Source organism: Micromonospora sp. NPDC000089 (assembly GCF_042899365.1).
Lineage (GTDB): Bacteria > Actinomycetota > Actinomycetes > Mycobacteriales > Micromonosporaceae > Micromonospora.
In genome coordinates, this window is the sequence record NZ_JBIAZT010000009.1 from 54,810 (window position 1) to 165,900 (window position 111,091).

Genomic DNA, 111,091 nt, shown 5'->3' on the forward strand with positions numbered 1-111,091 from the left:
TCCAGAACAATATCCGCCGTTCCGTAATGGACCGGTCGAATGCCGACAAAACCCCCTTTGGGCTTACCTTGGCACTCAGGAAGGCGTCGAAGACCGCGGCGGCCGACGCGGCGAAGTACTCGTCCTGGCGAGCCGGGCTCATGGTCCGGTACGCGTCGGACAGCAGCGACCGCACCGCCGTCGCGGAGGTGAGTGTCGGGCCGTCCGGCACGGGCACCGGCCCGGTGGCGGTGAGGAGGTACGACAGCGCGACCGGGTCGACGGCCAGCACCCCGTCGACGGTCACCCCGGTGCGCCGGCGGACCATCTCCCGGTACAGCGACGCGGCCGTCGGGAAGTGCGGGGTGAGGTTCACGTCGGCGGCGTAGGTGGCCGGCAGGTCGCCGTAGCGCCGGCGCAGCTCCGCCGGGAGGTCGGCCACCGGCGGCGTGAAGGCCTGCAGGTCCGACGCCTTGCCCTGGTTGACCATCTCGATCCGGCCGCCCTCGGCGCGGATCACCACGTACGCGCCGAACATCCCGCCGGTGGCCCGCAGCTCGGCGAGGTTCTGCGAGACGAGCAGGTAGTTGCGGGGCCCGGCCGCCCCCAGCAGCGGTGGCAGCACGCGCGCCCCCCGGTCGGCGGCGCCGGTCAGGGCGGCCAGCCGGTCGAGTTCGGTGCGCAGCGCGGTGAGCGCGGAGCGCACCTGGGGGATCAGGTTGCCGGTCGGCACCGCGTCCAGTCGGGTGCGGGCCTGCCGGACGGCGGCGTCCGCCTCGATGACCGTGTCGGCGAGGGCGCCGAGCCGGGCCACGTCCAGCCGTCCCTGGCGCGGGATCAGCGTGGCCAGGTCGGTGCGGAGCAGATCCGGAAACGCCTGCCGGGACAGGTCGTCCACGGCCACCGCGATCTCCCGGACGGCGGTCAGGTCGTCGCCGGCGTAGGGCGTGTGCCGGCCCAACCACCAGACCGGGTCGTCGGTGTCGCCGCGGGCGGCGGTCGCCTGCTCCTGGAGCGCGGCCAGGGTGCGCCGGGCCCGCTCGATGTCGCCGGCGACCACCTGGGCGCTGAGCTCCCGGGCCAGGCCGGCCGCGTTCACCAGGTGCGCGCGGGCCTGCCAGCCGCGGAAGCCCACCCAGCCGACCACGGTGGACAGCACGGCCAGCACCACCAGGCCGGTGAGCAGGGCCCGGCGGATCCGCGCCCTGGTCCGCCGGCGCAGCCGCGACCGCCGCCGGGACACTCCGCTCTCCGTCACGCCACGCTCCCGCTCAGACCCGGACAAAATGACTATTCGTCGTCTTTCTAGCACGAACAACGACGGTGGCATGCCGTAAATGATGACCAGAGCACCGAAAATCCCATTCGCTAGATTCGTTCGGGTGACGGCTAGGCCGCCCCACCCGCCGCCACGTTCCGCAGCAGCCGCTCGATCCGGTCCACCCCGGCCCGCAGGGACATCTCCCGCAGGTACGTCTCCCGGCCCCGCCGACCCATCTCGTCGCGGGCCGCGGCCGGGATCGTCGAGGCCAGCCAGAACCGGTCGGCCAGCGTCGCCCAGTCCTCCGGCGGGCAGGACAGCCCGGCCCGGGCCCGCTCGACCAGCTCCACGGTGTCGCCACCGGCCGCCGCGATCACCGGCGCGGCACAGGCCAGCGCGGCCTGCAGCTTCCCCGGCACGCTGCCGCGCAACTCCGGCAGGTCGCGCAGCGTCACCAGCTGGTAATCGGCGGCGGCGTACAGGTCGGGCATGTCGAGCGGGGAGCGGCGGTCCACGAACCGCACGTTCTCCGCGCGCAGCTCGGTGGCGAGCCCCCGGACCCGCTGCTCCTGCGCGCCGGAGCCGACCAGCACCAGATCCATCCGGTCGCCCAGCGCCGCCGCCGCGCGGACCGCCGTCTCCAACCCCTGTCGTACGCCGATGGTGCCGGCGTGCATCACCACGGTCCGGCCGTCCCGGCCGATCAGCTGACGGGCCGACCGGCTGGCCCGGGCGGGGTGGAAGATCCGCTCGTCGGTCCAGTTCAACACCAACCGGGTCCGCTCCGCCGGCACGCCGCCGGCAAGCACCAGCTCGCGCATGGACGGGGCGGTCACCGCGACCGCCTCCGCCTCGCGCAGCAGCCGACTCATCGTGGTGGCCAGCCGCCCCGGCCAGCCGCTGCGCTCCGCCCCGACGAGCCCCTCCTCGGTCCAGAGATCCTGCACGTGCAGCACGACCGGCACCCGGCCGAGCACCCGGAGCAGGGCCGCGGCGGCGAAGGTGGTGGCGGGCAACTGGAAGACGTACAGCACGTCCACGTCGGCCAGGTAGCGGCGACCGACCACCGCGACGCTGCCGGCGAAGGAGAGATAGCTGGCCATCCGCGCGCCGGTGGAGCCGTCCCCGCCGGCGTACCGGGGCACCCGGCGCACGGTCAGCCGCTCGCTGCGGGTCAGGTGCCGCCACCGTTGCCGCCAGCCCGGGTAGACGTGCCCGCCCGGGTAGTCCGGGAAGCCGGTCAGCACCCGCACCTCGTGGCCGCGGTGGGCCAGCTCCTCGGCGAGGCTGCCGGGGATGAACGCCGGTTCCGGCGGAAAGTGGTACGACAGGATGCCGATCCTCATCGTCGTGTCCCCGGGCCGGGCCGGCGTGCCGGCGCGGCAGCCGCCCGACGGCGCGCGGGCGGCGCATAGGATGCCGGCATCCCCTCGGCGTCCGGCCCCCACCTGCGGACCGCCACCGTCGCGGCGCCCCGGCCCGCGGACCCGACGAGGAGAGGGAGCGCGATGCCCGACCGGCTGCTCATCGTGTGCCACGCCAACATGTGCCGTTCGCCGATGGCCGAGTACCTGCTTCGGCAGCTGCTGGGAGACCGGCCGATCGTGGTGGCCAGCGCGGGCACGCACGCCGTTCCCGGCCACCCCATGCACCCGTACGCCGCCGAGATCGCGGCCGGGACCGGCGCGGACCCGGCGGCCTTCGTGAGCCGGGAGCTGCGGCCGGAGCACCTCGCGGAGGCGGACCTGGTGCTGACCGCCACCCGCCGCCAGCGGTCGATCTGCACCGCGCTGGCCCCGGCGGCGTTGCACCGCACGTTCACGCTGCACCAGTTCGGACGGTTGGCGGCGGCGGCCGACCCGCCCGCCGGGCGGGTCGACGCGCCGCTGCGCACCGCGGTGCGGGCCGCCGCCCGCGCCCGGGCGCTGCTGCAGCCCGCCGCGCCCGAGGCTGACGACCTGCGTGACCCCATCGGCGGTGGCCCGGAGGACTTCCGGCGCTGCGCCGCGGAGATCGGGCGGTCGGTCCGACCGGTGCTGACGCTCATCGGGGCAGCCGGGTGAGTTCCTGGGTAAGGTCCCCGACCTCGACCGGCTCGCCGCGACGCGCCGCCGGGGTCCGGTCCTCGACAGGCACCGACGCCTTGCGGGAGGCGGCGGCGAGCCGGTACGCCTCGTACTGGTAGGCGTCGGCCCGGGCCACCCTGGTCATGTTCAGCACGCACCCGAGCAGGCGCACCGAGACCGAGTGCAGCGCCCGGGACGCGGCGGCCACCTGGGCGCGGGACGTCCGGCCCTGCTGGGTGACCAGCAGCGCGCCGTCGGCCTGCACGGCCACCACCACGCCGTCGGTGACCGCGAGCAGCGGCGCGGTGTCGACGATCACGATGTCGGCCGACTCGCGCAGCGAGAGGAGCAGGTCGGCCATCGCCTTCGAGCCGAGCAGCTCGCTCGGGTTCGGCGGCGCCGAACCGCTCGGCAGCACCAGCAGGGACTTGTCGCCCCAGCGCTGCACCACGTCGCCGACCTGGACGTCGCCGACCAGCACGTCGGTGAGGCCGACCCCGCCGTCGAGGCCGAGGTAGTCGCCGACCTTCGGCCGCCGCAGGTCGGCGTCGACCAGCAGCACCCGCCAGCCCGCCTCGGCCAGCGCGATCGCCAGGTTGCAGGAGAGGGTGGTCTTTCCCTCGCCCTGCAGGGCGCTGGTGATGGCGATGACCCGGGCCGGCTCGTGCACGTCGACGAAGCGTAGGTTGGTGCGGAGCTTGCGGACCGCCTCGGCGCGTCCCGAGGTGGCCGCGTCGCCCACGATCAACGGGGCGGACCGGGCCGCGGCCTCGAAGGGGATCTCGCCGAGCAGCGGGCTGCCGGTCGCGCGCTGCAGGCCGGCGGCGTCGCGCAGCCGCACGTCGAGCATGCCGCGCAGCACCGCCAGGGCCATGCCCAGCAGGAGCCCGACCAGGCCACCGATGACGAGGTTCCGGGTGGGCTGGGGAGCGACCGGGCTGGAGCCGACCCGCGGACCGCCGACCACCTCGATCTTGATCGGGGACGGCTTGCCGTCGCCGGTGGTCTCCACCTTCTGCACCAGTTCGACGAACTTGGCCGACAGCGCCTCGCTCACCTTGAGCGCCCGGTTCTGGTCGGTGTCGGTGACGGTGGCCCGCAGCAGGACGGTGCCGGCCTCGGTGGAGGTGGCGACCCGGCGCTGCACCTCGTCGGCGGTCAGCCCGGTCGCGCCGTCGGCGACCACGCTCTGCGCGAGCCGGTCGCTGCGCAGCAGGTCGGCGTACGACTTCACCCGCTGCTGGAGGAAGAGGCTGCCCTGGTAGGCGTCGGAGACGCCCTGACTCGGGGTGGTGACGAAGAAGGTCACCGAGGCGACGTACCGGGGGGCGGTCCGCACGGTGATCAACGCCGCCGAGCCGAGCGCCACCATCAGCGTGACCAGAACGATCCACCAGTGCCGGCGGACCAGGCGCAGTGCGGTGCGAACGTCCATCACGCTCTCCGATCCGCCGGGACGACTAGCTGGCCAAACTGCACGAAATCCCCCTAGTAATCGCAGACGACATGTCAGGATCTAATCGACCCAAACGCGTAGTGACGTGACGAAACGAATGTAGACGACTGAAGTGCACGACACTGCTGATTCCTCGCAATGAAGGAACGAACCGGCAAGGGACACCCATGGACCACGTAGGCCCTCCGACCGCGACCCCCGGAACCCGACGCGACTGGGTCACCCGGCGAGCGAAGACCCTTTCTCTGCTAACGCTCGACGTAGGCGCATGGTGCGCCGGATTCCTCGTCGCGGCCTGGGCGCGGTACGAGTTCGAGCTGACCCTCCGGCAGTGCGCGTTGGCGGTCGGCACGGCGGTGGTCAGCGCGGTCGTGCACGTCTCCCTGGAACAGGTCCGCTCCACCGCCCGCGGCCGGCACCCGGTCGGCAGCGCGGGCGAGGCCCGCGACCTGGCCGGGACCGCCGTGCTGGCGACCGTGGTCGTGCTGGCCGCGCTGGCGCCGATGACCCAGCGACCGGTGCCGGCCAGCGTGCCGGTCACCGGCGGCGCCATCGCGCTGCTGCTGATGGTCGCCGGACGGGCCGGGTACCGCTGGCATCGGGAGCGGGACGACCGGCCGGGGCGCTCGGCCGACCGGGCGCTGATCTACGGGGTCGACGCGGCCAGCGAGCGGCTGGTCCGGGTGCTGGTCAGCGACCCCGGCGGCAGCTACCGGCCGGTGGGGCTGCTCGACGACGACCCCGACAAGCAGAGCCTGCGCCTGGAGGGGCTGCGGGTGCTGGGCGGCCGGCGGCAGATCGAGCAGGCCGTCCGGCGCACCGGGGCCACCACGGTGATCTTCTCGATCGACGGCTCGGACGCCGAGCTGATGCGGGACGTGCGTGCCCGTACCCTGCGCGCCGGCGCGGCCTTCAAGGTCCTGCCGCCGGTCCGCGAGCTGCTCGACCGGCCGGTCGCCGCCACCGACGTGCGCGACCTGAAGCTCACCGACCTGCTCGGTCGCGCCCAGCGGGTGGCCGAACTCGCCGTCGAGCGCAGCGGGCTGGCCGGGCGCCGGATCCTGGTCACCGGCGCCGGCGGGTCGATCGGCTCGGAGCTGTGCCGGCAGCTGGCCCGCTGCGACCCGGGTGAGCTGATGATGCTCGACCGGGACGAGTCGGCGCTGCACGCGCTACAGATGTCACTGCACGGTCGGGCCCTGCTGGACGGCCCGGAGCTCATCCTGGCCGACATCCGCGACGCCGACGGCATCGCCCGGATCATCGGTGAGCGGCAGCCCGACCTGGTGTTCCACGCCGCCGCCCTGAAGCACCTCACGCTGCTGCAGCGGCACCCGGGCGAGGCGATCAAGACCAACGTGCTGGGCACCCTGAATGTGCTGGAGGCCTGTCGGGACGTCGCCGAGTTCGTCAACATCTCCACCGACAAGGCGGCCAACCCGACCAGCGTGCTGGGCTACAGCAAGCGGATCACCGAGCGGCTGACCGCGCACTACGCGCGCCGGTACGGCACCGGATACCTGAGCGTCCGGTTCGGCAACGTGCTCAGCAGCCGCGGCTCGGTGCTGACCGCCTTCCAGGCGCAGCTCGAGGCCGGCATGCCGATCACGGTCACCCACCCCGACGTCACCCGGTACTTCATGACCGTCCAGGAGGCGGTGCACCTGGTGCTGCAGGCGGCGATCGTGGGGCGCGGCGGCGAGGCGCTGGTGCTCGACATGGGCGAGCCGGTCCGGATCGCCGACGTGGCGCGGCGGCTGGCGGCCGAGGCGGACCGACCCACCGAGATCGTCTTCACCGGGCTGCGGCCCGGCGAGAAGCTGCACGAGGACCTGTTCGGCGCGGACGAGGTGGACAGCCGGCCGCTGCACCCGCTGATCTCACACGTGCGGGTGCCCCCGATGACCCCGGACGAGGCCCGCGCGCTCGACCCGTACGCCGACCCGGACGAGCTGGTCAAGCGGATGGCCGCGCTGTGCGAGGGGTCCCGGCTGACCGCGCTGCCCGGCCCGCGCTGACCGCCGCTGCGGCCGGGACACCAGCTGGCCGGCCGCGGCGCCGGGCCGGCCGGTGGCCGGGGCACGGCGGCGCCCCACCCGGGTCAGCGGCGGTGTTCGGCCGCCCGCTCCTGCGGCGACTCCTCGGTCTCGTGGATCGCCTCGCTGTACGGCTCGGTGAGGTCGTCGCCCGGCACCGCCACCGCCTCCGCCCGGTCCTGCTCGTCCGGCCGGCCGCCGGCCGGGGGCTCGGGGGCGGTCGCCCCGCCGGCGTATCCGTACTCGTTGGGCTCGTCGTGCCTGCTCATCCGAGAACCTCCCGTTGTCGTCACGCTGTCGCGCGGCCACCGGCGGCCGCCGGTGATCGTCCTACCCGCCCCGGGCGGTCGGCAGTCGTGCTCGGCGGGTCGCCGGTCGGGGACACCGGGCCGGTGGCTGTCAACGCCGCCCAGAGCAGCTGGCGCAGGACGACGATCGCGGCCGCCGTGGCCAGCGCCGGCCAGCTCCGGCCGGTGGCGAGCCGGAGCAGCCCGGCCGCCACCAGCAGGTCCAGCAGCACCCGCACCGACATCCGCCAGGACCCGCCGGTGCACAGCACGGTGCCGGCGGCCAGCAGCGCCAGCCCGGTGACCGCCGAGGCGAGCAGCGCGCTCACCGGGACGGACCCGGGTCGGCGTCCTGGCGTACCTGTTGCTGCTCCTGGCCGATCTCCTTGCGCAGGAAGAAGTTCAACGCGGTCCGGATGGTGGCGATCGCGGCCAGCTGGCCGATCTGCGCGAAGGTCGGTGACACCGCCGTCCGCAGGATGTCCGCGGCCAGCTGGAACTCCAGCCCCAGGGTGAGGAACCGGCCGAGCGACAGCCGGATCGGGGTGAAGACGGCGGCGCTGCGGTGCCGCAGTCCCTCGACCGCGAACCGCAGCGCCGCCCACACCGCGCCCACGAAGATCACCACCGCGCCGGCCGACTCCACCACGGCGACCGCCACCTGGTCGCCGTGGCGCAGGAGCTCGTCCGGCGTCACCGGGGGGCGTTACCCGCCCCCGGTCGGATCAGACCCAGCCGAGCGCCCGGATCGCCTCGAAGACCAGCCACAGGCCGCAGATGGCGAACAGCACCGCGGCGCCGTACCGGATGGTCTTCTCCGGCAGGTGCCGGCCGAGCAGCCGGCCGACCAGGATGGCGAGCGCGTCCGCGGCCACCATGCCCAGCGTCGAGCCGAGCCAGGTGCCGAACCAGCCGTACTTGGTGGCCAGGGTGATGGTCGCCAGCATGGTCTTGTCGCCCAGCTCAGCCAGGAAGAACGCGACGCCGACGGCGAAGATCGCCGACTTGCCGCCCCGCTCGGCCTTGCGCTTCTCCTCCTCGGTGAGCTTGTCCCCGCGCAGGGTCCAGGCGCCGAAGGCGAGGAAGGCGACACCGGCGATCAGCGAGATCCAGTCGGTGGGCAGGGCCGCCCCGAGTCCGTACCCGATGGCCACCGAGGCCAGGTGGACGAGGGCGGTGGCCACGGTGATGCCGATCAGCACCGGCACCGGTTTGAAGCGGGTGGCGAAGGTCAGCGCCATCAGCTGGGACTTGTCCCCCAGCTCGGCGACGAAGATGACGCCGAAGCTGACCACCAGCGCGACGAGGAAACCGTCCATGAAAACCTTCCCGATCAGGCCGGGAGGAGGTACAGGGGTGCCCTCGACCCGGCTGCGACAGCCTGAGTCGAAGGTCTCGCCCGCCCCATCGGGTGGGGCCGCGTGGCCGGATGCGGAACGCACCAGTGTGTCGACCACGACATTGCGGGCTACTCCCCTTCGCGTGGATCAGCCTAGCCGACCGGCCCGACGGCGGCGGGCACGGGTGCGCCGGATCACCACCGGCGGCGGGCCGGCCGGCCGGTCACTCCGCGCGGGCCAGCGAGACGCCGAACAGGCCCCCCGGGTCGGTCCAGAACTCCGCCACGGCGAAGCCGGCCTTGGCCAGCTCGGCGGCGATCCCGTCCGGCCGGAACTTCGCCGAGACCTCGGTACGCAGCTCCTCGCCGGCGGCGAAGTCGACGTCCAGGTCGAGCACCCGCACCCGCATCGGCCGCTCGGCGCGCAGCCGCATCTCGATCCACTCCCGGTCCGGGTCCCAGGCCGCCACGTGGGTGAACGCCTCCGGGTCGAAGTCCGCTCCCAGCTCCCGGTTGATCACCCGCAGCACGTTCCGGTTGAACTCGGCGGTGACCCCGGCGGCGTCGTCGTACGCCGGCACCACCACCGCCGGATCCTTGACCAGGTCGGTGCCGACGAGCAGCCAGTCCCCGACCTCCAGCGAGGCCCGCATCGCGGCCAGGAAGTCGGCCCGCTCGGGCGGCATCAGGTTGCCGATCGTGCCGCCGAGGAAGACCACCAGCCGCCGGCCGCCGGTCGGCAGCCGGTCCAGCTGCCGGGTGAAGTCGCCGACGATGCCGCGCACCCGCAGGCCCGGATAGTCCTCGGCGATCCGCTCGGTGGACTGGCGCAGCGCGCTGACCGAGACGTCCAGCGGGACGAAGGTGCCCAGCTCCCCGTGCCGGGTGAAGGCGTCGAGCAGCAGCCGGGTCTTCTCCGACGACCCGGAGCCCAGCTCGATCAGCGTCTTGGCGCCGGTCAGCTCGGCGATGTCCGTGGCGTGGGCGGCCAGCACGGCCCGCTCGGCCCGGGTCGGGTAGTACTCCGGCAGCCGGGTGATCTCCTCGAACAGCTCGCTGCCCCGGGCGTCGTAGAACCACTTCGGGGGCAACCACTTCCCCTCGGCGGTCAGCCCGATCCGGACGTCGTCGCGGAGTCCGCGGCCGAGGTCCTGCTCCTCCAGGTAGATCTCCAGTGGCTCCGCGCTCATCAGCGTCCCCCTCCGTTGCCGAACCCTGCGAAAGAACCCCTGACCGGTCAGGTCACCGCCAGGGCGTGTGTCCGCACCCCCGCGGACGTGGCGACCAGCAGTCGGCCGTCCGGCACCGGCCGCCAGCCCGGGTCGTCGTCGAGCGGCTCGGACGCCACCAGCACCGCGTCGGCGGTGGCCCGCACCGACAGGGCGTGCCCGGCGGTGGTGGCCACCACCGTGCGGCCGTCGTGCAGCAGCAGATTCAGCCGGGAGCCGGGTGCCGCCGCCGCCACCTCGGCCGACGTCTGCGCGATCGCGGTCGCCGGTTCCGCGCCGGCCCGCAGCCGGTCCCGGACCAGCGCCCAGAGCAGGGCGGCGTCCGTCGGCGCGTCCAGGGTGATCAGGTCCCGCACCGGCAGCCGGCCGGCCAGCCCGACCACGGCGTCCGGCCACCCGGCCACCGCGCCGTTGTGGCTGAACAGCCACCGTCCCTCGGTGAACGGCGCGGCGGCGGGCTCCGACACCGGCATGCCGACGGTGGCCGAGCGGATCGCGGCCAGCACCCCGCCGCTGCTGGTGACCGCGGCCAGCTGGGGCAGGACCGGATCGTTCCAGATCGGGGTGGCCCGGCGGTAGCGCACCGGCTCCCGACCGCGCCCGGCGGCCGCCGCGGGCGGGCGGCGCTGACCGGGCGCCGGCTCGTCCGGATACCAGCCCACCCCGAAGCCGTCCGCGTTGACGGTCCCGCCGCCACGCATGTCGCGCGGCGCCCAGGCCTGCCGCGCCAGCGCGTGCGGCGGATCGAACAGCAGCGCCCGCAGGGCGACCGGCGGCCCGAGATAGGCCAGGTGGCGGCACATCAGGCGATACCCGCGATCACCCGTGGACCTCCGCCGGCGACGCGTCGCGGGCGCACCGGAAGCCGCTGAAGATCTGCCGCCGGATCGGATAGTCCCAGTTGCGGAAGGTGCCCCGGCAGGCCGACCGGTCGGTGCCGAACGAGCCGCCGCGCAGCACCCGGTAGTCCTCGCCGAAGAACACCTCGGAGTACTCGCGGTACGGGAAGGCGGCGAACCCGGGATGACCATGGAAGGTCGTCGACGTCCACTCCCACACGTCGCCGATGAGCTGGTGCACCCCCAGCGGCGAGGCGCCCGCCGGGTACGCCCCGACCGGCGCCGGGCGCAGGTGCCGCTGCCCCAGGTTGGCGTGCTCGACGGTGGGGTCCTCGTCGCCCCACGGGTAGCGGCGGGACCGGCCGGTCGCCGGGTCCCAGCGGGCCGCCTTCTCCCACTCCGCCTCGGTGGGCAGCCGCTTGCCGGCCCACGCCGCGTACGCCTCCGCCTCGAAGAAGCACACGTGCACCACCGGCTCGTCGTCGCGCACCGGCGACCAGCGACCGAACTGCCGGTACGCCCACCCGTCGCCGTCGCGCCGCCAGTGCATCGGCGCGCTCAGGCCGGCCTCGGCGCGGTGCCGCCAACCGGCCGCGCTCCACCAGCGGGGCTCGTCGTACCCGCCGTCGGCGATGAAGGCGCGGTACGCGCCGTTGGTCACCGGCGCGGCGTCGATCGCGTACGCCGGCAGGTCGACGCTGTGTGCGGGCCGCTCGTTGTCCAGCGCCCACGGGTCGGTGGAGGTGCCCATGGTGAACGGGCCGGCCGGCACCAGCACCTCCGCGGCGACCCGGGCCCGCGGTTGCGGCGGCGGCGGCGCGTCGAGCACCGCCGGGCCGGAGCGCAGCTGGTGGGTGGCGAGCATCGTCTCGTCGTGCTGCTGCTCGTGCTGCACGATCATGCCGAAGGCGAACCCGTCGACCAGCAACCGCCGGTCGGTGAAGCGGGCGTGGTCGAGCAGGTCCTCGACCTTGGCCCGGACGGTCGCCAGGTAGGCGCGCGCCTCGGCGGGCGGCAGCAGCGGCAGCGCCGGGCGGTCCCGGCGGGGCTGCTTGAACGCGTCGTACAGGTCGTCGATGTCCCGCCGGACCGGCTCACGGCCGCCCACGTCGCGGACCAGCCAGAGCTCCTCCTGGTTGCCGACGTGGGCGAGGTCCCAGACCAGCGGGGACATCAGCGGCGAGTGCTGCCGCATCAGGTCGTCCTCGTCCACGGCCCCGGTGAGCAGCGCCGTGCGGGACCTGGCCCGCGTCAGCTCCGCCGCGATCAGGCCGCGCAGCTGCTCGGTCCCGAGCTGTTCGGTGGTCGTACCGGTCACCGGTGTCCCCTCTCCGCGGCGGCCTGGCGCCGCCGGATCCCTCGGCTCGTCTCCAGGTGGCTGTCGGCCGGCAGCTCCAGCCGGGGCAACGCCGCCAGCGCCAGGTCCAGCAGGGCGACGGCGGCCCGGGCCAGCGGCGGGTCGGCCAGCCCGTGCCGGGCGGCGGCGTGCCACCGGTCGGCCACCGGCTCGCCGATCGCCCGGGCCTGCGCGACGGTGCCCGGGTCGGCGAGCAGCGCGGTCAGCACCGCGAGCGGAACCGCCCACTCCCGCCCCGGCTGGGCGTCCAGGTAGCGCACCTCCAGGTAGCCGCGCGGACGCACCGGCGGGAAGAGTGTGCTGGCGTGGTACTCCAGGTCGTCGGTGGTAGGCGGCCGAGGCAACGCGCCGGCCAGCCAGTCCGCGAAGGTGACCCCGGGCGGGGGTGTCCAGTCCGGGCCGTCGTGGCGCAGGCACAGCAGCGGCGCGTCCAGGACGTAGCGCGTCCAGGCCGCGACCGGGTCGTCCCCGGGTCGGCGCGGCGACCAGACCGGGCGGGTCCGGGCCGGGTCGATGCCCAGCCAGGCGGCCATCCGGGCGGACGCCCAGCCGGTGCGCCGGCCGGCGTGCCGGTCCGCGGTGGCGAACGCGGCCAGCAGCGGCGGGCCCACCGCGTGCACCGCGGCCCAGCGGTCCGCGTACTCGGCCGGCTCACCGGCGTCCAGGCAGACCTGCAGGCCGGCGGTGCTGTACATCATCGTGCGGCCGGCCGGCCCCCGACGGTCGAAGACGCAGCGCATCGCGCGGTAGCGCGGGGTCTCGACGACCGGCCGGGGCGGTCGCCAGGGATCGATCCCGGTGCTGCCGAGCACCAGGCCGGCGCGGCCCAGCAGCGCGGTCAGCTCGGCGATGTCGGCCCCGGTGGCCGCGAGCAGCCCGGTGAGCGACGATCGCGGTGGGGTGGACACCTCCACCTGCCCCCCGGGCTCCACGGTCACGGCGCTGCCGTGCCGGAGTGGTCGGGCGGGACTGGTGTGGTCCAGAGTGGTGGGGCTGTACGGCCCCAGTGCCGCCCGCAGCCGCTCCCGGTCGACCGGGAGCGCCGGATCGGCGGCGTCGTGCACGGTCCATTCCAACTCGACGCCGGTGAACAGCGGCGGGCCGGTCTTGAAGCAGATCCGGGCGAGGTGGCCGGCGGCCGCGGCCTCGTCCCCCAGCACGGTGGCCCGGTCCAGCTCGGGCGACGTCACCACGAGATGAGCCCCCTCCCGGCGCTGGGATCCGACCACACCACCACGGCGGCGTCGACCGTCTCCTGGCCGGGTCCCCGTGGTCCCATCCTCTGTCTAGCAGACCGGATCCGTCGACCGGGGCGGTGAAGAAATTTCCGTGAAAGCTTCTCGACCAGCCGAGTGTCGGAGCTCAGGGTGGGGCGGCGGGTCGGGGGCGGCAGCGGGATGCTCACCGTCGGGCCGGTCGCCGCGCACCTGGACCGGATCGACGCCGCCCTCGGCCCGGGGTGACCGGCGCCCGGCGCCCGGGTGCGGCCATGGACGAGCTGGGGCGCCTGTTCGGAATCGCGCAGCTAGTCCGTCTTGTCCGGGCGGGCGTCCGGCGTCCCGGTCGGCCGCTTGGCGCGGCCCGGCGGGGTCGACGGCGGGTTCGGCGACGAGGCGGACGGCGACGGGCGGGCGCTCTCGTCCTGGCCCCCACCATCGGTGTCGGGGGTCGCCGGGGCAGAGGCCGCGGCCTGGCAGTACGCCAGCACCCGCTCCGCCCCACCGGCGGCGGCGACCAGGTCGGCGAAGCCCGGGGTGGTCAGGGCCCGGCGGCGCTGCGCCTCCGACTTGGCCAGGTAGGCCCGGCACTGTCCGGCGAGCTTGCCGGTCGGGGCCGGCGCGCCGGGGCCGGAGGTCGTCGCGGATGCGGACGGGTCGACCGGGCGGGGCGTCGGGCTGGTGGAGCCACCCGGAGCAGCGGGGGAACCGGACGTGCCGGGGGCGCCCGGCGCGGGTGATCCGGTCCGGTCCGGCTGGGTGGTGCGGGTGGCCGGCGTCGACGGCCGGGGGGCGGGGTCGGGGGTGCGCGGGCGGTCGAGCGCGACCGCGGCGAAGGCGGCGCCCGCGGTGGCGGTGGCGGCGACGGCGGCGACCCAGGCGACCACGCCGGTGGTCAGCCGGCGCCTCCCCCGGCTCGGCGCGGCGGCCGGGGCGGTCCCACCGTCGAGCCGGGCGGCCCGGAAGGCGGCCAGCGCCTGCTGCTCGCCGGCCAGCTCGCCGGGGCGGGCCGGCGCCGCGGCGGCGGAGAGCAGCCGGGCCAGCGGATCGGCGCCCGCGGCGGGCTGCGCGCCGGCGCGGGCGGCGTCGAGCAGCCGGTCGGACTCGCCGGGAGCGGCGGGTCCGCCGGACCCTCCGGACCGCCGGGCGTTCATCCAGTTTCCCCTCACGTCAGCCGTCCGCCGGCTCGGGCCGCGACGCGCTCGGCGTCTGCCGATCCTGCTCACGCCGCGGCCGGGGCGCACCGGTCCGCGGGTCCGCGCCGGACGGCTGCGCGGCGTCCTGTCGTTCCAGCATGCCGGCCAGCCGCCGCAGGCCCCGGTGGGCTGCGGTGCGGACGGCGCCGGGGCGGCGGCCCAGCACCCGCCCGGCGGTCTCGGCGTCCAGGCCGATCACCGCCCGCAGCAGCACCGCCTCCGCCTCGCGCGGCGGCAGCGTCGAGATCAGTGCCAGGGCCGACTCGGTGCCGATCGTCTCACCGGCCCGCTCGGCCGTGTCGGCATCCCCGGCCAGCTCGGTGAGCGCCTGCACGGGCACCGGCAGGGCGGGGCGGCGACGCTGGCGGCGCAGGTGGTCCATCGCCCGGTTCCGCGCGATGGTGACGCTCCAGGCGCGGAACTCACCCCCGCTGAACGTGGGCAGGTCCCGGGAGATCTGCAGCCAGGTCTCCGAGGCGACGTCCTCGGCGTCCCCACCGACCAGGGCGGTGAGGTAGCGCAGCAGCCCGGGCTGGAGGGTGCGGTAGAGGAAGCGGAACGCCTCCTCGTCACCGGCCTGCGCCGCGGCGACCGCCTCGGTCAGCTCACCGCTCATCGATCCGCCGTCCCCACCCCGCGCGCCACCGGTCGACGGCGGCACGGGACGCACCGGCGGCCCGATCCTCGGACCTCGTCGCGCACCATCAGCCCCCCGCCGACCCGCGCCCGCGCTCCACTGCCCGGGCGTCATGTCTCGACACTCGGCGCCGACGGTAGAACGCCGACGGCCCGGGTGCCGAATCGGCGCCATGGGCTGGGCCGAGTCGGGCTAAGGCTAGGAGCGGACGGGCCGGCGAACAAGTTGCCGCCAGACAAGAGCGGAGTGAGAAATCTCTACGTCACAGCACGGCGGGTCGACGTAACACAATTGGGGCGTCGGACGCCCCACCTCGCACCTGAGCTGCGGCATCAGGCGGTCACCACCGCGCCGACCCGCTGATTCTATCCGCCGCCGGCGGTCCACCGTCACACCCGGTTCGAGGTTCGTCACCGGATGTCCGTCCCGCCGAACGCGGAAGTTCCGCCGCCCCGGTCGGCCGCCGGAATCGTGGTCTGCCGTACGCGAGGTCTCTGGGTACGGTATTGGGGTGTTGTCATCCGAGGTCGTGCTCAGCGGCCGCTACCGCTTGGACGAACGTGTCGCCACCGGCGGCATGGGCGACGTTTGGCGTGCCACGGACGTGGTGCTCGGGCGTCAGGTCGCGGTGAAGGTCCTGTTGCCGGCTCTCGTCTCCGACCCGGACTTCATCGCCCGCTTCCGCGCCGAGGCGCGGATCATGGCCGCGCTGCGCAATCCCGGGATCGTGCAGGTCTTCGACTGCGGCGAGGACGTCCTGCCCGACGGCAGCCGGGCCGACTACCTGGTCATGGAGTTCGTCGACGGTGAGCCGCTGTCCCGGCGGATCGAGGCGGCCGGCCAGCTGTCCGTCGCCGAGACCATGTCGGTGGTCGCGCAGGCCGCGCAGGCGCTGCACGCCGCGCACGCCGGCGGGATCGTGCACCGGGACGTGAAGCCGAGCAACCTGCTCGTGCAGGACGACGGCACCGTCGTCCTGGTCGACTTCGGTGTCGCCCGGTCGACCAACGTCACCAGCATCACCAGCACCAACGCGGTGCCCGGCACGGCGTTGTACATGGCGCCGGAGCAGGCCTCCGGGCGTCCCGTCTCGGCCGCGACCGACATCTACGCGCTCGGCGCGGTGGCGTACTGCTGCCTCACCGGTGGCCCGCCGTTCACCGGCGAGAACCCGCTCCAGGTGGCCGTCCGCCACCTGGACGACGAGCCGCCGGAGCTGCCGGCGGAGATTCCCGCGCCGGTCCGCGCCCTGGTCGCGCGGGCGCTGGCGAAGGACCCGGCGGAGCGCTTCGCGACCGGCGCGGAGATGGCCGCGGCCGCCCGTGCCGCCAGTGCCGGCGGCCCGGCCGACGCCGCCCCGGCGACCATGGCCATGGTCACGCCTCCGCTGCGCGGGGCCACCGACCCGGCGACCCGCGACGACCTGCCGGTCGTGGCGGCGCCGGCCGCGCCCCGGCGACGTGGCCGGCGGGGTTCGCTGATCGGTGCGCTCGCGGCGGTGCTGGTCGCCCTCGCCGGCCTGGGCGCGGCGCTCGGCGCCGCGAGCAACGCGGGCGACGACGACGGCGGTGGGGCCACCAACATCAAGACCGGCCCGTCGGCCAGCGTGCCCAGTGGCCGGGCCGAGGTGCCGGTGGCGACCGAGCAGACCGAGGACGACGGCGGGCCGGCCCGGCCGAACCGCCCCGGCAGCACGGCCGAGGACCGGCCGACGACGACCGGCTCGGCGACCCCGTCGCCACGGCCGTCCCGCTCGGCCGGCGGGAAGACGCCGACCGCGCCGCCGACCACTCCGGCGGATCCGCCGACCACGACCGCCTCCGCCACCACCACGGCGCCGGCGGAGCCCACCACCACCACGACGTCCCCGCCCGACCCGGTGCCGACCACGACCGACCCGCAGGTCGGCGGCGGTGGGGGCGATCCACCGGTCGTCCCGTGACGAACGCCGACACCGTCGGCCAGGATCGGACTCAACCGGCACACCCAGTTCGTCTTCGACGCGCGCGACCGGTGCGCCGGCCCGGCGGTGGAGCGGCTCTGCGCGCCGCGCGCCCCACTCGGCGCCCAGCCGCGCGCCTCACTCGGCGCCCAGCGCCTGCACCACGGGCCGGCTCAGCGCCCGGCGGGCCGGCAGGACCGAGGCGGCCAGCGCGGCGACCAGCGCGCCCGCGAGGATCAACCCGACCCGATCCCACGGGACGACCAGCGGGAAGTCGCCACCCGCGGCGGACAGCAACGCCACCGCGCCCGCGCTGACCCCGATCCCCAGAGCCACCCCGAGCACCGCGCCCACCAACGCGGTCAGCACCGCCTCGACGGCCAGCATCGCGCGCATCCGCCCCCGGCTGAGCCCCACCGCACGCAGCACCGCGTTCTCCCGGGTGCGCTCCACCACCGACAGGCTGAGCGTGTTCGCCACGCCCACCAGCGCGATCACCACCGCCAGGCCGAGCAGCGCGGTGACGAAGGTCAGGACCGTGTCGACCGTACCGGTGAGCATTTTCTTGTAGGCGGCCTGATCCACCAGGTTGACCGTCGGGTAGTCGGCGAGGACCGCCTCGACGGCGGCCCGGGCCCGCTCCGGCGGGACGCCATCGGCCGGGTCGATCTCCGCCAGGTGGCCGCGCACGGTCGGGAACAGCGCGGTGAAGTCGGCGTCCACCATTTCGACGCGCTGCCCCCGGCCGCGGCCGTCGACCACCGCGGTGACCCGGAACTGCCGGCCGGAGATCACCACCGGCGAGCCGACCGTCCATCCGCGGGCCCCCGCCAGCTCCCGATCCACCAGGACGGTGCCCGACCGCAGGTCGTCGACCCGCCCGGCGACCACCGTGGTCAGCGTCCGGCCGACCAGCGCCGGATGCGCGGCGTCGATCTCCATGCCCTGCCACTGTCGGCTGCGCTCCTCGTGCACCACCGCGAGCTCCGGCCGGGCGGACAGCCGGCCGGCCAGCGCCGCCGGCAGGTCACCGCCGATGCCGACGGCCAGGTAGTCCACCCCGACCTGGGCGTCGACGCTGCGCTCGATGCCGACCTTGACGCTGCCCGCGCCCACCACGAAGGCGCTGACCAGGCTGATCCCGATCACCAGCGCGGTGGCGGTGGCGGAGACCCGGCGCGGGTTGCGGACCGCGTTCGCCACGGCCAGCGCGGCGGTGGTGCCCAGCACCAGCCGGGCGGGCAGCCCGAACACCCGCACCAGGGCGGGCACCAGCACCGGGCCGTACAGCACGATCCCGAAGAAGGCGAGCACGCCGCCCAGCGCCACCAGCGCGATCTGCGCGGCGCTCGCGGCCAGCACCAGCGCGGCCACCCCGGCGGCGAAGACGACCGCGCCGAGCGCCAGCCGCACCCGACCGGGTGGCCGGGCCACCCGTACCGCCGCGTCGGTGAGCGCGGCCACCGGCGGCACCCGACTGCCCTGCCAGGCCGGCAGGGCGGCCGACCCGACGGTGACCACGGTCCCGAACAGCAGGCAGAGCAGCACGGCCCGGGCGGTCAGGACGGGGCCCCCGGCGCTTGTCGGGCCGAACGACACGGGCAGCGCACGCAGGCCGAAGGCCAGGCCCGCGCCGACGACCACCCCGAGGGCCGAGGCGACCAGCCCGAGCACGGCCGACTCCAGCACGGCTGCCCGGAAGACCTGCCCCCGGCTGGCGCCGACCACCCGCAGCAGGGCGGTCCGCCGGGTGCGCTGGGCGAGCAGGATCGCGAACGTGTTGGCGATGACGAATCCGGCCACCACCACGGCGACGCCGGCGAAGGTGAGCAGCAGCATGCGGAACTGGCGAAGGTTGCGGACCGCGTCGTCGACCGCGTCGTCGAGGATGTGCTGCCGGGTCCGGACCGCGGCGCCCGGGCCGGCCACGCCGGCCAGCCGCTCGGCCAGCACCTCCCGGGAGGCGGTCGGCGCGGCCGCCACCATGATCCGGTCATACCCGCTGCGGCCGGCGACCGCGAGCGCGTCGCCGCCGGACAGGCCGATGAAGGGACCGCCGACGTCCCGGACGCTGCCGGCCACGTCGACCGTGCCGACCAGGGTGTACGCCCTCGCCGCCCCGGCCGCGCCGCCGACCCGGACGGGCGCACCGAGCGGGAAGCCCTCCTTGCGTGCGGTGGCGGCGTCCAGCACCACCTCGCCGGGACGGTCCGGCAGCCGGCCGGCCACCACGTCGTACGAGCGCAGCGCCGGGTCGGTGGGGATCGCGGCGAGCACGGCGTACCCGAGCACCGGGCGGTTGTCGGAGCCGACCACACCGGCGGTGCCGATCAGCTCGCCGGACGCGGCGGTCACCCCGTCGACGGCACGGACCCGGTCGACCAGGGCCGGCGGCAGGCCCGGCGACCCGGCCCGCACGTCGAGGTCGGTGTGCCGGTCGAAGGTGCCGGCGCGTTGGTAGGCGGCGGCCGACATTCCGTCGGTGACCATCAGCGTGCCGGCGACGAACGCGACGCCGAGCACGACGGCCAGGGACGACAGCAGCAGGCGCAGCGCGTCGGCGCGCAGCGTGGACAGGGTCAGTCCGACCATCCCGGTCAGCGGCCGGGCGGCGCGGCGGCGGCGAACCCGGCCGGCCGACGCGGCGGCGGACGCGCCCGTGGCGGGTACGGGCGGTGGGGTGACGGGCATATGGCGCTCCCCGGGGAGACGTTTCCAGGACGTCTCCGACGCTAGGGGCGCGCCGACCCCGGGGCGTCCACCTGCGCGTTCGCCCGAACTGCGACCGCGGGCGACCCCGACCGGGGAACCCGTACGACCCGGGTCGTAGCCGGGCTCAGCCGCCGGGGGTGACCAGGCCGCTCTCGTACGCCAGCACCACCGCCTGCACCCGGTCGCGGAGCTGGAGCTTGGCCAGGATCCGCCCCACGTGCGTCTTCACGGTCGCCTCCGCGACGTGCACCCGGGCGGCGATCTCCGCGTTGGACAGGCCCTGCGCGACGAGCAGCAGGATCTCCCGTTCCCGCTCGGTGAGCCGGCCCAGCCGGGCGTCGGCCGCGGGGGCGGCGCCGAGCTGGCCGGCGAACCGGTCGAGCAGCCGCCGGGTGATGGACGGGGCGACCACCGAGTCACCCTGGGCGACCACCCGGATCGCGGCGAGCAGCTCCTCCGGGGGCACGTTCTTCAACAGGAAGCCGCTGGCCCCGGCGCGCAGCGCGGCGAACGCGTCGTCCTCGGTGTCGAAGGTGGTCAGCACCAGCACCCTCGGCGCCCCGGTCGGCCGCTCACGGCAGATCCGGCGGGTGGCCTCCACCCCGTCCATGGTCGGCATCCGGACGTCCATCACCACCACGTCCGCCTCGGTGCGGGCCAGGACCCGCAGCGCGTCCGCGCCGTCGATCGCCTCGCCGACCACCTCCAGGTCGGGCTGGGAGTCCAGCACCATCCGGAACCCGGCGCGCACCAGCGCCTGGTCGTCCACCAGCACCACCCGGATCGTCATGCCGCGATCACCTCCGTTCCGGGGGTCGACGGTAGCGGCAGCCGCGCCTCGACCCGCCACCCCCCGGTCGGCACCGGGCCGGCGGTGAGGCTGCCGTCGTACACGCCGACCCGTTCCCGCATGCCGACCAGGCCGTGACCGCCGGACGGCGCCGGCCCGGCCGCTCGCCGGCCGCGGCCGTCGTCGACCACCGTGACCAGGACGGCCTCGTCGGGGCAGGCCACCGTGACGGTGACCTGGGCACCGACCCCCGCGTGCTTCAACGCGTTCGTCAGCGCCTCCTGCACCACCCGGTAGACGGTCAGGTCGAGGCCGGGCGGCAGGGCCGGTGGCGCGCCGGTGCCGAGGTACCGGATCCGCAGGCCGGCGTCCCGGAAGCGGTGCAACAGCGTGGGTAGCTCGGCGACGGCGGCGCTGCGCCGCTCCGGCTCGGCGGCCGGGCCCTCTGCGGCCGGGCCTTCGGCGGCGCCGACCGGGCCGGTCCGCTCCGGCTCCCGCAGCACGTCGACCAGGCGCCGCATCTCCTCCAGCGCCTGCCGGCCGGTGTCCGCGACCACCCGGACGGCGGCGCGGGCCTGCTCGGGATCGCGATCGAGCATGTACCGGGCGCCGTCGGCCTGCACGATCATCACGGCCATGCTGTGCGCCACCACGTCGTGCAGCTCGCGGGCGATCCGGGCGCGCTCGCCGGCGACCGCGGCCCGGGCCTCCGCCTCCCGCTCGCGTTCCAGCGTGGCGGCCCGCTCCTCCAGGCTGAGCACGTAGAGCCGGCGGGTGCGCAGGTTCAGCGCGGCCAGCCAGACGCCGCCGGTGACCAGCCCGAAGTAGAGCGCGGTGAACCACCAGGCGACCGGGTTGACGGTCTGGCTGGCGGCCAGCAGCACCCCGATCGCCGCCACCGCTCCGGCGAGCGCGCCGTCGCGGAGCCGGTCGGCGTACTTCACCACGCTGTACAGCGCGATCAGCACGGCGATGTCGTAGGCCAGCGCGCCCCAGCCGGCCACCACCTGCAGCAGCGCGAGCACGGCCACCACCGCGGCCACCACCCGGGGGTGGGTACGACGGAACAGCACCGCCACCGCCATCAGGCCGCCCACCGCGGTGGCCCACCAGCCGCCGGCCTGGCTGCCGGCCCCGGCCAGCGCGAAGAGCACCACGACGCCGCAGACGAGCACGTCGAAGGCGACGGCGCGCAGCGGACGGCCGAAGAGCGTACGGTTCACGGTCAGCCAGCGTACTCAGCCTCGTCTGCCCGGACGCCGCACCGCCGACGGCGGGTACGAGGGCGGGACGGGCCGGTCCTCGACGACCACCGGCTGCCACGACATCACCGCCTACCCGGCCACGGACCTGGCCGCCGGCGCGTGCGTGATCCCGCGGACCAACGCCGACACCGAGAACTGCGTGGCCCACAACGGCTCGCTGATCCCGGGCGCTCGAGGAGAGGCGCAAGGTGGCCCACGCCCACGAGCCTCGGCTGAGTGGCGAACCTCTCCGGCGGCCCACCGCGACCACCCTGACCGGGCGGTTCCGGCGGGCCGCCGTCGGGTAAGGACCGGGCCGTGCCAGGAACACCCGCCGGGTCGGACGCCGCCGGCCCGCCGCCCGTACCCGCCGACCGCCCACCACGTGCCGGCCTGCATCCGCTCGACTGGGTCGCGATCGTGCTGGCCCTCGCCGGGCTGGGCGCGGTCGCCGGCGGGCTGCTCCCCCGCCCCGAGGCCGAGGCGACCCTGGCCCGGATCCTGCCGCTGCTGCTGTTCCTCGGCACCGTGGTGGTGCTGGCCGAGCTGACCGCCGTCGCCGGCGTCTTCGACGTGGTCGCCACCCGGCTGGCGATCCTCGCCCGGGGCAGCTTCCCGGCGCTGTTCGTGCTCTGCGTCGGCTTCGCCGCGCTCACCACCATCACGCTGAACCTGGACACCACCGCCGTGCTGCTGACCCCGGTGATGATCGCGTTGGCCCGCACACTGCGCGTCCCGGCGGCCCCGCTGGCGATGACCACCGTCTGGCTGGCCAACACGGCCAGCCTGCTGCTGCCGGTGTCGAACCTGACCAACCTGCTGGCCGCCGACCGGCTCGACCTCAGCCCCGCCGCCTACGCCGGACGGATGGTCGCCCCGCAGGTCGCCGCGATCGCGGTCACCATGGCACTGCTCTGGCTCTGCTACTGGCGGCGCGGCCGGCGCGGGGCGCACCGGTTCACCCCGCCGCCCCGCCGCCCGCCCGCCGACCGGGTGCTCTTCGGCACCGCCGCGGTCGCCTGCCTGCTGTTCGTCGCCGGCATCCTGGCCGGCGTGCAGATCGGCATCGCCTCGGCGGTCGCCGCCGGGCTGGTGGTGCTCGGCTTCGCCGTCCGCTCCCCGCGCGTGCTGCGGCCCGCGCTGCTGCCCTGGCGGCTGCTGGTCTTCGTGACCGGCCTGTTCCTGGTGGTGCAGACGATCGGCCGGTACGGGCTGGACGACCTGGTCGGCGTGCTGCTCGGCGACGCGGGCGGCACGCTCGGGGAGCTGCGGGCCGGCGGCACCGGGGCGCTGCTGGCGAACCTGGTCAACAACCTGCCGGCGTACGTGGCGGGCGAGGGGGTGCTGCCGGCCGCCGACCACACCCGGCTGCTTTCCCTGCTGATCGGCACGAACGTCGGCGCGGTGGCGGTGCCGTGGGCCTCGCTGGCCACCCTGCTGTGGTACGAGCGCTGCCGAACCGCCGGGGTGGCCGTACCGCTGGGTCGGTTCGTGGCGACCAGCGCCGCGCTCGCCGTGACGGGCACGCTCGCTGCGGTCCTCGCCCTGCTGGCCACCGGCTGAGCGTTCCCGCCCGGCGCTGCGGGGCACCGCCCGGCCGGCTTCGGCGTCGCTGTCCGGCCCGCTTCAGCCCGGTCGACCGGCCGGGGCGCCGGTCAACCAGGCCGGCGGGGCGGGGCGGCGCAGCAGCTCCACCATGGCCTCCCGCTCCGCGTCGGAGTCGCCCTCCAGCCAGGCGTGCGCGTGGAAGCCGGCGCTGGGGGCGGTCACCCCGATCACCACCGTCCGGGCGATCCGCTGACCGGCGTACCAGCGCTGCAGCACCAGCGACCGCTCGATGCAGTTCGCCCCCGTCCGGCGCAGCGCGGCGACCACCACGCCCCGGTGCCGGCCGGCGACCGCCGGCGGCGAGGGCAGCCGGACGTCGTTCAGGCCGCGGCGGGCGAGCTGCCGGCGGGCCAGCCGGACGGTGCGGGCGGTCCAGAAGGCGGTGCGCAGCGCCGGGAGCCGGCCCCGGCGGACCAACCGCAGGACGGCTCGCGCACCGGCGGGCGGGCGGCCGGCGGCGGTCGGCGGCGCGGCGGTCGCCCGCCGCTCAGGCACCGGTGTCCTCGGCGATCCGGCGGGCCGCGGTGCGCAGCTCGACCAGGGCCCGGGGCATCCCGCCGGCGTGCCGCCCCATCCGGACCACCCGGGCGGCCAGCATCCCGGCCGACCCGCGGTGGGCCAGCGGGAAGTTGTACCGCATCACGTCGGCCGGCGGGTAGAGCCCCCGGGTGAGCTGCCGCAGCCGGGCGACCGTCGTGGGCAGCTCGGCCAGCCGGGCGAGCCCCAGCGCGGTGGACGAGCCGCGGCGCGCCCGCAGCCACGAGACCGCAGTCGCCTCCCGGGTCAGCGCCAGCGTGGCCGCCAGCTCGACCCCCGCCGGGACGCAGCGGAGCCCGACGGCGAACACCGCCGCCGCGTCGACGCGGTCCGCCAGCCGGGCCGCCGCGACCCAGGTGTCGGGAGGGAACACCGCCAGCGCCCGGACCAGGTCCGCGCGCGGTTTGGCCGAGTTCCCCGGCACGGCGGCGTGCAACGCCACCAGCAGGGCGGCGGCCGTCCGGCCCGGTACGCGGACCGCGCCACCGGCGAGCGGGAGCGGCTCCGCCGAGGCGTGCAGCGCGGCCCAGAACGCCTCCCGGTCGCCCACCCCGTGGAAGCCGCGGTGCAGGTCGATGGTGAGGGTGACCGGCCCGGGCAGCTTCCAGGGGCGTTCGTATCCCGCCGGATCGTCGGCGAGGGGGCTGTGGCAGCCGTGTTCGGCGAGCACTTGTTGCGCCCGGTCGAACGACCCGGGCGCGACCAGCAGGTCGATGTCGCCGTAGGCGCGCCCCAGGACGCCGAGCCGTCGGGACAGCCCGGGCCCCTTCAGCAGGAGCGCCGGGACGTGGTGCGCGGCGAGCGCCGCGCAGGCCGCCACGGCGGCGGAGTCCAGCGCGAGGCAGCGGGCCGCCTGGGACACGCCGGCCGGTGCGGCGCCGGGTCCGCCGGTCACCGCGCCGCTCCGGCCGGGTCGGCGCCGCCGAGGGCCCGCCGCCCGTGCACCGCACACCCGGTCATCCGCCTCACCCCCGCGTCCGCTCTTCGGATCAAACGACCCCGAGGGGTACGGGGTGACGCGCCGACGGGCGTGGCGGTGCCGACTCAACCGACCGGCGACCGCCGCTCCGGGCGCGGGCCGACCAGCCGGCGGACCAGCGGCGCGGCGTTCCACTTCGCCGCGCCGGCCAGGTCCCGGGCGTGCTCCAGCACCGTGTAGTCCGGGCGGGCCAGCCCGTCGGCGATCGCCGCGTCCAGGTCGTTGCCGCACCGGTTCAGCACGCTGTCGAAGTCCCGGCGCACCGGCTCCAGCAGGTCGTACCCGAAGCCACGGTGCAGCCGGGCGAAGAGCGGCTTGTAGAGCCGGGCCCGCTCGTGCAGGCCGGACGAGTACGACATCGGGTTCTTCGGCCGGCGCAGCACGTAGTCGGGCAGCACGTCGGCGAACGCCCGGCGGAGGATCCACTTCTCCCGTCCGTCGCGCAGCTTCAGGCCCAGCGGCAGCCGCATCGCCAGCTCCACCAGGCTCAGGTCGAGGAACGGCACCCGGGCCTCCACCCCGTACGCAATGCTGGCCCGGTCCACCCGCTGCAGCTCCGTGCGACAGAGGTTGCGGATCTTGTGCAGGAAGAGCCGGCGGGCCCGGTCCGGGCCGACCTGGTGGTACATCGGGTAGCCGCCGAACAGCTCGTCCGAGCCGTCGCCGGTGAGCACCACCTTGATCCCCAGCTCCTGCAGCCGGCGGAAGAGCGGCACCGAGACCACGGCGTTGATGATGTCGCCGTACTCGGTCAGCTCGGAGATCCGGATCGCCTCCCGCACGTCGGCCAGCCGGATGTCCCGCGGCCGCAGCTCGACCACCTCGTGCGGCACGCCCAGGTCGGCCGCGAGCCGGCGGGCGTACGCCACGTCGGGGCTGTCCGGCACGCCGACGGTCACCGCCACGCAGTCCGGGTGCAGCTGCTTGACGTGCAGCATGGCCAGCGAGCTGTCCAGCCCGCCGGAGAGCACCACGCCCACCGGCAGGTCGGTGTCCACCCGCATCCGGATGCTGTCGGTCAGCGCCACCCGCACCAGCAGGGCGGCCTCGTCCGGGTCGTCCACCACGGGCAGCCCGTCGCCGATGGTGAGCAGGTCGACGTACGGCCGCAGCCGGGTCGGGGCGTCCGGTTCCGCCCAGCCGTGGTGGCCCGGCGGCACCTCCCCGATCGGCGCGCGCTGGCCGACCAGCGCCTTCACCTCGGAGGCGACGTGCAGGCAGCCGGGAGTGTGCGCCCAGTACAGCGGCTTGACCCCGATCGGGTCCCGGGCCAGGTAGACCCGGCCGGTGGCACGCTCCGCGACCGCGAACGCCCACTCGCCGCGCAGCCGGTGCACCGCCTCCTCGCCCCAGCGCAGGAACGCGGCGAGCACCACCTCGGTGTCGCTCTCGCTGCGGAACGGGTACCCGAGCCGAGCCAGCTCCCGCCGCAGCTCGTGGTGGTTGAAGACCTCGCCGTTGTAGCACAGCACGTACCGTTCGTCGGGCGACGTCCAGGGCTGCACGGCCCGGTCGCGGTCGACCACCCGCAGCCGGCGCACCCCGGCGAGCAGGCCGGCCTCCTGCCGGGTCTCGGTGACCTCGCCCCGGGCGGTGAGGACGGCGAGCATCCGCCGGAAGATCGCCGGGTCGGCCTCCGGGCCGACGCTGAGCGCGATGCCGCACATCCGCCTCAGGCTCCCATCTCGGCCTCATAGGCGGAGCGCAGCCGGGCCTGGGCGGCCGGCGCGACGCAGACGTGCCAGGCCTGCCCCTCGTCCACCACGTTGACCTCGCCGGCGGCCTGCCGGGCGAGCAGGATCCCGGCCAGCGTGTCCCGGACGCCGAACCGGCCGAACCAGTCCAGCTCCACGTCCACGGCCCAGCCGAGGCAGTGCCCGCTGGGCACCATCGCCGCGTACCCGAGGCGGCGCAGCTGGTACTGGTGCTCGGCGCTGCGGGTCAGGCTGGTCACCCAGAGCGGCGGGGTGCCGGCCGGGGTGGACCGGTCGAACTCGCGGGCGATGTCGTTGAGCAGCGCGACGACCTCGCGCCGCGCCCGGCGGAACTTCACCCCGGCGGTACGCGGGGTGGCGTCCGGCCGCACCCGGCGGCGGACGGCCCGGACGCCGCGGCCCAGCACGGTGGCCGGCTGCTCCTGATAGCGGAAGGCGATCAGTCCGCGCCGGCGCGGCCACTCCAGGTCGACCAGGTCGGGGTGGGTGTTCACCTGCTCGTCGGTGAGCAGGGTCGGCACGTCCCGCCACCACATCACGTCGATCCTGGACAGCAGGTAGATCCGGACCAGGTCGGTCAGGTCGCGCGCCGAGGTGCGCGGGTTGGGCTGGTAGCGGGCCATCTCCAGGAGCAGGGTCTCCCGGGCGCCGATGAAGCCCTGCGAGGTGGCGTCCAGCACCGCGGCGATCGCCGGCTCGCGCAGCCGCTGGTCGAGCAGCACCTGGCGGGCGGTCGCGGAGGTGGCGTCGGCGAGCGCGCCCACCTCGACGAGCAGCTCGGCCACCGCCTCCCGGTAGGCGGCCAGGTCCGGCGGCGCGGGCGCGACCGGGCGGGCGGTGCCGCGGGCGGGCGACCGGCGCGCCGGCGCGGGCCTGGCGACGGACGGCTGGTGGTCGGAGCTGCGACTCGGCACGCGCATGATCGGGTCCTCTTCCGTCACGACTCCCCTGCGGATGACGTGACGGTAAGCACCGGTAACCGGCGTGGAGCGAACATTCCTCCCATCTCCCCCTAAGGGCTACCGGGCGGGATGGAACCGGCATCGGTCAGTCGCTGCACCTGCCCGTACGTCGGCAGTCCGGGCTCCGGCGCCGCGCCGTCGCCGACCCCCGCCGCGGTCCGGACGATCGCGGCCAGGGCGGCCCGGAACAGCAGCGAGCCGGTGCTCACCCGGGCCACCCCGAGCCGGCCCAGCGCGGCCAGGTCCGTCCCGTCGGTCGGCGGCAGCACGTTCAGCGGCGCGTCCACCCCCGTGGTGAGGGCGCGCACGGTGGACGGGTCGCTCGCCCCGGGCGCGAAGACGCCGTCCGCGCCGGCCCGCCAGTAGGCGCGCAGCCGGGGCAGCCCCCGCTCCAGCGGCTCCGGCAGGCCGAGCCACCAGGCGTCGGTGCGGGCGTTGACGAACAGCGCCGGCACGCGGGCCTTGACCGCCTCGATCTTCGCCACCACCAGCGCCGGGTCGGCCAGCGTGCCGTCCGGCCGGCCGTCCTCCAGGTTGATCCCCACCACGCCGTGGGCGGCCAGCTCCGCCACGTACCCGGCGACGTCGTCCGGGTCGTCGCTGAAGCCGCCCTCGACGTCCACGCTTACCAGCACCGGCAGCCGGGTCAGCAGCGCCGCGAGGCGCAGGTTCTCCTCGGCGGTGGCCCCGGTGGCGTCCGGCTTGCCGCTCGCGGCCGCCACCCCGAGGCTGGTGGTGCCGACCGCCGGGTGGCCGGCGGCGGCGAGCACGGCGGCCGAGGCGTGATCCCAGGCGTTCGGCAGCAGCAGCGGCCGGTCGGCGCGGTGCAGGGCGCGGAACGCCGCGCAGCGCGCGCTCACCGCCGGTCCCCCGGCTCCTCGCGGGCCGGCCAGCCGGCGCGGGCCGCCTCGACCACCCCGGCGGCCAGGGCCAGGGCGTGCCGCTGGCCGGGGCAGCCGTGCCGTCCCGCGCCGAACGTCAGCGGGGGCGCGGCCGGATCCCGGGCCGGGTCCCGGTTCGCGGCGTCGAAGCGCAGCCACAGGTGCGCGCCGGCGGGGATCGACCGGCCGCCCACCTCGGCCCCGGTCACCGCCCGGCGCCGGGTGCCGCGCACCGGCGGGTCGACGCGCAGCACCTCGGCCAGCAGGGCCGCGGTCGGCACGGCCCGGGGCACGGTCGGGGCGTACCGGGCGGCGGCGGCGATCAACCCGGCCGTGGCGTCGCAGGCCTGGACCAGCAGGCCGATCCGGTTCGCCAGCGCCTCGGGCGGTTCCGGTGGGGTCAGCGCCAGCAGGGCCGCGACGCCGTCGTCCGCCCGGCGCACCGCCGCGCGGTCGGCGCCGGGCTGGTAGGCCGCCGCCACCGCGGCCACCGCCGGCACGGCCGCCACCGGATCGGCGAGACCGAGGTGGGCCGCCAGCACCCGCACCGGTACGCCCCGAAGCGGCGCCACCGGGTCCGACCCGGTCCCGCCGAGCGCCTCCACCGTCGACGGGGTGGCGAGCGCGCGCCGCCCCAGCGGTGCGGGCGGCGAGGACCCACCGGCCACGCACAGCTCGGCGGTCAGCCGGGCGGCGTCCCGGCGTAGCAGGTCGGGGTCGATCGAGCCGAGCGCGGCGACGGCCAGCGCCCGCCGGCCGGCGTGCCGCTCGGCGGGGCTGAACCGGGCCACCGCACCGCGCAGCCAGGCCAGGGTGCCGGGCGGCCCGGGCGGTGCCACCGGCACCTCGAAGGCGGGGTCGGTGAGCACGGCGTGCACGTCGGCGTACCGGGTCACCGACCAGCCGCCGTCGGCGTCGGGCGTAGGTGGCCCGCAGGGCGGGACGTCCGGGGGCGCTGCGCTGTCGCGGTGGGTCACCCGGTCGACGCTAGGGCCGGGTCGTTTCGGCGCCGGCCGAACCGTGCCCGTCGCCGGTTCAGGCCCGGCCGCCGCCGGTGTCGCGGCGGGGCGGGGCGAGCGCCTCCGGCGGCAGCCCGAGCGCGGCGAACGCGGTGACGCCGGTCGGGGTCACCCGGACGCTGCGGCCGCCGCCGGGCGCCGTCCAGCCCAGCTCGGCGAAGCGGTGGCAGAGCGCCGCGCCGAGCGCGCCGGCCAGGTGCGGGCGGCGCTCGGTCCAGTCCAGACAGTCGCGCAGCAGCGGCCGCCGGCCGTTCGGCGCGGCGCCGACCGGCACGCCGAGCCCGGCGAGCCAGTCCCGCCCCACAGCGGTGAGCGCCAGGCCGTCCGCGACGTCGAGCAGACCGCGCGCCAGCAGGGCGTCCCGCAGCCGGACGCCGAGCCGGCCGGCCAGGTGGTCGTAGCAGGTGCGGGCGTGGGCCAGCGCGGCGTCAGCGGTGGCGGCGCGCAGCGACCGGACCGGCCGGTCGCCGGGCGGGGCGTGGCCGGCCAGGTCCTCGATCAGCTGGGCCACCGTCGGCCCGGCCAGCCGGACGTAGCGGTGCCGGCCCTGCCGCTCCTCGACGAGCAGGCCGCCGCGGACCAGCCGGGTGAGGTGGTCGCTGGCGGTCGACGGCGCCACCCCGGCGGCCCGGGCCAGCTCACCGGCCGTCCAGGCGCGCCCGTCGAGCAGGGCGAGGCAGAAGCCGGCCCGGGTGCCGTCGGCGAGCAGGGCGGCCAGCTCGGCCAGCCGGGGCCCGGCGGTGGCGGTCGCGGTCGCGGTCGCGGTCACCGGGACATCGTCGCACGGGGACGGTTCGGTGGTGACCAACCCGTGTCCAGCTCTTTACAACGTTGTATCCATCGTTGTAGAAACGACCGAATGACGCACCACCGCCCACACCGACACCACCCGAGGTAGGTCTGATGGGTCATCTCCGCCGCGGCGGCATCCTCGCCGCCGTACTCGGTCTGCTGCTGACGGCGACGGCGCCCGCGCCGGCCGCCGCCGGGCCGACCGCCACCGCCCGCTACCAGAACCCGGTCACCGCCGGGTTCGCCGACACCTTCGCCGACCCGGTCGTCGTCCGCGGCGACGACGGCTTCTGGTACGCCTACGGCACCTCCGACCCGCTGCGCGAGGGCGAGAAGAAGGCGCACCGCGTCCCGGTCGCCCGCTCCGCCGACCTGGTCGACTGGACCTTCGTCGGCGACGCCTTCGCCCCCGGCCAGCGCCCCTCCTACGCCGCCGAGGGCGCCGCCTTCTGGGCCCCCGACGTGCGCCGCGTCGGCGACCACTGGGTCATGTACGTGACCGTCACCGACACCACCGTCTCCGCCGACACCTTCGACACCGCCGTCGGCGCGGCGACCGCGCCCAGCCCGGCCGGCCCGTGGACCTTCGTCGACGAGCCCGTCGTGGCGCCCCGCCCCGGCCCCGGCGGCGGCTACCTGTGGACCATCGACCCGAGCCAGTTCACCGACGTGAACGGCACGAAGTACCTCTACTACGGCAGCTACTACGGCGGCGTCTCGGTCACCGAGCTGTCCGCCGACGGGCTGCACGCGGTCGGCACCTCCACGCTGGTGGCGATCGACAACAAGTTCGAGGGCAGCTACGTGCTGCGCCACGACGGCTGGTACTACCTCTTCGCGTCCACCGCGAACTGCTGCGCCGGGCCCGCCACCGGCTACTCCGTGCACGTCGGACGGTCGAAGAGCCCGCGCGGCCCGTTTGTCGACCGCGAGGGGGTGTCGCTGACCGCGTCCCGGGCCGGCGGCACGCCGGTGCTCGCGCAGAACGGCAACCGCTGGATCGGCCCCGGCCACAACGGCTTCCTCACCGACCTGTCCGGGCAGGACTGGATCGTCTACCACGCGATCGACCGGGCCGACCCGTACCTGGACGAGCCGTTCGGCATCAACGAGCGGCCGATGCTGATCGACCGGCTGGACTGGGTCGACGGCTGGCCGACCGTGAACGCCGGCGCCGGCCCGTCCGAGGGCGCCCGCCCGGCGCCGGTCACCGCCGGCCGGCTCGACGAGCGCTTCGACTCCGCCGCCCTGAACGGCTGGCGCGGCGACACCCGCTCCTGGCGGGTCGCCGACGGTCGGCTCACCGGCACCGGGGCGCTGACCAGCCGTACCGTCACCGGCGGGGACGTGCGCGCGGAGGCCGACCTGCGGCTCACCGGCGCCCGCTCGGCCGGCCTCACCCTGGACCGGGTCGAGGTGCGGGCGGACGTGGCGGCCGGTCGGCTGGTCGCCCGCGAGGCCGGTGGCCGTACGGCCACCGCACCGCTGCCCACCGGCTTCGACCCGGCGGACATCCACAACCTGGCCGTCGAGGTACGCGGTCGGCAGCTCGTCGCCGAGCTGAGCCCCGCCCGGCTCGGTGACCAGCTGGCCACCGTCTCGCTGCGGCTGAACCGGCCGGTGGTCGGCCGGCTCACCGTCGCGGCCGACGGCGGCACCGCCCAGTTCGACAACGTCAGCGTCGCCCGGCTCTACCGGCCGGTCCGGCAGACCGTGGCCGACCCGCGGGTCGGCCGACCGCTGCCGGATTACTCGGACGACTTCACCGACGGGCTCGACCCGGCCTGGAGCTGGGTTCGCAAGGACCCGGCGGCCACCGTCTCCGGCGGTGAGCTGCGCTGGCCGGTGCAGTCGGCCGACCTCACCGGCACCGGCAACACCGCCGGGGTGCTGCTGCGGGAGGCCCCGGCCGGCGACTACGTGGTCGAGACCAAGGTGAGGCTCGACCTGGGCGAGGACGTCGTCCGCAACTTCCAGCAGGCCGGCCTGATCGCCTACGTGAACGACGACCTGTTCGCCCGGCTGAGCCAGGTGGCGATCTGGAACACCCGGCAGGTCGAGTTCGGGCACGAGCTGCCCTTCGCCGGCCAGCCGGTGTACGGCGGCAACATCGTCGGCACCCCGGGCACCACCACCTGGCTGCGGCTGGCCCACCGGGTCGACAAGGCCACCGGGGAGCACGAGTTCCGGGCCGGATCCAGCCGGGACGGCAAGCACTGGACCTGGGGCGGGGTGTGGACCTTCCCGGCCGACACCACGCCGAAGATCGGCCTGGTCGCGCACGGCGGCGCCGAGCCGCCGGTGACCGCCCAGTTCGACTACGTCCGCTTCTACCGCTGATCCGCACGCGATCGCACCGCCGTCCGTCCTTCCGGGACGGGCGGCGGTGCCGCGCCGTGGACCCGCGCGGCCGAGCGGGTCAGGGTGCCGCGCCGCCCAGCGGCGTGACGGTTCGGGTCTCGCCGTCGTAGCTGCGCGCCGCGGTGAACTCCCCCGCCGGGCGGTCGCCGCCCACCGCCGCCCTGGCCGCCCGCCGGTCGTTGTTCCGGAAGCGCAGCGCCAGGCTCAGGTGTGGGATCCACCGACCCGGAGCGTGCCACGGGTTCTGCTCCGCCGCGCCGGCCAGCACGTCCCACACCCCGGCGTGCAGCTCGGTCAGCTCCCGGCTCGGCGTCACCAGCCACACCAGCGGGGCGCTGCCGTCGAGCACCTCGACCCGGTCGAGGCGTACCGGCAGCGGCAGGGCGGCGTCGAAGAGGTCGGCCAGCCGGTCGGCGGCGCCGGGCGGGAAGGCGTCCACTGAGGCCATGGTCAGGTGCGGGCGGTTGGTCGGGTGGGTGTTGCGGGCGAGGCTGGGCAGGCCGGCCACGGCCAACCGGTGCCAGGCCGCGCGGACGGTCTCCTCCAGCGCCGGTGAGCAGACCAGTTCAACCGTACGCACCGATCAGGCCGGTCCGGCCGGCGGCGTACCGCCGGGCCTCACCCCGCGCCGCCCTCGGTCAGCGCCCGGGTGATCACGGTGAGGTCCTCGGGCCCGAGCCCCTGGTCCACCGCCCGGCGCCACTCGGCGGCCAGCGCCTCCGCGGCCGGGAACCGGCCGTCCGGCGCCTCCCGCAGGGCCAGGTCGACGTCCTTGAGCGCCAGTGCCAGCGAGTACTGCGTGGTGTAGTCGTCCCGGCCGATCCGCTCCAGCTTCTGCGCCGCCCACGGCGCCACCAGCGGGCTGCCGTCCAGGGCGCCCAGCACCGCGGAGCGGTCCAGGCCGAGGGTGGCGCCGAGCGCCACGGCCGAGGCGAGCCCCTCGGCGACGAAGGCGAGCAGCAGGTTGTTGACCAGCTTCAGCCGCGAGCCGGCGCCCACCTCACCCACCCATGCCGTGCGCTGGCCGAGCGCGTCGAAGACCGGCGCCACCCGGTCGCGCGCCCGCTCGGGGCCGGAGGCGAGGACGACCAGCCTGCCCTGGCGGGCCGGCTCCCGGCTGCCGGCCACCGGCGCGTCCACCAGGGTCACGTCGGGCCGCTCGGCGGCGACCAGGTCGGCCAACCGCTGCGTTCCGGTGACGCCGATGGTGCTCATCTGCGCCCAGACGCCGCCCTCGGGCAGCGCGGCGAGCATGCCGCGATCGACGGCCACGGCCCGGACGGCGTCCGCGTCGGTCAGCATGGTGACCACCACGTCGGCGTCCCGGACCGCCGCGGCCGGGTCGGGGGCCACCGTGGCGCCCTGGCCGGCCAGCCGGTCCGCGACTCCCGGGCTGCGGTTCCACACGGTCGTGTCCAGCCCGGCCTCGACGAGGCGCTCCGCCATCGGCGCACCCATGCCGCCGAGCCCGATCACCGCCACCCGCGTCATCGCCACCTCCAGGCCTCGTCCATCCCCGGAAGCCTAGGCGGGACACCGGCCGCCGGCGACCCGAAACGGGCACCCGCGCGCGGCCCCGCACAGCCGGTGCCACGGTGCCCGCCGGAGGCCGTCCCGGGGCAGCCGCGCCGGCGTCACGGCACCGCGCCCCGCCGGCGTCACAGCCACCCCGCCTCGCGGGCGATCCGGGCGGCGTCGGTCCGGTCGGCCGCGCCGAGCTTCTGCACGCACGCCGCGAGATGGTTGCGAACGGTGCCCGCCGCGAGGTGGGTCCGCCGGGCGATCACCGGGACCGGCGTGCCGTGCTCCGACAGCCGCAGCGTCTCCAGTTCCCGCGGCGTCAGCGGGCACGCCGGCAGGGTGAGCGCGTCGGCGGCGAGCGTCGGGTCGACGTACCGCGAGCCGGCGTGCACCCGGCGGATCACGTCGGCCAGCGCGCCGCCCGGGGCGCCCTTGGCCAGGAAGCCACGGGCGCCGGCGGTCAACGCGTGCCGCAGCAGCGCCGGACGGCCGTGACCGGTCAGGATCACCACCGCGCAGGACGGCAGCGCCCGGCCCAGCTCGGCCGCGAGCTCGATGCCGCCGGGCGGGGGCATCTCCAGGTCGACCACCGCCACGTCGGGCCGGTGCGCCCGGGCCGCGTCGAGCGCCGCCCGACCGTCCCCGGTACGGGCCACCACCTCGAGGTCGGTCTCCAGGCCGAGCAGGGCGGCGATCGCCTCCCGGATCAACTCCTCGTCGTCGGCGAGCAGGACCCGGATCATCGGGTCACCGGCACGCCTGCGCGGAGGGTGAAGACGTCGCCCTCGCGGGAGGTGTGCAGGGCGCCACCGGCAGCCGCCAACCGCTCGGCCATGCCGGCCAGACCGTGGCTGTGCCGATCCGGGCCGGGATCGCCGCCGGCACCGTCGTTGCTCACCGTCATGGTCGCCATGTCGTCCCTCTCGGCTGATCTCGATCCGGCACCAGCCGGCCCGGCTGTGCCGCAGCAGGTTGGTGGCCGCCTCCCGCAGCACCGGGGCGAGCGTCGCGGCGGCCGCGGCGGGCAGCTCCCGCTCCGGCGGCACGACCGCGCAGCGCACCCCGCACGAGCGCAGCACCTCCGCCACGGCGGTCAACTGCTCGGCCAGGTCGACCGCCCGGTAGCCGTGCACGGCGGCGCGTACCCGGTCGAGCGCCGAGCCGGCGAGCCGCTGCACCTCGGCCGCCTCGCGGCCGGCCCGACCGGCGTCGACCGGGGCGAGCCGGGCGGCCAGCTCCGCCTTCAACGCGATCACGGTGAGGTCGTGCCCGAGCAGGTCGTGCACGTCCCGGGCGAAGCGCAGGCGTTCCTCGGCGGCGGCCAGCCGGGCCCGGGCCGCCTGCCCCTGGCGCGCCTCGACCAGCACGTCCCAGAACCAGACCTGCAGCCGGTTCACCACCGCGACCCCGACGCCCACCCCGCCGGTGATGATCAGATGGGCGCCGATCCGGCCGCCGGTCGCGCCGGCCACCGCCGCCGACGCGGCCACGGTCGCCACCGTGGCGGCGACGGCGCCGGCCGGCGGCAGCAGCAGCGGTGTCATTCCGACCAGTGAGGCGCCCAGCCACGCCCAGGTCGGCCAGGAACCGGCCGCGACCGGGCCGACCAGCGGCAGGCTGGCCAGCGCGGCGACCGCCAGGCCGATCCGGCAGCGGCGCCGCCAGGCCGGGGAGAGCCAGGGCGTCACCGCCGCGTACGACAGGGTGACCTGAGCCAGGACGACGCAGGCGATGCCGACGACCCCGGCCGAGCGCAGGGCGGGATCGGGCTCCCGGACCAGTCCCACGGCCGGCAGCAGCAGTCCGGTCCCCAGGCCGGTGACCAGCGACACCAGGGTCACCCGACGGGCGGTCCGCAGGCGCCGGTCCACCTCTGCCCCGCCGACCGTCATGTCCGCCGATCCTAGGGGCCGTCCCGGCTCCGTTCACCCCTGCGGAATGTCACGACCGCCCCGTGGATTCCGCACGCTCGATCCGTGACGCGCGTACCTACCCTCGCCCGCCGCCGGGCGGCAGGGTCGTGGCATGACCGAGACCATGCTCGCCGCGCCCCCGGCCGGCGTGGACCGTACCCACCGTCGCCTGCTGCGCCACCTCGCCGAGATGACCGTCGCCATGATCGCCGGGATGGTGCTGCTCGGCCCGATCTGGCGGCTCGCGGCCGACGCGGCCGGCCTGGCCGACCGGCTCGACCAACCGGTGACCGCCGCCCTGCTGATGGCCACCGACATGTCGATCGGGATGACGGTCGTGATGTGGCACCGGGGGCACGGCCGGCGGGCCACCGCCGAGATGGTCGCCGCCATGTACCTGCCGTTCCTGCTGCTGCTCGGGCCGTACGCCGCCGGGGTGGTCGGCGGGCCGGGTCTGATGCTCGGCGGGCACCTGCTGATGGCGCCGGCCATGGTGCTGGTCGCCGTGCGGCACCGGCACCACCACCCGACGCCGCCGGCGCGGCACCCGGCGGTGGCGGCCCTGGTGCGCCGCTGGCCCGCCGGGCTGGCGTTGCTGATGACCGTGGACAACTGGGTCGACCCGGCGCCGCTGCCGGCCTGGACGCTGCTGGTGCTGCCCGCCGGGTACCTGCTGATCGGCACCGCGCGGCGGGCCTGGCGGACGCCGGGCGCCCTGCGGGCCCAACTGGCCGGCCTGGCCGGCTGGGGAACGCTGGCCGGCCTCGCGGTTCTCGGCGGCGACGGCGTCGGACGGTGGCTGGTGGCCGCCGGCTGGCTCGGCCACGCCGGCTGGGACCTCGCGTACCACCGGTCCGGCGTGGTCCCCCGCGGGTACGCCCAGTGGTGCGGCGTGCTGGACGTCGTCGTCGGGGTGACCGTCGCGCTGGCGATCGTGACCGGCTGAGAGCTCCCGGGCGCACCGCCGACACGGGGCGGCGGCGTGTCCGGGGCAACGCTTGTGCCGGTCGGCGCAGCGGCCCGACGGTGGGAATGAAAAGCTTTGTCCATGAGTTCCGCACCGACACCGACCGACCCCGCCACCCCCGCCGACTCCGACGAGGCCATCGCCTTCGCGGATCTGGGGCTGCGCGCCGAACTGCTCGCCGCGCTCTCCGCGCTCGGCTACGAGGAGCCGACCCCGATCCAGCGCGAGGCGATCCCGCCGCTGCTGGCCGGTCGGGACCTGCTCGGCCAGGCGGCCACGGGTACGGGCAAGACGGCCGCCTTCGCGCTCCCCCTGCTGCAGCGGATGCCGGACGGCCGGCGCGGCGGAGACCCGGTGTCGCTGGTGCTGGTGCCCACCCGGGAGCTCGCCGTGCAGGTGTCCGAGGCGTTCCACCGGTACGGCAAGGACCTGGGCACCCGGGTGCTGCCGATCTACGGCGGCCAGCCGATCGGACGGCAACTGCGCGCGCTGGACATGGGCGTGGACGTGGTGGTGGCCACCCCGGGTCGGGCGCTGGACCACATCGCCCGGGGCACCCTGCGGCTGGGCGACGTGGCGACCGTGGTGCTGGACGAGGCGGACGAGATGCTCGACATGGGCTTCGCCGAGGACATCGAGGCGATCCTGGAGCACGCGCCGCAGCAGCGGCAGACCGTGCTGTTCTCGGCGACCATGCCGTCCCGGATCGACGGGCTGGCCCGCAAGCACCTGACCGACCCGCAGCGCATCCAGATCGAGCGCGAGCAGACGGTTGCCGGCGAGGCGCCCCGGGTGCGGCAGAGCGCGTACATCGTGGCGCGGGCGCACAAGCCGGCCGCGCTGGGTCGGGTGCTGGACGTCGAGTCCCCCACCGCGGCGATCGTCTTCTGCCGCAGCCGGGAGGAGGTGGACCGGCTCACCGAGACGATGAACGGGCGCGGCTACCGGGCCGAGGCGCTGCACGGCGGAATGAGCCAGGAGCAGCGGGACCGGGTGATGGGCCGGCTGCGCACCGGCACCGCGGACCTGCTGGTCGCCACCGACGTGGCCGCCCGCGGCCTGGACGTGGAGCAGCTCACCCACGTGGTCAACTACGACGTGCCGTCGGCGCCGGAGTCGTACGTGCACCGGATCGGCCGGGTCGGCCGGGCCGGCCGGGAGGGCGTGGCGATCACCCTCGCCGAGCCGCGCGAGCACCGGATGCTCAAGACCATCGAGCGGGTCACCGGCCAGCGGATCGGCATCGACAAGATCCCGACGGTGTCGGACATGCGTACCCGCCGGCTGGAGCTGACCCAGGGCGCGCTGCGGGAGAGCCTGCTCGAGGACGACCTGGACCCGTACCGGGTGATCGTCGAGTCGCTGACCGACGAGTTCGACATGATGGAGGTCGCGCTCGCCGCGGTGAAGCTGGCCCACGAGGCCACCTCGCCGGGGGGCGAGGACGACGAGGAGATCCCGCAGGTCGCGGTCCGCCCGCAGCGGGAGACCCGGCCGGGGTACGAGGGCCGCGGCGGCGGCGACCGGCGCGGCGGTGGCCGGCCCCGCGCGGGTGGCGGCGGCACCACGCAGGTGTTCATCGGGCTGGGCCGGCGCGCCGGCGTACGGCCGCAGGACCTGGTGGGTGCGATCACCGGGGAGACCGGGATCAACGGGCGGGACATCGGCTCGATCGAGATCGCCGACCGGTTCTCGCTGGTGGAGGTGCCGCTGGGCGTCGCCGACGAGGTGATCGCCGGGCTCCGCGGCAGCACCATCAAGGGCCGCAAGGCGACCGTACGCCGGGACCGTGACGGCGGTCGCTGACACCGACGACCGGACCGGCGGTGTTCCGAGGTCGTGGGCGGGCCGGCCGAGGGGTGGTGACCCTCGACCGGACCGCCCGCGTACGGCTGTCGACGACTGTCAGCAGGGACGGATGGCGTAGACCGGATCCCAGTTCTGGGATCCGGTGCCGTTGGTGGTCACGACGCCGCTGCTGCTGCCGTAGAAGGTGACGACGAACGGTGGGGTCTGGGCGTTGGTGTAGAAGCCGGCGCCCCGCCAGTTGGCGAGTTGATAGAGCCCGCAGTAGTAGAGGTCGAAGATCTTCCAGCGGTTGCCCGTGGGATCCCAGACGAAGTTGCAGAGCTTTCCGCTGGCGCAGGTCGCCGGCTGCCCCGCGGCCACGTACCGCACCACGTAGCTCCCTGGCGCGGAGGTGATCGTCGGGGCGACCGCCGTGACCCCCGGCTGCGTGACGAAGCCCCGGGGCGCGGCCGGGAGGGTCAGGGTGTAGCTCCTGCCGGGCGCCCCGCCGGGCTTGGCGGAGGCCGGGGCGCCCAGCACGAGCACGGAGGCCACGACCATCCCGATCAGGACGCCGGCCGTGGTGGCCAGCCGCCCGGGTCGGGGGCGTGCGGTAACTGCTTGAGTTGGTCTCCCGAACATGGTCGTACCCCTTTTCCGGGAACGGTCTTTGACCGGTTCCCTGCCACGCCTAATATATCGGCGTCTCCGAATAAGGGCAGCTTAGAGCGCTGACGGTTGGCCGTACAGGCGTGCGGGCCGGCATTTTCGTCAATTGCTGACAGGTGCCGGCCAAGCGAGCCGTGCTCGCTTCTCGGCGATGCTCCCCAGCGCTTCTCTAATTGCGAGAAACATTTCTGCGACAACGCGAGAGGGGGCGGACCGACGATCGGTCCGCCCCCTCTGGACCCGGCCCGGACGCCGGGTCGGGCCACGCTCAGGCGGTGGCCAGCGACTGACCGCCCAGCGTCTCCGCGTCGACCTCGGCCGGGCGCAGCGCCAGGGCGAGCACGTCGGCGACGTCGGCCAGGGTGTGGATGGTCAACGCCTCCCTGACCTCGGTGGGCAGGTCGTCCAGGTCCGGCTCGTTGCGGGCCGGGATGATCACCTCGGTCAGGCCGGCCCGGTGCGCGGCGAGCAGCTTCTGCTTCACCCCGCCGATGGGCAGCACCCGACCGGAGAGGGTCACCTCGCCGGTCATCCCGAACTCCGGCCGGACCGGCCGACCGGTCACCAGGGAGGCCAGCGCGGTCACCATGGTGATGCCGGCGCTCGGCCCGTCCTTGGGCACCGCGCCCGCCGGGAAGTGCACGTGGATCCGCCGCCCGGCCAGCGCGTTCGGATCGATGCCGAGCCGCCGCCCGTTGGAGCGCAGGTACGACAGCGCGATGTGCGCGGACTCCTTCATCACGTCGCCGAGCTGCCCGGTCAGGGTCAGCCCCGGCTCGCCCTCCATGCCGGTGGCCTCGATGAAGAGCACGTCACCGCCGGCGCCGGTGACCGCCAGGCCGGTGGCCACCCCGGGCACCGCCGTCCGCTCCGCCGACTCCGGGGTGAACTTCGGCCGGCCAAGGTAGCGGGTCAGGTTGCCGGTGTCCACCCGGACCGGCGCGGGGTCGGTCGCCAGCGCGACCGCGACCTTGCGCAGGATCTTCGCCAGCGCCCGCTCCAGCTGCCGTACGCCGGCCTCCCGGGTGTACTCCCCCGCGATCCGGGCCAGCGCCTCGTCGGCGACGGTCACCTCGTCGGCGGTCAGCCCGGCCCGCTCGAGCTGCCGGGGCAGCAGGTGGTCCCGGGCGATGGCTACCTTCTCGTCCTCGGTGTAGCCGTCCAGGGTGACCAGCTCCATCCGGTCCAGCAGCGGACCGGGGATCGACTCGACCACGTTGGCGGTGGCCAGGAAGAGCACGTCGGACAGGTCGAGGTCGACCTCCAGGTAGTGGTCGCGGAAGGTGTGGTTCTGCGCCGGGTCGAGCACCTCCAGCAGGGCGGCGGCCGGGTCCCCGGCGTAACCGGCGGCCAGCTTGTCCACCTCGTCCAGCAGCACGACCGGGTTCATCGAGCCCGCCTCGCGCAGCGCGCGGACGATCCGGCCGGGCTGGGCGCCGACGTACGTGCGCCGGTGCCCGCGGATCTCCGCCTCGTCGCGGACGCCGCCGAGGGAGACCCGGACGAAGGTGCGCCCGAGCGCCCGGGCCACGGACTCGCCGAGGCTGGTCTTGCCGACTCCGGGCGGACCGGCCAGGGCGAGCACGGCGCCGGAGCCGCGGCCGCCGACCACGCCGAGGTTGCGCTCGGCCCGCCGGTTGCGCACCGCCAGGTACTCCAGGATCCGGTCCTTCACGTCGGCCAGGCCGGCGTGGTCGGCGTCGAGCACCGCGCGGGCCGCGCCGAGGTCGGTGTTGTCCTCGGTACGCGTGTTCCACGGCATCTCCAGCACGGTGTCCAGCCAGGTACGGATCCAGCCCACCTCCGGGGAGGCGTCGCTCGCCCGCTCCAGCTTGCCGACCTCGCGCAGCGCCGCCTCGCGGACCTTCTCCGGCAGGTCGGCGCTCTCCACCCGGCCGCGGTAGTCGGCGGAGCCGTCCGGTTCGTCCTCGCCGAGCTCCTTGCGGATCGCGGCGAGCTGCTGGCGGAGCAGGAACTCGCGCTGGGACTTCTCCAGCCCCTCCCGGACGTCGGTGGTGATCCGCTCGGTGACCTCCTGCTCGGCCAGGTGCTCCTTCACCCAGCCGACCAGCAGCTCCAGCCGGGCGGTGACGTCCGGCGCGGCGAGCAGTTCGGTCTTCTGCGCCAGGCTCAGCCAGGGCGCGTAGCCGGCCGAGTCGGCCAGCTCGGACAGGTCGGTCATCCGCTCCATCGCGTCGATGACCTGCCACGCGCCGCGCTGCTGCAGCACCGAGGTGGTCAGCGCGCGGTACTCGCGGGCGAGTTCCCGGGCCTTTCCGGCCGGGGCGGGTTCGTCGAGCTCGGTCGCCTCGACCCAGAGGGCGGCGCCGGGACCGGGGACGCCGGAGCCGATCCGGGCCCGGGACAGGCCACGGACCACCGCGGCGGGCTCACCGTCGGGCAGCCGGCCGACCTTCTCGATGGTGGCGACGGTGCCGACCGAGCCGTACTCGCCGTCGATGCGGGGCACGGCGAGCAGCTTCTTGTCGCCGGTGGCGCGGGCCGCGTCCACCGCCGCCTGGGTGGTGGGGTCGAGAGTCACCGGAATGACCATGCCGGGCAGCAGGACGGCGTCGGTCAGCGGAAGTACCGGAAGAGTTGCCATCGAACACCTGCTATCACGTTGGGTTGAGCGTGTCTGACTCAAGTCACGGCGCGGCCGGCTTGTTCCAAGCTGTGACCCAGGACACCGCCGGCGCCCATCGGCCGCATTGCCCCGCCCGGTTTTCCCAGCAATGCGGCGACCCGCCATATGAAAGCGGCGCATATTGTTGCGGAATTGACCGTGCATCGGTCAAACTCGTACCCACACCCCGCCCGACACAGGGAGCAATGGCGATGGCAAGGAAAGTAATCACCGTTCTGACCGACGACCTCGACGGCGGAAAGGCCGATCGCACCGTCGAGTTCAGCCTGGACGGGGTGGCCTACACGATCGACCTGTCGGACGAGAACGCCGGCACCCTTCGCAAGACGCTCGACCCGTACATCAGCGCTGGCCGCCGAATGGGACGCGGCGCCGTGGAGCCGGCCCGCCCGGCCCGTCGGCCGACCCGTCCCGGCGTCTCGGGAATGGACCGCGAGCAGAACCGGGCCATCCGCGAATGGGCCGGCAAGAACGGGTACGAGATTTCCGAGCGAGGACGCATCCCGGTCTCCGTGGTGGAGGCGTGGAAGAACCGCTGACGCCGGGCGGATCACGATCCGACGCGCCGGGGTCACGCTGAGAAATCAGCGGGCGGCCCCGGCGCTTTTCGTGCCGTCCACAATTCCCACCCGACGGCGCGTCGGCGGCAATGGTTGCCGGCCGTTCACTCACCGGTCGCCCCGTCGATCAGCTGCCGCGCGACCTCGAGCTGCCCGACGTGGCGGGCGTACTCCTGGAGCAGGTGGAACAGGATCCGGCCCAGCGACGGCGCGGTCTCCGCGTCCTCGTCACCAGGCGGGCAGGGCGCGACCGGCTCTGCGGCGAAGCCCCACCGGATCCATCGCCGTTCCACCCAGCCCAGGTGCTGCACCGAGCGGTGACCACCCGGGGCCGCCCACCGGCGTCCGCAGCCGCTCCTCGGACAGCCCGGCGGTCTTGCGGGCGAGCGCCTCGCGGTACCAGTCCAGGTAGCCCAGCAGCAGCTCCCGCGGATCGTCGACCCGGTTGTCGGGGCCGTCCAGCAGGACCGGAAAGCGGGGCGCTGACATCCGGTGACCGTACGCCCGGTGGGGGTGATCGGCACGGAAGACGGCCGGCGACCGGGAACGGCCGTGGCCGCCCGGGTCGTCCCGGGCGGCCGCGGCCGTAACACGGACCGGGGTCAGTTGACCTCGATGCGCACCGCGTCGAAGGCGGGGGTCTGGTTGGCCCGCTCCATCATCGGGATGCGGTGCGAACCGTCACCGGCCCAGACGGCGCACTGCGCGGTGCCGGACTGCTGCAGCCCCGGCACCTGGATGGTCACCTGGTCGGCCTGGCCGCTGCCGCCGCCGTCCTCGGTCGCCACGAAGAACGCCGGCACGTCCTGCGGGTTCGCCGGAGCCGCGTCGGTGCTCTGCAGCATTCGGCAGGCGGTGTGGAAGTGGCCCCGGACCAGGCCCTGGTCGTTGAGCAGCGAGCTCTCCACGTAGTAGCCGCCCTGACCGGCGGCGAGGAACCGGTCCCGGACCAGGTTGCGGGTGGAGACCTTGAGGCTGAACGCCTGGCCGCGCTGCACCTGGTTGGGGAAGTCGGTGATCAGCAGCGACGGGTTGTTGGCCGCCGCACCCACCTCGCCGAACGCGGTGCTGACGCACCGGTTGCCGTTCTGGAAGCCGTCGTGCGGCTGCAACTTGCTGTTGCCGCAGTCCTTGGCGAGCACGCCGAGCGCGTTGCCGTTGTTGTTCCCGCCGGCGTTGTTCCCGCCGTTCTGCTGACCGCCGTTGTTCTGCCCGCCGTTCTGCTGACCGCCGTTCTGCTGGCCGCCGTTGTTCTGGCCGCCGTTCTGCTGGCCGCCGTTCTGGCCGGCGTTGGTCTGGTCGGCGGCGAGGGCGCACTTCGCCAGCTGGTCCAGGCCCTGCGGACGCTGCGCCACCCGGCCGATCGCGGTCGCGATCCGGTTCACCGTCGCGCGACGCTTGTCCTCCAACGGGCGCAGGATGGCGTTGTTGATGAACGTCTGCCCGTTGCGCCCCTCGGCGGCCAGCCGGCGGTTGGCCTCGTCGATCTGCTTCTGCAGCAGCTGCAGGTTCCGGTCCACCTCGGCCCGGGCCTGGTCCGGCACCTGCGGGAGCTTGCCGGCCACGTCCGGGCAGTTCACCGCGGAACCCTGGGTGTTGACCGGGGCGTTGCCCGCCTTCACGGCCTGGCACTCGGCGGCGGACATCTGGCCGTCACCCCAGTGGTTGCGGACCCACCGGCCGTTCTGCCAGCTCCGCGTGGTGCTGCTGCGGCCGCTCGGCGAGGTGGCGCCGGGGCTGGGCGCGACACAGGCCGAGGCGACGCTCCGAGTCCTGGTGGGATTCTCGTGTGCCGACGAGATCTGGGTCACGGCGGCGATACCGCCGAAGACCGCGAGCGCGCCGACGGCCGCCAGCAGTCGCTTGCTGCGCGCGTTACCGGATGACCGGCGCGCCCGGGTGGACCTGCGCATCGAATTGCTCTCCTTCTCGATCCGGTACCTGACTGGTGACCGGCGGGCCGACGGAGGGGTCGGACGGCCCGTCGAATCCACTGCGACGTTCCGGTCGCACGTCGATGGCCGACGATGCTCCTTCCGCACCGTCCGCCGCGTCGGGGTGGCGCGGCTGGAGGATCCGTGTCCATTCCCGCTTAGGTACGGGGCCCCGCCGGTGATGGTTCAAACCCGGCCGGGGAATTCGGCGCCGGGCGGTCCCCACCGCCGGGACGGCACCGCCGGTCACCGGGAGGTGACGATGAGCGCCGATGGGTACGGCCGGGGACTCCTCGCGTGCGTCGGCGCGGCGCAGTCTCTAGGCTCACGGGGTGCTGCGCAGTGGACGGGCCCCGGAGCTGTTGACCAAGCGGAGCCTGGTCACGGTCTCCCACGCCATCGAGCGGGCGGCGTTGGCCACCGCCGAGGACGGGCCGCTGGTGATGTTCGCCCTGTTCCAACGGATGCCCTACTTCGCCCGGGAGCGGGCGCGCTACGAGCGGATCGCCGTCGGGTCCGCGGTCACCGTGGTCGGTCTGGTCGGCGAGGCGGTGCCCGGGCTGCCCGCCGGGGCGTACGGGGTAACTCTGGACGAGGGCGACGAGCTGGCCCGGGAGTGGAGCGTGATCGCGCTGACCCCCCGCTTCGGCGGCTGGCTGGTCGCGCGGGACCGGCGCGAGGTGGAGCGGGCCGCCACACTGGAGGCCGGCCGGCTGTTCGACGGTCGCTGGGGTTTCCGTCGGGACGAGGCGCTGCACGAGGCGTTGCGGCTGCGCGCGCTGCTCGCCGACCGGCTCCCCGCGGCGGCGTTGTACGACGTGGACGAGGCGCTGAACCGGGTCCGCGAACTGCCCGCCACCCCGGGCGAGAGCCGGACGGAGGCGGCCATCCGGTTGATGGCCGGCCGGGAGGAGCGCGCCCACCGGGCCGCCGCACCGCCGCCCGGTGAGCCGACCGACCCGGCGACCGCCCTGGTCGACGAGCCGGGACTGCGCCGGTGGACCGGCCTGGACGGGGTGACGGCCTCGGGCACCCTACCGGTCGGCCTGATCGGGGTGCGGGTCGCCGAGCCGGCCGGGACGCCGGAGCGGTTCGGCCGGCGCAGCGCGGCCCGGGAGGCGCAGGCGGTGATCGCCGCGGTCACCGCGCCGCTGCGCCCGGTCGACCGGGCGGTACGCCTCGCCCCGGACGAGTTCCTGCTGGTCCTGCCGTCGGTCACCGACGACGAGGCGGTGGCCTCGGCCGGGCAGGTGCACGCCTCGGTGGCCGCGCTGGCCCGGTCGTACCCCTTCGTGGCCTTCGCGGTGCACGCGGCGGTGACGGTGACCGACCGGCGGCCGCTGCCGGTGGCCGACGTGCGGCACGCGGTGGAGTGGGCGGCCCAGCAGGGGGTGCCGGTGGCCGCGGTGGCCCGGGAGGCGGCGCCGGCCACCGCCGGTCACCTCTGACGCGTCAGCGCCAGACCACCACGTCGGACAGCGGCTTGCGGTCCACCGCCGGCACGGTCGCGTCGTCGGCCGGGTAACCGACCGGGATGATCAGGTTGCCCCGCTCCTCCGCCGGCCGGTCCAGCAGCTTGTTCAGGAAGCGCATCGGGCTCGGGGTGTGGGTGAGGGTGGCCAGCCCGGCCTGGTGCAGCGCGGCCAGCAGGAAGCCGACCGCGATGCCGACCGACTCCTTGACATAGTACGGCCGGGGCGAGCGCGGCCCGCGGTGCACCTCGAACACGACGATCACCGCGGGCGCCGTCTCCAGGAACGGCTTGCGCGCGTCGGTGCCGAGCGGGGCCAGCGCGGCCAGCCACTCCTCGGGCGCCCGCCGGTCGTAGAAGACCTGCTCCTCGGCCTCCGCCGCGACCCGCAGCTGGTGCTTGAGCCGCGGGTCGGTCACCACGACGAACCGCCACGGCTGCAGGTTGGCCCCGCTGGGCGCGCTGGCCGCCGCGCGCAGCGCCTGCTCCAGCACCCCGTCGGGCAGCGGCCGGTCGCTGAACTCCCGCACGCTGCGCCGCCGGGTCAGGAAGTCGGCGAAGTCGCGGCAGCGCGGCAACGCCTCGTCGGTGGTGACGCCGTACCCGGGGACCGGCCGGCGGGGTGGCAGGGTAGGAGGTTCGGACACCGGCTCATTGTCGGTCCCGACGGCGGGACCGGCCACCGGAGAGACGATCATGGGCCGGCGGCCGTCCGCACCGGACGGTCGGCCACCGAGAAGGGGGTACGCCGATGCGGGTCGTGTCGCTGGTGCCGTCGCTGACCGAGGCGGTCGCGGTCACCGTGCCCGAGGTGCTGGTCGGCGCCACCGACTGGTGCACCCACCCGGCCGGCCTGGACGTCGCCCGGGTCGGCGGCAGCAAGTACCCCGACCTGGGTCGGGTGCTCGCCCTGCGGCCCGATCTGGTGCTGCTCAACGTGGAGGAGAACCGCCGCGAGGACGCCGACGCGCTGGCCGCCGCCGGGGTGCCGGTCCGGGTCACCTACCCCCGTACGGTGCCGCAGGCGCTCACCGAGCTGGCCGACCTGCTCGCCGCGCTCGGCGTCGCCGGTGCGCCGGAGTGGCTGACCGCCGCCCGCGAGGCCTGGGCGACGCCGGTGCCGGCCACGCCGCGGGCGGCCGTGATCCCGGTGTGGCGCCGGCCGTGGGTGGTGCTCGGCGGCGACACCTTCGCCGGGGACGTGCTGCGCCGGCTGGGCGTGGGCAACGCCTACGCCGACCACCCCGAACGGTATCCCCGCCCGGGCCTCGACGAGCTGCGCGCCCGGGCACCCGAGCTGGTGGTGCTGCCGGACGAGCCGTACCTGTTCACCGCCGAGGACGGCCCGGAGGCGTTCCCCGGCACCCCGTGCGCACTGGTCTCCGGTCGCCACCTGACCTGGTACGGCCCGTCCCTCGCCGAGGCGCCCGCGCTGCTCGCCGACCAGCTGGCCCGGCCGGTGATCCACCGGGGCTGACCGCCGGTTCGCCTGGCTCCGCTGACCGGGGGCGCGGCCCGAGGGCCGCGCCTTCGGTGTGTTCCGGGCGGCCCGGCGTGGGGACTGCCGGGCATCGGCCGGTCGCGATCGGGCAGGATCGACGTCGACCGGACGATCGCGCCAGAATCGGCAGGAGATCAGCAGATGAACATGCCCCAGGCAGGCAAGCCCGAGATCGGCCCGATCGAGGGCGCTCCCCCGGCCGACCTCGTGATCGAGGACATCACCGTCGGCGACGGGCCCGAGGCCCGGCCGGGCCAGCTGGCCAGCGTGCACTACGTCGGGGTGTCGCACTCCACCGGCCGGGAGTTCGACGCGTCCTGGAACCGGGGCGAGAGCTTCGAGTTCCCGCTCGGCGGCGGCCAGGTCATCGCCGGCTGGGACCAGGGCGTGATCGGCATGAAGGTCGGCGGTCGCCGCCGGCTGACCATCCCGCCGCACCTAGGCTACGGGGCCCGCGGCGCCGGCGGCGTGATCAAGCCGAACGAGACCCTCGTCTTCGTGGTGGACCTGCTCGACGTCCGCTGACCGGCGCGGCCCGGGCGGATCAGGCGCAGGCGACCAGATCCGCCCGGCGGAGCGCGGCACCGGAGTGGCCGGCCTGCACCGTGACGACCCGGTGCAGGCCGGTCACCCGCAGCACCCGGGCGACCACCGGGGCCGGGTCGACCAGCACCAGCACGCCACCGAAGGCCCGGACCCGCAGGTGCGCGGCGGCCAGGGCGCGAACCCCGGCGGCCGAGAGCAGGCCGACCCCGGACAGGTCGACCCGGACCACCGGACGCGGTGGAGCGGCCCAGAGCGCGGCCCGGAACGCGCCGACGGTGGCGACGTCGATCTCGCCCACCGCCCGCACCTCGACCACGTCGTCGGCCACCGTGAGCTGCACGTCGAACCGGTCATCGCGCTGTCCCATGGCTACGAACCTAGCCCCCACCCCCGACAGTTCCACCCCGCCGAGGGCCGATCCCCGGGTACGCCCAGGGTCGCCCCCGGGGACGTCCCGGATCCGTCTCCGGGTGGACCCCGGGGTAGCCGACGGACACCGGGCGGCGGGGTACCGATCGGCGGGCGACAATGGGCGGATGGTCGTACCCCGCCGACGCCCGCCCCGGTTGATCCGCCCCGTCCGGGAGCCGGCCACCGTCCCGCCGCCGCTGGACGGGGTGTGGGCGGCCACCGACCGGCGGCTGGACCGCGCCGAACTGCTGCCCCTGCCAGCCGGGGCGCACGGCCCGGAGGACGTGCTCGTCGACCCCGACGGCCGGGTGATCAGCGGCACCGAGGACGGCCGGCTCTGGTGGTGGCCGACGGACGCGCCGACCGGCACCGAGCCGCGGCTGCTCGCCGAGACCGGTGGCCGGCCGCTCGGCGTCGAGCTGGACCGGCGCGACGGCAGCCTGGTGGTCTGCGACGCGTACCGGGGGCTGCTGCGGGTCACCCCGGACGGCGCGGTGCGCGAGCTGACCGGCACCGCGCCCACGACCGGCACCGCCGGGGGCGTGCACCTGGCCGACAACGCCGCGGTGGCCGCGGACGGCACCGTCTACTTCACCGACTCGTCCGACCGCTTCCCGCTCTCGCACTGGAAGCACGACCTGCTGGAGCACCGGCCCAACGGGCGGGTGCTGGCGTACCACCCGGGCAGCGGGCGGACCGACGTGGTCGCCGACGGGCTGTACTTCCCCAACGGGCTCGCGCTCACCCCGGACGAGTCGGCGCTGATGCTGGCCGAGACCAGCACCCACCGGCTGCTGCGGGTCGATCTGCCGACCGGCCGGACGACCGTGCTAACCGAGCTGCCCGCGTACCCGGACAATCTCAGCGCGGTCGGCGACGGGACGTACTGGATCGCGCTGCCCAGCCCGCGACTGCCGGCGGTGGAACGGCTGCTGCCGCACCCGCGGGTGCGGCAGCTGGTCGCGCTGCTGCCCGACGCCGTCCGCCCGCAGCCGCAGCGGTACGGGCTGGTCGCGCTGGTCGACGGGGACGGGCGGGTGCTGCGGACGCTGCACGGCCCGGAGGCGGCGTACTGGATGATCACCGGGGTCCGGCAGCACGGCGACCGGCTCTGGCTGGGCAGCCTGATCGGCTCGGGAATCGCCCGGGTCGACCTGGGCTGAGACCGCAACGGTCGCGACCGGCCCGCCTGTCGGCGGACCGGTCGTTTCCGGTCGTTCCTCCCCTGAGGTCTCAGCCGCCGCTGGCCGACGGTGCCGGCGCCGGCGACGAACCCCCGGCCACCGCGCCCGGATGCACCGGGCTGGTGGTGGGCGCCGGCTTCAGGCCCGGCGGCACCGGCAGCGCGCTGCCCTTGACGAACTCGTCCCAGCTGACGTTCCAGGCCGTCCAGCCGTTGCCGGCCCGCAGCGGCACCTCGGTGCCCTTGACGGTGACCAGGTCGCCGACCTGGGTGATCCCCATCAGCCAGTCCGCCGCGGTGGACGAGACGTTGGCGCAGCCATGCGAGGTGTTGGTGTAGCCCTGCTCCCCCTCCGACCACGGCGCGGCGTGGATGAACTCGCCGCCCCAGGTGAGCCGCTGGGCGTCCTCGACGTCGACCACGTAGCCGCCGTCCGGCTCGCCCCGGGTGTCGAAGCGGGTCTGCTGGAACTTCTCCATGATCACCATCTTGCCGCTGGAGCTCGGCGTGCTCGGCTTGCCGAGGCTCACCGGGATCTTCTTGATCAGCTTGCCGTCCTGGAAGACCGACATCTGCTTCGTCGCGTTGTCGATGTCCAGGGCGACCTGCCGGCCGATCTTCGAGACCGACCGCCGGTCATCGTCACCGACGTACTGGCCGCCGATCGGCAGCCCGGCCAGCGCGGAACGGACGCTGATGCTGGTGCCCGACTTCCAGAAGTCGGGCGCCCGGTAGTAGACCTGACTGCCGTCGTCCAGCCACGACCAGGCACCCGGCTGCGGCGGATCGGTCTTCACGAACAATCGCCGCTGGACGGCCGCGCGAGCCTCTTTCGGAATGGCCGGCTCGAATGCGACGGTCACCGGCATGGCCGTCCCGTACGTCTGGTTCTTGTCGAAGTAGAGGGTGCTGGTGATCGCCTCCCGGGTCGACTTCGGCGCGGTGGTGAACGTCGTGCGCCCGACCGTGCTGCGGCCCCGATCGCCGGTTGCGGTCACCTCCGCGGTGTACCGGCGCCCATACTCCAGCGGGGCCGCCGGCACCCAGCTGCTGCCGTCCTCCCGCGCCTCGCCCGCGACCTGCTTCCCCTTGTCGTCGGTGAGCTTCACCGCGCTGATCCGGCCGCCGGCCACGGTCGCGCCGACCTCGGCGCTGATCGGCACGTCCTTCGCCCGGTCACCGGGTGTCACGGTGACCGTGGGAGCGGCCGCCTGCCCCTGCGCCGCGCCGCCGGCCGTCCTCGGCCCGGCGGTGCAGCCGCCGAGGACCAACGGTGTGGCTGCGATGGTCACCGCCAACAGCGTCAATCGCCGCCTCACATCCATGTTCAGTCCCCCGTTTCCTGTCCCCTTGGCCCTCATTCTGTAGGGCGCTTCTCGCACCCCGACGCACTTTTGCGGGAAATACTCGGAAACCGGTGGGCATTTGGCGGGTGATGTGCTGCCCCGGTGCCGAGGAGGATCGGACGTCCCGGATCGGCGGCGGTGGGACCACTGCCCCACGTCGGGTCAGTCCCAGTCCTCGTCGCCGTGGTTGCGGTCCCAACGGCCGCCGACGGGCGGAGTGTCCAGTCGGACGTCCGCCTCGGCGTTCCCGGCGAAGTCGTTGTCCTCCACCCGGCAGGACACGCAGCTGCCCCGGTCGCTGATCCACAGCGCGTGGGTCTGGGTGCGCTGGTGGTGGTTGTCCCAGATCCGGTTACCCCGCACGGTCGCCGAGTCGAAGGGGGCGTTGACGGCCATCCCGGCCCGGCAGTCCGGGGTGCCGGGCAGCTCGTACGCCGCGCCCGGCGGCGGGGTGTCGCCGCTCCACGCGCTGAACCCGTCCGGGCGGACCGGGGCGAGGGTGAGCTCGGTGGCGGTGTTGGCGGCCACCATGGCGGTGCGCCGGCCGACCCGCAGCATCTTCCCCCGGTGCCCGTCCGGGGACCAGTTCGCCGACCGGTCGACCAGGGAACGCTCGCTGTAGCGGACCGTCTCCCCGCCGCCGGAGCAGGCGACGGCGCACTGCCGGCCGTTGTTGCGGATCCGGTTGTGCAGCACCACCGCGTCGGTCATCGGCCGGTCGATCCGGATGCCCTCCAGCCCGTTGCCCCAGAACTCATTGCTCTCGATGACGATGTCCATCGACGGGTCCTGATAGCCGTGGCCGAGGTTGTGCTGGTGGTAGCCGAACCGGCCGTTGCCGCTGATCCGGTTGCCGCGCACCGTGTACGGGCCGGGGGTGTTGCCGATACTGACCCCGTCGGCCAGGTTGCCGTCGATCACGCAGTCGGTCAGCAGGCCGCCCCGGCCGGCCACTCCGGCGGTGCCGTTGGCCGAGACGTCGAAACCGGCCTCCAGGTTCCCGGTCATCGTGCAGGCGCTGACGATCAGGCCGTCCGCGCCCCAGTCCGAGATGCCGAACCGGTTGTTCTGGGTGTGACAGCCGACGATCCGGTAGCCGCGCGGCGGGGGCCAGTAGTCCTTCTGCAGCTCCAGGAAGATACCGTTCGTGCCGTTGCCGAGCGCGGTGCAGTTGGCGATGGTCAGCCGCTCGACCGTCCCCCAGCCACCGATCCCGACGCCGATGCCCGCGCCGCCGATGTCCTCGCCGTTGTCCAGTCGGCCGCAGCCGACCACCACCACCCCGTCGATCAGCGAGTCCTGCAGGAAGTCGCAGCCCAGCCCGGAGGCGGCGGTGTGGTGGATGTAGAGGTTGCGGAAGACGCCGCGCACCACGTACTGCAGCCCGAGCCCCTTGGCCAGGTAGCTGTACTCGGCCATCGCCACCCCGGAGCCGTCGATCTCGAAGTCGGCGAAGGTGCAGTCGGCGATGTGCCGGTCCCGGTCGGCGCCGTGCTGCAGCGCGGTCCAGAACGCCAGCGGCGTGGGATCCGCGCGGTTGCCGGCGTTGCTGAGCAAGAACCGGGTGGCGGCCGGGCCGGCGCCGATCAGCGACACCCCGCTGCGCCAGACGGTGCCGGCGTCCCGGATGGAGTAGATGCCGGGCGGGCACCAGATCACCCGGGCCCGCCCGTCCGCGGCGTAGCCGTCGCCGAGCCGGTCCACCAGGGCCGCCAACGCCGGCTGGTCGTTGGTCACCCCGTCGCCGGTCAGGCCGTAGTCGTGGGCGTTGCACCACAGCGGCGCGCCGGCCACCGGCGGTCGGTGGTAACGCACGGCGGCGGGTAGCACCTGGAACGACACGGGGCGCTCCTCTCGGCGGAAGGCTTCCGCCGCCGGTTTCCCGGCCCGGGCGCGAGGAAACGCCGCCCCCATTCGGGACGGAGCGGTCGTCCGGGACACGGAGCCGGCCGACCCGGCAGCGGGCGGCCGACTCCGTGCCGGGTCAGACGTTCGCCACCAGCAGGGCCGGCTGCTCCACGCAGTCCGCCACGTGGCGCAGGAACCCGCCGGCCACGCCACCGTCGCAGACCCGGTGGTCGAAGGTGAGGCTCAGCTGGGTCACCTTGCGCACCGCGAGCTGGCCGTCCACCACCCACGGCTTGTCCACGATCCGGCCCACCCCGAGCAGCGCCGCCTCCGGGTGGTTGATGATCGGGGTGGAACCGTCCACCCCGAACACGCCGTAGTTGTTCAGCGTGAACGTGCCGCCGGTCAGCCGCGCGGGCGGCAGCGTGCCGGCCCGGGCCGCGGCGGTGGTCTCCGCCAGCGCGGCGGCCAGCTCCCGGGTGGTCAGCCGCTGGGCGTCCCGCAGCACCGGCACCACCAGGCCGCGGTCGGTCTGCGCGGCGATGCCCAGGTGCACCCCGGCGGACTGGACGATCCGCTGCCCCTCGGTGTCCACCCGGGCGTTGAGCTGCGGATAGCGCCGCAGCCCGCTCAGGCAGACCCGGGCCAACAGGGCCAGGATGCTCACCGGCTCGTCCGGGGTGGCCGCGTTGATCGCCCGCCGGGTCTCCAGCAGGGCGGTGGCGTCCACGTCGACCCAGATGGTCACCTCGGGGATCTCCCGCCGGCTGCGGGAAAGCTTGTCGGCGATCGCCTTGCGGATGCCGGTGAGCGGGATGACCACATCCCGGTCGCCGGCCGGGGCCAGCCCGACGTGCGCGTCCACGGGCCGGTCCGGCACGGCCGCCAGCCGCGCGGGCGCGGCCGCCGTGGGCGCGACGTCCAACGCGGACTCGACGTCCACCCGGCGGATCACCCCGCCGGGGCCGGTGCCGCGCAGCGCGGACAGGTCCACCCCGCGTTCCCGGGCCAGCCGCCGCACGATCGGCGAGATGACCAGCGGCGCCGTCCGGGGGGCGGGGGCCGTGACGGTCGTACTGTCGCCGGCGGCGGTTTGGTCGGCGGCGTTGGTCGGCACCGCGGCGCGCCCGGCGTCGGCCGGCCCGGCGGGAGCGTCGGCGCCGGCCGGGGCGAGCGCCAGCCGGGGACGCCGGCGCCGCCGGGCCGGGCCGCCGTGGCCGGTGCCATACCCGATGAGGACGTTGCCGGAGCCGGCCCGCTCCTCCTCGCGGTAGGTGGCGTGCCCGGCGGGCTCGTCGCCGCCCCCGTCGAGCGGCGCGATGGTGATCAGCGGCTGGCCGACCGGGCGGACCTCACCGGCCGCGCCGTGCAGGGCGACGACCCGACCGGCGTACGGGCAGGGCACGTCGACGACCGCCTTGGCGGTCTCCACCTCGACCACGCTCTGGTCCACGGTGACCTCGTCGCCGACGGCGACCCGCCACTCGACGATCTCCGCCTCGCTCAACCCCTCGCCGAGGTCCGGCAGCAGGAACACCCGGGTCCCGGCCGCAGTGCTGCTCATGCCGCCACCCACCGGGGGTCGGGCTGGTCGTCCCACTGGAGGCGGGCGACGGTGTCCAGCACCCGGTCCACGGACGGCAGGTGGGTGTGCTCCAGCATCGGCGCCGGGTACGGGATGTCCAGCCCGGACACCCGCAGCACCGGGGCGTGCAGCGCGTGGAAGCAGCGCTCCTGCACCCGGGCGGCGATCTCCGCGCCGACCCCGGCGAAGCCCTGCGCCTCGGAGATCACCACGCACCGGCCGGTCCGGCGGACCGAGGCGGTGACGGTGGCGTCGTCGAACGGCACGATGCTGCGCACGTCCACCACCTCCAGGTCCCAGCCGTCCTCGCGGGCGGCCTCGGCGGCCTCCAGCGCGACCGGCACCGCCGGGCCGTACGCGACCAGGGTGGCGTCGGTGCCGGGCCGGCGGACCACGGCGGTGCCGATCGGCGCGGTACGCGCCGGCAGCTCCGCCTCGCCGCTGGCGAAGTAGAGCTTCTTCGGCTCCAGGAAGACCACCGGGTCCGGGTCGTCGATCGCCGCGCGCAGCAGCGAGTACGCGTCCTCGACGGTCGCCGGGGTGACCACCTTCAGGCCCGGGGTGTGCGCGTAGTACCCCTCGGACGAGTCGCAGTGGTGCTCGACGCCGCCGATGCCGCCGGCGTACGGCACCCGGATCACCATCGGCACGCTGAGCGCGCCGCGGGTGCGGTTGCGCAGCTTCGCCACGTGCGAGGCGATCTGCTCGAACGCCGGGTACGCGAACGCGTCGAACTGCATCTCCACCACCGGCCGCAGGCCGGACATGGCCAGGCCGACGGCGAAGCCGACGATGCCGGCCTCGGCCAGCGGGGTGTCGAAGCAGCGCTTGTCGCCGAACCGGGCCTGCAGCCCGTCGGTGATCCGGAAGACGCCGCCGAGCTGGCCGACGTCCTCGCCGAAGACGACCACCCGCTCGTCCTCGAGCAGCGCGTCGGCGAGCGCGGCGTTGAGCGCCTTCGCCATGGTCACGGTGGCCATCAGGCGTCCCCCTCCTGCGCGGCGGCCAGCTCGGCCCGGACCTGCTCGCGCTGCTCGACCAGCTGCGGGGTCGGCTCGGCGTACACGTGGTCGAAGAGGCTCAGCGGGTCGACCTGCGGCTTGTCGTGCATCCGCTCGCGCAGGTCGGCGGCGTACGCCTCGGCCTCCTCGGCGATCGCGGCCACGGCGGCGTCGTCGAGCGCGCCCCGGTCCCGCAGGTACGCCTCGAGCCGGGCCACCGGGTCGCGGTCCCGCCACGCCTCCACCTCGTCGGCGTCCCGGTAGCGGGTCGCGTCGTCGGCGTTGGTGTGCGCCTCCATCCGGTAGGTGTGCGCCTCCACCAGGTACGGGCCGTGGCCGGCGCGGGCGTGCGCCACCGCGCGGGTGAGCACGGCGAGCACCGCCACCGGGTCGTTGCCGTCGACCTGCTCGCTGGGCACGCCGTAGCCGACGCCCTTGTACGCCAGGCTGGGCGCGGCGGTCTGCCGGGACAGCGGCACGCTGATCGCGTACTTGTTGTTCTGCACGAAGTAGACCACCGGGGCCTTGAACACGGCGGCGAAGTTGATCCCCTCGTGGAAGTCGCCCTCGCTGGTCGCGCCGTCGCCGATGAAGGCCAGCGCCACGGTGTCCCGCCCCTGGTACGCCTCGCCGTAGGCCAGGCCGGCGGCGTGCACGCACTGGGTGGCCAGCGGGGTGCACTGGGGAGCGGTGTGCACCTCGGTGGGGTCGTACCCGCAGTGCCAGTCGCCGCGCAGCAGGGTGAGCACCTCGACCGGGTCGATGCCGCGGGCGGTCAGCGCCATCGACTCCCGGTAGGTGGGGAACACCCAGTCGGTGTCCCGGACGGCGAGCACGGCGCCGACCTGGCAGGCCTCCTGGCCGCGCGAGGACGGGTAGACGGCCAGCCGACCCTGCTTGGTCAGCGCGGTGGACTGCGCGTCGAAGCGCCGCCCGACGACCATCCGGCGGTACATCTCGCGCAGCGCCTCGACCGGCGGCTCGGGGTAGTCGTCGCGGGCCGGCAGCGGGGTGCCGTCCGGGTCGAGCAGGCGGACCGGCTCGGTCTGCGGCAGCAGCGGGGCCGACCCGTTCGACGGCGGGCCGGCGGTGGGCTCGGCGTCGGCCGGGGTGGCCGGCCGGGGGGTGCGCGGGGATGCCCTGCGGACCGCCTGGGGTGTGGTCGTCACGGCGGGGACCTCCTGGACGTGTGGTGGCCCTATGCTCCATCTGTTGGATGATTGACTCAAGATCCCGGTGGAACGCGGGACGATCGGCATCTCGGGGAGGTCGACGTGAGCCAGGAGACCGGCCCGACACCGGGCCCGGCGGACGGAACGGGACGTTCGGCCGTACCGCTGGACGAGGTGGACCGGCGGATCCTCGCCGAGCTGACCCGGGACGGCCGAATGTCGGTGCGGACGCTCGCCGAGCGGGTGCACGTCTCCCGCACCAACGCGTACGCCCGGCTGGAGCGGCTGCTGCGGGACGGGGTGATCACCGGCTTCCGAGCCCGGGTGGCGCCCGAGCCGGCCGGGCTGGGCACGTCGGCCTACCTGTCGCTGACCATCCAGCAGAACACCTGGCGGGAGGTGTCGGCGGAGCTGGCCCGGGTGCGCTACGTCGAGCACGTGGCGCTGCTCAGCGGGGAGCACGACGTGCTGGCGCTGGTCCGGGCGCCGGACAACGCGACCCTGCGGGACGTGGTGCTGGGCCGGGTGCAGAGCATCGCCGGGGTGCTGTCCACCCGCACCTGGCTGGTCTTCGAGGAGTTCGCCGGGGCGCGCAGCCCGTGGGAGTAGGACCGCTCAGCGCTCCGGCGGGGCCTCCAGGCCCTCCCGGTCGGCCAGCTCGATCAGCGGCTCCAGCGAGAACCGCCGCTCGTCCAGCCCGGCGTGCGGGTCGCCCCGCTCGGCGAAGCGGGCCGGCATGCTGACCACGTCGAAGTCCTCCGGGCGTACGTCGTCCAGCTCGGACCAGGACAGCGGTGCGGAGACCAGCGCGGCCGGGGTCGGCCGGATCGAGTACGCCGAGGTCACCGTGTGGTCGCGGGCCATCTGGTTGTAGTCCACGAAGACCGGTTTGTCGCGCTGGTCCCGCCACCAGGTGGTGGTGACCAGGTCCGGCCGGCGGCGCTGGATCTCCCGACCCAGCGCCAGCACCGCCCGCCGGCACTCGCCGAAGCTCCACCGCGGCTCGATGCTGAGGTAGACATGCAGGCCGCGCCCGCCGGTGGTCTTCGGATAGCCGACCAGCCCCAGCTCGTCGAGGAACCCGCGCACCTCGTGGGCCACCGGCACCACCTGGTCGAAGCCGACGCCGGGCATCGGGTCGAGGTCGATCCGCAGCTGGTCGGGACGCTCCACGTCGGCCGCGGTGACCGGCCAGGGGTGGAACCGCAGGGTGCCCAGGTTCACCGCCCAGGCCACCACGGCAAGCTCGCTCGGCGCCACCTCGTCGGCCGTCCGGCCGCTGGGAAAGGTGATGTGCGCGGTGCGTACCCAGTCGGGGGCGCCGGCCGGCAGCCGCTTCTGGTAGAACGCGTCGCCCCGGTTGTCCTGCCGGGTGCCGATCTTCGCGCCCTCGAACACCCCGCGCGGCCAGCGCTCCAGCATCGTCGGGCGGTCCTTGAGCGCGCGCAGGATGCCGTCGCCGACGGAGAGAAAGTAGCGGACCACGTCCAGCTTGGTCAGCCCGCGCTCGGGAAAGTAGGGCTTGTCGGGGCTGGAGACCCGGACCAGCCGCTCCCCCACCCGGATCTCCTCGGCCGCGGTCGCCACGCCTCACACCGTACTGGCAGCGGCCGATCCCGGGGCACCGACGCGACGACCCGGCACCGGCGCTTCTAAGCTTCGCTGCATGGCGACGTACCTCGACGTGCACCCGGACAACCCGCAGCCGCGGACCATCGCACGGGTGGTGGACCTGTTGCGCGCGGACGCGTTGATCGCCTACCCGACGGACTCCTGCTACGCGCTCGGCTGCCGGATGGGCAACCGGGACGGCATCGACCGGATCCGGCAGATCCGCCAGCTCGACGACCGGCACCACTTCACCCTGGTGTGCCGGGACTTCGCGCAGCTCGGGCAGTTCGTGCAGATCAACAACGCGCTGTTCCGCTCGTTGAAGGCGGCGACGCCCGGCAGCTACACCTTCATCCTCCCGGCGACCAAGGAGGTGCCGCGCCGGCTGCTGCACCCGCGCAAGAAGACCGTCGGGGTACGCATCCCGGACCACACGGTGACCCAGGCCCTGCTGGCGGAGCTGGGCGAGCCGCTGCTGTCCAGCACCCTGCTGCTGCCGGGCGAGGACGAGCCGATGACCCAGGGCTGGGAGATCAAGGAACAGCTCGACCACCAGGTCGACGCGGTGCTCGACTCCGGCGAGTGCGGGACCGTGCCGACGACGGTGGTCGACTTCTCGCAGGACGAGCCGGAGATCGTCCGCCGCGGCGCCGGCGACCCGTCCCGCTTCGATCAGTGAACCGCGGGCGTACCGACCCGAGCGCCGACGGCGGACCGGGTCAGGGCCGCTCGGGGTCGGCCAGCGGTAGTGGTTCCGCGACGGCGTCGCCGGTGCCCGGCGCGGAGTGCGCGGGCGGCGGCCGGTCCGCGGCCGGGGACCGAGAGTGCCGACGGCCGGCGCCCGGCGGGCCGGCACGGCGGCTCACCTCGCAGGTCACCAGGTGGATCGGCGCCGGCGGTGTGGCGAACCGCCCCGGGCCCCAGCGGACCCAGACCGCCACCCGGCCGGCCGCGGCCTCCGCCGCGAGCTTCTCCCAGGTACGCCGCCGGTCGGTGTGGTCGACCTCGACCACGACCGGCGGGCCGTCCGGCCGGGCGCAGGCCACGTCCAGCACGGAGTGCCGGTCGGTCATCGGCGGCGGCAGCGGCAGCACGCTGGGCGCCCGGCGATAGACCCGCCAGCCCTGCTCCGCCGCCCACGCCACGACGGAGTCGATGATCCGGGCGGTCACCTCGTCGGTGCCCAGATCGGCGAAGGTCAGCCCGGCCAGCCGGCGCCCGAGCGACGCCGCCAGCCGCCCACCGTCACCCTCGCCGTCCACGAGCGCAGGCTATCGGCCGGCCGACCGGGCACGGCCGCCGGTCCGGTCACCGAGGCGGTCCACCGCCCGCTCGGACGGCCGAGGTGGTTCAGCCGACGAGGAACAGGCCGACCGCCATCAGCGGCAGCCCCACGAACAGGAAGATGCCCACCCCGGTGAGCACCCGGCCGTCACCGGCACCCTCACGCTCGGGGGCCAGCCCGAACACCGAGCGGGCGGGCATCGTCTCGATGCGGCTCAGCGTGAGGTCGCCGGTCATGCCCACCAGCGCACCGACGATCATGCAGGCGATCCCCAGCCGGTGCACGAAGTCGCCACCGCTCACCGCCACCCAGACGCCGACGACCACCGCCAGCAGCAGCACCGCGACGGCGAAGAGCACGAGAGCCTCGCGCAGACCACGGATGACCGTCACGGGCCGTCCCCCCGACCTGAAGTGGGGCCGCCCCCGTAGCCGGCCCTCGACCGCGCCATTGTGGCCGGTGGTCAGGGAATCGCGCTGCCCCTCGGTGGACGGCCCAACCCGGTCCGGAAGAAATCCGACAGCCGGGCCGGACGCGGCGACCGGAGCGGACACCGCCCGTCCGGCCGCCGCGTCGGGATCAGCCGTTCTCCCGCTGCATCCGCTCCATCAGCATCTTCTTGCCCTGTTCACCGGCCTTGCGGTTGTTTTCCTGGATCTTGCGGAACCAGGTGGCCAGCTCGCTGTCGCCGGCGCGCTCCGCGTCGGCGATGTAGGTGTCCATCCGATAGATGTGTTCCAGCGAGAGCTGGATCGCGTGGATCAGATCGTAGTTCTCGTCCTTGACCGGGCTGACCTTCTCGTTGACCATCGTCGCCACGGCGCACCTCCCCAGATATCGGTTTGCGGCGGAGCACCACGCGTACCCGCCGTCCCCTGCGCTACGCCCCGGCCGGCACGGTTACCCGAACGGCACCTCGGGTAGGGAGGGGCGCATGGCGGAACTGGCAGCGCTGTGGATCGTGCGGCACGGCGAGAGCACGGCGAACGTGGCCGCGTCGGCGGCCGAGGCGTCCGGCGCCGAGCTGATCGACCTGACCCACCGGGACGCGGACGTGCCGCTGTCGGCGACCGGCGAGGAGCAGGCCCGGGCCACCGCGCGCTGGCTCGCCGGGCTGCCGGAAGCGCGTCGGCCCGACGTGGCGGTGGTGTCGCCGTACCTGCGTGCGGTGCGCACCGCGCAGTTGGCGCTGGCCGACACCGGCGTCCCCGCCAGCCGGGACGAGCGGCTGCGCGACCGGGAGCTGGGCATCCTCGACGGGTACACCGGCCACGGGGTGCAGGCACACTTTCCCGCGGAGGCCGACCGGCGTCGGCGGCTCGGCAAGTTCTACTACCGGCCGCCGGGCGGCGAGTCCTGGACGGACGTGGCGCTGCGGCTCCGCGCGCTGCTGGGCGACCTGCGCCGCGACCACGCGGGGCGACGGGTGCTGCTGTTCGGCCACGACGCCCTGGTCTTCCTGCTTCGTTACCTGGTGGAGGGGCTGACCGAGGAGGAGCTGATGGGGCTGACCCGCGAGCACGTGATCGCCAACTGCTCGGTGACCGGCTGGTCCGCCGACGCCGAGGGCCAGCTGGTGCCGGACATCTTCAACGACGTGCGCCACCTGCACCAGCAGGGTGCCCGCCCGACCCGGGAGGACGAGATCCATGCCGAACCGGTCTGACACCAGCGTGATCACACCCGGCCTGCTGCGCGACTGGGCGCTGCCGGTGCCGACCGGCGGCAAGGAGCACCGGGGCACGGTGCTGGTGGTGGGCGGCTCCCGGTTCACCCCCGGCGCGGTGCTGCTGGCCGGGGTGGCCGCGCTGCGGGCCGGGGCCGGCGTGCTGCAGCTGGCCGCCGCCGAGTCCACCGCCGCCGCGCTCAGCATCCAGGTGCCGGAGGCGCTGGTCGTCGGGCTGCCGGAGACCGCCGAGGGGGCGGTCGCCGGCGACCCCGGTGACCGACTCGGCGACCTGGTGGAGCGGGCGGACGTGGTGACGGTCGGCCCGGGCCTCAACGACATCGACCAGACCCGGGCGCTGCTGCGCCTGGTGGTGGCGGCGGCCGGCAAGGAGACCGGGCTGGTGCTCGACGCGTACGCGCTCGGGGCGCTCAGCCACGAGCCGGACCTGCTGGTCGGGTCGGGGCGGCGGGCGGTGCTCACCCCGAACCTGACCGAGGCGAAGCACCTGCTGGGCCGCGACCCCGGCGACGACCTGGACGCGGAGGCCCGCGAGCTGGCCGCCCGGTACGAGGCGGTGGTCTCCCTCTACGGCCACATCGCCACCCCGGACGGCACCGGTTGGCGGGAGGAGAGCGGCGACGCCGGGCTCGGCACCTCGGGCAGCGGGGACGTGCGCTCCGGATTGCTGGCCGGGCTGCTCTCCCGGGGCGCGGAACCGGCGCAGGCGGCCTGCTGGGCGGCCTGGGCGCACGCGGTCAGCGGCCAGCGGCTGGTGCCGCGGTTCGGCCGGATCGGTTTCCTCGCCCGGGAGCTGCTCGACGAGATCCCGCACACCCTCGCCACGGTGTGACGGCGGCGGCCCGACTTCGCAGGTGTGTGTAACGCCACAGCAGTGACGCACGCTGTTGCCTCGAAAGCGGGCATCCGCCCGCTGCCGCCGGTCGCGCCCCCGTCAGGGGTGCCGCCCGGCGGGGGACGGCCCCTGGGAGTCTGTGTGAAGAGCCTCCGTCACAAGACACTGGCCGCCGCGTCCGCCGTGACGCTCGGCGCCGGCCTCGCCGTCACCGGTGGGCTCACGCCCGCGGTGGCCGCACCCGTTTCCCAGCTCGGGCCGGGGGTACCGGAAGCCGTCAGCCGAACCAGGGAGGTCTGCCGGTGTCCACCGATGCCATCGTGCTGCTCAAAGAGGACCACAAGGAGATGCGCCGTCTCTTCAAGGAGTTCCAGAAGGCCGAGGACGGCCCGGCGGCGACCCGCCAGCGGTTGGTGACGCAGATCCTGGAGGCGCTCACCGTGCACACCTACCTGGAGAACGAGGTGATGTACCCGGAGGTCCGCAAGCTGCTGCCGGACCTGGAGGACGACATCCTCGAGTCGTACGAGGAGCACCACGTCGCGGACCTGCTCTGCGCCGAGCTGGCCGCGATGGACGCCGCCGACGAGCGGTTCGTCGCCAAGACGACGGTGCTGATCGAGAACGTCGAGCACCACGTCGAGGAGGAGGAGCAGGAGTGGTTCCCGAAGGTCCGGGAGGCGCTCGGCCGCAACCAGCTCCAGGAGATCGGCGAGCGGATGATCGCGATGCGCAAGGACGCGCCGCGTAGTCCGACCGACCCGAAGGCGATCAAGAGCGCGCACGACGCCGCCACCGCCTGAGCGGGCCGGCACGAACGGGGCCCGGCCGGTCGGCCGGGCCCCGTCGCCGTCTCACCAGGCGGTCGGCGGCCTGCCCTGCGGCGCCGGCAGGATCCGCCGCACCCGACCCGGGGGTAGGCGGCGCGGCCGCCACTCCCGCGGGTAGCCCACCGAGACCTCCTCGAAGCGCACCCCGTCGTACCAGGTGGTGCGGGGGATGTGCAGGTGGCCGTAGACCATGGCGGCGGCGTCGTACCGGCGGTGCCAGTCGGCGGTGGCCTCGGTGCCGCACCACTGCGCGAAGATCGGGTAGCGCAGCACGTCGGTCGGTTGGCGGACCAGCGGCCAGTGGTTGACCAGCACGGTGGGCAGCGCCGGGTCGCGCGCGTCCAGCCGGCGGGCGGTCTCCGCGACGCGGGCCGCGCACCAGTCGATCCGGCTCGGGTGCGGGTCCGGGTGGAGCAGGAACTCGTCGGTGCAGACGATCCCGGTCCGGTGCGCCTCGGCGAGGGCGGCCTCGACCGAGTCGAAGCCGGGCGGTCGCCAGCTGTGGTCGTAGAGCAGGAACATCGGCACCACCAACGCCGGCCCGCCCGGCCCGGTCCACACCGGGTACTCGTCCTCCGGAGTGACCACGCCCAGTCGGCGGCAGATCTCCACCAGGTGCCGGTAGCGCGCTTCCCCGCGCAGCGTCACCGGGTCGGCGGGCGGGGTCCACAGCTCGTGGTTGCCGGGCGCCCAGACCACCGTGTGGTACCGCTCGGCGAGCAGCGTGAGCGCCCACTCGACGTCGGCGACGGTGTCCCCCACGTCGCCCGCGACCAGCAGCCAGTCCCCCGGGGACTCCGGCCGTAACGCCTCGACCAGGTCCCGGTTCTCCCGGTACCCCACGTGCAGGTCGCTGATCGCGACCAGGTTGCCCTCCCCGCCCCGCATCGGCAGATCGTACGCGCACCGCCCCCACGCCGGCAGGGCACGGGGGTGGTGCGCGGCGGAATCAGTCGGCGCTGCCCGGCTCGGCCACCGCGCGGGGTTCGCCGGGACCCCGGCCGGGCAGACCCGGTAGGATCGGCGGCGGGCCGTGACTGGCGCGTGGGGATGGAGCACCATCGGGAAGCGGTCCCGTCGACAAGGACGCACGCCGAGCGCCTGGGCCTTCCGCACGTCACCAGGAGGTCGCATGTCGCTGAACGCCGAATCCACCGCCTTCCGCAGCGCGCTCGAGGTGATCCGGGCCGTCGAGCCCCGGGTGGCCGACGCCATCGGCGCGGAGCTGACCGACCAGCGCGAGTCGCTCAAGCTGATCGCCAGTGAGAACTACGCCTCCCCGGCCACCCTGCTGGCGATGGGCAACTGGTTCAGCGACAAGTACGCCGAGGGCACCGTCGGCCGCCGCTTCTACGCCGGCTGCCAGAACGTCGACACCGTGGAGGCGCTCGCCGCCGAGCACGCCCGGGAGCTGTTCGGGGCCGCCCACGCGTACGCGCAGCCACACTCGGGCATCGACGCCAACCTGGTCGCGTTCTGGGCGATCCTGGCCGACCGGGTGGAGTCCCCCGCGCTGAAGAAGGCCCAGGTGCGCCAGGTCAACGACCTGACCGAGGCGGACTGGTTCGCGCTCCGCCGGGAGCTGGGCGACCAGCGGATGCTGGGCATGTCGCTGGACGCCGGCGGCCACCTCACCCACGGCTTCCGGCCGAACATCTCCGGCAAGATGTTCGACCAGCGCAGCTACGGCACCGACCCGGCCACCGGCCTGATCGACTACGACAAGGTGGCCGCCGCGGCCCGGGAGTTCAAGCCGCTGATCCTGGTCGCCGGCTACTCGGCGTACCCGCGGAAGGTCAACTTCCGGATCATGCGGGAGATCGCCGACTCGGTCGGCGCGACCTTCATGGTCGACATGGCGCACTTCGCCGGCCTGGTCGCGGGCAAGGTCTTCACCGGCGACTTCGACCCGGTGCCGCACGCGCACATCGTCACCACCACCACGCACAAGTCGCTGCGCGGCCCGCGCGGCGGCATGGTGCTCTGCGGGCCGGAGCTGGCCGACCAGGTCGACCGGGGCTGTCCGATGGTGCTCGGCGGCCCGCTGCCGCACGTGATGGCCGCCAAGGCGGTCGCGCTGGCCGAGGCCCGCCGCCCGGACTTCGCCGACTACGCCCGGCGGATCGTCGACAACGCCCAGGCGCTCGCCGAGGGGCTGACCCGCCGGGGCGCGACGCTGGTCACCGGCGGCACCGACAACCACCTGGTGCTGATCGACGTGTCCGGCTACGGCCTGACCGGCCGGCAGGCCGAGCAGGCGCTGCTCGACTCCGGCATCGTCACCAACCGCAACGCGGTCCCGCAGGACCGGAACGGCGCCTGGTACACCTCCGGCATCCGGATCGGCACCCCGGCGCTGACCACCCGGGGCCTGGGCACCGCCGAGATGGACGCCACCGCCGAGCTGATCCACACCGTGCTCAGCCAGACCACCTCGGGCGAGTCCAAGGCGAAGTACGTCCTCGACCCGGCCCTGGCCGACAAGGTCAGCAAGCAGGCCACCGACCTGCTGGCCGGCTTCCCCCTCTACCCGGGCGTCGACCTGGGCTGACCGCCGCGCGTGACCCGATGCCCCGCCCGGCCCCCGGCCGCGCGGGGCGTCGCCGTTCCCGCCCGGTCGGGTGGGTCAGTTCAGTGGGCGCTTGAGGTGGTAGCGGTGCACCTCGGTGCTGCCCTGGACATTGTTCACATCCTCGGCGGCGGAGACCAGCTCCCAGCCCTCCCGGCCGGCCCGGTTCAGGTGGGCGATCGCGGTGTCGCCGTACGCGGTGATGTCGGTGCGCGAGCCGTCCGGGGCGTACCAGACGAACGAGACGTGGAAATTGCGTCCCTGTCCCTGGTAGCGGCGGACCAACAGGGCGTACTCCCAAGCGACCATGCGCTCCATTATGGCTGTCCGATGGAGACGGCGGGACGGTGGGCGACCCGGGACGACTCCTCGGCCACCAGGGCGGCCAACCGGTCCAGGCCGAGGTCGATCTGCTGCGGCGTGACCGCGCTGACCGACAGCCGCAGCGCGTTCACCGGCGCCCCGTCGTCGTAGAAGTGCGCCATCGGTGTCCACAGCAGCCGGTGCCGCTCGGCCGAGCGGCGCAGCAGCGCGTCGTCGACGCCGAACGGCACGGTCACCACCACGAAGAAGCCGCCCGCCGGGGCGGTCCAGCGCACCGGCGACGGCGGCGGGAACCGCCGGCGCAGGCCGGCGAGCAGGTGGGCCAGGTTGCGGCCGTACGCGGCCCGCTCCCGGACGTTGGCGGCGACCAGCGAGCAGTCGTGCTCCAGCAGCGCCCCGCCGATCATGGCCTGGGCCAGCGGCGAGGTGTTCACCGTGACCATGCTCTTGATCTTCCCGAGCTGGTCGGCGAGCGGGCCGACCACGCCGTCCGGGGCGGCCACCCGCTGGTCGGCGACCAGGTAGCCGACCCGGGCGCCGGGCAGCACGGTCTTGGCGAACGAGCCCAGGTAGACCACCCGCCGCGCGGTGTCCAGCGCCTTGAGCGTGGGCAGCCGGTGGGCGTCCCCGCCCGGGAAGAGGCCGTAGGGGTTGTCCTCGATCAGCAGCAGTCCCTCCTCGGCGGCCAGGTCGAGCAGCCGGCGTCGGTCGTCCACGGTGAGGCTGACCCCGGACGGGTTGGCGAAGTCCGGCATCACGTAGCAGGCGCGGGGATTGAGCCCCTCGGCCCGGGCCCGGCGCACCTGGGCGCGCAGGTCGGCCAGGTCCACCCCGGTCGGGCCGCCGGCCACCGGCCGCACCGGCAGGTCCACCAGCCGCGCCGCGCCGGTCAGCCCGACGTACGTGGGGGCCACCGCGAGCAGCACGTCGTGTGGGCCCGCGCGCAGCGCCCGCAGCACCAGGAACATCGCCTCCTGGCAGCCGACGGTCACCACGATCGCCTCCGGGTCGACCCGGATCCCCTCGTCCACGGCGAGGTTACGGGCGATCAGGTGGTGGATGATCCCCTTGGTGCGGCCGTACTGGAACAGGGTGCGCCGCACCTGCTCGGGCCCCTGCCCGAGGTCCTCGGCGAGGTGCCGGCGGAACCGGTCCAGCCAGCGGCGCGGGGCGTCGTCGTCGAAAAACTCCTCGTACGGCCGGCCGGCGGCCAGCGACACCGCGTCCGGCCAGCGCTGGGCCACCTCGTTGAGGAAGTTCATCGAGTTCAGCGCGGGGTCGTCCACCGCCGGGTGCAGCGCGGCGACGACGAGGTCCACCGGTTCGTCCACCTCACCCTCCGATCACGGTGCGCAGCTCGCGGGCCGCCGCCCGGTCGGCGCAGCCGGCCAGGGTGAGGGCGTCGCGCAGCTCGACGGCGAGCAGCTCCAGCGCGGTCTGCGCGCCGGCCCGGCCGCCGGCCGCGAGCGCCCAGAGCAGCGGGCGGCCCAGCAGCACCCCGGTTGCCCCGAGGGCCAGCGCGCGCAGCACGTCGGTGCCGCCGCGGACGCCGCTGTCCAGCAGCACCTCGGCCCGGCCGTCGACCGCGGCGACCACCTCGGGCAGCACGGTGGCGGTGGCGGGGGCACCGTCGAGCTGCCGGCCGCCGTGGTTGGAGACGACCACCGCGTCCGCGCCTACCTGCACCGCCCGCTGCGCGTCGCGCGGGTCGAGCAGCCCCTTGACCACCAGCGGCAGCGGGACGCGCTCGCGCAGCCACTCCAGGTCGGCCCAGCTCACGGCGGGGGCGAAGACCGCGCCGGTGTGCGCCGCGATGGCCGACACCCCGGGCGTGCCGGTGTGCGCCAGGTCGTCCCGGCCGCCGGGCAGGTTCGCCGCGGTCACCTCGGGCGGCAGCGCGAAGGCGTTGCGCACGTCCCGCCGCCGCCGGCCCAGCACCGGCACGTCGACGGTCACCACCAGCGCGGCGCAGCCTGCGGCGTGCGCCCGGTCGACCAGCTCGGCGACCAGCCCCCGGTCGCGCAGCCAGTAGAGCTGGAACCAGACCGGGCCGGTGGTGGCGGCGGTGACCTCCTCGATCGGGGTGCTGCTCAGGGTGCTCAGCGCGTACGGCACGCCGGCCGCGCCGGCCGCCGCGGCCAGCGCCCGCTCCCCGTCGGGGTGCAGCAACCGCTGGTACGCCATCGGCGCCACCACCACCGGCATGGCCTGCTCCCGCCCGAGCAGGGTGGCCGTGGCGCGGGGCTCCGCCACGCCGGTGAGCATCCGGGGCAGCACGGCGACCCGGTCCAGCGCGGCCCGGTTCGCGGCCAGGGTGGTCTCCGCCCCGCTGCCACCGTCCACGTAGTCCCAGACCCCCGGCGGCAGCACCGCCCGGGCCGACGCGGCGAAGTCCTCCAGGCAGACCGGCGGCGGCGCGCTCGGTCCGCCCTCGGCCGGCAGGCCCGCGACCGGCGGCACGGCGGGCGTGGGGTCAGGCATTCTCGGTCCCGGCCGGCATCGGCGCCGGGGACGTGAACACGTCCCGCAGGAAGGCCGCCGCCTCGTCCTGCGCGCGCCGGCCGGCGTCGAAGACCCCGGGCATGGCGAAGAAGCCGTGCACCATCCCCGGGTAGCGGGTCGACCGCACCGGCACGCCCGCGTCGCGCAACCGATCGGCGTACCGCTCCCCCTCGTCGCACAGCGGGTCGTACTCGGCCGTGATCACCAGCGCGGGCGGCAGGCCGGCGTGGTCGTCGGCGAGCAGCGGCGAGGCGAGCGGGTTCGCCGCGTCCGCCGGAGCGGCCAGGTAGTGCCGCCGGTACCAGTCGACGGAGTGCCGGTTGAACAGCAGCGGGTCCTCTTCCCCCGCCGGCCGGCGCCCGGGCCGCTGGTCGGTGTTCGGGTACACCAGCAGCTGCCCGGCGAGCCGGGGGTTGCCCGTCGAGCGGGCCAGCAGGGTGACCGCGGCGGCCAGGTTGCCGCCGGCGCTGTCCCCGCCCACCACCAGCCGGTCGGGGTCGACGCCGAACTCGTCGGCGTGCCCGGCCAGCCAGGCGGTGGCCGCATGGCAGTCGTGCACGGCCGCCGGGAAGGGGTGCTCCGGGGCGAGCCGGTAGCCGACGGTGACCACCTGGCAGGGCGTGGCGTTGGCCAGTCGGCGGCAGATCCCGTCGGCGGTGTCCACGCTGCCCAGCGTCCAGCCGCCGCCGAAGAAGTACACGAGGGTGGGCAGCGGTCCGTCGCCGGCCGGCCGGTGCACGCGTACCGGAAGGTCGCCGGCCGGGCCGGGGACCACGGTGTCGCGTACCTCGTGCACCGGCTCGACCTCGCCGCCGCCGGCGCGGATCGCGGCGAGGTCGGCGGCGCGGGCCTCGGCCAGTGTCTGGGTGTACAGCGGCGGCGTGCCGGCGGCCGCCCGCGCGGCCCGGTACGCGACCACCTGCGGGTCGACGGTCATGCCGGCGCCCCGGTGGAGACGAAGAGCTTGTCGATGCCGCGCAGGAAGAGACTCCCGCTGTAGCTCGGCGCCTGGGTGACCCGCAGCCGCGGGAAGCGGGCGAAGAGCCGGGGCAGCGCGAGCCGCCCTTCCAGTCTGGAGACCGCCGAGCCGAGGCAGAAGTGCAGGCCGACCCCGAAGGCCAGCGACGGCGGGCCGGAGCGGTGCGGGTCGAAGCGGTCCGGGTCCGGGAACCGGGCCGGGTCGCGGTTCGCCCCGGCGATGATCAGCAGCACGTTCTCCCCCCGCCGGACCGGTACGCCCGCCAGCACGGTGTCCCGGGGCGCGGCGCGGGCCAGGAAGTGCACCGGGCTCTCCATCCGCAGCACCTCGTCGACACAGCCGCGGGCCAGCGCGTCGTCGCCGGGCAGCGCGGCCACCACCTCCGGGTGGGCCAGCAGCAGCGGCAGGCCGTTGCTGAACATGTAGACGGTGGTCACGAAGCTGGCGTTGAACAGCACGATCAGGTTGCTGATCAGCTCGTCCTCGGTCAGCTCCACGCCGCCGGCGTCGAGCGCCTCGACCAGCCCGCTGATCAGGTCCTCGCCGGGCTGCCGGCGGCGGTGCCCGATCAGCTCCCGGTAGTAGTCGCGCAGCTCCTCGGCGGCCTGGTTGGCCCGGGCCAGCCGTTCCGGGGTCTTGCCGGCGACGTCCATGAACTCGTCGATCCAGTCCACCCGCTGCCGGTACCAGGGCAGGTCGGCCTCGGGCAGCCCGATGAACTCGGCCATCACCAGCGCCGGCACCGGGTACGCGAAGTCGGCCACGAAGTCGACCTCGGCGCCGTCGGCGCCGGCCTCGGCGATCCGGTCCAGCATGGTGTCCACCACCCGGACGATCACCGGCTCCAGCGCGCCCAGCCGGCGCGGGGTGAACGTCTTCGCGAAGACCGCCCGCATCCGGGTGTGCACCGGCGGGTCGGTGAACATCATCGAGGACATGAAGGTGCGCAGGATCTCCTGGTCCTGCCAGTTGGGCGGGGCGCCCTTGACCCACTCCGGGTCGCGCAGCACCCGGTCGACCACGTCGTAGCCGGCGGCGACGGCGGAGACCGTGCTGTGCTCGGCGCGGGTCGGCAGGGCGCTGATCGGGCCGTGCTCGTGCAGGGCCGCGTACCACGGATAGGGGTGCTGCCGGCCCGCCTCGCTGTAGAGGCCGGTCATGATCTCGTCGACGTCCACGGTGGCGCTTCCTCCCCAGGATGACGGTGGGGCGGCCGGGTCACCCCCGCCGCCCCACCGGTGTCACAGACCCAGCAGTCGTAGTGGTACGGCGTCGGCCATCGCCTGGTTGCCGATGTCGTTCGGGTGGATGTGGTCACCCGAGTCGTACCCGGGCAGCAGCCGGCTGGGCTGCGCCGGGTCGCGCAGCACCGCGTCGAAGTCGAGCACCCCGTCGAACTCGGTCTGGCCGCGCAGCCAGGTGTTCACCGCCTGCCGGGTGGCGTCCTTCTCCGGCGTCCACACCCCCGGGCCGCCGTTGCCCTCGTACGGCGTGATGGTGCCGACCAGGCTGCGCAGGCCGCGCTCCTTGGCCTGCTGGTTGATCTGCCGCAGGCTGGCGATGACGGCGTCGGCGGAGTCGTCGGACATCCAGATGTCGTTGATGCCCAGGTGGGTGATCAGGGTCTGCGCCCCGGTCTGCGGGAAGACGTCCTCGTTGAGCCGGGCCAGCGCGTTCGGGCCCAGCTCGTTGTAGCCGGGGAAGCCGCCCGCGCCGGGCTCTGGGCCCTCGTGGTTGAGCCGGTTGCCGGCCAGGCTCAGGTTGAGCACACCCGGGGTGCGCACCTCCGGTCGGGCGTCGATCAGCCGGTCGGCGAGCAGGTCCGGCCAGCGCTTGTCGGCGTTGACCGTGCTGCCGTTGCCGTCGCCGATCGAGTCGCCGAGGACGACCACCGCGCCCGGGCTCTGCCGGCGCTGCACGTCCACCCCGGACAGGAACATCCAGCAGCAGTTCGGCCGGATCGTGAAGCCGGCGCCGTCGGCGGCGGTGGTCAGGTCGTTCGCCCCGATGAAGTTGGTGACCTTGGACTGACCGTGGAAGGTCACCGGCCCGGTGAGCACCGGGAAGTGCAGGGTGACCACCAGGTCCTCCTGCTCCCGGACCGGGTAGTCCAGCGGGTCGCTGAGCAGCTCGGCGCCCTTGTTCATGGTGGCCGAGGTGGCCCCGTTGAAAGTCAGCTCGCGCAGCGTGCCGGGGTCGATGTCGGAGCGGTCGTCCACCGTGGCGGTGTTCGGCCGGGCGACGGTGGCGTGGCCGACCTTGACCGCCTGCTCGCCGTAGAGGTTGGTCAACCGGACCCGCAGCCGGTCGCCGCCCACCGAGGTGTGCACGGTCATCCGGATGCTCTGGTTGTTCAGCCCGGTGTTGGTCAGGCCGACGGTGTTGCCGCGGGTGACCGCCGCGGCCCAGCTGCCCGCCCACTCGGCCTTCGGGCCGCGCGCGGTCTCGGTGTCCGACGGGCCGGCGCTGGCCACCATCGCCGGGGCGCCCACGATCAGCAACGTGGCCGCGGACGCTATGACGTGCCATCTCTTCGGGGTCGACATTGAACCTCCATGGTCGCCGCCCACGGCGGAGTCCATTGACGCACCGCCCGGACGATGGTCCAGAAACCTAGCGGCTGCCTCTGACGGGCGTCAATCAACCCGATCGACATGATCGAATGTCCACGGGGGGCCGCCGGGCACCGTTCGGCCCTGTCGGCCGGCACCGGCGCGCGCCTAGGCTCGCAGTCGGCGGCGGCGCGGTCGCCACCGCGCGCACCCCGTCCCGCTCCAGGCCTGCTGAGCTGCCCGGACGTCCACCGGCGGTCGTCGCGGCGCCCCGCCGACCCGCCACCGCATCGACCTGGGGGCTGCGCGATGACCGACGGTGCCGACCGATCCACCAGCTACGTGCACGAGGCGCTGGCCCTGTTCGCCGGCTTCGGCGACCGGGAGGCGCTGGTCGGCGACGGCCGCCGGCTCAGCTATGCCGAGGTCGCCGCCCAGGTGCGCGGCCTGGCCGCCGCGCTGACCATCCACGGGGTACGCCCCGGCGCGGCCGTGCTGGTGATGCTCGGCAACCGGGTCGAGGGGCCGCTGCTGCAGCTCGCCCTGCACCTGCTGGGTTGCCGGAGCATGTGGATCGCCCCGGTGACCTCCCGCCGGGAGATGGCCGAGTTCGCCCGGCTGGCCCGGCCCGAGGTCTTCGTGCACCACGCCGCCGACGCACTCGACGCGGAGCTGGCCGGCGCGCTGCCCGGGGTGCCGGTGCTGCGGCTGGGCGCGGAGCTCGTCCCCGTCGCGCCGGTGGCGCTGCCTGACCGGGTGCCCGCGCCGGAGTCGTTCCTGCAGACCAGCGGCACCACCGGCACCCCGAAGCTGGTGCACCACCGGGAGAGCTTCTACCGGCAGGTGCTGGCCCTGGCCGCCGGGCTGCGCGGCGCCGGCATCCCGCTGCTGCGGCACCTGTCGTACTCGCCGATGTGGCTGGCCAGCGGCCAGATCACCACGCTGGTCAACCTGTTCACCGGCGGGGTGCTCTTCCTGCGCCAGCAGTGGGACCCGGCGCAGTTCGTCCGGACCGTGGACGCCGAGCGGCTCACCTCCACCTTCGTCACCCCGCCGATGCTCTACGAGGTGCTCGACCACCCGGCGCTGGACGGCGCCGACTTCTCCGCCATGTTCATGTTCAACGTGGGCGCCGGGCCCGCCGCGCCCGCCCGGCTGCGCCAGGCGATCGCCCGCTTCGGCCCGTGCCTGCGGATCGTGTACGGCCTCAGCGAAGCGGTGGTGATCTGCGCCCAGCCCGGGCTGACCGAGGACCCGGAACACCCGGAACGGCTGCGCTCCTGCGGCCGGCCCTACGGGGACGTGACCGTCGAGATCCGCGACGCCGATGGTCGGGTGCTGCCGGCCGGCGCGGACGGTGAGGTGTGGGTGCGCACCAACCTCAGCTTCGTCGGCTACCACGGGCAGCCGGAGCTGACCGCCGAGACGCTGGTCGACGGCTGGGTCCGCACCCGGGACATCGGCCACCTGGACGCGGACGGCTACCTCTACCTGGTGGACCGGATGCAGGACCGGATCCTCACCCGGGCGCGCAGCTGGCCGATCTACTCCCGCCCGATCGAGGACGTCCTCGCCGGCCATCCGGGCGTACGCGCCGCCGCGGTGATCGGGGTGCCCGACCCGGCGGCCGGTGAGCTGCCGTACGCCTTCGTGGTGCCGGCGCCCGGCGCGACGGTGACCGCCGACGAGTTGATCGCGCTGGTCACCGCCGAGCTGAGCGACACCTGGGCGCCCGGTGGGGTGGAGTTCGTCGACCGGCTGCCGCTGAACCGGTCGGCCAAGGTGGACAAGAACGCCCTGCGGGACCGCTGGGCGGCCGCCCATCCGTCGACGGAGGAGGTCGCCGGCACGGTGATCGGCGGCCGGGGATGAACCCGCGTCGGGAGCTGTACACCCTGGTCGGCGCCGACCTGATCTCGAACGTGGGCACCCGGATCTCGGTGGTGGCCATCCCCTGGCTGGTGCTGGAGACCACCGGCAGCCCGACGAAGATGGGGCTGGTCGCGGCGGCGGAGACCCTGCCGTACCTGCTGTCCAGCGCGTTGGCCACCCCGTGGGCGGACCGGTTCGGGGTGCGGCGCACCTCGGTGGTGGCGGACGCGGGTAGCGCGGCGGTGGTGGCGCTGGTGGCCTTGGCGCCGTGGCTGGGCTTCGGCGCGCTGGTCGCGCTGGTGGCGGTGGCCGGCGGACTGCGCGGCATCGGCGACCGGGTCAAGCACGTGCTGTTCCGCCCGGCCGCCCAGCGGGCCGGCGTGTCGCTGATCCGGCTGACCTCGGCGTACGACGGGCTGAGCCGGGGCGTGACCCTGTTCGGGGCGGTGCTCGGCGGGCTGCTGATCGACTGGGTCGGGGTGACCCGGGCGATCGGGATCGACGCGGCGACCTTCGCGGTCTGCGCGCTGCTGGTCGGCGTGCTGGTGCACCCGCCGGCGGTGACGGAGCCGGCGCCCCGGGAGAGCTACCTGCGGGCGCTGCGCGGCGGCTTCGGCTACCTGCGCACCGACCGGACGCTGCTGACCATGCTGGTGGTGGTCTCGGTGCTGAACATGGTCGCCAACGCGAGCGTCGCCGTCTACATCCCGCTCTGGGTGGCGGAGGTGTTCGGCGACCCGGCCGGCTTCGGCCTGGTGCTGGGGGTCTTCTCCGGGGGCGCGCTGCTCGGCAACCTGATCTTCACGCTGGCCGGGCCCCGGCTGCCCCGCCGGCTCACCTTCGCCGTCGGGGTGGCGGCCAGCGGCACCCCCCGGCTGCTGGCGCTGGCGCTCAGCGACAACCTGGCGGTGGTGCTCGGCGTCACATTCCTGTCCGGGGTGGCGATCGCCGCGGTGAACCCGCTGCTCGGGGCGGCCCTCTACGAGCGGGTGCCGGAGGCGTTGCAGACCCGGGTGCTGGGCATCGCCGGCTCGGTGGCGTTCCTCGGGCTGCCGGTCGGCGCGCTGCTCGGCGGCTGGTCGGTGGCCGCGCTGGGGCTGGCGCCGGCGCTCTGGGCGATGTCCGCCCTCTGCCTGCTGCTGACCGTGCCGCCGCTCCTGCTCGGCGCCATGCGCCCCGACCGGAGGGCGGCACCCGAGCCGGCCACCGCCCCGGTGGGCTGAGGGTCAGGCACCCGCCTTCAGGACGGTCGGCGGCTCGTCGCGGCGCGCCGAGCGACCAACAGGCCGTCCCGGGCCGGGCCGGGCAGCCAGGTGCCGGGGTGGCGGAGCTCCGCGGCCAGCCGGCCGGCGTCGACCGGCACGCCGGACTCCCAGGCGGACGGCCAGGTGCGGAAGCGGCGCACCTCGACCAGCCCGTCGGCCACCAGGTCGGTCAGGGCCGGGGCGAGGGCGTCGTGCGGTGCCGCCCAGCGCCCCGCGGCGCGCGGCCAGGCGTCCGCGAGCTCGGGCAGCGGCGCGTCCCCCGCGCAGGCGCGCAGCACGAGGTCCGCCGGCGAGGTCAGGCTGGTGGGACGCGGCATCCGTCCAGTTTGTCGTGCGGCGTGCTCCGGCTCCGCACCGCCCCCCCCCGACCGAGCGGATCCGCGGGGCCCGACGCCGGGGCGGCAGCAGGGCCGGCGCTACCATCGGGGCCGCACGAGGTCAGCTTTTTCCGCCGAGGGCGCCGCAGGTGACGGGCGTGTTCGCCGACCGGAGGAGAACAACCGCGATGACGTCGACACCGACCAGCGCAGCGGCGACCGGGGCCCGGGTACGCGCGGCCCGGCGGATCTGGGACGAGGCGCCGCACAACGCCTTCACCGACCTGGTCCGCCACCGGGACACCTGGTTCTGCGCGTTCCGGGAGGGCGGGACCCACATCTCGGACGACGGGGCGATCCGGGTGCTGAGCTCGCCCGACGGCCGGAACTGGACGTCGGCGGCGCGGCTGGCCACCGCCGCGGCAGACCTGCGCGACCCGCGCTTCGTGTCCCGCCCCGACGGGCGCCTGCAGTTGCTCGCCGCCGCGGCCACCGGTGATGTCCCGAAGGGCCAGCAGACCTTCACCACGGTCACCTGGCTCTCCGCCGACGGACACGACTGGGGTGAGCCCACCCCGGTGGGCGAGCCCGACATGTGGGTGTGGCAGGCCGCCTGGCAGGACGACGCGCTGTACGGCGTCGGCTACGCCACCCACGACCCCCGCCTCGCGCGGCTCTACCGCAGCACGGACGGGCTGCACCTGACGCCGTGGGTGCCCACCCTCTTCGCCGAGGGCTACCCCAACGAGTCGGGCCTGGCCTTCGCGCCCGACGGCACGGCGTACTGCCTGCTGCGGCGGGACGGCAGCCCGCAGACCGAGCACCTCGGCCGGGGCGAGGGGGCGACCGCGCAGCTGGGCCGGTCCCGCCCGCCGTACCGGGAGTGGAGCTGGACCGACCTGGGCGTCCGGGTCGGTGGCCCGGCGCTGCGCCGGCTGCCCGACGGCCGGCTGATTGCCGGGGTACGACTGCACGACGGCGGCGTCCGGACGGCGGTCTGCGAGCTCGACCCCGAGGAGGGCACACTGACCGAGCTGGTCACGCTCCCCTCCGGCGGGGACACCAGCTACCCCGGGCTGGCCTGGCACGACGGGCTGCTGTGGGTCAGCTACTACTCCTCACACGAGGAGCGGACCAGCATCTACCTGGCCGAGGTGGAGCTCGACCCCCGCCCCTGAGCGCCCCTGGCCGGGCCGGCGGCGGTCGGCTACCGTGCCGGCATGGCATCGACGCTGACCGAAGCGAGCGACCCGCACTGCCTGCGCCCCGGGGAGAGCGCCGAGCTGCTGCGCGGGCACCCGTGGCGGCGGTTCGTGGTGCTCGGCGACAGCGTCGCGGAGGGCCTGTGCGAGCCGGCCGCCGGCTACCCCGAGGTGCAGTGGGCGGACCGGATCGCCGCCGAGCTGGCCGCGGCGCGCCCGGGGCTGGCGTACCTCAATCTGGGCCGGCGCGGGCTGCGGGCGCACGAGGTGCGCGCGGCCCAGCTGGACGCGGCGCTGGCGTTCGCCCCCGACCTGGCGCTGGTGGTGTGCGGCGGCAACGACGCGTTCCGCCCGTCGTTCGACCCCGACGCGGTGGACGCCGAGCTGGCCGCCATGGTCACGGCGCTCCGGACGGCCGGTGCGGACATCATCACGGTGGGCATGTTCGACGTCTCGCACAGCCCGGCCGTGCCCGAGTCGCTGCGCGCCGGGCTCGGCGAACGGATGCGGCTGCTGTCGTGCCACACCGGCCGGCTGGCCGCCCGGCTGGGCACCCTGCACGTGCAGCTCACCGAGCATCCCGCGGTCGCGGACCCCTCGCTGTACAGCGCGGACGGGCGGCACGGCAGCGCGCGCAGCGACGCGATCGCCACCGCCGAGACGCTCCGCCGCCTCGGCGCCCACCTGACCGCGCGCCGTGGCACCCCCCGCGTCGACGGGTAAGGAGCCGCCCCGGGCATGTCGCCGACCGCCCCCTCGCCGGCAGGCGCACCACCCTCCAACGCCCCCGCGGACGCGCCACCCCGCACGCCCGGGCCCCACGCCGGGCGCAACCCGCCCCCCACGCCCGGCCGGCGGGCGCAACCCGCCGCGACCGCCCCGTGCCGCCGACGGCTCGGGGACGTCGCCCCGACGCGGCGGCGCGGCGCGGGCCGGACGCCATACCTCCTCGAGCGATATGACTGAGCGGCATAATTATGCCGCTCAGTCATATCGCTGACGTGCCTATGTCGCTCCGTCGAGGTCACTCTGCGTCATCGGAGACCGCCATGAGCCCTGTCGTCGGCGACATGCCGGTCGGCACCGTGCGGTTCCCCGCTCGTCACCGCCGCGTCGCCCGTGCGCGGGACGACCTGCGGCTGGCCGTGCGCGGCGATGGCGCCGGTCCGGCGGTTCAGTCGGTGAGCAGGACGCCGGTGAGCAGGACGCCGCGGGCCAGGTTGAGCACCTCGTCGCAGCCCGGGTAGCCGACCCGGGCCAGCGCCCCGGAGCCGGCGCGGCCGAAGAGGTACGGGGCGAGGCTGTACGGGACCTCGGCGGTGACCGTCTCGCCGGTCTCGATCTGCACGAAGTCCATCGCCACCCGGTCGGCGGACATGTACCGCTGCAGGATGTTGCCGCCGCGTTCGACCGCGGCACGCAGCCCGTCGCCCCAGTCGGACGGGCTCATCTCCCGGCCGATCAGCACGCCGTGGCCAGCCGAGCCGTCGGCCGGCTTGGCGACCAGGTCGCGCTGGTCGGCGAGGGCCCGGTCGAGCACGTCGGGGGTGAGCGCGACGGTGTGCGGGACGTACCGGCGGATCAGCGCCTGGTCGGCCTCGGGCAGGTCGTCGAGGTCCGCCCAGAGCCAGGCAAAGTTGATCTTGTTGCCGAGCAGCCAGGCCGCCGCGCTGACGAACATCGGCAGGGTGCCGGCCGCCAGCGCCCCGGCCACCGCGTCCAGGCCGGCGCTCGGGGTGACCCGGTTGGGCACGAAGAGCCGGAACAGCGCATCCACCGGCGCGCCGCCCACCACCAGCCGTCGGTCGTCGTCCAGTCGGGCGGTGGCCACCGGCGCGATCACCAGGTCGATGCCGAAGTCGCGGGCCCGCACCGCGAGCGGGTCGAGGATCCGGATGAACGTCTCCGGGTCGTCCAGCCCGGGATACTCGGCGTCGAAGTCCATCAGCAGCGCCACCCGGGCCCCGTCGGCCAGCCCGAGACTCTCCTTGATCGCCACGAACCGCTGGTCCAGCAGGGACGGCGCGGGGCGCACCGCGAGGCCGTCGAGCAGGCCCTGGTCACGGTAGAGCGCGGCGTACCGGTAGATCACCGTGTCGGCGTCGAACCCGCCGCCCAGGCTGCTGTCGATGTTGTACTCGACGAACCGGGGCACCCCGCCGGAGATCAGCACGTCCGGGCGGTACGCGGCGAGCAGCCCCTCGTGCAGTGGCTCGTCCTCGTCCAGCAGCCGGGTCTCCCCCACCGGCACGCCGAGCAGCCGGCGCAGCTCGCCGGCGGTGCCCGCCCGCCGCCGGCAGGCCTCCAGGATCAGCTGGGCCAGCCGGTCGCAGACCTCGTTGAGCTCGCGGAACGCGTCCGCGGTGAGCACCGGGGGCCGGGCCAGCCGCCACTGCTTGTTGTACGTCGCCCGGCCGTGGAAGACCTGCTCCCAGGCGGCGGCGCCACTGGCCACCATCGCCGTACGGGCGGTCTCGGTCAGGTCGGCCCACGCCTGGCCGGCCGGCGGCCACGCATAGTTCGGGTCCATGGTCATCCGTCCTTCATGGTCAGTTGGATGGCGGCGGTGAGCTGGTCCCGGCCGGGCTGCACGGCCCGGTCCAGCGCGGCGGCGAAGGGCAGCACCGCGCCGTCCGGGCGGGTCACCCGGCGGGGCGGGGCGGCCAGCGACACCCGTTCCAGCACGCTGGCGATGATCTCGGCGGCGATGCCGCAGGAACGGTTGGCGTCGTCCACGACCACCAGCCGGCGGGTCCGCGACACCGACTCCAGCAGCCCGTCGAGGTCGAACGGGTAGACGGTGCGCGGGTCGAAGACCTCCACCGACACCTGGTCGGCCAGCTCCTGCGCGACGCCGAGCGCGTCGTGCACCAGGTGCCCGATCGCCACCACCGTCACGTCCTCGCCGCGCCGGCGGACGATCCCCCGCCCGAGCGGCACCGGGGCCAGCGCGCTCAGGTCCACGTCCTCACGCACGTCCAGCGCCCCGGCCGGGGCGAAGACCACCACCGGGTCGTCGTGCCGGATCGCCGAGACCAGCAGCCCGTACGCGTCGGTCGGGGTGGCCGGGACCGCGGTGACGATCCCGACGTGCGCGAAGAGCGGGTACGGGTGGTCGGAGTGCTGCCCCGCCCAGCCGGTGCGGGAGCCCGAGCCGGGCACCAGGTAGGTGACCGGCGCCGCGCACTGCCCCCCGGTCATCAGCGGGAACTTGTGCGCGTGGTTGACGATCTGCTCGAAGACCAGGAACAGCAGCGACGGGATCTGGAACTCGATCACCGGTCGCAGCCCGGCCAGCGCCGCCCCGGTGGCGAAGCTGGTGAACGCCTGCTCGGACAGCGGGGTGTCGATCACCCGCTCCGGCCCGAAGCGCTTGAGCAGGCCGGAGGTGACGTTCGAGGCGGCCACCCGGATGTCCTCGCCGAGCAGGAACACGTTGTCGTCCCGGGCCAGCTCGTCGGCGAGCGCCCGGGTCAGCGCCCGCCGGTACGACAGTCGGGTCATCCGGCACCTCCGGTCCGGGCGGTCAGCCCGCTGGCGTACAGGTGCGCCAGCGCGCCGGCCGGATCCGGCTCGGGGCTGGCCAGCGCGAACTCCACCGCCGCGGCGAGCACCGCCTCCACCTCGGCGTCCACCGCGGCCCGCGCGTCGGCGGGGAGCCGGTCGCCCTGGATGCGCACCGGATCCCGGGACCGACCGGTGGCCACCTCCTGCGGCGGGCGGTAGTCGAGGCGTACCCGATGTTCGAAGGTGTGGTGGGCGTCGAAGCGGTACGTGCGGGCCTCGACCAGCTCCGGGCCGCCGCCGGCGCGCATCCGCGTGACGGCGGCGGCCGCGGCGTCGCGTACCGCCTCGGGGTCCTGGCCGTCGACCACGGTGGCCGGCATGCCGAACGCGGCGGCCCGGCCGGGGATGGTGCCGGCCACCGCGCCGGCGACCGGCATGGTGGTGGCGTAGCCGTTGTTCTCGCACACGAAGAGCACCGGCACCCGCCAGAGCGCGGCCAGGTTGAACGCCTCCAGCAGCATCCCCTCGTTGACCGCGCCGTCGCCGAAGAAGGTCGCCCCCACCGTGTCGTCGCCGCGCCGCCGGCGCGCCCACACCGCCCCGGTGAGGATCGCGCCGGCGGCACCCACGATGGCGTTGGCGCCGAGCACCCCGACGGAGAAGTCCGCCGCGTGCATGGAGCCGCCCCGGCCCCGGTTCAGCCCGGTCTCCCGGCCGCACAGCTCGGCCATCATCCGGGCCGGGTCGGCGCCCTTGGCGAGCACGTGCCCGTGCCCGCGGTGGGTGCCGGTGACCAGGTCCGACCCGCGCAGCGCCGCGCACACCCCGGCGGCGATCCCCTCCTGACCGAGGTACGGGTGGATGCCGCCGACGATCGCGCCGGAGTCGACCAGCTCGACGGCCCGCTCCTCGAAGCGGCGGATCAGCCGGACCGTGCGGTAGAGCCGGACCTGGTCGTCGGTCACCGGTCGCGGCCCTCCTTCACCGCGGCGAGGATGTCGTCCCAGAGCCGGGCCCGGGCGGCCAGCGCCAGGTTGACCGTGTCGGCGCACTCCTGCCACTTCACGTCGTCGTCGCCGCAGAGGTCGGCGAGCATCTGCATGGCCATCGGGGTGTGCTGCTCGCCGTCCACCTCGATGTGCCGCTCCAGGTAGTCGACGAAGGTGTGCAGCCGCCGGCTGCGCTCGTTGACCGCGACGACCTGGGTGAACATGTCGGGGATCAGGTCCTCCCGACCGAACGCGAAGGCGGCGGCCTGGCAGTGCACCGGGGTGGACTCGATGATCCGCCAGGTGGTCGCGGCGAACCGGGCGCTCGGCGCGGGCACCCCGGCCTCGGCGAGCGCGTCGGTCACCGGGCGACCGGCGCGCAGCAGGTCGACCAGCTTCTCCACGGCCGTGGTGTCCGCGCCGGCCTCCTTCATCCCCTCGACGTAGAGCTCGAAGTGGCTGATGTAGCCCTCGCCGCGCTCGTCGGACTCCTCCACCATCACGATGTCGTTGATCAGGCGACGGCTGCCGGTCGGGCCGGTGGGGATCCACGGCACGGTCACGCAGGTGAGCTGCCGCTGCAACGACTTCAGCAGGGACATGAAGTCCCAGACCGCGAAGACGTGGTGCTCCATGAAGGTGACCAGCGCGTCGTGGGTGTCGAGGTTGGCGTAGAGCGGGTGCTTGACCACCACGTCACGGCGGTCGGTCACCGCCTTCTCCAGCCGCTCGATGCCCGGGTGGGTCTGTCCCCAGTCGTACCGTGACATTGTTCAGCCTTCCTGTGCGGCGCGGTCGCGCCAGATGACCGGGCAGTAGTCGGGGTCCGCGTAGTCCGGCCGCCCGTCGGGGGTGCGGCGGACCAGCACGTCGTGGTTGTACGCGGCGAGGGTGCCGTCCGACAGCGGAAACTCCCGCCAGGCGTTCGCGCCGTCCTGCAGGTGCAGCGAGATCGCCTGCCGGGGCCGGTCGCTGACGTTCGGGCCGCTGCCGTGGTAGGTGCGGCAGTGGTGGAAGGACATGTGTCCCTTCGGGATCACCATCGGGACCTTGCGGACCTCGGCCCCGTTGAACGCGGCGTTCTCGGCCAGCATCTGTTCCAGCTGGTCGCGGTCGCGCTCGGCGAAGTGCCGCACCACGGTGTCGTCCGCGCCGATCTCCTGCCACCGGTGCGAGCCGTCGACCATGGTGATGGTGCCCATCTCCTCGCCGCAGTCGTGGAACGGGATGAACGCGGTGAGCATGTCCTGCGATGACGAGGACGCCCAGTAGTGCTTGTCGAAGTGCCAGGGCACGATGTTCGACGGCTCGCCGGAGATCGGCGGCTTGTGGATCAGCGTGGACTGGAAGATCCGGATCTCGGTGGCCCGGGCCAGCCGGGCGGCGACCGCCCCGATCAGCGGCTTGCGCAGGATCGCGGCCAGCCCGTCGTGCTCGTGGTGGACGTAGTCGTTGTGCCGCTGCACCGGGCCCTTGGACGGGTCCCAGTAGGCCAGCTTGGGTGGGCGTACCGGCAGGTGGCGGTCCCGCTCGCCGGCGTAGTAGCGGTCGGTGGCCGCGACCAGGGCGTCCACCTCGTCGTCGGTGAGCAGCTTCTTCGACAGGTACCAGCCGTGCTCGGCGTAGTGCCGCACGTCCTCGTCGGACGGCAGCAGCGCCTCCTCCGCCGCGGTCAACGCCGGCTCGAACTCGGTCGCGGTCACCGTGCCTCCTTCGTTCCCGACTGCGGGGCTCGCAAAACCGGCTCACTCCTCGCGCTCACCGGGCCTCCTTCGTTCGCGACTGCGGGGCTCGCAAAACCGGCTCACTCCTCGCGCTCACCCGATCACCCCCTGAGGTACGGCCGCCGTGGCGGCCAGCTCGCGTTCCTTGGCCTCGTAGAGCGCCCTGATGTTGCCGCTGCCGAAGGTGCGCGCCCCGCGTCGCTCGATCAGCTCGAGGAAGAGGGTGCGGCGCAGGTGCACCGACTCGGTGAAGATCTGCAGCAGCTGACCGCCGTGGTCGGAGTCGACCAGGATGTTCAGCTCGCGCAGCCGCTGCAGCGGCGCGTCGACCCGACCGACCCGCTGCTCCAGCGTGTCGTAGTAGCTGCCGGGGGTGCCGGCGAAGCGCACCCCCCGCTCGCCGAGCGCGCCGACCGCGGCCACGATGTCGTCGGTGCGCAGGGCCAGGTGCTGCACCCCGGCCCCGTCGTGCTCGGCCAGGAACGCGTCGATCTGACCGGGCCGGCGGGCCGGGTCCGGCTCCAGCAGCACCAGGGTGACCCGCCCGCAGGGGCTCTGCACCACGGTGGATCTCATCCCCTGGCCGGCGACCTCGATGGCTTCGGTGAAGATCTGCCGGAAGCCGAAGACCCGCTCGTAGTGGCCGGTGGTCGCGTCGAGCTGCCCGGGCGGCACGCACACCGCCAGGTGGTCGATCTCGGCCAGCAGCGCCGGGTCGTCGCCGGTGGGGCCGGCGCCGGTGAGCGCACCGGGCAGGAACGCCGAGGCGTCGCCGCGCCGCTGCACCAGCCGGTGCACCACGTCGCCGAAGCCGCCCACCTCGGCGGTCACCACCTCGGCGTCCGCCCCGGTCCAGGTCCGCGGGGGCGTCAGCCCGGTCGCGCCCCGGGACACCAGTTCCGCGTACGCCTCGGCGACGTCGCCCACCTCCAGCGCCACCACGGCGATCCCGTCGCCGTGCCGCCGCACGTACTCGGTGGCGGGATGCCCGGGCGCGATCCCGGTGGTGAGCAGCAGCCGGATGTCGCCCTGGGTGAGCAGCAGCGAGTGCTGCCCGGTCAGCCCGGTGTCCGGGCCGCCCTGCCCGCCCAGCCGGAAGCCGAGCGCGGTGCCGAAGTAGGAGGCCGCCTGTCTCGCGTCCGCCACGTAGAGTTCGATGTGGTCGATCCCACGGATGTCCATGCCCAGCCCTTTCCCATGTCCCCCCGTGTCTGCCGTCCGGGCGGGTCCCGCCCGGGGTGGTACGCCGGTCACCGCACCGCCGGCGCCGGGTCGCTCCGCTCGGTCCGCCCCTGCCCGTCGCCCCGCCCGGCCGGGTCGGTCCGGTCGGTGCGGCGCAGCAGCAGGCTGACGTTCTGGCCGCCGAAGCCGAACGAGTTGCTGAGCGCGAAGTCGGTCCGGGTGGCCCGGGGCTCGCCGCGGACGTGGTCCGCCGGGCAGTCCGGGTCCGGGTCGTCCAGGTGGTACGTCGGGGGCAGCAACCCCCGACCCAGCGCCAGCGCGCAGGCGGCCGCCTCCACCACGCCGGAGGCGCCGAGCAGGTGACCGGTGAGCGCCTTGGTGGAGCTGACCGGCACCGCCCCGACGCCGAACACCTCGGCCAGCGCGGTGGTCTCGGCGCTGTCGCCGAGCCTGGTGCCGGTGCCGTGCGCGTTGACGTAGCCGACGTCGGCGGCGGCCACTCCCCCGCCGGCGAGCGCGCGGCGCATGCACTCGGCCGCGCCGGCGCCGTCCGGGCGGGGCGCCGTCGCGTGGTACGCGTCGGTGGTGGCGCCGTACCCGGCCACCTCCGCGTAGGTCCGCGCGCCCCGGGCGGCGGCGTGCTCGGCGCGCTCCAGCACCAGCAGCGCCGCCCCCTCGGCCAACACGAAGCCGTTGCGCCGACGGTCGAACGGCCGGCTCGCCTCGGTCGGATCGTCCCAGCCGCGGGCCAGCGCCCGGGCGTTGGTGAAGGTGTCGGCGAAGGTGCCGAAGAGCGGCGCCTCGCTGGCCCCGCAGAGCACCACGTCGGCTTCACCGGCGCGGATCAGCCGGACCGCGTCGGCGATCGACTGGGCGCCGGAGGCGCAGGCGGTGCCCACCGAGGAGCTGTAGCCGCGGATGCCGTGGGTGATCGCGATCCGCGCGGACGGCATGTTCGGCAGGATTCCGGTGAGCAGGTACGGGCTGACCGCGGCCCGCCCCCGGGCGGCGCGGGCGAGCACCTGGCTCTCCAGGGTGGCCATGCCGCCCACCCCGCCGACGATCACGCCGATCCGGCCCGGGTCGACGTCCCGGCCCACCTCGATGCCGGCGTCGGCGAGCGCGTCGGCGGCGGTGAGCAGGGCGAGCAGCACGATCCGGTCGAGCACCTTGGTCTCCGGCCCGCTGGCGACGGTCCGCGGGTCGACCGGTGGCAGCAGCCCGGCGACCTCCAGCGAGTCCCGGGCGGGGTGCCCCTCGGGCGGCCGGGTGAGCCCGGACTTCCCGCCGGTCAACGCGTCGAAGGTGGCCTCCACCCCCCGCCCGACGGGGCTGAACAGCCCCATCCCGGTGATCACCGCGGTCATGACGGCGACTCGGTCAGGTACCGCTCGCGCAGCGCGACCTTGCGCACCTTGCCGGTGACGGTGACCGGGATGTCGTCGGAGCGCACCGGCACCACCCGGCGCAGGGTGGCGCCGACGTCGTCGCCGAGCGCGGCCCGCACCGCCTCGGTGCGGTCGAGCGCCGGGTCGGCGCCGGCGGCCAGCTCCAGCAGCACGTCGGTGACCACCTCGTCGCCGGTGCGCACGATCACCACGGTGCAGTCGGTGACGTCCGGGGAGGCGGCGAGGATCCGCTCCTCCGACAGCGCGGTGAACAGCCGCCGGCCGTCGGCGGTCTCCACCGAGTCCACCGCCCGGTCCAGGTGGTAGTAGCGCCCGTCGGCGTCGGCGTGCACCAGGTCGCCGGTGAGGTACCAGCCGCGCAGCCGGGACCGGTACGTGGTGACCGAGTCGTTCCAGTAGCCGCGGAACAGCGACGGCGAGTCGATGCCCAGCCAGCCGACCTCACCCGGGGGCAGCTGGTTGCCGTCCGGGTCGAGCACCGCCACCCGGGTGAACCGGTACGGGCGACCGACGCAGCGGCCGTACCGGTCGGTCTCGGTGGTGTGGGTGAGGTGGAACATCGAGTGCCCCATCTCGCTGGAGCCGAGCCCGTCGATGAAGACCGAGCCGGGCACCCGGGTGACGCCCTGGCGGGTCATCACGTCCCGGGAGCCGACCGCCACCAGCCGGCGGACGTGCGGCTCGTGCGAGGCGTCGCCGGTGTTGAACCACAGCCGCACCGACTCCAGGTCGTACCCGGACAGGTCGAAGCGGGCCAGCTCCGCCCAGGTGACGGAGAAGCCGAACACCCCGTCGGGGCGCCAGCGTTGGATCGCGTCCAGCACCCGCTCGCCGCCCTGGTCGGAGAGGAGGAACATCTCCGCCCGGTTGCCCAGCGCCTGGTTGACCATCAGCACGGTGGCGGTGTGCGGGGCGGGCAGCGCGTTGAGGATCCGCCGGGTGCCCTGTGCCTGCGGCATGGTGAGCAGGTGCCGGGTGGCGGCGAAGAGGCTGGCGTGCGAGTGCAGCACCGCCTTCGGCACGCCGGTGGTGCCGGAGGTGTGGGTGATCACGATCGGGTCGTCCGGGTGGTGCCGGTAGTGCGCCGGGGCCGCGGCCGGGTCGCCGCCGCCCGCCTCGGCGGGGGTGCCGAGCAGCGGCGCGCCCAGGTCGTGGCCGGCCAGCGCGGCGGTGTGCGCGGGGTCGGCGAGCACCCCGGCGGCGCGCAGCCGGCGGATGTACTCGGCGGCGATCTCCGGGCGCAGCCGGCCGTTCATCAGCGCGGGGATCGCGCCCAGCCGGGCCAGCGCCAGGAAGCTCAGCACCATGTCGGCGGCGTCGGTGGCCCAGACCGCGATCGGGTCGCGGGGTTTCACGCCGCGCGCGTGCAGCCAGGCCGCCCGGGCGGCGACCCGCTCGTCGAGCTGGCCCAGGGTGAGCGGATGTTCGGCCGGGTAGGTGTCGACCGGGGTGTCGAAGGTCAGCCCCGGCCCCCGCGGGTCGGCGCCGTGCGCCAGCACCCGGGCGAGCACGTTGCCGGCGCCCACCTCGTCGTCCGCGGCGAGCGCGCCGCGCAGTCCGGTCCTCATCGTGGTGTTCCTCCCCCCAGCAGCACCGCGGTGGCGCCGGTGGCGGCGCCGTCGGGTGCGGTGTCGATCAGGATCAGCAGCGCCTCGTCGGCGTCGCCGTCGTACAGCAGCAGCTCCGCCTCGGCGGTGCCGTCGGCGCGCGGGTCGCCGGTCGGGCTCAGGCAGACCACCGGGCCGTCGAGTCGGTGCCGCGCCGCGACGTGCCCGGCGACGCTGTTCGGCACCGACTGGAAGAAGAACAGCGGCCCGACTCGGCCACCCGCGCCGACCGTGGCCCGGACGTGCTCCGCGCTGGCCCGGTCGCCGACCGCGCTGACCAGCAGCACCGCGCACCGGGCGCCCTCGGGCGCCGGCCGGTTCCGCCGGTCGAGGCAGCGGCCGGCCACCGCCGCCGCCAGCGGGTGGAACGCCGAGTGCACGAACCCGGGCAGCGGTGGCGGCGGCCCGTCCCCCGGTTCCGGCCAGCGCGCCTCGGCGAGCACCGCGGCGCCGCCCGGGCGGCCCGGGACGGTCCCGGGCCCCGGGTCGCGTGGGGCGGTCACGACGCACCCACCAGCAGGGCGGTGTTCGCGCCGCCGAACGCGGCGTTGAGGCTGAGCGCGTACGGGGCGCCGACCGGCCGGGGCGCGTCGACGATCACGTCCAGCGGGCAGGCCTCGTCGGGGCCGAGGAAGCCGGCGTTGACCGGCAGCTTCCCGTGCCGCAGGGCCTGTGCGGTGACCACGAGCTCGAGCAGCCCGGAGGCCTCCAGCGCGTGCCCGTGCAGCGCCTTGGTGGAGCTGACCGGCGTCCGGTCGACCCGCTCGCCGAGCGCCAGCCGCAGCGCCGCCGCCTCGGCGGCGTCGCTCAGGCCGGTGCCGGTGGCGTTGGCGTTGACGTACCCGACCGCGTCGGCGCCGAGCCCGGCCCGGCGCAGCGCCGCGGTGACCGCGCGGGCCAGCCCGCGTCCGGCCGGGTCCGGTTGGCACGGGTGGTACGCGTCGCCGGCCCGGCCCCAACCGGCCACCACGGCCGGTGGCGTGCTGCCCCGCTCCCGGGCCGCCCGGGCGCTCTCCAGCACCACCGCGGCCACCCCGTCACCGAGCAGCAGGCCCTGCCGGCCGGCGCTGAACGGACGGACCGCGCCGTCGGCGGCGAGCGCCCGCCCGGCGTCGAAGAGCGCGAACTGGTCCGGCTCCACCAGGTAGCCGGCGGCGACCACCACCCGGTCGAGATCGCCCCGGCTGATCAGTGCGGCGGCGTCGGCGACCGCGGTGCTCGCCGAGACGCACGCGCTGGTGTAGACCCGGGTCGGGCCGCCCAGCCCGCAGCGCCGGGCCAGCGCGCCGGCGAGCGCCGGCACCTCCGGCTCGGCGGGTGCGCCGGTCGGCCGGTCGGCGCGGAAGCCGGTGGGCTGGGTGATCGGCCCGCCGTGGGTGGCCAGCAGCAGGGCCGAGCCGGCCCGCTCGGCGGCGGTCAGGCCGGCCGCCCGGCAGGCGGTGTCGACCGCGTCGGCCAGCTCGTCGGGGAGCGGGCCGACGTCGGGGAGGGTGGCGGCGACCCGGACCCGGCGGCCGGCGGTGTCGAACCGGGCCACCGGGCGGAACGCCGGCACCCCGGCGAGCACCCCGGCCAGCTGCGCCTCGGCGCCCCGGCCGAGGGCGCTGATCGCGTGCGCGCCGGTGATCGCGACGGGCGCCCGCTCAACCATCGGCGGGGCTGGCCAGGCCGCTGCGGAAGACCGCCAGGGCGTCGTCGACGGTACGGACACCGGCCAGCTCGTCGTCGGTGAGCTCCAACCGCCGCTCGTAACGCTGCTCGACCAGGTGCACCAGCCAGGCCAGCTCCATCGAGCCGACCCGGTGCGGCACCTGGTCGACGGGTTTCGCGGTCAGTTCGGCGAGCATGCTCACCAGGTCAGCTCGCCCCAGCTCGGGCCGACCGGCCATCAGCGGTCGACGCTGGTCGTGCCGGCGACCCGCTCGGCCACCAGGGTGGTGAACTCACCCACCGTCATCAGGGCCAGCTGCTCCGACTCGTCGTCGGCGAACTTCACGCCGTACCGGTCCTCGACCCGGACGGACAGGTCGGCCAGCGCGAGGGACTCCAGGTCCACCCCGGACGGGCCGAGGGTGGTCTGGTCGTCGATCCCCTCGACGTCGTAGTTCATGTCCTCGAGCTGCTCGATGACGAAGGCGCGGACCTCGTCTCGCATGGCGGTAACCTCTCTTCGTGGGCCGGCTACCGGCGTCCGGTCGGGACGCCGTGCACGTGTGGGTGGGCCGGTACGCCGGCGGTCGGCCGGCGTCGGCGCGGGGACTGCTGCGGCACGCCGGTGGCGCGCTGCTCGGCCGCCCGACGCGGGAGGTCGAGGTGGGTTGGGAACCCGACGGCCGGCCGTACGCCCGGGTCGGTGGCGCGGTCCTGCCGGTGAGCGTGAGTCACGGCGACGGGGTGCTGGTGGTCGCGGCCCGGCGCGCCGGGCCGGTCGGGGTGGACGTCGAGCGGCTCCGGCCGCTGCCCGCGCCGGCCCTGGCCGGGCGCTGGTACGCCCCGACCGAGGTGGACTGGCTGCGCGGCCGGCCGGCGGACCGGCGCGACGAGGCGTTCCTGCTGTTGTGGACGGCCAAGGAGGCGGTCGGCAAGGCGCTCGGCCGGGGGCTGCGCGACGGCGGGCTGCGCCGGGTGATGCCGGCGCCCGCCCCCGGGAGTCCGCTGCGCGCCCTGCCCGACGAGCCCCGGATCCGGGTCGGGCACCCGCCGGCCGGGACGGCGCTGGTGCTCGCCGTCGCGGTGCTCGACGCGGCCGGCGAGGTCGAGGTGCTGCTGCACCGGGCGCCGCTCGCGCAGTGGGCCGGTCACGGGGCGGCCGCCCGCAGGGCGGTGACCGAGCGGACCAGCTTGCCGGTGGTGGTGCGGGGCAGCCGGTCGAGCAGGTACAGGCTGCGGGGGCGCTTGTAGCCGGCCAGCCGCTCGGCGAGCAGCCGGTCCAGCGTCTCCTCGGTCAGCTCCCCGTCGGGCTGCACGAACGCGGTGATGCCGTCGTCGTAGACGACCACCGCGGCGCCCACGCCGGGCAGCCCGGCGAGGGTGGCCTCCACCTCGGTCAGGTCCACCTTCAGCCCGCCCACCGACACCTGGGAGTCCAGCCGCCCCTTGACGGTGACCAGGCCGGTGGCCGGGTCGACGGTGCCGGCGTCGCGGGTGTGCAGCCAGCCGTCGGCCCAGCGGGTGGGGTCGGCCGACCCGACGTAGGGCGAGGCGGGGCAGCTGACGTGCAGTTCGCCGTCGACCTCGCGGACCTCGATGCCGGGGGCGGGGGCGATGGACGGGCGGTGTCGCCCGTGCAGGTCGGTGCCGATCACCCCGACCTCGGTCATCCCGTACATGTTGCCCAGCGGGACGCCGAACCGGTCGGTGAAGGCCCGTGCGGTCGTGGCCGGCACCAGCTCGCCGCCGGTGGTCATCCGCTTGAACTGCGGCAGCGGCCCGTCCGCCCGGGTGGAGGCGAGCAGTCCGATGTGGAACGGCACGCCGAGCACGGTGGCCGGGGTGTCCTGGGCGGCGATGGCGGCCAGCACCGCGTCGCCGACCAGCCGCTGCGGCGGGACCAGCTCGACCCCGGCGTGCAGCCCGTAGAGCAGCCCGCCGACCAGGCCGAGCACGTGCACCATGGACGGCAGCAGGACGATCCGCTCGCCGGGCAGCGCCACCCCGTCGATCAACGTGTAGCGGTGCACCTCGGCGACCAGGTCGGCGGCGGTGCGGCCGATCACCTTGGACGGGCCGGTCGAGCCGGAGCTGAGCTGGATCACCGCGTGTCCGCTGGTGGCGGGGCGGTCGGCGTACCCGGTGACGCCCTCGGTGACGTCCAGGAAGACCCGCAGCGCGCCGCCGGTGGTGCGCACCGGGGCGACCACCACCTGCGGGGTGAGCCGGGTCAACGCCTGGTCCACCTCGTGGTCGGTGAGCCGGTGGTCGAGCAGGATCGCCTGGGCGCCGGTGCGCCAGGTGGCCAGCAGGTTCACCACGTACGCCAGCGACGGCGGCAGGCGCAGCGCGGCGGCCCCACCGGGGCGCAGCCCGGCGGCGCGCAGCCGCTCCTGCGCCTCGCCGACCAGCCGGCGCAGTAGGGCCCGGTCCACCGGCTCGGGCAGCCGCAGGCAGACGCCGGTCGGCGGGCCGGCGAGCAACACGTCGTCGACCCAGGACGGGTCCTGCGCAGTAAGGTCCTCCGTGGGACGAGCCATGGCCACTACCGTCCACCGCCCAGCATGAAAGAGGGCGAAACCCGCCCACAAGGTGCATCTTTCGGGGTGCTGCCGGAACCCTACGACGCCCGGAAGGCCATTGCTAGATGCAAATGGCTAGATCAGAAAGGGCGGCCGGTCGGATTGCCGCCGCTCGATCGGACGGGCAGGATCGGGCGCGTACGCCGGCTCCGTGACACCGCCGGCCGGCCCACCGCGCCCCGGCACCGACCGGCGACGCGGCGGCACCTCGCGCGCCCGCGTCCGAGCTGGATCGGGCGTCGTCCCGCGTCGTCGGCCCGTCCGATGGAGAACCGGCGCCGCCGGGAGGCGTACCGGAGCCGGGAACCGGGTACCGGAGGCGACACGGTGCGCCGGGAGCCTCCGGCCACCGCCCGCCGCTAGGGAGGCCCCGTGCGCTGGCTGCTGCTCCTGCTGATCGTGGTGCTCGTCGCCCTGTTCTTCGTGCTGCCCGCCCGCGCCCGCCGCGCCGGCCGGGCGCTGCGCCGGCGGGTCGACGACGAGCGCTGACACCCCGGCCGGCTAGTGCGCGCCGCCCAGGTTGAGCACCACCACGCCGGCGATGACCAGGCCGATGCCGAGCACCTTGGTCAGGCTGAGCGGCTCACCGAGGAACACCGCGCCGACCGCCACGATCGCCGCCGTGCCCAGGCCGGACCAGACCGCGTACGCGACGCCGACCGGGATGTCCCGCACCACCAGCGCGAGCAGCCCGAACGCGGTCAGGTACGCCACCACCAGGCCGACGGTCGGCCACAGCCGGGTGAAGCCGTCGGTGGCCCTGAGCAGGCTGGTGCCGGCCACCTCGGCGGCGATCGCGAGCAGCAGGAGCAGGTACGCCATGCCGGGAATTGTCCGGCACCGGCTCAGTCGATCGGGTCACCGGGCGACGGCGCGCCGCGCAGCACCAGGGCGCTGTTGAAGCCGTCGAAGCCGCGGGCGCCGACCAGCGCGACCCGGGCCCGCGGGCGCCGGGGCGTACGCAGGAAGTCCAGCTCGCAGCCGGGCGCCGGGTCGACCGGCCCGGCGGAGGCGGGCAGCGTGTCGTGGTGCAGGGCGAGCAGCGCGGTGGCCACGTCCAGCGCGGCGCCGCCCTGGTGGGCCCGGCCGGTCAGCGGCTTGTGGGTGCTCACCGGCGGCGGCCGGTCGCCGAAGACCGCGCGCAGCGCGGTCGCCTCGGCCCGGTCCTGGTGCGGCACGCCCAGCGCGTCGGGCACCACCAGGTCGACGTCGGCGGCGCTCACCCCGGACCGGTCCAGGGCCAGCCGCAGCGCCCGCGCGTAGTGCCGGGGGTCGGCCGCCTCGTCCGGCCCGGTGTGCACGGCGTCGTGGGTGGCGCCCCAGCCGGTCACCTCACCGTAGATCCGGGCGCCCCGGGCCAGCGCGTGGCCCAGCTCCTCCACCACGAAGACCGCGCCGCCCTCGGCCGGCACGTACCCGGTGGCCCGGCGGTCGAACGGCCGGTACGCCTGCGCCGGGTCGTCGATGTCGCTGAGCAGCCCGGAGCGCAGCTGGCAGGCGAGCGCGTACGGGCTCAACGGGCACTCGGTCGCGCCGGCCAGCACCACCGGGGTGCCGCGCCGGATGGTGCGTACCGCGTGGGCCAGGCTGTCCAGCCCGCCGGCGGACTCGGCGACCAGCACCCCGCTGGGCCCCTTGAACTGGTGGTGGATGGAGAGCTGCCCGACGCTGGCCGCGTAGAACCAGGCGATCGACTGGTACGCCCCGACCGTCCGGCTGGTGCCGCCCCAGAGCCGTTGCAGCTCCCGCTGGCCGAACAGGTTGCCCCCGGACGAGCTGGCCAGGGTGACCGCCCAGTCGTACGGGTCGGGCGCCCGGTCCGGCAGGCCGGCATCGGTCAGCGCCAGCCGGGTCGCGGCGAATCCAAGGTGGGTCCACCGGTCGGTCTGCACCAGCTGCCGGTTGTCGGCGTACCGGGCCGGGTCGAAGCCGGTCACCTCGCCGCCGATCCGGGTCGGGTAGCCGGCCGGGTCGAACAGGGTGATCGGGCCGGTGCGCCGGGCGCCCGCGAGCACGGTGCGCCAGTGCGCGTCCGCCCCGATCCCGCTGGGCGCGACCACGCCGATCCCGGTCACCACCGCCCGCGCCGTCGCCGGGCCGCCGTCGACGACCATCCTCGCGGCCGGGTCGCCGCCGGCGGAACGAGCACCGCCCGCGGGCCGCCGCGCCGGCTCCGCCGGGTCGTGCAGCGGGCCGGTCACCGGGTCGCCGCCAGCCGGCGGAACAGCATCGCGGACTGGAAGCCGCCGAAGCCGCTGCCCACCGAGAGCGCCACGTCGACCGGGGTCTCCCGGGCCACGTTGGGCACGTAGTCGAGGTCGCACTCCGGGTCCCGGGTGGTCCAGTTGGCGGTCGGCGGCACCACGCCGTACTCGATGGCCAGCGCGCAGGCGGCCATCTCGATCGAGCCGATCGCGCCGAGCGAGTGCCCGACCATCGACTTGATCGAGCTGACCGGCACCCGGTGGGCGTGCGCGCCGAGACTGCGCTTGAACGCGGCCGTCTCGTGCCGGTCGTTCTGCCGGGTGCCGGAGCCGTGCGCGCTGATGTACGACACGTCGGACGGGTCCAGCCGACCCTGGCGCAGCGCGGCGTCGATCGCCAACGCCATCTCCACCCCGTCGGGGCGCAGCCCGGTCATGTGGAAACCGTTGCTGCGGCTGGCGTACCCGGCCAGCTCGCAGTAGACGTGCGCGCCCCGGCGGCGGGCGTGCTCCCACTCCTCCAGCACCAGCACCGCGCCGCCCTCGGCGAGCACGAAGCCGTGCCGGTCGGCGTCGAACGGCCGGGAGGCGTGCGCCGGGTCGTCGTTGTCGGGGCTGGTCGCCTTGATCGCGTCGAACGAGGCGACGGTGACCGGGGAGATCGGCGAGTCGGCCGCGCCGGCCAGCACGATGTCCGCCTCGCCGTCGGTGATGAGCTGGTGGGCGTACCCGATGGCGTCGATGCCGGAGGTGCAGCCGGTGGAGATCACCTGGGCCGGCCCGTGCAGCCCGTGCCGGACGGCCACGTCGGCGGCCAGGCTGCTGGGCACCAGCGCCTGGTAGAGGTACGGCCCGCCGAGGGCGTGGTCGACCAGCCAGTTGCGGCCGGTGTCGCTGACCCGGACGTACTCCTGCTCCAGGGCCATGGTGCCGCCGACGGCGGTGCCGAGCACCACGCCGGTGACCTCCCGTTCGGCGTCGGTGAGGGTCAGGCCGCTGTCGGCCAGCGCCTCGATCGAGCAGGCCAGGGCGAACTGCACGTACCGGTCGGCGCGCTGCCGCTCGGCGAGGGTCAGCCCGGCCGCGTCCGGGTCGAAGTCGCACTCGGCGGCGATCTGCGACCGGAACGGCGCCGGGTCGAAGAAGCTGATCCGCCGGGTGGCCGTCCGCCCCTCGGTGAGGGTCTTCCAGAACCGGTCCCGGGTGGCGCCGCCCGGCGCCACCACCCCGATCCCGGTGACCACCGTCCGCCGCCTGGTCACAGCGCCGGCTTGGGTTCGCGACTGCGGGGCTCGCAACCCCGGCTCACTCCTCGCGCTCACGATGAACCCCGCTGGTTGGCCAGTTCGGTGTCCACGTGGCCGAGCTCCGGGCGGGGGGCGAGCGGTCCGAGGTGGAACACCACCTCGGCCGGTACGTCGCCGGTGTTGCGCAGCCGGTGCCGCACGTTTCGCGGCACGAACAGCCCCTCCCCCGCCGCGACCGGCACCGGCTCGTCGTCCAGGTCGACGGTGATCGCGCCGCGCGAGACGTAGAGGAACTCCTCGCTGTACGGGTGGTAGTGCTCGGCGATCCGCTCGCCGGGGGCCAGGGCGGCCACGCCCATGAAGCCGGAGGTGCTGCCCACGGTCTTCGGGCCGAGCAGCACCCGCAGCTGACCGCCGCGCCGGGTGTCGGCCGGTACGTCCCGGGCGGCGACCAGGCCGGTGACGGTGTCACTCATGGCCGCCTCCCACCCGCTCGATCCGCTCCTTGATCACGGCCAGCTGCACCCGGCTGTTGGCGTTGATCCGCGCGGTCATCCCCGCGTCGTCCACCGGCGCGGTGGGCTTCATCGCGAAGTCCTGCACCCAGGTCATCCGGGTGCCGCCGGGCTCCTCGGCGTACCGCCAGTGGATCCGCATGTACTCGAACGGCCCGGTCTCCACCCGGTGCGCGTGCACCTCGCGGGTGGCCGGGTCGGCGGTGCGCTCGCTGACCCAGCTCCACGCCACCCCGTTCTCGTCCGGGTGCATGGTGAGCCGGAACCGGACGGTGTCGCCGTCGCGGTGCAGGATCTCCACCGCGGCGTACTCGGTGAACAGGTCCGTCCAGTTCGGCACGTCGTTGGTGATCTCCCAGACCACCGGCAGCGGGGCGGCGATCAGGATGCCGTTCTCGGTGTGCCCGGGCGGCCCGGCCGGCGCCTCCTGCTCGGCGGTGCCAGCCTCCTGCTCGGCGGCGCCGCCCTGCCGGGGCACCGCGGCCTGTGGTGGGGCCGCCGGCTGGCCCGCCGCGGTGGCCGGGCCGGCCGGGTCGGCGCGGCGGGCGACCAGGTCGGCGACCGCGGGAATGCTCAACTGGGCGGCCTGCTCGGGCAGCTGGACCCGCCACCGGTCGGTCACCACGGCGGACAGTTCCAGCAGGGCCAGCGAGTCCATGCCCAACTCCTCCAGGGAGGCGGCGGGGGCGTGGGCGGCGGCGTCCGGGTCCAGGCCGCAGTGGGCCACCAGGATGTCGGTGATCTCGGCGGTGAGCGGTCGGCCGTGGGTCACGGTCATCTCGGATCCTCCTCGGGTCGCGGCGCGGACGGGTCGGGCGACGCGGACGGGTCGTTGGGCGGGGTCTGGTTCATCGGTGGTGCCGGGTGGGTGGGCGGGGTCGTCGGGGGCCGCTCGGCGAGCAGGCGGTCCACGATGGCGGTGGAGTAGCGGCCCTTGCGGAAGGCGGCGTCGTCGAGCACCCGCCGGACGAACGGGATGGTGGTGCGCACCCCGGGCCCGGCGATGTCGAACTCGCCGACGGCCCGTTCCAGCCGGTCCAGCGCGAGCTCCCGGTCCGGCGCCCAGACCGCCACCTTGGCCAGCAGCGAGTCGTAGTGCGGGCCGACCAGGTAGCCGGCGTAGCCGTGCGTGTCGACCCGGGTGAACGGGCCGCCGGGCGGGGTGAAGCGCTCCAGCCGGCCGGGAGTGGGCGCGAAGTCGCGGTCCGGGTCCTCCGCGTTCACCCGGCACTCCACCGCCACCCCGTGCAGGCGGACGTCGCTCTGCCGCAGCCGCAGCGGCACCCCGGCCGCGACGTGCAGCTGCTCGTGCACCAGGTCGATCCCGGTGATCATCTCGGTGACCGGGTGCTCCACCTGGATCCGCGAGTTGATCTCCAGGAAGTGGAACCGCTCGGCCTCGTCCACCAGGAACTCCACCGTGCCGGCGCCGACGAAGCCGACCTCGAGCACCCCGCGCAGCGCGGTCGCCGCGATGGTGTCCAGGGTGGCCGGGGACAGCGCCGGGGCGGGCGCCTCCTCGACCAGCTTCTGGTGGCGGCGCTGCACCGAGCATTCCCGGGTGCCCAGGTGCACGCCGTGGCCGTGGCCGTCGCAGAGCACCTGCACCTCGACGTGCCGGGCGTCGGTGAGGTACCGCTCGACGTACACCCGGTCGTCGCCGAACACGGCCTGCGCGTCGGCGCGGGTCCGGGCGTACGCCCGGGGCAGCTCGGCCGGCCCGCGGACCACCCGCATGCCGCGGCCCCCGCCCCCGGCGGCGGCCTTGACGATCACCGGGTAGCCGACCTCGTCGGCGACCCGGGCGGCCTCGGCCAGCGTGGGCAGCGTCCGGACGCTGCCGGCGGGCAGCGGCAGCCCGGCCCGGCGCATCAGCGCCCGCGCGGTGGACTTGTCGGCCAGCGCCGCCATCACCTGCGGTGGCGGGCCGATGAAGGTCAACCCGTTCGCCGCGCAGATCTCGGCGAAGTCGGCGTCCTCGGAGAGGAACCCGTAGCCGGGGTGCACCGCCTGGGCGCCGGTCTGCCGGGCGGCCTCCACGATCGCGGCGGCGTTGAGGTAGCTGCGGCGCGGCGCGGGCGGGCCGATCCGGACGGTCTCGTCGGCGAGCCGGACGGCGGCCGAGTCGGCGTCGGCGGTGGAGTAGACCACCACCGTCCGCACGCCCAGTTCCCGGCAGGCCCGCAGCACCCGCAGCGCGATCTCACCCCGGTTGGCGATCAGCACCTTCTCGAACATCAGCGGTCACCCGGTTCCAGCAGCACGAGCGGCTGGTCGTACTCGACCGGCCGGCCGTCGTCGACCAGCACCTCGACCACCCGGCCGGCCCGGTCGGCGGTCACCTCGTTCATCAGCTTCATCGCCTCGACGATCCCCACCACCTGGCCGGGCCGGACCTCGTCGCCGACGGCGACGAACGGCGCGGCGCCGGGCTCGGGCGCCCGGTAGAAGGTGCCGACGATCGGCGCCCGGACGGTCAGCCGGCCGGCGTCGGCTACCGGCGGCTCGGCGGGCGCGGACGGCGGTACGGCGGGCGGCGCCGGCGCGGTGGCCGGCTCGTGCCACTCCACCTCCAGCGACGTCTCGCCGCGGCGCAGCCGGACCCGGCGGACCGGGCCGGCCAGCTCGGTGACCAGCTGGTGGGCGTGCCGCCGCAGCCCGGCCAGCACCGCGTCGCCGTCGCCGACCGTGGCGCTCACCGGGCCACCGCCGGGACGCTGACGCGGGCCGCGCCGAACCGGCGGAACCGCTGCCGGCGGCGCCGGACCAGGGTGGCCGTCGGCATGTCGAGCAGCGGCGTGAGGTTCGCCGCGACGGCCCGGCGCAGCAGCTGCACGGCCCGCTCCGGGTCGGCCTGCGCGCCGCCGTCCGGCTCGGGCACGATCTCGTCGGCGACGCCCAGCCGGCACAGGTCCGGGGCGGTCAGCCGCAGCGCCCGCGCGGCCTGCGGGGCGGCGGCGCTGTCCGGCCAGAGGATCGCCGCGCAGCCCTCCGGGCTGATCACCGAGTAGACCGCCTGCCGCAGCATCAGCACCCGGTCGGCGACGGCCAGGGCCAGCGCGCCGCCGCTGCCGCCCTCGCCGGTGATCACCGCGACCACCGGGGTGGGCAGCACGCTGAGCGCCAGGATGTTCTCCGCGATCGCGGCGGCCTGCCCGTGCTGCTCGGCGGCCACCCCGGGGTCCGCGCCGGGGGTGTCGACCAGGGTCACCACGGGCAGCCCGAGCCGGGCGGCCAGCCGCATCAGCCGCAGCGCCTTGCGGTGCCCGGCCGGGCTGGCCATGCCGAAGTTGCGGGCCACCAGCTCGGCGGTGGTGTGTCCCTTCTGGTGGCCGATCACCATCACCGGGCGGCCGTCCAGGCGGGCCAAACCGCCGACCACCGCCGGACAGTCCGCGCCGAGCCGGTCGCCGTGCAGCTCGACGAAGCCGTCGAACGCGCCGTCCAGATAGTCCAGCGTGGTCGGCCGGGCCGGGTGCCGGGCCGCCCGCACGGTCTCCCACGCGTCGGCGACCACCGCCGTCGCCGGTTCCGGCCCGGCGGCCGGCGCCGGCACGGGCCGGGCCGGCTCCTGCCGGGGTACGACCACCCGACCGGCCCGGGCCCGCCCGGCGGCCGCCGCGGCGAGCAGCACCGACAGCCGACCGCGCAGCGCCCGCCTCGGCACCACCGCGTCGACCTGGCCGTGACGCAGCAGGAACTCCGCGGTCTGGAACCCGTCCGGCAGGGCTCGCCCGGTCACCTGGCGGATCACCCGCGGCCCGGCGAAGCCCATCCGGGCGCCGCTCTCGGCCAGCAGCACGTCGGTGTTGGTGGCGAACGAGGCGGCCACCCCGCCGTACGTCGGGTCGGTGATCACACTGACCGTGAGCAGTCCCGCCTCGCGCAGCCCGGCGACGGCCTGGCTGACGGTGGCCATCTGCATCAGCGACAGCGCGCCCTCCTGCATCCGGGCCCCGCCGGAGGCGGTCACCAGCACCAGCGGCACCGCGTCGGCCAGCGCCCGCTCCGCCGCGCAGGTGATCAGCTCGCCGACCGCGCAGCCGAGGCTGCCGCCGAGGAAGCGGAAGTCCATCACCGCCAGCGCGAGCGGGTGGCCGCCGATCCGCGCGGCGCCGCAGAGCACCGCCTCGTCGAGGCCGGTGCCGGCCCGGGCAGCGCTGAGCCGGTGCGGGTACGGCAGCGCGTCGACGAACCCGATCGGGTCCACCTGCGCCGCCGGCTGCGGCAGCGGCACCCAGCTGTCCGGGTCGACCAGCTGGCGCAGCCGCTCGGGCGCGGTCAGCCGGGCGTGCGCGCCGCACTCCGGGCAGACGTCCAGGTTGCGCCGAAGCCGCTTGCGGTAGAGCAGCGACGCGCAGCCGGCGCAGCGCGACCAGAGCTGCTCGTCGGGAACGGTGCTGGTCATGCCGGCCGCCCGGCGTCGACCGCGTCGAAGGTGTAGAAGCAGCGCGCCATCGCGTCCCGCGGGGAACGCCAGTCCGGCGAGTACGGCGAGATGTACGGCCGCAGCCGCTCGCTGACCCGGACGAACTCGGGGTGGTCGCGGACCGCCTCCACGGCGCCCGTCCCGGCCGAGTCGGTCTCCAGCAGGTGCACGTAGAGGTCGCCCAGCCGGTACAGCGACCGGTGCCGGACCCCGACCAGCCGGGGCAGCTCCGTCGCGTCGGACTCGGCGAAGATCTCGGCGACCCGGTCCTCGGCGCTCGGCACCACCTTCGCCACGATCAGCGAACGCTCCATCTGCGGCCTCCCGACGGCGTGCCCCCGGTGCCCTCGACCGGGTGGCTGCCGACACGATCCGGTCGGCCGCGTCACCGGCGCGTCATCCCGCACCGCCGAGCCGACACGTACGACGGTGACGGTGCGTTGACGTTTGCTGTGCATCGGCTATGCGGAGGCTGTCCGCCCATGCCCGAGGGAGGTCGATTGTGCGCAGATCAAGGACATGATCGAGGGGGATCCGCAAAGGTCACGATGCCGACGCTTTTGTTGACCCAGAGTAATCACAATTGATAGTGTCCGAGCCGGTCAGTCCTTCGGGGGCCGGCGATGCGACGCCGCGCCGAGGCGGGAGCGACTGGAGACACTGGCGTCCCGGGGCGACCGCGCGGGGGACGCCGGAGCAGTGTGGACCGAGGTCCCGTCCAGGGGGTATCGCCCGTGACCGGTCATGCCAGCACGTCACCCACCCTTCCGCCGGACACCCCGACGATCTCCCTGCACCTGCTGGGCGGCTTCCGGCTGCTGCACGACGACCGGCCGGTGGTGGTGCCGCGCGGCCTGCAACGGGTCGTCGCCCTGATCGGGCTGCGCCCCGGCGCCACCCGCAGCAACCTGGCCGGCCAGCTCTGGCCCGACGTGCCGGAGGAGCGCGCCCTGTCCTCGCTGCGCACCGCGCTGTGGCGGCTGCGCCAGGACCCCTGCTGCCCGCTGGCGGTCACCGGCGACACCGTCCGGCTGCACCCGACCGTACGGGTGGACGTGGACGAGCTGGTGTCCACCGCGGAACGGGTCAGCGACGGCAGCGATCCGGGGCGGGCCGCCGCCGCGCTCGCCGCCGGCACCCGTGACCTGCTGCCCGGCTGGTACGACGACTGGGTGCTGCTGGACCGGGAACGGCTGCGCCAGCTGCGCCTGCACATGCTCGAACAGCTCGCCGCCGACCACCTCGCGGCCGGCCGGCACGGCGAGGCGCTGCAGGCGGCGCTGGAGGCGATGGCCGCCGAACCGCTGCGGGAGACCCCCCATCGGCTGGTGGTGCGCATCCACCTCGCCGAGGGCAACGCGTTCGAGGCGGTGCACGCCTTCTACGTCTACCGGGACCTGCTGCTACGGGAACTGGGGCTGGAACCGTCCGCGACCATGTCCGCGCTGCTGGACACCACCCTCGCCCCGATCCGCCAGGCGTCGCGCCGCCCCACCCCGGCACCACCCCGGGGCTCCGGCCGGCCACCCGGACCGGGCACGCCGGGCCCGTCGGGGCGTACCGGTGGGAACGAGCTGCCGGCCCGCGGCGGCGTGCCGGCCCGCGGAGGGCCCCGCTGACCGGCGCGGTCGCCCGCGTCACGGTACGCGGCACCGGCGTAACGGTGAGGTGACAGCCCGGCGGGCACGGTGGACGGACCGCACGTCCCCGGTCCCGCCACCGGATCGGGGAGCGACCGGCGAGAGGGGTCCGATGAGCCGTCTAGTGATCGTCAGCAGGATCAGCCCCGGCGCGGAGGGGCGGGTCGCCCAGATCTTCGCCGAGTCCGACGCCACCGAGCTGCCCCGGCTCACCGGGGTGCACCACCGGTCGCTGTACAGCCTGCACGACCTGTGCGTGCACCTGATCGAGACCGCGGAGGTGGACGTGGACGCCCTCGCCGACGCCCGCAACCACCCGCTGTACCACCAGGTCAACGAGCGGCTGTCCGCGCACACCTCGCCGTACCTGCCGACCTGGCGTTCGCCGCGGGACACCCTCGCCGGGTGCTTCTACAGCTGGGACGCCACCGACGCCCCGCGCCCCACGCGCTGACTCCCGCCGTACCGCGCCCCGGGTCGACGCCGGCGGATCGAGCCGCCCGGCCGGGCCCCGACGAAGGCACCTCGTCGCGGCCCGGCCGGGCCCGCCGTCAGTCCTGGTTCGCCTGCTGCCACAGGCCGACGGCGACCGCCACGCCCGCCGCCAGCCCGAACAGCACCGCCAGCCCGCGCAGGCCCCGCCGCCGGCCGCCCCGCGTCCGCACCGCGACCAGCTGTGTCACCACCACGGCGACCAGGCACAGCACTGCCGCGATCCACACCATCCGGCACCTCCCCCTTGGACGCGCCCTCGACGGCGCCGAGCGATCATCTCGCGAACCGCTGCGTGCCGCCGCCCGTACCGTCGGTCATCTCGGCCAGGCCCGCCGTCCCACCTGCGCCGAAGCGGGCGAGCCTCGGTGTCGTCGGACATGTCCGTGTGCGAAGCTGCGGCGAGTTTTCTTCGCAACTGTTCCGACGTACATGAGAGGGAGGTTCGCCGTGCCGTCGAGTTTCGGGCAATGGCTGATCGTGATCCTGGCTCTGCTGGCCGGTCTCGCCGGAGGCTGGACGCTGCGCGGCCGTCAGGCCGGTACGGGCACGCCGCAGGGTCCGTCCATCATGGGAGACGACCCGGTGGTCAGGCTCTCCGACGAGGAGAAGGCGGCCGCGGCCACCGTCGACACCCCCCGGCCGGTGGCCACCGTCGACGACACCCCGACCCCCGCCGCGGTGGTGGACGAGCCGACGCCGGACGACCTGGCGGTCCCGCCCGCCGCCGCGTCCCTCGCCGCCACCAGCACCTCCGTCGCGGTCGACGACTCCCCCGCTCACTCCGGGCCGGCGGACACCGAGCCCACCGCGGACGAGCACCGGCCGGCCACCCCCGCCGCCGAGCCGCTCGACACCACCGCGGAGGTCGGCGCCGACGACGACCCGCGGGACGACGACCGGCTCGACGACACCGACCGCACCGCTACGAGCGTCCCGGTCGCCGAGTCCACGCCCGCGGACAGCGAGTCGCAGCCGGTCTCCGTGCCCGCCGCACGGGACGCCGAGCCGGGAACGACCGCGGCGGACGCCGAGGTCGAGCCGGCCGAGGACATTGACGCCCCGCCGATGAGCGCGACGAACAGCGAGGTCGAGCCCGCGACCGTCGCGGACACCGAGCCGGCGACGACCACCGCGGTCGAGCCCGCCCCGGTCGAGCCGGTCGGCGCGCTCGCCACCCACGACACCGAGCCGGTTCCGGCCAGCCCGACCGACGACGCGTCGGTCACCGCCGACGCACCCACCGCCGAGGAACCGGCTACCGGCGAGCGGGGCGACTCGGAGGTTGCCGGCACCACGCCGGTGATTCCCGCGCCGCGCGCGGCGGCCGATGACGCGCCCGTCGCCCCGGTGGCCGGCCCGTCCCAGGTGGACGAGGACGCGGTGACCGCCGGAGCCGCTGCGGCGGAGGACCGGGCCGACGACTTCCGCCGGATCCAGGGCGTCGGGCCGAAGATGGCGGCCGCGCTGCAGGAGGCGGGCATCCGCACCTACCGGCAGCTCGCCGAGCTGGACGAGGCGGCGCTGCGGGAGACCATCCGGGCGGCCGGCCTGCGGGCGACCGCCAGCCTGGCCACCTGGCCGCAGCAGGCCAAGGTGCTGGCGGGGGCGTCGGCCGAGGCCGACCGGGTGCTGCCGGCGCCCGCCGGCAGCGACGCCTGAGACGTCCGAGAGGGCGGGCGACCGGGACATCCCGCTCGCCCGCCCGCGGTCAGCGGTCCAGGGCGGCCTCCTCGACGAGCCGGGTGACCACCTGCCGCGAGCCCTCGGCCCCCGTCGGGTTGTCGTAGGTGATAAGGGCCTTCCACAGCGCCCAGCCCCGGCCCCGCGCCCAGGTCGCCGGGTCGAGCGCCATCCCGGCGCGGAACACCTCCCGGCTCTCGCCGTCCAGCATCGTCCAGGCGACGGTGAGGTCGCAGGCCGGGTCGCCCACCCCGCAGGTGCCGAAGTCGATCACGGCGGCGAGCCGGCCGTCGCGGACCAGCAGGTTGCCGAACGCGACGTCGCCGTGGAACCAGACCGGCGGTGCCGTCCAGCTCGAGGCCAGCGCGTCGGCCCACAGCCGCCGCAACACCTCGCCCGGAACCCGGTCGCCCAGCCGGTCGAGCGCCGCGTGGGTGTCCGCGTCGTACGTCCGCAGCGGCCCGCCCCGCCAGAAGCTGTGCGGGCCGGCGACCGGGCCACCGGCCGGCTCGATCCGCCGCAGCGCGGTGAGGAAGTCGGCCAGGTCGGCGGCGAACGCGGTCAGGTCGGCGATCCGCTCGACGCGCGCCTGGTTACCCTCGATCCATCGGCGGACCGACCACGGGAACGGGTACCCCTCCGCCGGCTCCCCCACCGCCACCGTGCTGGGCACGGGCAGCGGCAGCCGGGGCGCCAGGTACGGCAGCCAGCGCTGCTCCTTGGCGACCTGCGCGACGTAGCCGGTGGCGCTGGGCAACCGGACAGTCAACTCGTCGCCCAGGTGGAAGGTGCGGTTGTCCCAGCCGTCCGCGGCGACCGGGCGGACCGGCAGGTCGGCCCAGTGCGGGAATTGCGCGGCGATCAGCCGGCGCACCAACGGCACGTCGATGCGCGGCCGCACCTCGGGCGCGGGCGCCTCGGGATGGAGATCCATCCCGACAGGCTGGTGGTTCGCTGGCGGACTGGGCAACAGATTTACGCTCCGCTCCCCCGCTTCCCGGAAATAGGGACGGAAAGGCGTTAAGCGGGCAGATTCCGGGAGTTGCGCATACTGTCGGTGACGGGGCCGCGGGGCGGCCCGACCAGATCACCACCCGGTCCCGCAGGAGCAGCTTGTGCCGCCCAACCCGACGGAGCAGCCCGGCACGCCGCGCCCGCCGGTGCGGGAGCCGGACTCGCCCCGCCGGGTCACCCTGCTGGAGCTCTTCTTCGATCTGGTCTACGTGGTGGCCCTCGCGCTCATCTCCCGCGGCCTGGTCACCGACGTCACCTGGCAGCGCGCCGGCCAGTCGCTGATCGTCCTGATGGCCATCTGGTGGACCTGGGCGATCACCACTTTGGTCACCGACATGTACGACCCCGAACGCCCGCAGATCAAGCTGCTGATCGTCACGGTGATGTTCGGCGCGCTACTGATGACCACCGCCATCCCACACGCGTTCGACACCCGCGGCCCGGTCTTCGCCGGCGCCTACGTCGCGATCCACCTCGGTCGGGGCCTGTTCCTCATCCCGCTGGTGCGCGGGCATCCGGACACCCAGCGCCGGGCCGCCCGGATCTTCGTCTGGTTCTGCGTCTCCGCGATCCCGTGGCTGGTCGGCGGCGTCGTGGGCGGGCACGCCCGGGAGGCGCTCTGGGCGCTCGCCCTCGCCGTCGACTACGGCGGCTTCCGGCTGGCGTACCCGGTGCCGGGGCTGGGCGTGGTGCCGGAGGGGGCGCGCAACGTCACCGCCGAGCACCTCTCGGAGCGCTACCAGCAGTTCTTCATCATCGCCCTCGGCGACGCCATCCTGGTGATCGGCACGATGTTCAGCGTCGCCCGCTCCGAGGCGGCGAACCTGGCCGCGTTCTTCCTCGCCTTCGCCGGCACGCTGCTGCTCTGGCGGATCTACGTGCACCGCTCCGGCGAGCTGCTGCCGAAGGCCATCCGCACCTCCCGGTCGCCGAGCCGGTTCCTGCTCACCGCCCCCTACACCCACCTGATGATGGTCGCCGGGGTGGTCACCACCGCCGCCGGCTTCGACCTGGTGCTGCACGAACCGTCCGGCCGGACCCCGCCGTCGTGGGCGGCGGTGCTGCTCGGCGGGCCGGCGCTGTTCCTGGCCGGTCGGGCCGCCTTCGAGTACGAGGTGTTCAGCCGGGTGTCGATCTCCCGCCCCGGCGGCCTGCTGGCGCTGCTCACCATCGCCCCGGGGATCCTCTTCCTGCCCCCGCTGTTCGCCGCCGCCGGCGTGACCCTGGTGCTGGCCGGGGTGGCGACCGCCGACCACCTGCGCAGCCGCAACCGGCCACCGGAGGACCCGTCTCCGCCGCACTGACCGTTCCCGGACATCGTTTACCCGATCGGCGGGTGTGGGTACATGGGCGTCACCTCGAACGACCCTGACCTTGGAGGCACCCCATGCGCGGCACGTCGATTTTCGGAGTCCTTGTCGTCATCTGGCTGGTCATCGGCGCGATCGCCGCCGGCCAGCGCGGCTACTTCAGCAACAACGACACCAACTGCGCCGAGGCCGGCACCATCCTGGTGACCATCGTCGCCGGGCCGCTCAACTACATCGGCGCCAACCCGAAGATCGACTGCGCCCTGCCCCAGCCCTCCAAGTAGGACCGACCCGCCCGGCCCGCGCCCTCACCCCTCGGGCGCGGGCCGACGCGTGTCCGCTCCCGATCACCGCGGGCGACGAGGTCACCCTCGGCTGCCGAAGGTCCCCCGCTCCCCGGGCCGTCCCGTTGATTCGTTCACGTCATCAGCTCCAAAGCGCCGCGGAGAGGCACTCCGGCTCCGCCTGAGCTCCAAAGCGCCGCGGAGAGGCACTCCGGCTCCGCCGGCCGCTCGCCGGACGCCCAGCCCGGCGGCGTCACCACCACTAGAGCGTCCTAGGAGACTGGGCGGGAGGGTGACGTTTGCCCGGGTCCGGGCCGGGAACCGGGGAATTCGAACGCGATACGGGACGGAGACACCCATGAAGATCGGCTACAAGCTGGCCTCCGAGGGCTACGGGCCGCAGGAGATCATCCGGCAGGCGGTCCGGGCCGAGCAGGCCGGCTTCGACTTCGTCGAGATGAGCGACCACTACCACCCATGGCTGGACGGGCAGGGCCACTCCTCGTTCACCTGGAGCGTGCTCGGCGCCATCGCGGCCAAGACCAGCACGCTGGAGCTGGCCACCGGCGTCACCTGCCCCACCATCCGGTACCACCCGGCGATCATCGCCCAGGCGGCCGCCACCATGGCGCTGGTGTCCGACGGCCGGTTCACCCTCGGCGTCGGCGCCGGCGAGCGGCTCAACGAGCACGTCATCGGCCAGGGCTTCCCGAGCGTACGTGGGCGGCACGAGCGGCTGCGTGAGGCGCTGGAGATCATCCGGCTGCTCTGGCAGGGCGGCTACCAGTCGTACGAGGGCAAGCACCTGCAGCTGGAGGACGCCCGGGTGTTCGACCTGCCCGACACCCTCCCGGTGATCGCCGTGGCCGCCAGCGGCAAGGCGTCCGCCACCATGGCCGCCGAGCTGGGTGACGGGCTGTTCGCCACCGAGCCGAAATCCTCCATCGTGGAGAACTACCAGGCCGCCGGCGGCAACGGGCCGCGCTACGCCGAGGTGCCGATGGCCTGGGCCACCGACGAGGAGCAGGCCGTGCAGGCCGCCCTGGAGACCAGCCGGTGGGCGATCACCGGTTGGAAGGTGATGAGCGAGCTGCCCAACCCGGCCAACTTCGACGCGGCCACCTCCTGGGTGGAGCCGCACCACATCCGCAAGCAGTTCGCCTGCGGGCCGGACCCGCAGGTGCACGTCCAGGCGGTGCGGAGCTACCTCGACGCCGGCTTCGACCACATCGTGCTGCAGAACGCCGGCCCGGACCCGGACGGGTTCATCGACTTCTTCGCCGCCGACCTGGCCGGCCGGCTGCGCGCCCTCGGCTGAACCGGGCGGGAGCCGACCGGGCGGGCGGGAGCCGGGCGGAGCCCGGTCGGGTGGGGTGCCGGGCGGAGCCCGTGGGGGCTCCGGTCGGCGTACCCCCGGCTGGGCGGCGGGTGGCGGACGGCGCGGGGGCGGCGGCCTCAGCCGCCCACGTGGATGCCCGGGCGGCGGCCCGGGTCCGGCTCGCTGCGGCGGATGATCTCCCGGACCACCGGCGGGGTGTCACCCCGGCCGAGGATCAGGTAGCGCAGCAGGTGGGCGATCGGGCTGCCCTCGGACCACTCGAAGTGCGCGTGCGGGCGCACCCCGGTGCCGTCGCGCAGGGCGAGCAGGATCGCGGCGATCGCGTTCGGCGCCGCCGGGCTGCTGGCCCGCAGCACCCGGTACCCGCCGACCTCCACCCCGTGCACCCGCAGCACCTGGCTGAACTCGGACGGGTCGACCACGTCGATCTCCAGGAAGAGCACGTCCGCGGCGCCCGGCACCGGGTTCATGCCGCGCTGCGCCCGCTCCTTGACCCGGTACTCCTTGACCGCGCCACTGTCGCGCTTGTTGGCGATCAGGTGCAGCCGGCCGTCGTGGGTCAGCGACTCGGCGATGAACCGGCGGGCCGGCTCGTCGAACTCGATCCGCTCGGCGCGCAGCTCGGTGGTGCGGGTGACCCGGGAGATCAGCGAGACAGTGATGATCCCGGCGATGAACAGACCGGAGATGGCGATCCCGTCGGGCTTCTCGATCACGTTCTCGACCAGCGCGTAGAGCAGCACGGCGGTGAGCACCGCGAAGCCGACCGCGACGCGGCGGCGGCCGGCGCGGGCCGCGGAGATGGTCACCGCGACCGCGCCGGAGACCATCATCGCCAGGATGCCGGTGGCGTACGCGCCGGCCTGGGCGTTCACGTCGGCCCGGAAGGCCACCGTGATGGCGATGCTGACCACGGTGTAGACGATCACCACCGGGCGCACCGCGCGGGCCCACTCCGGCGCCATCCCGTACGACGGCAGGTACCGCGGCACGATGTTGATCAGCCCGGCCATCGCGGACGCGCCGGCGAACCAGAGGATCAACACGCTGCTGATGTCGTACGCGGTGCCGAACGCCTCGCCCAGCCGCTCGTGCGCCAGCCAGGCCAGCGCCCGCCCGTTCGCCGCGCCGCCCGGGGCGAACTCCTTCGGCGGGATCAGCACGGTCGTCACGAAGGTGGTGGCGAGCAGGTACACCGACATGATCAACGCGGCCGTGGTGAGCAGCTTGCGGGTGTTGCGGATCCGGGCCGCGAGACGCTGCTCGGAGGTGGCGTCGGGGCCGGCGCCGCGCACCAGCGGCATCATGCTCACCCCGGTCTCGAAGCCGGACAGGCCGAGCACCAGCAGCGGGAACGCCAGCACGGCCGGTCCGAGCAGGTCCAGCGGGCCCGGCCCCCGGGCGGTCAGCGCGGCCGTCCAGTCCCCCACCAGGGACGGGTCGGCGACCACCGCGGCCAGCCCGGCCACCACGATCACCGCGTTCAGCGCCAGGAAGACCGCGACCAGCGGGATGGCCACGCCGACCGCCTCGCTGAAGCCCATCAGGAACACCCCGCCGAGGATCAGCAGCAGCACCACGGTCACCACCACCGCCGCCGTCGTGCCGTGCGGGAAGGACTCCGGCAGCACCGGGTTCTCCAGCAGGTGCACCGTCGCGTCGGCGGAGGACAGGGTGATTGTGATGATCCACGAGGTGGCCACGAAGCCGAGCAGCACCAGGACGAAGATCTTGCCCCGCCAGAACGGCAGCAGCCGCTCCAGCATCGCCACCGAGCCCTGCCCGTGCGGGCTCTCCTTCGCCACCCGGCGGTACATCGGCAGCATCCCGAACAGGGTCAGCGCCACGATCAGCAGGGTGGCCAGCGGGGAGAGCGCGCCGGCGGCCAGCGCCGCGATGCCTGGCAGGTAGGACAGGGTGGAGAAGTAGTCCACCCCGGTCAGGCACATCACCTGCCACCACGGGTGCCGCTTCTGCGTCCCCTCCTCCGCCTCCGGGCCGGGCGGCTGCACCCGGTGCTCGAACAGCCAGCGCCGCAGCGGGCCGTCCGGCCCGGTCTGCCGGGCGTGGCTCTCCACGCAGGCCGGGACCGCCACCGCCCCGGCCGAAGGCTCGACGGGCACCGGCTCGCGGACCGTCGAGGACGCCCGCGCCACCACCGGCAGGGTGTCCCCGCCGTCGCCCTCGGGGCGTGCCCCGTCCCGCGCGTCCGCCATGCCCGTACCGCCCTCCGGCCCCTGATCCGACCGTAGGCGTTACCCACGGCCCCGCTCGGCGGAACCGGCAAGCCGGGAGATCGTCCGCGAGCGCGCCGGATCGTACCGCCGGGGAGCGCGGGTCAAGCCGGCGGTGCGCCACCCAGCGCCCGGACCAGCGCGTCCGGGTCGCCGACCGTCACGGTCGCCGCCGGGTGCCGCGGCCAGGCGCCCGGCCCCAGCCCCGGCACGGGCGACCGGAACCGGACGCAGACCCCCGCCGTGGTGCCGGTGCCGAAGGTGACCCCGCCGTCGGCCAGCGACAGGTGCGGCCCCACCGCCCGCCACCACCGGTACGGCCCGGAGACCTCGGCCCCGATCACGTTGGCCCGCCCGGTGCGCAGCCGCCACGGCCCGTACCGGATCTCCAACGCCTCCTCGTCGACCAGCACCCAGGAGGTCTCCGGCCGGACGCCGAGCAGCGCCAGCGGCAGCCGGAAGGGCGGGTCGAAGCGGAAGGCGGAGCGGTGCACGGGCATGGGCGGGGCGTACCCGGTGCGGGCGCGGTGACACCCCGGGGGCCCGGTCCGGCACCCGGACGCGTCCCCGCGCCCCGGTCTCCCGGAGCGCGGGGACCCCCCGTCCCGGCCGCTACTGAAGGAACGCCCCCAGCGGCGACAGCAGCAGCCGGCCGAGCGTCGCGGCGTTGTCGTCCAGCCGCGTCCGCTCGCAGTCTCGGGCGTGCGGGTCGTGCCGGCAGCGCCAGATCTTCTGCGCGTTGCGCCAGGCCACGTCCCGGGTGTAGTCGACCAGCTCGCCCTCGTACCAGTCGTCGATGGTGCCGTTCAGCATGTCCAGCAGCAGCTGCCACCGCTCCAGGTAGCCGCGGCGCAGCCCGGGGATCTTGTCGGCGAAGATGTCGTTGATCTTCAGGTAGTCCCGGTGCTGGTCGGTGCCGTCGACCGGCTCGGACTCCAGGTGGTCGAACGTCGTCACCAGGGCGAACGGCAGGTCGAAGTTGATGTGCGCGTTGACCCCCGCCGCCGCCGACGGCAACGGCCGGGCGTCCGGGCCGCGCATCCGGTGGAACAGGCAGCTCCACGCCTTCGGGGTGCTCGGGCTGGACTCGGTCCACAGCCGCAACGCGTCGAAGTAGCGGGCCGCGAACTCCACGTCCAGCCGGGACAGGAACACCGGGTCGCCGAAGTAGTCGTCGTACAGCCCCTCCAGCACGCTGGAGGTGATGGTCAGGTAGAGCTTGTTGAAGTCGGCCAGCGGGCAGCTGGCCTCCAACGGGGGCAACCGGACCAGCAGGTCCTGCAGCTTGGTGAGGTGGTCAACCACCGCCGGCACGTCCTCCGGGTGGTCGGCGAGCAGGCCGACGATGTCGGCGTGGACGGGGCCCCAGACCGGTTCGGTCATGTCTCCTCCACTGTGGTCGCCGGCGCCGACGTGCCGTCGGCGGTACGTCGAACAGCCTGCCAGCGGCGACCGCCCGCCGGATCAGTAGAACGACGTATTCCGGTGCGGCCTAGTCGGCACGGTTGCGCAGGTGGATCGCGCTGGCCTGGACCCGGGTGCGGACCTGGAGCTTGTCGAAGATGTGCGACACGTGCACGCCGATGGTCCGCTCGCTGATGAACAGCCGCTGGCCGATCTCCCGGTTGGTCAGGCCCTCGGCCACCGCGGCCAGCACCTCGCGCTCCCGGGCGGTCAGCGTCGCCAGCTCGTCCGCGGTCGCCCCGGGCGGCGGGG

At 75.0% G+C, this 111,091-nt stretch carries 105 protein-coding genes, 2 pseudogenes and 1 riboswitch (2 of these 108 only partly in view); of the genes and pseudogenes, 29 read left to right on the forward strand and 78 right to left on the reverse strand.

Annotated elements, in window-relative coordinates:
* Both ACFY3U_RS17945 and ACFY3U_RS17950 read right to left on the reverse strand, forming a co-directional pair.
* Positions 1-1,237 carry the 5' portion of a DUF4012 domain-containing protein gene (locus ACFY3U_RS17945; protein ID WP_387202455.1) on the reverse strand. It extends 548 nt beyond the left edge of the window, so the window shows 1,237 of its 1,785 coding nt (coding positions 1-1,237); it begins with the start codon at positions 1,235-1,237; its stop codon lies off the left edge, out of view.
* Between the two features lie 131 nt (positions 1,238-1,368).
* Complete coding sequence (locus ACFY3U_RS17950) at positions 1,369-2,586, reverse strand: glycosyltransferase family 4 protein (protein ID WP_387202458.1); 1,218 nt, start codon at positions 2,584-2,586, stop codon at positions 1,369-1,371.
* 162 nt (positions 2,587-2,748) lie between these two features.
* Between ACFY3U_RS17950 and ACFY3U_RS17955 the strand changes: the two genes are divergently transcribed.
* Positions 2,749-3,303, forward strand: coding sequence for a low molecular weight phosphatase family protein (locus tag ACFY3U_RS17955; RefSeq protein ID WP_387202461.1), 555 nt, complete (start codon positions 2,749-2,751; stop codon positions 3,301-3,303).
* On the opposite strand, the gene ACFY3U_RS17960 is transcribed toward ACFY3U_RS17955, so the two are convergent.
* On the reverse strand, positions 3,284-4,741 hold the full coding sequence (locus ACFY3U_RS17960; RefSeq protein ID WP_387202464.1) for a polysaccharide biosynthesis tyrosine autokinase: 1,458 nt from the start codon (positions 4,739-4,741) through the stop codon (positions 3,284-3,286). The two genes, ACFY3U_RS17955 and ACFY3U_RS17960, sit on opposite strands and share 20 nt — an antisense overlap.
* Before the next feature lie 188 nt (positions 4,742-4,929).
* On the opposite strand from ACFY3U_RS17960, the gene ACFY3U_RS17965 reads away from it, so the two are divergent.
* Complete coding sequence (locus ACFY3U_RS17965; protein WP_387202467.1) at positions 4,930-6,780, forward strand: polysaccharide biosynthesis protein; 1,851 nt, start codon at positions 4,930-4,932, stop codon at positions 6,778-6,780.
* An 83-nt stretch (positions 6,781-6,863) separates the two neighbouring features.
* On the opposite strand, the gene ACFY3U_RS17970 is transcribed toward ACFY3U_RS17965, so the two are convergent.
* The 10 genes from ACFY3U_RS17970 to ACFY3U_RS18015 all read right to left on the reverse strand — a co-directional run bounded on the left by ACFY3U_RS17970 (position 6,864) and on the right by ACFY3U_RS18015 (position 14,878).
* Positions 6,864-7,067, reverse strand: coding sequence for a hypothetical protein (locus ACFY3U_RS17970; RefSeq protein ID WP_387202470.1), 204 nt, complete (start codon positions 7,065-7,067; stop codon positions 6,864-6,866).
* A gap of 20 nt (positions 7,068-7,087) precedes the next feature.
* Positions 7,088-7,414, reverse strand: a complete 327-nt coding sequence (locus tag ACFY3U_RS17975) for a hypothetical protein (protein WP_387202472.1) — start codon at positions 7,412-7,414, stop codon at positions 7,088-7,090.
* Positions 7,411-7,782, reverse strand: a complete 372-nt coding sequence (locus tag ACFY3U_RS17980) for a DUF1622 domain-containing protein (protein WP_387202475.1) — start codon at positions 7,780-7,782, stop codon at positions 7,411-7,413. Before ACFY3U_RS17980 ends, ACFY3U_RS17975 begins: the two co-directional genes overlap by 4 nt.
* A gap of 28 nt (positions 7,783-7,810) precedes the next feature.
* The gene (locus ACFY3U_RS17985) at positions 7,811-8,404 is read right to left on the reverse strand and encodes a TMEM165/GDT1 family protein (RefSeq protein ID WP_387202478.1); all 594 of its coding nucleotides are present in this window, start codon (positions 8,402-8,404) and stop codon (positions 7,811-7,813) included.
* Positions 8,405-8,648: 244 nt separating this feature from the next.
* A complete protein-coding gene (gene egtD / locus ACFY3U_RS17990) occupies positions 8,649-9,614 on the reverse strand; it encodes an L-histidine N(alpha)-methyltransferase (protein WP_387202481.1) in 966 nt (321 codons plus the stop codon).
* A 47-nt stretch (positions 9,615-9,661) separates the two neighbouring features.
* Positions 9,662-10,456 (reverse strand): ergothioneine biosynthesis protein EgtC, encoded by a 795-nt coding sequence (gene egtC, locus ACFY3U_RS17995; RefSeq protein ID WP_387202484.1) that lies wholly within the window; start codon positions 10,454-10,456, stop codon positions 9,662-9,664.
* A gap of 16 nt (positions 10,457-10,472) precedes the next feature.
* Positions 10,473-11,810 (reverse strand): ergothioneine biosynthesis protein EgtB, encoded by a 1,338-nt coding sequence (gene egtB / locus ACFY3U_RS18000; RefSeq protein WP_387202488.1) that lies wholly within the window; start codon positions 11,808-11,810, stop codon positions 10,473-10,475.
* A complete protein-coding gene (egtA, locus tag ACFY3U_RS18005) occupies positions 11,807-13,042 on the reverse strand; it encodes an ergothioneine biosynthesis glutamate--cysteine ligase EgtA (RefSeq protein WP_387202491.1) in 1,236 nt (411 codons plus the stop codon). The genes egtB and egtA overlap by 4 nt, the downstream gene beginning before the upstream one ends.
* A gap of 332 nt (positions 13,043-13,374) precedes the next feature.
* The gene (locus tag ACFY3U_RS18010; protein ID WP_387202494.1) at positions 13,375-14,220 is read right to left on the reverse strand and encodes a hypothetical protein; all 846 of its coding nucleotides are present in this window, start codon (positions 14,218-14,220) and stop codon (positions 13,375-13,377) included.
* A 16-nt stretch (positions 14,221-14,236) separates the two neighbouring features.
* Complete coding sequence (locus ACFY3U_RS18015) at positions 14,237-14,878, reverse strand: RNA polymerase sigma factor (RefSeq protein ID WP_387202497.1); 642 nt, start codon at positions 14,876-14,878, stop codon at positions 14,237-14,239.
* Between the two features lie 532 nt (positions 14,879-15,410).
* Between ACFY3U_RS18015 and ACFY3U_RS18020 the strand changes: the two genes are divergently transcribed.
* Positions 15,411-16,841: a serine/threonine-protein kinase gene (locus ACFY3U_RS18020; RefSeq protein ID WP_387202500.1), complete on the forward strand. Its 1,431-nt coding sequence runs from the start codon at positions 15,411-15,413 to the stop codon at positions 16,839-16,841.
* A gap of 138 nt (positions 16,842-16,979) precedes the next feature.
* Here ACFY3U_RS18020 and ACFY3U_RS18025 read toward each other — a convergent pair whose 3' ends face one another.
* The 3 genes from ACFY3U_RS18025 to ACFY3U_RS18035 all read right to left on the reverse strand — a co-directional run bounded on the left by ACFY3U_RS18025 (position 16,980) and on the right by ACFY3U_RS18035 (position 21,572).
* Positions 16,980-19,433, reverse strand: a complete 2,454-nt coding sequence (locus ACFY3U_RS18025) for an ABC transporter permease (protein ID WP_387203007.1) — start codon at positions 19,431-19,433, stop codon at positions 16,980-16,982.
* A 244-nt stretch (positions 19,434-19,677) separates the two neighbouring features.
* Complete coding sequence (locus tag ACFY3U_RS18030; RefSeq protein WP_387202504.1) at positions 19,678-20,343, reverse strand: response regulator; 666 nt, start codon at positions 20,341-20,343, stop codon at positions 19,678-19,680.
* Positions 20,340-21,572 (reverse strand): sensor histidine kinase, encoded by a 1,233-nt coding sequence (locus ACFY3U_RS18035; protein WP_387203010.1) that lies wholly within the window; start codon positions 21,570-21,572, stop codon positions 20,340-20,342. Before ACFY3U_RS18035 ends, ACFY3U_RS18030 begins: the two co-directional genes overlap by 4 nt.
* Before the next feature lie 333 nt (positions 21,573-21,905).
* On the opposite strand from ACFY3U_RS18035, the gene ACFY3U_RS18040 reads away from it, so the two are divergent.
* On the forward strand, positions 21,906-23,150 hold the full coding sequence (locus ACFY3U_RS18040; RefSeq protein ID WP_387202507.1) for an SLC13 family permease: 1,245 nt from the start codon (positions 21,906-21,908) through the stop codon (positions 23,148-23,150).
* A gap of 63 nt (positions 23,151-23,213) precedes the next feature.
* On the opposite strand, the gene ACFY3U_RS18045 is transcribed toward ACFY3U_RS18040, so the two are convergent.
* The 7 genes from ACFY3U_RS18045 to ACFY3U_RS18075 all read right to left on the reverse strand — a co-directional run bounded on the left by ACFY3U_RS18045 (position 23,214) and on the right by ACFY3U_RS18075 (position 30,057).
* Positions 23,214-23,690, reverse strand: coding sequence for a lasso peptide biosynthesis B2 protein (locus tag ACFY3U_RS18045; RefSeq protein ID WP_387202510.1), 477 nt, complete (start codon positions 23,688-23,690; stop codon positions 23,214-23,216).
* Positions 23,683-24,627 (reverse strand): nucleotidyltransferase family protein, encoded by a 945-nt coding sequence (locus ACFY3U_RS18050; protein WP_387202513.1) that lies wholly within the window; start codon positions 24,625-24,627, stop codon positions 23,683-23,685. The genes ACFY3U_RS18045 and ACFY3U_RS18050 overlap by 8 nt, the downstream gene beginning before the upstream one ends.
* A 149-nt stretch (positions 24,628-24,776) precedes the next feature.
* On the reverse strand, positions 24,777-26,378 hold the full coding sequence (locus tag ACFY3U_RS18055; protein WP_387202516.1) for an asparagine synthetase B family protein: 1,602 nt from the start codon (positions 26,376-26,378) through the stop codon (positions 24,777-24,779).
* Positions 26,379-26,383: 5 nt separating this feature from the next.
* Positions 26,384-27,346, reverse strand: a complete 963-nt coding sequence (locus tag ACFY3U_RS18060; RefSeq protein WP_387202519.1) for a DUF5715 family protein — start codon at positions 27,344-27,346, stop codon at positions 26,384-26,386.
* A gap of 92 nt (positions 27,347-27,438) precedes the next feature.
* On the reverse strand, positions 27,439-28,248 hold the full coding sequence (locus ACFY3U_RS18065; protein WP_387202522.1) for an isocitrate lyase/phosphoenolpyruvate mutase family protein: 810 nt from the start codon (positions 28,246-28,248) through the stop codon (positions 27,439-27,441).
* Positions 28,245-29,246: a cytochrome P450 gene (locus ACFY3U_RS18070; RefSeq protein WP_387202524.1), complete on the reverse strand. Its 1,002-nt coding sequence runs from the start codon at positions 29,244-29,246 to the stop codon at positions 28,245-28,247. The genes ACFY3U_RS18065 and ACFY3U_RS18070 overlap by 4 nt, the downstream gene beginning before the upstream one ends.
* Before the next feature lie 58 nt (positions 29,247-29,304).
* The gene (locus tag ACFY3U_RS18075) at positions 29,305-30,057 is read right to left on the reverse strand and encodes an ArsR/SmtB family transcription factor (RefSeq protein WP_387202527.1); all 753 of its coding nucleotides are present in this window, start codon (positions 30,055-30,057) and stop codon (positions 29,305-29,307) included.
* Positions 30,058-30,191: 134 nt separating this feature from the next.
* Here ACFY3U_RS18075 and ACFY3U_RS18080 point away from each other — a divergent pair, with 134 nt between their 5' ends.
* Entirely contained in the window at positions 30,192-32,420 is a 2,229-nt protein-coding gene (locus ACFY3U_RS18080; RefSeq protein ID WP_387202530.1) for a family 43 glycosylhydrolase, read from the forward strand.
* A 79-nt stretch (positions 32,421-32,499) separates the two neighbouring features.
* Here ACFY3U_RS18080 and ACFY3U_RS18085 read toward each other — a convergent pair whose 3' ends face one another.
* The 3 genes from ACFY3U_RS18085 to ACFY3U_RS18095 all read right to left on the reverse strand — a co-directional run bounded on the left by ACFY3U_RS18085 (position 32,500) and on the right by ACFY3U_RS18095 (position 35,854).
* Positions 32,500-33,021 carry a 2'-5' RNA ligase family protein gene (locus tag ACFY3U_RS18085; RefSeq protein ID WP_387202533.1) on the reverse strand — a complete coding sequence of 174 codons (522 nt, stop codon included), beginning with the start codon at positions 33,019-33,021 and terminating at the stop codon, positions 32,500-32,502.
* Positions 33,022-33,059: 38 nt separating this feature from the next.
* Positions 33,060-33,938: an NAD(P)-dependent oxidoreductase gene (locus ACFY3U_RS18090; protein ID WP_387202536.1), complete on the reverse strand. Its 879-nt coding sequence runs from the start codon at positions 33,936-33,938 to the stop codon at positions 33,060-33,062.
* Positions 33,939-34,099: 161 nt separating this feature from the next.
* Complete coding sequence (locus ACFY3U_RS18095) at positions 34,100-35,854, reverse strand: response regulator (RefSeq protein ID WP_387202539.1); 1,755 nt, start codon at positions 35,852-35,854, stop codon at positions 34,100-34,102.
* Positions 35,855-35,987: 133 nt separating this feature from the next.
* On the opposite strand from ACFY3U_RS18095, the gene ACFY3U_RS18100 reads away from it, so the two are divergent.
* Together ACFY3U_RS18100 and ACFY3U_RS18105 are read left to right on the forward strand one after the other, a co-directional pair.
* Positions 35,988-36,821, forward strand: a complete 834-nt coding sequence (locus ACFY3U_RS18100) for a hypothetical protein (RefSeq protein WP_387202542.1) — start codon at positions 35,988-35,990, stop codon at positions 36,819-36,821.
* Between the two features lie 102 nt (positions 36,822-36,923).
* On the forward strand, positions 36,924-38,648 hold the full coding sequence (locus tag ACFY3U_RS18105) for a DEAD/DEAH box helicase (RefSeq protein ID WP_387202545.1): 1,725 nt from the start codon (positions 36,924-36,926) through the stop codon (positions 38,646-38,648).
* 99 nt (positions 38,649-38,747) lie between these two features.
* Here the strand turns inward: ACFY3U_RS18105 and ACFY3U_RS18110 are convergent, their stop codons facing one another.
* A complete protein-coding gene (locus ACFY3U_RS18110; RefSeq protein ID WP_387202548.1) occupies positions 38,748-39,185 on the reverse strand; it encodes a hypothetical protein in 438 nt (145 codons plus the stop codon).
* 382 nt (positions 39,186-39,567) lie between these two features.
* Entirely contained in the window at positions 39,568-41,904 is a 2,337-nt protein-coding gene (gene lon / locus ACFY3U_RS18115) for an endopeptidase La (RefSeq protein WP_387202551.1), read from the reverse strand.
* Between the two features lie 233 nt (positions 41,905-42,137).
* Between lon and ACFY3U_RS18120 the strand changes: the two genes are divergently transcribed.
* A complete protein-coding gene (locus ACFY3U_RS18120) occupies positions 42,138-42,485 on the forward strand; it encodes an Lsr2 family protein (RefSeq protein ID WP_387202554.1) in 348 nt (115 codons plus the stop codon).
* A 125-nt stretch (positions 42,486-42,610) separates the two neighbouring features.
* Here ACFY3U_RS18120 and ACFY3U_RS18125 read toward each other — a convergent pair whose 3' ends face one another.
* From ACFY3U_RS18125 to ACFY3U_RS18135, 3 genes are all read right to left on the reverse strand, one after another.
* Positions 42,611-42,817, reverse strand: a complete 207-nt coding sequence (locus ACFY3U_RS18125) for a DUF664 domain-containing protein (protein ID WP_387202556.1) — start codon at positions 42,815-42,817, stop codon at positions 42,611-42,613.
* Positions 42,735-42,995 carry a hypothetical protein gene (locus ACFY3U_RS18130; protein WP_387203038.1) on the reverse strand — a complete coding sequence of 87 codons (261 nt, stop codon included), beginning with the start codon at positions 42,993-42,995 and terminating at the stop codon, positions 42,735-42,737. Before ACFY3U_RS18130 ends, ACFY3U_RS18125 begins: the two co-directional genes overlap by 83 nt.
* A gap of 113 nt (positions 42,996-43,108) precedes the next feature.
* A complete protein-coding gene (locus ACFY3U_RS18135) occupies positions 43,109-44,419 on the reverse strand; it encodes a hypothetical protein (RefSeq protein WP_387202559.1) in 1,311 nt (436 codons plus the stop codon).
* Positions 44,420-44,772: 353 nt separating this feature from the next.
* Here ACFY3U_RS18135 and ACFY3U_RS18140 point away from each other — a divergent pair, with 353 nt between their 5' ends.
* On the forward strand, positions 44,773-45,888 hold the full coding sequence (locus tag ACFY3U_RS18140; RefSeq protein WP_387202562.1) for a DICT sensory domain-containing protein: 1,116 nt from the start codon (positions 44,773-44,775) through the stop codon (positions 45,886-45,888).
* 4 nt (positions 45,889-45,892) lie between these two features.
* Here the strand turns inward: ACFY3U_RS18140 and ACFY3U_RS18145 are convergent, their stop codons facing one another.
* Positions 45,893-46,594, reverse strand: coding sequence for a nitroreductase family protein (locus ACFY3U_RS18145; RefSeq protein ID WP_387202565.1), 702 nt, complete (start codon positions 46,592-46,594; stop codon positions 45,893-45,895).
* Positions 46,595-46,662: 68 nt separating this feature from the next.
* Between ACFY3U_RS18145 and ACFY3U_RS18150 the strand changes: the two genes are divergently transcribed.
* Entirely contained in the window at positions 46,663-47,388 is a 726-nt protein-coding gene (locus ACFY3U_RS18150) for a helical backbone metal receptor (protein WP_387202568.1), read from the forward strand.
* A gap of 171 nt (positions 47,389-47,559) precedes the next feature.
* Complete coding sequence (locus tag ACFY3U_RS18155; protein WP_387203012.1) at positions 47,560-47,937, forward strand: FKBP-type peptidyl-prolyl cis-trans isomerase; 378 nt, start codon at positions 47,560-47,562, stop codon at positions 47,935-47,937.
* 19 nt (positions 47,938-47,956) lie between these two features.
* On the opposite strand, the gene ACFY3U_RS18160 is transcribed toward ACFY3U_RS18155, so the two are convergent.
* Positions 47,957-48,325 carry an STAS domain-containing protein gene (locus ACFY3U_RS18160; RefSeq protein WP_387202571.1) on the reverse strand — a complete coding sequence of 123 codons (369 nt, stop codon included), beginning with the start codon at positions 48,323-48,325 and terminating at the stop codon, positions 47,957-47,959.
* Between the two features lie 169 nt (positions 48,326-48,494).
* Between ACFY3U_RS18160 and ACFY3U_RS18165 the strand changes: the two genes are divergently transcribed.
* Positions 48,495-49,532: an SMP-30/gluconolactonase/LRE family protein gene (locus tag ACFY3U_RS18165; protein WP_387202574.1), complete on the forward strand. Its 1,038-nt coding sequence runs from the start codon at positions 48,495-48,497 to the stop codon at positions 49,530-49,532.
* 70 nt (positions 49,533-49,602) lie between these two features.
* Here the strand turns inward: ACFY3U_RS18165 and ACFY3U_RS18170 are convergent, their stop codons facing one another.
* The 5 genes from ACFY3U_RS18170 to pdhA all read right to left on the reverse strand — a co-directional run bounded on the left by ACFY3U_RS18170 (position 49,603) and on the right by pdhA (position 56,534).
* Complete coding sequence (locus ACFY3U_RS18170) at positions 49,603-50,877, reverse strand: Ig-like domain-containing protein (RefSeq protein WP_387202577.1); 1,275 nt, start codon at positions 50,875-50,877, stop codon at positions 49,603-49,605.
* A 183-nt stretch (positions 50,878-51,060) separates the two neighbouring features.
* Positions 51,061-52,740: a right-handed parallel beta-helix repeat-containing protein gene (locus tag ACFY3U_RS18175; RefSeq protein WP_387202580.1), complete on the reverse strand. Its 1,680-nt coding sequence runs from the start codon at positions 52,738-52,740 to the stop codon at positions 51,061-51,063.
* A 142-nt stretch (positions 52,741-52,882) separates the two neighbouring features.
* Positions 52,883-54,322, reverse strand: a complete 1,440-nt coding sequence (locus ACFY3U_RS18180) for a dihydrolipoamide acetyltransferase family protein (RefSeq protein ID WP_387202583.1) — start codon at positions 54,320-54,322, stop codon at positions 52,883-52,885.
* Positions 54,307-55,311 carry an alpha-ketoacid dehydrogenase subunit beta gene (locus ACFY3U_RS18185; protein ID WP_387202586.1) on the reverse strand — a complete coding sequence of 335 codons (1,005 nt, stop codon included), beginning with the start codon at positions 55,309-55,311 and terminating at the stop codon, positions 54,307-54,309. The genes ACFY3U_RS18180 and ACFY3U_RS18185 overlap by 16 nt, the downstream gene beginning before the upstream one ends.
* The gene (pdhA, locus tag ACFY3U_RS18190; protein ID WP_387203015.1) at positions 55,311-56,534 is read right to left on the reverse strand and encodes a pyruvate dehydrogenase (acetyl-transferring) E1 component subunit alpha; all 1,224 of its coding nucleotides are present in this window, start codon (positions 56,532-56,534) and stop codon (positions 55,311-55,313) included. The genes ACFY3U_RS18185 and pdhA overlap by 1 nt, the downstream gene beginning before the upstream one ends.
* Positions 56,535-56,606: 72 nt before the next feature.
* Here pdhA and ACFY3U_RS18195 point away from each other — a divergent pair.
* Positions 56,607-57,107: pseudogene (locus ACFY3U_RS18195) on the forward strand (Lrp/AsnC family transcriptional regulator); the annotation flags it as partial.
* Between the two features lie 12 nt (positions 57,108-57,119).
* Here the strand turns inward: ACFY3U_RS18195 and ACFY3U_RS18200 are convergent.
* On the reverse strand, positions 57,120-58,091 hold the full coding sequence (locus tag ACFY3U_RS18200) for a DNA polymerase domain-containing protein (RefSeq protein ID WP_387202589.1): 972 nt from the start codon (positions 58,089-58,091) through the stop codon (positions 57,120-57,122).
* Between the two features lie 79 nt (positions 58,092-58,170).
* On the opposite strand from ACFY3U_RS18200, the gene ACFY3U_RS18205 reads away from it, so the two are divergent.
* Positions 58,171-58,794: an L-threonylcarbamoyladenylate synthase gene (locus ACFY3U_RS18205; RefSeq protein ID WP_387202592.1), complete on the forward strand. Its 624-nt coding sequence runs from the start codon at positions 58,171-58,173 to the stop codon at positions 58,792-58,794.
* A 40-nt stretch (positions 58,795-58,834) separates the two neighbouring features.
* Here the strand turns inward: ACFY3U_RS18205 and ACFY3U_RS18210 are convergent, their stop codons facing one another.
* From ACFY3U_RS18210 to ACFY3U_RS18220, 3 genes are all read right to left on the reverse strand, one after another.
* Entirely contained in the window at positions 58,835-59,377 is a 543-nt protein-coding gene (locus tag ACFY3U_RS18210) for a hypothetical protein (RefSeq protein ID WP_387202595.1), read from the reverse strand.
* A gap of 88 nt (positions 59,378-59,465) precedes the next feature.
* On the reverse strand, positions 59,466-59,792 hold the full coding sequence (locus tag ACFY3U_RS18215; RefSeq protein ID WP_387202598.1) for a hypothetical protein: 327 nt from the start codon (positions 59,790-59,792) through the stop codon (positions 59,466-59,468).
* A 187-nt stretch (positions 59,793-59,979) separates the two neighbouring features.
* Positions 59,980-60,210, reverse strand: coding sequence for a hypothetical protein (locus ACFY3U_RS18220; RefSeq protein WP_387203017.1), 231 nt, complete (start codon positions 60,208-60,210; stop codon positions 59,980-59,982).
* A 124-nt stretch (positions 60,211-60,334) separates the two neighbouring features.
* On the opposite strand from ACFY3U_RS18220, the gene ACFY3U_RS18225 reads away from it, so the two are divergent.
* The 3 genes from ACFY3U_RS18225 (at position 60,335) to ACFY3U_RS18235 (ending at position 62,725) form a co-directional block, all read left to right on the forward strand.
* Complete coding sequence (locus ACFY3U_RS18225) at positions 60,335-61,066, forward strand: histidine phosphatase family protein (protein WP_387202601.1); 732 nt, start codon at positions 60,335-60,337, stop codon at positions 61,064-61,066.
* Positions 61,050-61,919 (forward strand): NAD(P)H-hydrate dehydratase, encoded by an 870-nt coding sequence (locus tag ACFY3U_RS18230; RefSeq protein WP_387202603.1) that lies wholly within the window; start codon positions 61,050-61,052, stop codon positions 61,917-61,919. Before ACFY3U_RS18225 ends, ACFY3U_RS18230 begins: the two co-directional genes overlap by 17 nt.
* A 305-nt stretch (positions 61,920-62,224) precedes the next feature.
* The gene (locus ACFY3U_RS18235; protein ID WP_387202606.1) at positions 62,225-62,725 is read left to right on the forward strand and encodes a hemerythrin domain-containing protein; all 501 of its coding nucleotides are present in this window, start codon (positions 62,225-62,227) and stop codon (positions 62,723-62,725) included.
* Between the two features lie 51 nt (positions 62,726-62,776).
* Here ACFY3U_RS18235 and ACFY3U_RS18240 read toward each other — a convergent pair whose 3' ends face one another.
* Positions 62,777-63,640 (reverse strand): metallophosphoesterase family protein, encoded by an 864-nt coding sequence (locus ACFY3U_RS18240; protein WP_387202609.1) that lies wholly within the window; start codon positions 63,638-63,640, stop codon positions 62,777-62,779.
* A 135-nt stretch (positions 63,641-63,775) separates the two neighbouring features.
* Positions 63,776-63,866, forward strand: a riboswitch (ZMP/ZTP riboswitch).
* Between the two features lie 18 nt (positions 63,867-63,884).
* On the opposite strand from ACFY3U_RS18240, the gene ACFY3U_RS18245 reads away from it, so the two are divergent.
* Positions 63,885-65,303 (forward strand): glycine hydroxymethyltransferase, encoded by a 1,419-nt coding sequence (locus ACFY3U_RS18245; protein WP_387202612.1) that lies wholly within the window; start codon positions 63,885-63,887, stop codon positions 65,301-65,303.
* A gap of 75 nt (positions 65,304-65,378) precedes the next feature.
* Here the strand turns inward: ACFY3U_RS18245 and ACFY3U_RS18250 are convergent, their stop codons facing one another.
* From ACFY3U_RS18250 to ACFY3U_RS18275, 6 genes are all read right to left on the reverse strand, one after another.
* A complete protein-coding gene (locus ACFY3U_RS18250; protein WP_387202615.1) occupies positions 65,379-65,639 on the reverse strand; it encodes a hypothetical protein in 261 nt (86 codons plus the stop codon).
* Complete coding sequence (locus ACFY3U_RS18255) at positions 65,639-66,976, reverse strand: PLP-dependent aminotransferase family protein (protein ID WP_387202618.1); 1,338 nt, start codon at positions 66,974-66,976, stop codon at positions 65,639-65,641. Before ACFY3U_RS18255 ends, ACFY3U_RS18250 begins: the two co-directional genes overlap by 1 nt.
* A gap of 1 nt (position 66,977) precedes the next feature.
* Positions 66,978-68,126: an alpha-hydroxy acid oxidase gene (locus ACFY3U_RS18260; RefSeq protein ID WP_387202621.1), complete on the reverse strand. Its 1,149-nt coding sequence runs from the start codon at positions 68,124-68,126 to the stop codon at positions 66,978-66,980.
* On the reverse strand, positions 68,119-69,084 hold the full coding sequence (locus ACFY3U_RS18265) for an alpha/beta hydrolase (RefSeq protein WP_387202623.1): 966 nt from the start codon (positions 69,082-69,084) through the stop codon (positions 68,119-68,121). The genes ACFY3U_RS18260 and ACFY3U_RS18265 overlap by 8 nt, the downstream gene beginning before the upstream one ends.
* Positions 69,081-70,286 carry a cytochrome P450 gene (locus ACFY3U_RS18270; protein ID WP_387203020.1) on the reverse strand — a complete coding sequence of 402 codons (1,206 nt, stop codon included), beginning with the start codon at positions 70,284-70,286 and terminating at the stop codon, positions 69,081-69,083. The genes ACFY3U_RS18265 and ACFY3U_RS18270 overlap by 4 nt, the downstream gene beginning before the upstream one ends.
* A gap of 81 nt (positions 70,287-70,367) precedes the next feature.
* Positions 70,368-71,645, reverse strand: a complete 1,278-nt coding sequence (locus ACFY3U_RS18275) for an SGNH/GDSL hydrolase family protein (protein ID WP_387203022.1) — start codon at positions 71,643-71,645, stop codon at positions 70,368-70,370.
* A 342-nt stretch (positions 71,646-71,987) separates the two neighbouring features.
* Here ACFY3U_RS18275 and ACFY3U_RS18280 point away from each other — a divergent pair, with 342 nt between their 5' ends.
* Together ACFY3U_RS18280 and ACFY3U_RS18285 are read left to right on the forward strand one after the other, a co-directional pair.
* Positions 71,988-73,550 carry a class I adenylate-forming enzyme family protein gene (locus ACFY3U_RS18280; protein ID WP_387202626.1) on the forward strand — a complete coding sequence of 521 codons (1,563 nt, stop codon included), beginning with the start codon at positions 71,988-71,990 and terminating at the stop codon, positions 73,548-73,550.
* Entirely contained in the window at positions 73,547-74,773 is a 1,227-nt protein-coding gene (locus tag ACFY3U_RS18285; protein ID WP_387202629.1) for an MFS transporter, read from the forward strand. The genes ACFY3U_RS18280 and ACFY3U_RS18285 overlap by 4 nt, the downstream gene beginning before the upstream one ends.
* A gap of 17 nt (positions 74,774-74,790) precedes the next feature.
* On the opposite strand, the gene ACFY3U_RS18290 is transcribed toward ACFY3U_RS18285, so the two are convergent.
* Positions 74,791-75,132: a hypothetical protein gene (locus ACFY3U_RS18290; protein WP_387202632.1), complete on the reverse strand. Its 342-nt coding sequence runs from the start codon at positions 75,130-75,132 to the stop codon at positions 74,791-74,793.
* 188 nt (positions 75,133-75,320) lie between these two features.
* Between ACFY3U_RS18290 and ACFY3U_RS18295 the strand changes: the two genes are divergently transcribed.
* Together ACFY3U_RS18295 and ACFY3U_RS18300 are read left to right on the forward strand one after the other, a co-directional pair.
* A complete protein-coding gene (locus ACFY3U_RS18295) occupies positions 75,321-76,310 on the forward strand; it encodes an exo-alpha-sialidase (protein ID WP_387202634.1) in 990 nt (329 codons plus the stop codon).
* 42 nt (positions 76,311-76,352) lie between these two features.
* Positions 76,353-77,057, forward strand: coding sequence for an SGNH/GDSL hydrolase family protein (locus ACFY3U_RS18300; protein ID WP_387202637.1), 705 nt, complete (start codon positions 76,353-76,355; stop codon positions 77,055-77,057).
* Between the two features lie 451 nt (positions 77,058-77,508).
* Here the strand turns inward: ACFY3U_RS18300 and ACFY3U_RS18305 are convergent, their stop codons facing one another.
* The 12 genes and pseudogenes from ACFY3U_RS18305 to ACFY3U_RS18360 all read right to left on the reverse strand — a co-directional run bounded on the left by ACFY3U_RS18305 (position 77,509) and on the right by ACFY3U_RS18360 (position 88,907).
* On the reverse strand, positions 77,509-78,864 hold the full coding sequence (locus ACFY3U_RS18305; RefSeq protein ID WP_387203024.1) for a hypothetical protein: 1,356 nt from the start codon (positions 78,862-78,864) through the stop codon (positions 77,509-77,511).
* Positions 78,865-78,866: 2 nt separating this feature from the next.
* A complete protein-coding gene (locus ACFY3U_RS18310) occupies positions 78,867-79,838 on the reverse strand; it encodes an alpha-ketoacid dehydrogenase subunit beta (protein ID WP_387202640.1) in 972 nt (323 codons plus the stop codon).
* Positions 79,835-80,806 (reverse strand): thiamine pyrophosphate-dependent dehydrogenase E1 component subunit alpha, encoded by a 972-nt coding sequence (locus tag ACFY3U_RS18315; RefSeq protein ID WP_387202643.1) that lies wholly within the window; start codon positions 80,804-80,806, stop codon positions 79,835-79,837. The genes ACFY3U_RS18310 and ACFY3U_RS18315 overlap by 4 nt, the downstream gene beginning before the upstream one ends.
* Positions 80,803-81,600 carry a DUF3050 domain-containing protein gene (locus tag ACFY3U_RS18320; protein WP_387202646.1) on the reverse strand — a complete coding sequence of 266 codons (798 nt, stop codon included), beginning with the start codon at positions 81,598-81,600 and terminating at the stop codon, positions 80,803-80,805. Before ACFY3U_RS18320 ends, ACFY3U_RS18315 begins: the two co-directional genes overlap by 4 nt.
* 3 nt (positions 81,601-81,603) lie before the next feature.
* Positions 81,604-82,533, reverse strand: a complete 930-nt coding sequence (locus ACFY3U_RS18325) for a phytanoyl-CoA dioxygenase family protein (RefSeq protein WP_387202649.1) — start codon at positions 82,531-82,533, stop codon at positions 81,604-81,606.
* 114 nt (positions 82,534-82,647) lie between these two features.
* Positions 82,648-83,736, reverse strand: a complete 1,089-nt coding sequence (gene hppD / locus ACFY3U_RS18330; protein ID WP_387202652.1) for a 4-hydroxyphenylpyruvate dioxygenase — start codon at positions 83,734-83,736, stop codon at positions 82,648-82,650.
* A gap of 140 nt (positions 83,737-83,876) precedes the next feature.
* A pseudogene (locus ACFY3U_RS18335) lies at positions 83,877-85,103 on the reverse strand (beta-ketoacyl-[acyl-carrier-protein] synthase family protein); the annotation flags it as partial.
* Complete coding sequence (locus ACFY3U_RS18340) at positions 85,100-86,713, reverse strand: class I adenylate-forming enzyme family protein (RefSeq protein ID WP_387202655.1); 1,614 nt, start codon at positions 86,711-86,713, stop codon at positions 85,100-85,102. The pseudogene ACFY3U_RS18335 and the gene ACFY3U_RS18340, both read right to left, overlap by 4 nt.
* Positions 86,710-87,255 (reverse strand): hypothetical protein, encoded by a 546-nt coding sequence (locus ACFY3U_RS18345; RefSeq protein ID WP_387202658.1) that lies wholly within the window; start codon positions 87,253-87,255, stop codon positions 86,710-86,712. The genes ACFY3U_RS18340 and ACFY3U_RS18345 overlap by 4 nt, the downstream gene beginning before the upstream one ends.
* Positions 87,252-88,403, reverse strand: coding sequence for a beta-ketoacyl-[acyl-carrier-protein] synthase family protein (locus tag ACFY3U_RS18350; RefSeq protein WP_387202661.1), 1,152 nt, complete (start codon positions 88,401-88,403; stop codon positions 87,252-87,254). The genes ACFY3U_RS18345 and ACFY3U_RS18350 overlap by 4 nt, the downstream gene beginning before the upstream one ends.
* Entirely contained in the window at positions 88,396-88,641 is a 246-nt protein-coding gene (locus tag ACFY3U_RS18355) for an acyl carrier protein (RefSeq protein ID WP_387202664.1), read from the reverse strand. Before ACFY3U_RS18355 ends, ACFY3U_RS18350 begins: the two co-directional genes overlap by 8 nt.
* The gene (locus tag ACFY3U_RS18360; protein WP_387202667.1) at positions 88,641-88,907 is read right to left on the reverse strand and encodes an acyl carrier protein; all 267 of its coding nucleotides are present in this window, start codon (positions 88,905-88,907) and stop codon (positions 88,641-88,643) included. Before ACFY3U_RS18360 ends, ACFY3U_RS18355 begins: the two co-directional genes overlap by 1 nt.
* A 17-nt stretch (positions 88,908-88,924) precedes the next feature.
* Between ACFY3U_RS18360 and ACFY3U_RS18365 the strand changes: the two genes are divergently transcribed.
* Positions 88,925-89,653, forward strand: a complete 729-nt coding sequence (locus ACFY3U_RS18365; RefSeq protein WP_387202670.1) for a 4'-phosphopantetheinyl transferase family protein — start codon at positions 88,925-88,927, stop codon at positions 89,651-89,653.
* Here the strand turns inward: ACFY3U_RS18365 and ACFY3U_RS18370 are convergent.
* The 10 genes from ACFY3U_RS18370 to ACFY3U_RS18415 form a co-directional block, all read right to left on the reverse strand.
* Positions 89,551-90,942, reverse strand: a complete 1,392-nt coding sequence (locus tag ACFY3U_RS18370) for a class I adenylate-forming enzyme family protein (protein ID WP_387202673.1) — start codon at positions 90,940-90,942, stop codon at positions 89,551-89,553. The genes ACFY3U_RS18365 and ACFY3U_RS18370 overlap by 103 nt on opposite strands.
* Positions 90,943-91,485: 543 nt before the next feature.
* Complete coding sequence (locus tag ACFY3U_RS18375; protein WP_387202676.1) at positions 91,486-91,806, reverse strand: DMT family transporter; 321 nt, start codon at positions 91,804-91,806, stop codon at positions 91,486-91,488.
* A 23-nt stretch (positions 91,807-91,829) separates the two neighbouring features.
* Positions 91,830-93,098, reverse strand: a complete 1,269-nt coding sequence (locus tag ACFY3U_RS18380) for a beta-ketoacyl synthase N-terminal-like domain-containing protein (RefSeq protein WP_387203027.1) — start codon at positions 93,096-93,098, stop codon at positions 91,830-91,832.
* Positions 93,099-93,181: 83 nt separating this feature from the next.
* Positions 93,182-94,450, reverse strand: a complete 1,269-nt coding sequence (locus ACFY3U_RS18385; RefSeq protein WP_387202679.1) for a beta-ketoacyl-[acyl-carrier-protein] synthase family protein — start codon at positions 94,448-94,450, stop codon at positions 93,182-93,184.
* 56 nt (positions 94,451-94,506) lie between these two features.
* Positions 94,507-94,911 carry a cupin domain-containing protein gene (locus ACFY3U_RS18390; protein WP_387202682.1) on the reverse strand — a complete coding sequence of 135 codons (405 nt, stop codon included), beginning with the start codon at positions 94,909-94,911 and terminating at the stop codon, positions 94,507-94,509.
* Positions 94,904-95,728: an SRPBCC family protein gene (locus ACFY3U_RS18395; protein WP_387202685.1), complete on the reverse strand. Its 825-nt coding sequence runs from the start codon at positions 95,726-95,728 to the stop codon at positions 94,904-94,906. The genes ACFY3U_RS18390 and ACFY3U_RS18395 overlap by 8 nt, the downstream gene beginning before the upstream one ends.
* Positions 95,725-97,188, reverse strand: a complete 1,464-nt coding sequence (locus ACFY3U_RS18400; protein WP_387202688.1) for an acetyl/propionyl/methylcrotonyl-CoA carboxylase subunit alpha — start codon at positions 97,186-97,188, stop codon at positions 95,725-95,727. The genes ACFY3U_RS18395 and ACFY3U_RS18400 overlap by 4 nt, the downstream gene beginning before the upstream one ends.
* On the reverse strand, positions 97,188-97,649 hold the full coding sequence (gene accB / locus ACFY3U_RS18405; RefSeq protein ID WP_387202690.1) for an acetyl-CoA carboxylase biotin carboxyl carrier protein: 462 nt from the start codon (positions 97,647-97,649) through the stop codon (positions 97,188-97,190). Before accB ends, ACFY3U_RS18400 begins: the two co-directional genes overlap by 1 nt.
* Positions 97,646-99,358: an acetyl-CoA carboxylase carboxyltransferase subunit alpha gene (locus ACFY3U_RS18410; protein ID WP_387202693.1), complete on the reverse strand. Its 1,713-nt coding sequence runs from the start codon at positions 99,356-99,358 to the stop codon at positions 97,646-97,648. Before ACFY3U_RS18410 ends, accB begins: the two co-directional genes overlap by 4 nt.
* On the reverse strand, positions 99,355-99,693 hold the full coding sequence (locus tag ACFY3U_RS18415) for a TcmI family type II polyketide cyclase (RefSeq protein WP_387202696.1): 339 nt from the start codon (positions 99,691-99,693) through the stop codon (positions 99,355-99,357). Before ACFY3U_RS18415 ends, ACFY3U_RS18410 begins: the two co-directional genes overlap by 4 nt.
* Before the next feature lie 420 nt (positions 99,694-100,113).
* Here ACFY3U_RS18415 and ACFY3U_RS18420 point away from each other — a divergent pair, with 420 nt between their 5' ends.
* Together ACFY3U_RS18420 and ACFY3U_RS18425 are read left to right on the forward strand one after the other, a co-directional pair.
* Positions 100,114-100,998 (forward strand): BTAD domain-containing putative transcriptional regulator, encoded by an 885-nt coding sequence (locus tag ACFY3U_RS18420; protein ID WP_387202699.1) that lies wholly within the window; start codon positions 100,114-100,116, stop codon positions 100,996-100,998.
* Positions 100,999-101,131: 133 nt separating this feature from the next.
* Positions 101,132-101,473, forward strand: coding sequence for a TcmI family type II polyketide cyclase (locus ACFY3U_RS18425; RefSeq protein ID WP_387202702.1), 342 nt, complete (start codon positions 101,132-101,134; stop codon positions 101,471-101,473).
* Positions 101,474-101,570: 97 nt separating this feature from the next.
* Here the strand turns inward: ACFY3U_RS18425 and ACFY3U_RS18430 are convergent, their stop codons facing one another.
* A complete protein-coding gene (locus ACFY3U_RS18430) occupies positions 101,571-101,741 on the reverse strand; it encodes a hypothetical protein (protein WP_387202706.1) in 171 nt (56 codons plus the stop codon).
* 220 nt (positions 101,742-101,961) lie between these two features.
* Here ACFY3U_RS18430 and ACFY3U_RS18435 point away from each other — a divergent pair, with 220 nt between their 5' ends.
* Positions 101,962-103,173, forward strand: coding sequence for a helix-hairpin-helix domain-containing protein (locus ACFY3U_RS18435; RefSeq protein ID WP_387202709.1), 1,212 nt, complete (start codon positions 101,962-101,964; stop codon positions 103,171-103,173).
* A 49-nt stretch (positions 103,174-103,222) separates the two neighbouring features.
* Here ACFY3U_RS18435 and ACFY3U_RS18440 read toward each other — a convergent pair whose 3' ends face one another.
* Positions 103,223-104,128 (reverse strand): aminoglycoside phosphotransferase family protein, encoded by a 906-nt coding sequence (locus tag ACFY3U_RS18440; RefSeq protein WP_387202712.1) that lies wholly within the window; start codon positions 104,126-104,128, stop codon positions 103,223-103,225.
* Positions 104,129-104,309: 181 nt separating this feature from the next.
* Between ACFY3U_RS18440 and ACFY3U_RS18445 the strand changes: the two genes are divergently transcribed.
* From ACFY3U_RS18445 to ACFY3U_RS18455, 3 genes are all read left to right on the forward strand, one after another.
* The gene (locus ACFY3U_RS18445) at positions 104,310-105,512 is read left to right on the forward strand and encodes a low temperature requirement protein A (RefSeq protein ID WP_387202716.1); all 1,203 of its coding nucleotides are present in this window, start codon (positions 104,310-104,312) and stop codon (positions 105,510-105,512) included.
* Positions 105,513-105,595: 83 nt separating this feature from the next.
* Entirely contained in the window at positions 105,596-105,802 is a 207-nt protein-coding gene (locus tag ACFY3U_RS18450; RefSeq protein WP_387202719.1) for a hypothetical protein, read from the forward strand.
* Positions 105,803-106,160: 358 nt separating this feature from the next.
* A complete protein-coding gene (locus ACFY3U_RS18455; RefSeq protein WP_387202722.1) occupies positions 106,161-107,120 on the forward strand; it encodes a TIGR03557 family F420-dependent LLM class oxidoreductase in 960 nt (319 codons plus the stop codon).
* Between the two features lie 137 nt (positions 107,121-107,257).
* On the opposite strand, the gene ACFY3U_RS18460 is transcribed toward ACFY3U_RS18455, so the two are convergent.
* The 4 genes from ACFY3U_RS18460 to ACFY3U_RS18475 form a co-directional block, all read right to left on the reverse strand.
* Positions 107,258-109,357, reverse strand: coding sequence for an amino acid transporter (locus ACFY3U_RS18460; RefSeq protein WP_387202725.1), 2,100 nt, complete (start codon positions 109,355-109,357; stop codon positions 107,258-107,260).
* Positions 109,358-109,479: 122 nt separating this feature from the next.
* On the reverse strand, positions 109,480-109,875 hold the full coding sequence (locus ACFY3U_RS18465; protein ID WP_387202728.1) for a hypothetical protein: 396 nt from the start codon (positions 109,873-109,875) through the stop codon (positions 109,480-109,482).
* Positions 109,876-109,987: 112 nt separating this feature from the next.
* Positions 109,988-110,758, reverse strand: coding sequence for a DUF5995 family protein (locus ACFY3U_RS18470; RefSeq protein WP_387202731.1), 771 nt, complete (start codon positions 110,756-110,758; stop codon positions 109,988-109,990).
* 109 nt (positions 110,759-110,867) lie between these two features.
* Positions 110,868-111,091: the end of an AAA family ATPase gene (locus ACFY3U_RS18475; protein WP_387202734.1), read on the reverse strand. The gene runs 2,707 nt beyond the window's last position; only the last 224 of its 2,931 coding nucleotides appear in the window; its start codon lies off the right edge, out of view; it ends in the stop codon at positions 110,868-110,870.

What these genes read in the sequence shown, in the direction of transcription:
- ACFY3U_RS18415 (WP_387202696.1), bottom strand. Translation starts at nt 99,693, where the DNA reads ATGGAGCGTTCGCTGATCGTGGCGAAGGTGGTGCCGAGCGCCGAGGAC.
- ACFY3U_RS18170 (WP_387202577.1), bottom strand. Translation starts at nt 50,877, where the DNA reads ATGGATGTGAGGCGGCGATTGACGCTGTTGGCGGTGACCATCGCAGCC.
- ACFY3U_RS18280 (WP_387202626.1), top strand. Translation starts at nt 71,988, where the DNA reads ATGACCGACGGTGCCGACCGATCCACCAGCTACGTGCACGAGGCGCTG.
- ACFY3U_RS18220 (WP_387203017.1), bottom strand. Translation starts at nt 60,210, where the DNA reads ATGGTCAACGAGAAGGTCAGCCCGGTCAAGGACGAGAACTACGATCTG.
- ACFY3U_RS18355 (WP_387202664.1), bottom strand. Translation starts at nt 88,641, where the DNA reads ATGGCCGGTCGGCCCGAGCTGGGGCGAGCTGACCTGGTGAGCATGCTC.
- ACFY3U_RS18230 (WP_387202603.1), top strand. Translation starts at nt 61,050, where the DNA reads ATGCCGAACCGGTCTGACACCAGCGTGATCACACCCGGCCTGCTGCGC.
- ACFY3U_RS18250 (WP_387202615.1), bottom strand. Translation starts at nt 65,639, where the DNA reads ATGGAGCGCATGGTCGCTTGGGAGTACGCCCTGTTGGTCCGCCGCTAC.
- ACFY3U_RS18130 (WP_387203038.1), bottom strand. Translation starts at nt 42,995, where the DNA reads ATGTCAGCGCCCCGCTTTCCGGTCCTGCTGGACGGCCCCGACAACCGG.
- ACFY3U_RS18080 (WP_387202530.1), top strand. Translation starts at nt 30,192, where the DNA reads ATGGGTCATCTCCGCCGCGGCGGCATCCTCGCCGCCGTACTCGGTCTG.
- ACFY3U_RS17970 (WP_387202470.1), bottom strand. Translation starts at nt 7,067, where the DNA reads ATGAGCAGGCACGACGAGCCCAACGAGTACGGATACGCCGGCGGGGCG.
- ACFY3U_RS18025 (WP_387203007.1), bottom strand. Translation starts at nt 19,433, where the DNA reads ATGGTCGGACTGACCCTGTCCACGCTGCGCGCCGACGCGCTGCGCCTG.
- egtC (WP_387202484.1), bottom strand. Translation starts at nt 10,456, where the DNA reads ATGTGCCGCCACCTGGCCTATCTCGGGCCGCCGGTCGCCCTGCGGGCG.
- ACFY3U_RS18185 (WP_387202586.1), bottom strand. Translation starts at nt 55,311, where the DNA reads ATGGCCACCGTGACCATGGCGAAGGCGCTCAACGCCGCGCTCGCCGAC.
- ACFY3U_RS18260 (WP_387202621.1), bottom strand. Translation starts at nt 68,126, where the DNA reads ATGCCTGACCCCACGCCCGCCGTGCCGCCGGTCGCGGGCCTGCCGGCC.
- ACFY3U_RS18290 (WP_387202632.1), bottom strand. Translation starts at nt 75,132, where the DNA reads ATGCCGCGTCCCACCAGCCTGACCTCGCCGGCGGACCTCGTGCTGCGC.
- ACFY3U_RS18160 (WP_387202571.1), bottom strand. Translation starts at nt 48,325, where the DNA reads ATGGGACAGCGCGATGACCGGTTCGACGTGCAGCTCACGGTGGCCGAC.
- ACFY3U_RS18165 (WP_387202574.1), top strand. Translation starts at nt 48,495, where the DNA reads ATGGTCGTACCCCGCCGACGCCCGCCCCGGTTGATCCGCCCCGTCCGG.
- ACFY3U_RS18375 (WP_387202676.1), bottom strand. Translation starts at nt 91,806, where the DNA reads ATGGCGTACCTGCTCCTGCTGCTCGCGATCGCCGCCGAGGTGGCCGGC.
- ACFY3U_RS18120 (WP_387202554.1), top strand. Translation starts at nt 42,138, where the DNA reads ATGGCAAGGAAAGTAATCACCGTTCTGACCGACGACCTCGACGGCGGA.
- ACFY3U_RS18340 (WP_387202655.1), bottom strand. Translation starts at nt 86,713, where the DNA reads ATGAGGACCGGACTGCGCGGCGCGCTCGCCGCGGACGACGAGGTGGGC.
- ACFY3U_RS18270 (WP_387203020.1), bottom strand. Translation starts at nt 70,286, where the DNA reads ATGACCGGCCTCTACAGCGAGGCGGGCCGGCAGCACCCCTATCCGTGG.
- ACFY3U_RS18470 (WP_387202731.1), bottom strand. Translation starts at nt 110,758, where the DNA reads ATGACCGAACCGGTCTGGGGCCCCGTCCACGCCGACATCGTCGGCCTG.
- egtD (WP_387202481.1), bottom strand. Translation starts at nt 9,614, where the DNA reads ATGAGCGCGGAGCCACTGGAGATCTACCTGGAGGAGCAGGACCTCGGC.
- ACFY3U_RS18460 (WP_387202725.1), bottom strand. Translation starts at nt 109,357, where the DNA reads ATGGCGGACGCGCGGGACGGGGCACGCCCCGAGGGCGACGGCGGGGAC.
- lon (WP_387202551.1), bottom strand. Translation starts at nt 41,904, where the DNA reads ATGGCAACTCTTCCGGTACTTCCGCTGACCGACGCCGTCCTGCTGCCC.
- ACFY3U_RS18225 (WP_387202601.1), top strand. Translation starts at nt 60,335, where the DNA reads ATGGCGGAACTGGCAGCGCTGTGGATCGTGCGGCACGGCGAGAGCACG.
- ACFY3U_RS18360 (WP_387202667.1), bottom strand. Translation starts at nt 88,907, where the DNA reads ATGCGAGACGAGGTCCGCGCCTTCGTCATCGAGCAGCTCGAGGACATG.
- ACFY3U_RS18425 (WP_387202702.1), top strand. Translation starts at nt 101,132, where the DNA reads ATGAGCCGTCTAGTGATCGTCAGCAGGATCAGCCCCGGCGCGGAGGGG.
- ACFY3U_RS18245 (WP_387202612.1), top strand. Translation starts at nt 63,885, where the DNA reads ATGTCGCTGAACGCCGAATCCACCGCCTTCCGCAGCGCGCTCGAGGTG.
- ACFY3U_RS18135 (WP_387202559.1), bottom strand. Translation starts at nt 44,419, where the DNA reads ATGCGCAGGTCCACCCGGGCGCGCCGGTCATCCGGTAACGCGCGCAGC.
- ACFY3U_RS18395 (WP_387202685.1), bottom strand. Translation starts at nt 95,728, where the DNA reads ATGACCGTGACCCACGGCCGACCGCTCACCGCCGAGATCACCGACATC.
- ACFY3U_RS18310 (WP_387202640.1), bottom strand. Translation starts at nt 79,838, where the DNA reads ATGACCCGACTGTCGTACCGGCGGGCGCTGACCCGGGCGCTCGCCGAC.
- ACFY3U_RS18285 (WP_387202629.1), top strand. Translation starts at nt 73,547, where the DNA reads ATGAACCCGCGTCGGGAGCTGTACACCCTGGTCGGCGCCGACCTGATC.
- ACFY3U_RS18105 (WP_387202545.1), top strand. Translation starts at nt 36,924, where the DNA reads ATGAGTTCCGCACCGACACCGACCGACCCCGCCACCCCCGCCGACTCC.
- ACFY3U_RS18240 (WP_387202609.1), bottom strand. Translation starts at nt 63,640, where the DNA reads ATGCGGGGCGGGGAGGGCAACCTGGTCGCGATCAGCGACCTGCACGTG.
- ACFY3U_RS18100 (WP_387202542.1), top strand. Translation starts at nt 35,988, where the DNA reads ATGACCGAGACCATGCTCGCCGCGCCCCCGGCCGGCGTGGACCGTACC.
- ACFY3U_RS17950 (WP_387202458.1), bottom strand. Translation starts at nt 2,586, where the DNA reads ATGAGGATCGGCATCCTGTCGTACCACTTTCCGCCGGAACCGGCGTTC.
- ACFY3U_RS18390 (WP_387202682.1), bottom strand. Translation starts at nt 94,911, where the DNA reads ATGAGTGACACCGTCACCGGCCTGGTCGCCGCCCGGGACGTACCGGCC.
- ACFY3U_RS18295 (WP_387202634.1), top strand. Translation starts at nt 75,321, where the DNA reads ATGACGTCGACACCGACCAGCGCAGCGGCGACCGGGGCCCGGGTACGC.
- ACFY3U_RS18095 (WP_387202539.1), bottom strand. Translation starts at nt 35,854, where the DNA reads ATGACGGTCGGCGGGGCAGAGGTGGACCGGCGCCTGCGGACCGCCCGT.
- ACFY3U_RS18055 (WP_387202516.1), bottom strand. Translation starts at nt 26,378, where the DNA reads ATGTGCGGCATCGCGCTCAGCGTCGGCCCGGAGGCCGACCCGGCGATC.
- ACFY3U_RS18400 (WP_387202688.1), bottom strand. Translation starts at nt 97,188, where the DNA reads ATGTTCGAGAAGGTGCTGATCGCCAACCGGGGTGAGATCGCGCTGCGG.
- ACFY3U_RS17985 (WP_387202478.1), bottom strand. Translation starts at nt 8,404, where the DNA reads ATGGACGGTTTCCTCGTCGCGCTGGTGGTCAGCTTCGGCGTCATCTTC.
- ACFY3U_RS18150 (WP_387202568.1), top strand. Translation starts at nt 46,663, where the DNA reads ATGCGGGTCGTGTCGCTGGTGCCGTCGCTGACCGAGGCGGTCGCGGTC.
- ACFY3U_RS18455 (WP_387202722.1), top strand. Translation starts at nt 106,161, where the DNA reads ATGAAGATCGGCTACAAGCTGGCCTCCGAGGGCTACGGGCCGCAGGAG.
- ACFY3U_RS18450 (WP_387202719.1), top strand. Translation starts at nt 105,596, where the DNA reads ATGCGCGGCACGTCGATTTTCGGAGTCCTTGTCGTCATCTGGCTGGTC.
- ACFY3U_RS17955 (WP_387202461.1), top strand. Translation starts at nt 2,749, where the DNA reads ATGCCCGACCGGCTGCTCATCGTGTGCCACGCCAACATGTGCCGTTCG.
- ACFY3U_RS18380 (WP_387203027.1), bottom strand. Translation starts at nt 93,098, where the DNA reads ATGGTCGTCGACGGCGGCCCGGCGACGGCGCGGGCGGTGGTGACCGGG.
- ACFY3U_RS18465 (WP_387202728.1), bottom strand. Translation starts at nt 109,875, where the DNA reads ATGCCCGTGCACCGCTCCGCCTTCCGCTTCGACCCGCCCTTCCGGCTG.
- ACFY3U_RS18015 (WP_387202497.1), bottom strand. Translation starts at nt 14,878, where the DNA reads ATGAGCGGTGAGCTGACCGAGGCGGTCGCCGCGGCGCAGGCCGGTGAC.
- ACFY3U_RS18060 (WP_387202519.1), bottom strand. Translation starts at nt 27,346, where the DNA reads ATGCGCGTGCCGAGTCGCAGCTCCGACCACCAGCCGTCCGTCGCCAGG.
- ACFY3U_RS18155 (WP_387203012.1), top strand. Translation starts at nt 47,560, where the DNA reads ATGCCCCAGGCAGGCAAGCCCGAGATCGGCCCGATCGAGGGCGCTCCC.
- ACFY3U_RS17960 (WP_387202464.1), bottom strand. Translation starts at nt 4,741, where the DNA reads ATGGACGTTCGCACCGCACTGCGCCTGGTCCGCCGGCACTGGTGGATC.
- ACFY3U_RS18300 (WP_387202637.1), top strand. Translation starts at nt 76,353, where the DNA reads ATGGCATCGACGCTGACCGAAGCGAGCGACCCGCACTGCCTGCGCCCC.
- ACFY3U_RS18440 (WP_387202712.1), bottom strand. Translation starts at nt 104,128, where the DNA reads ATGGATCTCCATCCCGAGGCGCCCGCGCCCGAGGTGCGGCCGCGCATC.
- ACFY3U_RS18350 (WP_387202661.1), bottom strand. Translation starts at nt 88,403, where the DNA reads ATGGTTGAGCGGGCGCCCGTCGCGATCACCGGCGCGCACGCGATCAGC.
- ACFY3U_RS18410 (WP_387202693.1), bottom strand. Translation starts at nt 99,358, where the DNA reads ATGACCAGCACCGTTCCCGACGAGCAGCTCTGGTCGCGCTGCGCCGGC.
- ACFY3U_RS18305 (WP_387203024.1), bottom strand. Translation starts at nt 78,864, where the DNA reads ATGGACCCGAACTATGCGTGGCCGCCGGCCGGCCAGGCGTGGGCCGAC.
- ACFY3U_RS18265 (WP_387202623.1), bottom strand. Translation starts at nt 69,084, where the DNA reads ATGACCGTCGACCCGCAGGTGGTCGCGTACCGGGCCGCGCGGGCGGCC.
- ACFY3U_RS18010 (WP_387202494.1), bottom strand. Translation starts at nt 14,220, where the DNA reads ATGAACGCCCGGCGGTCCGGAGGGTCCGGCGGACCCGCCGCTCCCGGC.
- ACFY3U_RS17965 (WP_387202467.1), top strand. Translation starts at nt 4,930, where the DNA reads ATGGACCACGTAGGCCCTCCGACCGCGACCCCCGGAACCCGACGCGAC.
- ACFY3U_RS18320 (WP_387202646.1), bottom strand. Translation starts at nt 81,600, where the DNA reads ATGTCACGGTACGACTGGGGACAGACCCACCCGGGCATCGAGCGGCTG.
- ACFY3U_RS18370 (WP_387202673.1), bottom strand. Translation starts at nt 90,942, where the DNA reads ATGGCTCGTCCCACGGAGGACCTTACTGCGCAGGACCCGTCCTGGGTC.
- hppD (WP_387202652.1), bottom strand. Translation starts at nt 83,736, where the DNA reads ATGGACATCCGTGGGATCGACCACATCGAACTCTACGTGGCGGACGCG.
- ACFY3U_RS18030 (WP_387202504.1), bottom strand. Translation starts at nt 20,343, where the DNA reads ATGACGATCCGGGTGGTGCTGGTGGACGACCAGGCGCTGGTGCGCGCC.
- ACFY3U_RS18205 (WP_387202592.1), top strand. Translation starts at nt 58,171, where the DNA reads ATGGCGACGTACCTCGACGTGCACCCGGACAACCCGCAGCCGCGGACC.